General features: G+C 64.0%; 105 protein-coding genes, 1 tRNA gene and 1 pseudogene (1 of these 107 cut by a window edge). 47 read left to right on the top strand and 60 right to left on the bottom strand.

Going from position 1 to position 113,247, the window contains the following annotated elements; genetic code table 11:
* From BJI69_RS11485 to BJI69_RS11430, 12 genes are all read left to right on the top strand, one after another.
* A protein-coding gene (locus BJI69_RS11485) for an electron transfer flavoprotein subunit beta/FixA family protein (RefSeq protein WP_046968519.1) crosses the window boundary here: on the top strand, positions 1-698 show its 3' portion. 49 nt of this gene lie to the left of the window's left edge; the window shows 698 of its 747 coding nt (coding positions 50-747); its start codon lies off the left edge, out of view; its stop codon occupies positions 696-698.
* 22 nt (positions 699-720) lie between these two features.
* Complete coding sequence (locus BJI69_RS11480; RefSeq protein WP_046968520.1) at positions 721-1,662, top strand: electron transfer flavoprotein subunit alpha/FixB family protein; 942 nt, start codon at positions 721-723, stop codon at positions 1,660-1,662.
* A gap of 144 nt (positions 1,663-1,806) precedes the next feature.
* Positions 1,807-2,910, top strand: a complete 1,104-nt coding sequence (rfbG, locus tag BJI69_RS11475; RefSeq protein WP_046968521.1) for a CDP-glucose 4,6-dehydratase — start codon at positions 1,807-1,809, stop codon at positions 2,908-2,910.
* The gene (locus BJI69_RS11470; protein WP_071924939.1) at positions 2,907-3,848 is read left to right on the top strand and encodes an NAD-dependent epimerase/dehydratase family protein; all 942 of its coding nucleotides are present in this window, start codon (positions 2,907-2,909) and stop codon (positions 3,846-3,848) included. The genes rfbG and BJI69_RS11470 overlap by 4 nt, the downstream gene beginning before the upstream one ends.
* Positions 3,845-4,804: a glycosyltransferase family 2 protein gene (locus BJI69_RS11465; protein WP_046968523.1), complete on the top strand. Its 960-nt coding sequence runs from the start codon at positions 3,845-3,847 to the stop codon at positions 4,802-4,804. The genes BJI69_RS11470 and BJI69_RS11465 overlap by 4 nt, the downstream gene beginning before the upstream one ends.
* Before the next feature lie 11 nt (positions 4,805-4,815).
* Positions 4,816-5,583 (top strand): glucose-1-phosphate cytidylyltransferase, encoded by a 768-nt coding sequence (gene rfbF / locus BJI69_RS11460; protein ID WP_046968524.1) that lies wholly within the window; start codon positions 4,816-4,818, stop codon positions 5,581-5,583.
* Positions 5,571-6,641: a lysylphosphatidylglycerol synthase transmembrane domain-containing protein gene (locus tag BJI69_RS11455; RefSeq protein ID WP_162200993.1), complete on the top strand. Its 1,071-nt coding sequence runs from the start codon at positions 5,571-5,573 to the stop codon at positions 6,639-6,641. The genes rfbF and BJI69_RS11455 overlap by 13 nt, the downstream gene beginning before the upstream one ends.
* Positions 6,638-7,975 carry an NAD(P)/FAD-dependent oxidoreductase gene (locus BJI69_RS11450; RefSeq protein ID WP_046968526.1) on the top strand — a complete coding sequence of 446 codons (1,338 nt, stop codon included), beginning with the start codon at positions 6,638-6,640 and terminating at the stop codon, positions 7,973-7,975. The genes BJI69_RS11455 and BJI69_RS11450 overlap by 4 nt, the downstream gene beginning before the upstream one ends.
* Positions 7,976-7,981: 6 nt before the next feature.
* Complete coding sequence (locus BJI69_RS11445) at positions 7,982-9,946, top strand: hypothetical protein (RefSeq protein WP_046968527.1); 1,965 nt, start codon at positions 7,982-7,984, stop codon at positions 9,944-9,946.
* Positions 9,943-12,012, top strand: a complete 2,070-nt coding sequence (locus BJI69_RS11440; protein ID WP_046968528.1) for a hypothetical protein — start codon at positions 9,943-9,945, stop codon at positions 12,010-12,012. The genes BJI69_RS11445 and BJI69_RS11440 overlap by 4 nt, the downstream gene beginning before the upstream one ends.
* Before the next feature lie 50 nt (positions 12,013-12,062).
* Positions 12,063-12,947: a class I SAM-dependent methyltransferase gene (locus BJI69_RS11435; RefSeq protein WP_046968529.1), complete on the top strand. Its 885-nt coding sequence runs from the start codon at positions 12,063-12,065 to the stop codon at positions 12,945-12,947.
* 79 nt (positions 12,948-13,026) lie between these two features.
* A complete protein-coding gene (locus tag BJI69_RS11430) occupies positions 13,027-14,439 on the top strand; it encodes a mannose-1-phosphate guanylyltransferase/mannose-6-phosphate isomerase (protein WP_046968530.1) in 1,413 nt (470 codons plus the stop codon).
* 50 nt (positions 14,440-14,489) lie between these two features.
* Here the strand turns inward: BJI69_RS11430 and BJI69_RS11425 are convergent, their stop codons facing one another.
* The 9 genes from BJI69_RS11425 to BJI69_RS11385 form a co-directional block, all read right to left on the bottom strand.
* Positions 14,490-15,281, bottom strand: coding sequence for an FkbM family methyltransferase (locus BJI69_RS11425; RefSeq protein ID WP_125903036.1), 792 nt, complete (start codon positions 15,279-15,281; stop codon positions 14,490-14,492).
* Between the two features lie 559 nt (positions 15,282-15,840).
* Positions 15,841-17,193: a phosphohexomutase domain-containing protein gene (locus tag BJI69_RS11420; RefSeq protein WP_169749266.1), complete on the bottom strand. Its 1,353-nt coding sequence runs from the start codon at positions 17,191-17,193 to the stop codon at positions 15,841-15,843.
* A 20-nt stretch (positions 17,194-17,213) separates the two neighbouring features.
* Positions 17,214-18,131, bottom strand: coding sequence for an NAD-dependent epimerase/dehydratase family protein (locus BJI69_RS11415; protein WP_046968532.1), 918 nt, complete (start codon positions 18,129-18,131; stop codon positions 17,214-17,216).
* Entirely contained in the window at positions 18,115-19,149 is a 1,035-nt protein-coding gene (gene gmd, locus BJI69_RS11410) for a GDP-mannose 4,6-dehydratase (protein ID WP_046968533.1), read from the bottom strand. Before gmd ends, BJI69_RS11415 begins: the two co-directional genes overlap by 17 nt.
* Positions 19,150-19,247: 98 nt before the next feature.
* Entirely contained in the window at positions 19,248-22,559 is a 3,312-nt protein-coding gene (locus tag BJI69_RS11405; protein WP_162200994.1) for a glycosyltransferase family 4 protein, read from the bottom strand.
* A gap of 93 nt (positions 22,560-22,652) precedes the next feature.
* Positions 22,653-24,098: an FkbM family methyltransferase gene (locus BJI69_RS11400; protein ID WP_125903035.1), complete on the bottom strand. Its 1,446-nt coding sequence runs from the start codon at positions 24,096-24,098 to the stop codon at positions 22,653-22,655.
* Positions 24,065-25,285, bottom strand: a complete 1,221-nt coding sequence (locus tag BJI69_RS11395; protein ID WP_280522615.1) for an ABC transporter ATP-binding protein — start codon at positions 25,283-25,285, stop codon at positions 24,065-24,067. Before BJI69_RS11395 ends, BJI69_RS11400 begins: the two co-directional genes overlap by 34 nt.
* Complete coding sequence (locus BJI69_RS11390) at positions 25,285-26,079, bottom strand: ABC transporter permease (protein WP_046968535.1); 795 nt, start codon at positions 26,077-26,079, stop codon at positions 25,285-25,287. The genes BJI69_RS11395 and BJI69_RS11390 overlap by 1 nt, the downstream gene beginning before the upstream one ends.
* 18 nt (positions 26,080-26,097) lie before the next feature.
* Entirely contained in the window at positions 26,098-27,267 is a 1,170-nt protein-coding gene (locus BJI69_RS11385) for a trans-sulfuration enzyme family protein (protein WP_046968536.1), read from the bottom strand.
* Between the two features lie 201 nt (positions 27,268-27,468).
* Between BJI69_RS11385 and rfbB the strand changes: the two genes are divergently transcribed.
* From rfbB to rfbD, 4 genes are read left to right on the top strand one after another with little or no spacing between them, the layout of a single operon-like run.
* Entirely contained in the window at positions 27,469-28,512 is a 1,044-nt protein-coding gene (rfbB, locus tag BJI69_RS11380) for a dTDP-glucose 4,6-dehydratase (RefSeq protein ID WP_046968537.1), read from the top strand.
* The gene (gene rfbA / locus BJI69_RS11375) at positions 28,509-29,396 is read left to right on the top strand and encodes a glucose-1-phosphate thymidylyltransferase RfbA (RefSeq protein WP_046968538.1); all 888 of its coding nucleotides are present in this window, start codon (positions 28,509-28,511) and stop codon (positions 29,394-29,396) included. Before rfbB ends, rfbA begins: the two co-directional genes overlap by 4 nt.
* Positions 29,393-29,950 (top strand): dTDP-4-dehydrorhamnose 3,5-epimerase, encoded by a 558-nt coding sequence (gene rfbC / locus BJI69_RS11370; protein ID WP_046968539.1) that lies wholly within the window; start codon positions 29,393-29,395, stop codon positions 29,948-29,950. Before rfbA ends, rfbC begins: the two co-directional genes overlap by 4 nt.
* The gene (gene rfbD / locus BJI69_RS11365; protein WP_046968540.1) at positions 29,947-30,867 is read left to right on the top strand and encodes a dTDP-4-dehydrorhamnose reductase; all 921 of its coding nucleotides are present in this window, start codon (positions 29,947-29,949) and stop codon (positions 30,865-30,867) included. The genes rfbC and rfbD overlap by 4 nt, the downstream gene beginning before the upstream one ends.
* Here rfbD and BJI69_RS23040 read toward each other — a convergent pair.
* The 6 genes from BJI69_RS23040 to BJI69_RS11335 form a co-directional block, all read right to left on the bottom strand.
* Positions 30,843-31,325 (bottom strand): acyltransferase, encoded by a 483-nt coding sequence (locus BJI69_RS23040; RefSeq protein WP_046968541.1) that lies wholly within the window; start codon positions 31,323-31,325, stop codon positions 30,843-30,845. The genes rfbD and BJI69_RS23040 overlap by 25 nt on opposite strands.
* A gap of 13 nt (positions 31,326-31,338) precedes the next feature.
* Entirely contained in the window at positions 31,339-33,168 is a 1,830-nt protein-coding gene (glmS, locus tag BJI69_RS11355; RefSeq protein ID WP_046968542.1) for a glutamine--fructose-6-phosphate transaminase (isomerizing), read from the bottom strand.
* Positions 33,169-33,183: 15 nt separating this feature from the next.
* Positions 33,184-34,554 (bottom strand): pyridoxal-phosphate dependent enzyme, encoded by a 1,371-nt coding sequence (locus BJI69_RS11350; protein WP_046968543.1) that lies wholly within the window; start codon positions 34,552-34,554, stop codon positions 33,184-33,186.
* Between the two features lie 185 nt (positions 34,555-34,739).
* On the bottom strand, positions 34,740-34,967 hold the full coding sequence (locus BJI69_RS11345; RefSeq protein WP_046968544.1) for an HP1242/YdcH family protein: 228 nt from the start codon (positions 34,965-34,967) through the stop codon (positions 34,740-34,742).
* Positions 34,968-35,254: 287 nt separating this feature from the next.
* Positions 35,255-35,911, bottom strand: a complete 657-nt coding sequence (locus tag BJI69_RS11340; RefSeq protein ID WP_046968545.1) for a DUF4398 domain-containing protein — start codon at positions 35,909-35,911, stop codon at positions 35,255-35,257.
* Positions 35,911-36,315, bottom strand: a complete 405-nt coding sequence (locus BJI69_RS11335; RefSeq protein ID WP_244465302.1) for a DUF4398 domain-containing protein — start codon at positions 36,313-36,315, stop codon at positions 35,911-35,913. The genes BJI69_RS11340 and BJI69_RS11335 overlap by 1 nt, the downstream gene beginning before the upstream one ends.
* 220 nt (positions 36,316-36,535) lie before the next feature.
* Here BJI69_RS11335 and BJI69_RS11330 point away from each other — a divergent pair, with 220 nt between their 5' ends.
* A complete protein-coding gene (locus BJI69_RS11330) occupies positions 36,536-37,645 on the top strand; it encodes a PilT/PilU family type 4a pilus ATPase (protein ID WP_046968546.1) in 1,110 nt (369 codons plus the stop codon).
* Positions 37,646-37,808: 163 nt separating this feature from the next.
* On the opposite strand, the gene maiA is transcribed toward BJI69_RS11330, so the two are convergent.
* Positions 37,809-38,456: a maleylacetoacetate isomerase gene (maiA, locus tag BJI69_RS11325; RefSeq protein WP_046968547.1), complete on the bottom strand. Its 648-nt coding sequence runs from the start codon at positions 38,454-38,456 to the stop codon at positions 37,809-37,811.
* Positions 38,457-38,707: 251 nt separating this feature from the next.
* On the opposite strand from maiA, the gene BJI69_RS11320 reads away from it, so the two are divergent.
* Genes BJI69_RS11320 through BJI69_RS11310 form a run of 3 tightly spaced genes read left to right on the top strand, consistent with a single transcriptional unit; the run spans position 38,708 to position 42,505 of the window.
* Positions 38,708-39,889 carry a phosphoglycerate kinase gene (locus BJI69_RS11320; protein ID WP_046968548.1) on the top strand — a complete coding sequence of 394 codons (1,182 nt, stop codon included), beginning with the start codon at positions 38,708-38,710 and terminating at the stop codon, positions 39,887-39,889.
* Positions 39,889-40,539 carry an HAD hydrolase-like protein gene (locus tag BJI69_RS11315; protein WP_046968549.1) on the top strand — a complete coding sequence of 217 codons (651 nt, stop codon included), beginning with the start codon at positions 39,889-39,891 and terminating at the stop codon, positions 40,537-40,539. The genes BJI69_RS11320 and BJI69_RS11315 overlap by 1 nt, the downstream gene beginning before the upstream one ends.
* 49 nt (positions 40,540-40,588) lie before the next feature.
* Positions 40,589-42,505: a M61 family metallopeptidase gene (locus BJI69_RS11310; RefSeq protein WP_046968550.1), complete on the top strand. Its 1,917-nt coding sequence runs from the start codon at positions 40,589-40,591 to the stop codon at positions 42,503-42,505.
* Here BJI69_RS11310 and BJI69_RS11305 read toward each other — a convergent pair.
* From BJI69_RS11305 to tkt, 3 genes are all read right to left on the bottom strand, one after another.
* A complete protein-coding gene (locus BJI69_RS11305; RefSeq protein ID WP_046968551.1) occupies positions 42,502-44,598 on the bottom strand; it encodes an acyltransferase family protein in 2,097 nt (698 codons plus the stop codon). The genes BJI69_RS11310 and BJI69_RS11305 overlap by 4 nt on opposite strands.
* Positions 44,599-44,842: 244 nt before the next feature.
* Positions 44,843-45,118 carry a hypothetical protein gene (locus BJI69_RS11300; RefSeq protein WP_046968552.1) on the bottom strand — a complete coding sequence of 92 codons (276 nt, stop codon included), beginning with the start codon at positions 45,116-45,118 and terminating at the stop codon, positions 44,843-44,845.
* Between the two features lie 54 nt (positions 45,119-45,172).
* Positions 45,173-47,185, bottom strand: coding sequence for a transketolase (gene tkt / locus BJI69_RS11295; protein ID WP_046968553.1), 2,013 nt, complete (start codon positions 47,183-47,185; stop codon positions 45,173-45,175).
* A 225-nt stretch (positions 47,186-47,410) separates the two neighbouring features.
* Here tkt and BJI69_RS11290 point away from each other — a divergent pair, with 225 nt between their 5' ends.
* Together BJI69_RS11290 and BJI69_RS11285 are read left to right on the top strand one after the other, a co-directional pair.
* On the top strand, positions 47,411-48,142 hold the full coding sequence (locus BJI69_RS11290; RefSeq protein WP_046968554.1) for an outer membrane protein: 732 nt from the start codon (positions 47,411-47,413) through the stop codon (positions 48,140-48,142).
* A gap of 217 nt (positions 48,143-48,359) precedes the next feature.
* Positions 48,360-48,941: a porin family protein gene (locus tag BJI69_RS11285; RefSeq protein WP_046968555.1), complete on the top strand. Its 582-nt coding sequence runs from the start codon at positions 48,360-48,362 to the stop codon at positions 48,939-48,941.
* A 127-nt stretch (positions 48,942-49,068) separates the two neighbouring features.
* On the opposite strand, the gene BJI69_RS11280 is transcribed toward BJI69_RS11285, so the two are convergent.
* The 4 genes from BJI69_RS11280 to BJI69_RS11265 form a co-directional block, all read right to left on the bottom strand.
* The gene (locus BJI69_RS11280) at positions 49,069-50,094 is read right to left on the bottom strand and encodes a class I fructose-bisphosphate aldolase (RefSeq protein ID WP_046968556.1); all 1,026 of its coding nucleotides are present in this window, start codon (positions 50,092-50,094) and stop codon (positions 49,069-49,071) included.
* A 108-nt stretch (positions 50,095-50,202) separates the two neighbouring features.
* Positions 50,203-50,643: an energy transducer TonB gene (locus BJI69_RS11275; protein WP_046968557.1), complete on the bottom strand. Its 441-nt coding sequence runs from the start codon at positions 50,641-50,643 to the stop codon at positions 50,203-50,205.
* A 243-nt stretch (positions 50,644-50,886) separates the two neighbouring features.
* Positions 50,887-52,356: a pyruvate kinase gene (gene pyk, locus BJI69_RS11270; RefSeq protein WP_046968558.1), complete on the bottom strand. Its 1,470-nt coding sequence runs from the start codon at positions 52,354-52,356 to the stop codon at positions 50,887-50,889.
* A 6-nt stretch (positions 52,357-52,362) separates the two neighbouring features.
* Positions 52,363-53,184 (bottom strand): S1/P1 nuclease, encoded by an 822-nt coding sequence (locus BJI69_RS11265; protein ID WP_046968559.1) that lies wholly within the window; start codon positions 53,182-53,184, stop codon positions 52,363-52,365.
* 174 nt (positions 53,185-53,358) lie between these two features.
* On the opposite strand from BJI69_RS11265, the gene gap reads away from it, so the two are divergent.
* On the top strand, positions 53,359-54,375 hold the full coding sequence (gene gap / locus BJI69_RS11260; protein WP_046968560.1) for a type I glyceraldehyde-3-phosphate dehydrogenase: 1,017 nt from the start codon (positions 53,359-53,361) through the stop codon (positions 54,373-54,375).
* 125 nt (positions 54,376-54,500) lie between these two features.
* Here the strand turns inward: gap and BJI69_RS22290 are convergent, their stop codons facing one another.
* From BJI69_RS22290 to hppD, 4 genes are all read right to left on the bottom strand, one after another.
* On the bottom strand, positions 54,501-54,818 hold the full coding sequence (locus BJI69_RS22290) for a hypothetical protein (protein WP_125903034.1): 318 nt from the start codon (positions 54,816-54,818) through the stop codon (positions 54,501-54,503).
* A gap of 423 nt (positions 54,819-55,241) precedes the next feature.
* Entirely contained in the window at positions 55,242-56,222 is a 981-nt protein-coding gene (locus BJI69_RS11250; RefSeq protein WP_046968578.1) for a fumarylacetoacetate hydrolase family protein, read from the bottom strand.
* Positions 56,223-56,236: 14 nt separating this feature from the next.
* Complete coding sequence (gene hmgA / locus BJI69_RS11245) at positions 56,237-57,547, bottom strand: homogentisate 1,2-dioxygenase (RefSeq protein WP_046968562.1); 1,311 nt, start codon at positions 57,545-57,547, stop codon at positions 56,237-56,239.
* A gap of 90 nt (positions 57,548-57,637) precedes the next feature.
* Entirely contained in the window at positions 57,638-58,726 is a 1,089-nt protein-coding gene (gene hppD / locus BJI69_RS11240) for a 4-hydroxyphenylpyruvate dioxygenase (RefSeq protein ID WP_046968563.1), read from the bottom strand.
* 89 nt (positions 58,727-58,815) lie between these two features.
* Between hppD and BJI69_RS11235 the strand changes: the two genes are divergently transcribed.
* Complete coding sequence (locus BJI69_RS11235; RefSeq protein ID WP_046968564.1) at positions 58,816-59,265, top strand: MarR family winged helix-turn-helix transcriptional regulator; 450 nt, start codon at positions 58,816-58,818, stop codon at positions 59,263-59,265.
* 114 nt (positions 59,266-59,379) lie between these two features.
* Here the strand turns inward: BJI69_RS11235 and BJI69_RS11230 are convergent, their stop codons facing one another.
* Together BJI69_RS11230 and BJI69_RS11225 are read right to left on the bottom strand one after the other, a co-directional pair.
* Positions 59,380-60,888 (bottom strand): peptide MFS transporter, encoded by a 1,509-nt coding sequence (locus tag BJI69_RS11230; RefSeq protein ID WP_046968565.1) that lies wholly within the window; start codon positions 60,886-60,888, stop codon positions 59,380-59,382.
* Positions 60,889-60,958: 70 nt separating this feature from the next.
* The gene (locus BJI69_RS11225; protein ID WP_046968566.1) at positions 60,959-61,807 is read right to left on the bottom strand and encodes a tryptophan 2,3-dioxygenase; all 849 of its coding nucleotides are present in this window, start codon (positions 61,805-61,807) and stop codon (positions 60,959-60,961) included.
* A gap of 224 nt (positions 61,808-62,031) precedes the next feature.
* On the opposite strand from BJI69_RS11225, the gene pdhA reads away from it, so the two are divergent.
* From pdhA to BJI69_RS11205, 4 genes are all read left to right on the top strand, one after another.
* Positions 62,032-63,111, top strand: coding sequence for a pyruvate dehydrogenase (acetyl-transferring) E1 component subunit alpha (gene pdhA, locus BJI69_RS11220; protein ID WP_046968567.1), 1,080 nt, complete (start codon positions 62,032-62,034; stop codon positions 63,109-63,111).
* Positions 63,112-63,123: 12 nt separating this feature from the next.
* The gene (locus BJI69_RS11215; RefSeq protein ID WP_046968568.1) at positions 63,124-64,104 is read left to right on the top strand and encodes an alpha-ketoacid dehydrogenase subunit beta; all 981 of its coding nucleotides are present in this window, start codon (positions 63,124-63,126) and stop codon (positions 64,102-64,104) included.
* 13 nt (positions 64,105-64,117) lie between these two features.
* Positions 64,118-65,506, top strand: coding sequence for a dihydrolipoamide acetyltransferase family protein (locus BJI69_RS11210; RefSeq protein WP_071924937.1), 1,389 nt, complete (start codon positions 64,118-64,120; stop codon positions 65,504-65,506).
* A 143-nt stretch (positions 65,507-65,649) separates the two neighbouring features.
* Positions 65,650-66,111: a YehS family protein gene (locus tag BJI69_RS11205; RefSeq protein WP_046969653.1), complete on the top strand. Its 462-nt coding sequence runs from the start codon at positions 65,650-65,652 to the stop codon at positions 66,109-66,111.
* A gap of 128 nt (positions 66,112-66,239) precedes the next feature.
* Here BJI69_RS11205 and BJI69_RS11200 read toward each other — a convergent pair whose 3' ends face one another.
* The 8 genes from BJI69_RS11200 to BJI69_RS11165 all read right to left on the bottom strand — a co-directional run bounded on the left by BJI69_RS11200 (position 66,240) and on the right by BJI69_RS11165 (position 72,734).
* Positions 66,240-66,572, bottom strand: coding sequence for a hypothetical protein (locus BJI69_RS11200; RefSeq protein WP_046969650.1), 333 nt, complete (start codon positions 66,570-66,572; stop codon positions 66,240-66,242).
* Between the two features lie 2 nt (positions 66,573-66,574).
* Entirely contained in the window at positions 66,575-67,948 is a 1,374-nt protein-coding gene (locus BJI69_RS11195) for a tryptophan--tRNA ligase (protein ID WP_046969649.1), read from the bottom strand.
* 141 nt (positions 67,949-68,089) lie between these two features.
* On the bottom strand, positions 68,090-69,010 hold the full coding sequence (rocF, locus tag BJI69_RS11190) for an arginase (RefSeq protein WP_046969648.1): 921 nt from the start codon (positions 69,008-69,010) through the stop codon (positions 68,090-68,092).
* 72 nt (positions 69,011-69,082) lie between these two features.
* The gene (locus BJI69_RS11185) at positions 69,083-69,826 is read right to left on the bottom strand and encodes an alpha/beta hydrolase (protein ID WP_046969647.1); all 744 of its coding nucleotides are present in this window, start codon (positions 69,824-69,826) and stop codon (positions 69,083-69,085) included.
* Positions 69,827-70,003: 177 nt separating this feature from the next.
* Positions 70,004-70,079, bottom strand: a tRNA-Thr gene (locus BJI69_RS11180).
* Positions 70,080-70,095: 16 nt separating this feature from the next.
* A complete protein-coding gene (locus tag BJI69_RS11175) occupies positions 70,096-70,965 on the bottom strand; it encodes an SPOR domain-containing protein (RefSeq protein ID WP_071924936.1) in 870 nt (289 codons plus the stop codon).
* A gap of 33 nt (positions 70,966-70,998) precedes the next feature.
* Positions 70,999-71,757 carry a type III pantothenate kinase gene (locus BJI69_RS11170; protein WP_046980446.1) on the bottom strand — a complete coding sequence of 253 codons (759 nt, stop codon included), beginning with the start codon at positions 71,755-71,757 and terminating at the stop codon, positions 70,999-71,001.
* On the bottom strand, positions 71,754-72,734 hold the full coding sequence (locus BJI69_RS11165) for a biotin--[acetyl-CoA-carboxylase] ligase (protein ID WP_046980447.1): 981 nt from the start codon (positions 72,732-72,734) through the stop codon (positions 71,754-71,756). The genes BJI69_RS11170 and BJI69_RS11165 overlap by 4 nt, the downstream gene beginning before the upstream one ends.
* A 201-nt stretch (positions 72,735-72,935) precedes the next feature.
* Here BJI69_RS11165 and BJI69_RS11160 point away from each other — a divergent pair, with 201 nt between their 5' ends.
* Both BJI69_RS11160 and BJI69_RS11155 read left to right on the top strand, forming a co-directional pair.
* A complete protein-coding gene (locus tag BJI69_RS11160; protein WP_046980448.1) occupies positions 72,936-73,274 on the top strand; it encodes a hypothetical protein in 339 nt (112 codons plus the stop codon).
* Positions 73,275-73,293: 19 nt separating this feature from the next.
* A complete protein-coding gene (locus BJI69_RS11155; protein WP_046967275.1) occupies positions 73,294-74,058 on the top strand; it encodes a M90 family metallopeptidase in 765 nt (254 codons plus the stop codon).
* A 25-nt stretch (positions 74,059-74,083) separates the two neighbouring features.
* Here the strand turns inward: BJI69_RS11155 and BJI69_RS11150 are convergent, their stop codons facing one another.
* The 4 genes from BJI69_RS11150 to dusA all read right to left on the bottom strand — a co-directional run bounded on the left by BJI69_RS11150 (position 74,084) and on the right by dusA (position 77,551).
* Complete coding sequence (locus BJI69_RS11150; protein ID WP_046967276.1) at positions 74,084-75,469, bottom strand: ATP-binding protein; 1,386 nt, start codon at positions 75,467-75,469, stop codon at positions 74,084-74,086.
* A 56-nt stretch (positions 75,470-75,525) separates the two neighbouring features.
* Positions 75,526-76,218: a response regulator transcription factor gene (locus tag BJI69_RS11145; protein ID WP_046967277.1), complete on the bottom strand. Its 693-nt coding sequence runs from the start codon at positions 76,216-76,218 to the stop codon at positions 75,526-75,528.
* Positions 76,218-76,505 (bottom strand): PepSY domain-containing protein, encoded by a 288-nt coding sequence (locus tag BJI69_RS11140; RefSeq protein ID WP_052767120.1) that lies wholly within the window; start codon positions 76,503-76,505, stop codon positions 76,218-76,220. Before BJI69_RS11140 ends, BJI69_RS11145 begins: the two co-directional genes overlap by 1 nt.
* 65 nt (positions 76,506-76,570) lie before the next feature.
* Positions 76,571-77,551, bottom strand: a complete 981-nt coding sequence (gene dusA, locus BJI69_RS11135; protein ID WP_046967278.1) for a tRNA dihydrouridine(20/20a) synthase DusA — start codon at positions 77,549-77,551, stop codon at positions 76,571-76,573.
* Positions 77,552-77,657: 106 nt separating this feature from the next.
* Between dusA and BJI69_RS11130 the strand changes: the two genes are divergently transcribed.
* Both BJI69_RS11130 and BJI69_RS11125 read left to right on the top strand, forming a co-directional pair.
* Complete coding sequence (locus BJI69_RS11130) at positions 77,658-78,020, top strand: translation elongation factor Ts (RefSeq protein WP_046967279.1); 363 nt, start codon at positions 77,658-77,660, stop codon at positions 78,018-78,020.
* Between the two features lie 60 nt (positions 78,021-78,080).
* Positions 78,081-78,356 (top strand): hypothetical protein, encoded by a 276-nt coding sequence (locus tag BJI69_RS11125; protein WP_046967280.1) that lies wholly within the window; start codon positions 78,081-78,083, stop codon positions 78,354-78,356.
* Positions 78,357-78,467: 111 nt separating this feature from the next.
* Here the strand turns inward: BJI69_RS11125 and BJI69_RS11120 are convergent, their stop codons facing one another.
* Positions 78,468-78,815 carry a YciI family protein gene (locus BJI69_RS11120; RefSeq protein WP_046967281.1) on the bottom strand — a complete coding sequence of 116 codons (348 nt, stop codon included), beginning with the start codon at positions 78,813-78,815 and terminating at the stop codon, positions 78,468-78,470.
* Positions 78,816-79,052: 237 nt separating this feature from the next.
* Between BJI69_RS11120 and BJI69_RS11115 the strand changes: the two genes are divergently transcribed.
* Complete coding sequence (locus BJI69_RS11115; protein ID WP_046967282.1) at positions 79,053-80,156, top strand: NADH:flavin oxidoreductase/NADH oxidase; 1,104 nt, start codon at positions 79,053-79,055, stop codon at positions 80,154-80,156.
* A 96-nt stretch (positions 80,157-80,252) separates the two neighbouring features.
* The gene (locus BJI69_RS11110) at positions 80,253-80,768 is read left to right on the top strand and encodes a GNAT family N-acetyltransferase (RefSeq protein ID WP_046967283.1); all 516 of its coding nucleotides are present in this window, start codon (positions 80,253-80,255) and stop codon (positions 80,766-80,768) included.
* A gap of 4 nt (positions 80,769-80,772) precedes the next feature.
* Here BJI69_RS11110 and BJI69_RS11105 read toward each other — a convergent pair whose 3' ends face one another.
* From BJI69_RS11105 to BJI69_RS11095, 3 genes are read right to left on the bottom strand one after another with little or no spacing between them, the layout of a single operon-like run.
* Positions 80,773-81,138 (bottom strand): VOC family protein, encoded by a 366-nt coding sequence (locus tag BJI69_RS11105; RefSeq protein WP_181016764.1) that lies wholly within the window; start codon positions 81,136-81,138, stop codon positions 80,773-80,775.
* A 33-nt stretch (positions 81,139-81,171) separates the two neighbouring features.
* Positions 81,172-81,642, bottom strand: coding sequence for a MarR family winged helix-turn-helix transcriptional regulator (locus tag BJI69_RS11100; protein ID WP_052767121.1), 471 nt, complete (start codon positions 81,640-81,642; stop codon positions 81,172-81,174).
* Between the two features lie 46 nt (positions 81,643-81,688).
* A complete protein-coding gene (locus BJI69_RS11095; RefSeq protein ID WP_052767122.1) occupies positions 81,689-82,372 on the bottom strand; it encodes a phytanoyl-CoA dioxygenase family protein in 684 nt (227 codons plus the stop codon).
* Positions 82,373-82,436: 64 nt separating this feature from the next.
* Here BJI69_RS11095 and BJI69_RS11090 point away from each other — a divergent pair, with 64 nt between their 5' ends.
* Positions 82,437-82,886, top strand: coding sequence for a hypothetical protein (locus BJI69_RS11090; protein WP_046967285.1), 450 nt, complete (start codon positions 82,437-82,439; stop codon positions 82,884-82,886).
* Positions 82,887-82,889: 3 nt separating this feature from the next.
* Here BJI69_RS11090 and BJI69_RS11085 read toward each other — a convergent pair whose 3' ends face one another.
* The 4 genes from BJI69_RS11085 to BJI69_RS11070 are packed head-to-tail and all read right to left on the bottom strand — an operon-like array spanning position 82,890 to position 85,351.
* Complete coding sequence (locus tag BJI69_RS11085) at positions 82,890-83,462, bottom strand: hypothetical protein (RefSeq protein WP_046967286.1); 573 nt, start codon at positions 83,460-83,462, stop codon at positions 82,890-82,892.
* 25 nt (positions 83,463-83,487) lie between these two features.
* A complete protein-coding gene (locus BJI69_RS11080; protein ID WP_052767123.1) occupies positions 83,488-83,817 on the bottom strand; it encodes a J domain-containing protein in 330 nt (109 codons plus the stop codon).
* Positions 83,814-84,527, bottom strand: coding sequence for a hypothetical protein (locus BJI69_RS11075; RefSeq protein WP_046967287.1), 714 nt, complete (start codon positions 84,525-84,527; stop codon positions 83,814-83,816). The genes BJI69_RS11080 and BJI69_RS11075 overlap by 4 nt, the downstream gene beginning before the upstream one ends.
* Before the next feature lie 8 nt (positions 84,528-84,535).
* Complete coding sequence (locus BJI69_RS11070) at positions 84,536-85,351, bottom strand: DUF2167 domain-containing protein (RefSeq protein ID WP_052767124.1); 816 nt, start codon at positions 85,349-85,351, stop codon at positions 84,536-84,538.
* Between the two features lie 232 nt (positions 85,352-85,583).
* Between BJI69_RS11070 and BJI69_RS11065 the strand changes: the two genes are divergently transcribed.
* Positions 85,584-86,390: a ParB N-terminal domain-containing protein gene (locus BJI69_RS11065; RefSeq protein ID WP_046967288.1), complete on the top strand. Its 807-nt coding sequence runs from the start codon at positions 85,584-85,586 to the stop codon at positions 86,388-86,390.
* A gap of 105 nt (positions 86,391-86,495) precedes the next feature.
* Positions 86,496-86,990, top strand: a complete 495-nt coding sequence (locus tag BJI69_RS11060) for a hypothetical protein (RefSeq protein WP_046967289.1) — start codon at positions 86,496-86,498, stop codon at positions 86,988-86,990.
* A 2-nt stretch (positions 86,991-86,992) separates the two neighbouring features.
* Here BJI69_RS11060 and BJI69_RS11055 read toward each other — a convergent pair whose 3' ends face one another.
* The 5 genes and pseudogenes from BJI69_RS11055 to BJI69_RS11035 all read right to left on the bottom strand — a co-directional run.
* Positions 86,993-87,841, bottom strand: a complete 849-nt coding sequence (locus BJI69_RS11055) for a hypothetical protein (RefSeq protein ID WP_053057316.1) — start codon at positions 87,839-87,841, stop codon at positions 86,993-86,995.
* A complete protein-coding gene (locus BJI69_RS11050; protein WP_046967309.1) occupies positions 87,834-90,854 on the bottom strand; it encodes a sensor histidine kinase in 3,021 nt (1,006 codons plus the stop codon). Before BJI69_RS11050 ends, BJI69_RS11055 begins: the two co-directional genes overlap by 8 nt.
* 49 nt (positions 90,855-90,903) lie before the next feature.
* Complete coding sequence (locus tag BJI69_RS22285) at positions 90,904-91,761, bottom strand: alpha/beta hydrolase (protein ID WP_052767127.1); 858 nt, start codon at positions 91,759-91,761, stop codon at positions 90,904-90,906.
* Entirely contained in the window at positions 91,758-93,890 is a 2,133-nt protein-coding gene (locus BJI69_RS11040) for a hybrid sensor histidine kinase/response regulator (RefSeq protein ID WP_162200976.1), read from the bottom strand. Before BJI69_RS11040 ends, BJI69_RS22285 begins: the two co-directional genes overlap by 4 nt.
* 208 nt (positions 93,891-94,098) lie before the next feature.
* Positions 94,099-94,878, bottom strand: a pseudogene (locus BJI69_RS11035) (exodeoxyribonuclease III); the annotation flags it as partial.
* 465 nt (positions 94,879-95,343) lie between these two features.
* Between BJI69_RS11035 and BJI69_RS11030 the strand changes: the two are divergent.
* Positions 95,344-98,376 (top strand): TonB-dependent receptor, encoded by a 3,033-nt coding sequence (locus BJI69_RS11030; RefSeq protein ID WP_046967291.1) that lies wholly within the window; start codon positions 95,344-95,346, stop codon positions 98,374-98,376.
* Positions 98,377-98,472: 96 nt separating this feature from the next.
* Here the strand turns inward: BJI69_RS11030 and BJI69_RS11025 are convergent, their stop codons facing one another.
* On the bottom strand, positions 98,473-98,865 hold the full coding sequence (locus tag BJI69_RS11025; RefSeq protein WP_052767129.1) for a hypothetical protein: 393 nt from the start codon (positions 98,863-98,865) through the stop codon (positions 98,473-98,475).
* A 231-nt stretch (positions 98,866-99,096) separates the two neighbouring features.
* On the opposite strand from BJI69_RS11025, the gene BJI69_RS11020 reads away from it, so the two are divergent.
* Positions 99,097-99,873, top strand: coding sequence for a ferredoxin--NADP reductase (locus BJI69_RS11020; protein ID WP_046967292.1), 777 nt, complete (start codon positions 99,097-99,099; stop codon positions 99,871-99,873).
* A gap of 71 nt (positions 99,874-99,944) precedes the next feature.
* Here the strand turns inward: BJI69_RS11020 and BJI69_RS11015 are convergent, their stop codons facing one another.
* On the bottom strand, positions 99,945-100,607 hold the full coding sequence (locus BJI69_RS11015) for an RIO1 family regulatory kinase/ATPase domain-containing protein (RefSeq protein ID WP_046967293.1): 663 nt from the start codon (positions 100,605-100,607) through the stop codon (positions 99,945-99,947).
* Between the two features lie 83 nt (positions 100,608-100,690).
* Between BJI69_RS11015 and BJI69_RS11010 the strand changes: the two genes are divergently transcribed.
* The 3 genes from BJI69_RS11010 to BJI69_RS11000 all read left to right on the top strand — a co-directional run bounded on the left by BJI69_RS11010 (position 100,691) and on the right by BJI69_RS11000 (position 103,763).
* Complete coding sequence (locus BJI69_RS11010; protein ID WP_046967294.1) at positions 100,691-101,461, top strand: RsiV family protein; 771 nt, start codon at positions 100,691-100,693, stop codon at positions 101,459-101,461.
* Complete coding sequence (locus tag BJI69_RS11005; protein WP_046967295.1) at positions 101,461-101,943, top strand: DUF456 domain-containing protein; 483 nt, start codon at positions 101,461-101,463, stop codon at positions 101,941-101,943. The genes BJI69_RS11010 and BJI69_RS11005 overlap by 1 nt, the downstream gene beginning before the upstream one ends.
* A gap of 71 nt (positions 101,944-102,014) precedes the next feature.
* Entirely contained in the window at positions 102,015-103,763 is a 1,749-nt protein-coding gene (locus BJI69_RS11000) for a DUF885 domain-containing protein (RefSeq protein WP_046967296.1), read from the top strand.
* A 161-nt stretch (positions 103,764-103,924) separates the two neighbouring features.
* On the opposite strand, the gene trhA is transcribed toward BJI69_RS11000, so the two are convergent.
* Positions 103,925-104,596, bottom strand: a complete 672-nt coding sequence (trhA, locus tag BJI69_RS10995; RefSeq protein WP_046967297.1) for a PAQR family membrane homeostasis protein TrhA — start codon at positions 104,594-104,596, stop codon at positions 103,925-103,927.
* 122 nt (positions 104,597-104,718) lie between these two features.
* Between trhA and BJI69_RS10990 the strand changes: the two genes are divergently transcribed.
* Together BJI69_RS10990 and BJI69_RS10985 are read left to right on the top strand one after the other, a co-directional pair.
* Positions 104,719-105,546 (top strand): universal stress protein, encoded by an 828-nt coding sequence (locus tag BJI69_RS10990; protein WP_046967298.1) that lies wholly within the window; start codon positions 104,719-104,721, stop codon positions 105,544-105,546.
* Positions 105,547-105,810: 264 nt separating this feature from the next.
* On the top strand, positions 105,811-106,470 hold the full coding sequence (locus tag BJI69_RS10985) for an energy transducer TonB (protein ID WP_046967299.1): 660 nt from the start codon (positions 105,811-105,813) through the stop codon (positions 106,468-106,470).
* 53 nt (positions 106,471-106,523) lie between these two features.
* On the opposite strand, the gene BJI69_RS10980 is transcribed toward BJI69_RS10985, so the two are convergent.
* Positions 106,524-106,817, bottom strand: coding sequence for a hypothetical protein (locus BJI69_RS10980; RefSeq protein WP_046967300.1), 294 nt, complete (start codon positions 106,815-106,817; stop codon positions 106,524-106,526).
* 166 nt (positions 106,818-106,983) lie between these two features.
* Here BJI69_RS10980 and BJI69_RS10975 point away from each other — a divergent pair, with 166 nt between their 5' ends.
* Both BJI69_RS10975 and BJI69_RS10970 read left to right on the top strand, forming a co-directional pair.
* Positions 106,984-107,562, top strand: a complete 579-nt coding sequence (locus tag BJI69_RS10975; RefSeq protein WP_046967301.1) for a cysteine dioxygenase — start codon at positions 106,984-106,986, stop codon at positions 107,560-107,562.
* A 46-nt stretch (positions 107,563-107,608) separates the two neighbouring features.
* Positions 107,609-109,003: an FAD/NAD(P)-binding protein gene (locus BJI69_RS10970; protein WP_071924934.1), complete on the top strand. Its 1,395-nt coding sequence runs from the start codon at positions 107,609-107,611 to the stop codon at positions 109,001-109,003.
* Between the two features lie 24 nt (positions 109,004-109,027).
* Here BJI69_RS10970 and BJI69_RS10965 read toward each other — a convergent pair whose 3' ends face one another.
* Together BJI69_RS10965 and BJI69_RS10960 are read right to left on the bottom strand one after the other, a co-directional pair.
* Positions 109,028-110,044, bottom strand: coding sequence for a zinc-binding alcohol dehydrogenase family protein (locus tag BJI69_RS10965; protein ID WP_046981469.1), 1,017 nt, complete (start codon positions 110,042-110,044; stop codon positions 109,028-109,030).
* A gap of 16 nt (positions 110,045-110,060) precedes the next feature.
* On the bottom strand, positions 110,061-111,248 hold the full coding sequence (locus tag BJI69_RS10960; protein ID WP_046981468.1) for an MFS transporter: 1,188 nt from the start codon (positions 111,246-111,248) through the stop codon (positions 110,061-110,063).
* 128 nt (positions 111,249-111,376) lie between these two features.
* Here BJI69_RS10960 and cls point away from each other — a divergent pair, with 128 nt between their 5' ends.
* On the top strand, positions 111,377-112,786 hold the full coding sequence (gene cls, locus BJI69_RS10955; RefSeq protein WP_244890681.1) for a cardiolipin synthase: 1,410 nt from the start codon (positions 111,377-111,379) through the stop codon (positions 112,784-112,786).
* Positions 112,787-113,247 lie beyond the last annotated feature (461 nt).

Raw genomic sequence — 113,247 nt, 5'->3', positions numbered from 1 at the left:
TCCAGGTGAAGCCTGATGGCACCGGCGTCGTCACGGACGGCGTGAAGCTCTCCGCCAACCCGTTCGACGATATCGCCCTCGAAGAGGCCCTGCGCCTGCGCGAGAAGGGCGTGGCCGAGGAAGTCATCGTGGTCGGCATCGGCCCGGCCGACCTCACCGCTCACCTTCGCAACGGCCTGGCCATGGGCGCCAACCGCGCCATCCACGTCCAGACCGCCGAGGCCGTGTCGCCGCTGACAGCCGCCCGGACCTTTCTCAAGCTGATTGAGAAGGAGCAGCCCGGCCTGGTGATCCTGGGCAAGCAGGCCATCGATGACGATGCCAACCAGACCGGCCAGATGCTCGCGGCTCTCTGGGATCGCCCGCAGGCCACCTTCGCCAGCAAGGTCGAGATCGCCGACGGCAAGGCCACGGTGACCCGCGAGGTCGACGCCGGCCTCGAAACCATCGAAACCGACCTCCCGGCCGTGATCACCACGGACCTGCGCCTCAATGAGCCGCGCTTCATCAAGCTGCCGGACATCATGAAGGCCAAGGCCAAGCCGATCGACGTGATCGAGTTGGGCTCGCTCGGCATCGATGCCGCCGACCACATCAAGACCACGCATTACGCCGCCCCGGCCAAGCGCAGCAAGGGCGTGATGGTCAAGGACGCCGCCGAGCTCGTCGCGGCCCTCAAGCAGAAGGGCCTGCTGTAAAGCAGCCGACCGGAGAATCGACATGTCCAAGATCCTCGTTATCGCCGAACACCTCGACGGCAAGCTCAATGGCGCCACGGCCCGCGCCGTCAGCGCCGCCGTTGCTGCCAAGCCGGAATCCATCGACGTCATCGTGCTGTCGGACGCGCCTGAAGCGGTTGCCGCCGCGGCTGCGAAGATCGATGGCGTCAGCAAGGTGCTGACAATCGCTCGTGCCGAAAATGCGCATGCCCTGGCCGCGATCCTCGCCCCGCAGATCGCCAAGGCGGCCGCCGGCTACTCGCACGTATTTGCCCCTTCGACCACGTTCGGCAAAGACCTCGCCCCGCGCGTGGCCGCCCTGCTCGGCGTGTCGCAGGTGAGCGACGTGATGAGCGTGGAAGGCGCGCACAGCTTCAAGCGCCCGATCTATGCAGGTAACGCCATCGTGACCGTCGAAGTCGACGCCGCCTCCACGGTCGTCGCCACGATCCGTACGGCGTCCTGGCCGGCAGCGGCTTCGAATGGCAACGCGCCGATCGAGGCACTGACCGTCGATGCCACCCTGCCCTCGCACACGCGCTTCGTGAACCTGCAGCAGGGCAAGAGCGACCGCCCGGACCTGCAGGGTGCCGCCAGGGTCGTCAGCGGGGGCCGTGGCGTGGGCTCGAAGGAAAACTTCGAGATCATTTACAAGTTCGCCGACAAGATCGGTGCGGGAGTAGGTGCTTCGCGCGCCGCTGTCGATGCCGGCTATTGCCCGAACGAAATGCAGGTCGGCCAGACCGGCAAGATCATTGCGCCGGAGCTTTACATGGCCATCGGTATCTCGGGTGCGATCCAGCATCTGACGGGTATCAAGGACGCCGGCACCATCGTTGCCATCAACAAGGACGGCGAGGCACCGATCTTCGAGATTGCCGACATCGGCCTGGTGGGGGATCTCTTCAAGATCCTCCCGGAGCTCGAAGCCGCCATTAGCTGATACAAGCAGGAAGGGACGTCGCCGCAGGGGAATTCGCGAGACGTCTGCGCATGTCGGCTGGACCGAACTTACGACGCCATTGACGCTTCGGGGCGAGAGAGTCGCCCCGGATTCACGACCGGCCTGACAGGGATACTTGCAACAATGCAACACACCGAACTTCTGGCCTTCGAAACGGCCTTGCGTGGCAAGCGGGTATTTCTGACCGGCCATACAGGCTTCACAGGCAGCTGGGCTTCCGCTTGGCTGGCGCAAATCGGAGCTGATGTATGCGGCTTCTCACTCGCGCCGGAAACATCACCGAGCCTGTGGAACGAACTCGCGCTGGAAGGTCGCATGCGTTCCACCATCGGGGACATCTGTGATCGCGACGCCCTGAACGAGGCCATGTGGGCCTTTGCACCACAGGTTGTGCTTCACCTGGCTGCCCAACCCCTCGTGCGCCGAAGCTACCGCGAGCCCTTCGAGACATTCAATACGAACGTCATGGGAACGCTCAACGTGCTCGAAGCTGCCCGACACGTTCCGGGTCTCGAAGCCATTGTATGCGTGACGACGGACAAGGTTTACGAGAACAAGGAGTGGCCCTGGCCCTACCGCGAGAACGATCCTCTGGGTGGAAAGGATCCGTATAGCGCGTCGAAATCGGCAGCGGAAATGGTCATCCAGAGCTATCAATACGCGTTCCAGCGCGTCGATGGCAGTGCCCTCCCCATCGCGACGGCCCGTGGTGGCAACATCATTGGTGGAGGAGACTGGTCGGAGGACAGGCTCGTTCCCGATTTCGTGCGCGCCGTCACGAGCGGATCTTCACTCACACTGCGTTATCCGGATGCAACGCGCCCTTGGCAGCACGTCCTCGCCCTTGTCCAGGGCTACCTGATGCTGGCTGCGAGCCTCATTGAAAATCCCCAAGCCGCGGCCCGCAGCTGGAACCTCGGGCCCGCTGACGGGCGTGCACTGACTGTACGCACGGTGCTCGAGAGCCTCTCAGGCACCTGGACCCGGCCGAATCTCGAATACCTCGACAACCCCGCGAAAGAAGCTCAGTTGCTGGCCCTTGATAGCACCCTTGCACGTGATGTGCTTGGTTGGAGTCCAGCGTGGGAGGTCGAGGAAACGATCGAGCGCACGGCTGCCTGGTATCGCGATTTCTACCTCGGCGAACAGGGAGCCCCCGCAATCACAGCCGCCCAGATAGGGGCCTGGCGAAAGACCCTGCTCGATCGCGAGAACCAGGTCGCATGACTCGCATCCTGCTCACCGGCGGATCCGGGTTCATCGGCAACAGACTCCTTGCTCATCTGGCAGCCGCGAACATCGACGTCCTCTCTGTCGGCCGCGGCGCATTGCGCGGAAGCTCTGCGGGTACCGTCGATCATCGTGTCGTATCGCGGCTGGATACAGAGCAAATGCGGTCTGCCATCGGGTCTACACAGATCGACGCAGTCGTGCATCTCGCTGCTGCCGGCGTGAATCCAGCAGACCGCGATCTTGGCAATCTCCGCCGGATCAACGGGCAACTCCCGGCCGAGATTGCCGAGATGGCCTACGCGCTTGGGGCGCGGGGCTTTGTGATGACCGGGACTAATTCGGAATACGCCCGTTTCAAAGGTGAATGCATTTCAGAAGACGCTCCTCTCGAAGCCACGAAGGTGTACGGAGCCACGAAGGCAGCAGGTGCACTCATGGCACTCGCCACCGGACTGGCGTTAGGATTGCCTAGCGTCAACCTACGTCTCTTCAACGTTTTTGGCCCAGGGGAAGCGCCGCACCGCCTCCTCCCAGCCTTGCGCGAATCGCTTCTCAGAGGCGAAGACGTTCCGCTTTCCGAAGGCCTCCAGATCCGCGATTTCATCCATGTCGACGACGTTTGCGGGGCGATTCTGGCTACCCTTTCCGGACTGATCGAAGGCAGACTTCCAACCGGTCACTACAACGTATGTACCGGCGAAGGAACGAGTGTGCGGACGTTCGCGCTGGAAGTAGCGGATGCCATGAACGCTGATCCTTCGCTTCTTCGTTTTGGAGCCTTGCCGTTGCGACCGGACGATCAGCCCAGGGTCGTGGGAAATCCATCTGCGATCGAAACACATACAGGCTGGCGTCGACGGTTAACCGTGGCCCAAGGCATCGCCGAAACCCTTTCCGATCTATCCAAAGTCAAAAGCGCTGGAACGCCATGACCTCACTACCGCTGATCTCGATAGCCATTCCGGTTTACAACGAGGAAGGAAACATCGCAGCGCTGTATCAACGGCTGGATGCACTTGCCACCACGATGGCCAACGAATGCCGCCTTGAATTTGTATTCAGCGATAACAGCTCGACCGATACCACGTGGAGCATGCTGGAGGCGTTGGCGGCAAAAGATGAGCGCGTTCGTGCCATTCGTTTCTCGAAGAACTTCGGCTTCCAACGTTCCATCATGGCGAACTACCTGCACACTCGCGGCGATGCTGTGCTTCAAATCGACGCAGACCTGCAAGATCCGCCCGAGCTTCTGAAAGACTTCCTGGCTCTTTGGCGGCAGGGATATCACGTCGTTTACGGCGTGCGCCGATCGCGTCCGGAGGGCAAGTTCATTCATTCGTTCCGAAAAATCGGGTACTGGGTCATTGATCGCATCAGTGAACATCCTATCCCCCGGAACGCCGGCGACTTCCGGCTTGTCGATCGAAAGGTCATCGATGCGCTTGAGAAGCAACGCTCGGCAGAGCCCTACCTCCGCGGTCTCATTGCTGGCATGGGTTTTCGGCAGATTGGCGTGACATATGACCGATCCGCACGTGTTGCCGGCTCAAGCAAGTTCGGCGTCGCGCAGTTGATCCGCCTCGGCCTTACCGGCGTATTCAATCATTCCCTGGTGCCGCTCCGTCTGGCGACGGTTGCAGGCATCGTGATTCTCTCTCTGTCCGCCCTCGGCACCGTGTATTACCTCGTGCTGAAATTGCTTTTCCCGGACTTCCCGCGAGGCCTGGCAAGCTTGCACATCCTCATCCTTTTCGGTATCGGCTTTCAGTCGCTACTGCTCGGGATCCTGGGTGAATATCTGCTACGCATTTATCGGATTCTCCGCAAAGAACCCATCGCCATCATCCAGGATTCGTTGAACCTGGATTCCAACGACATCAAACTTTGAGTAGCTCAAACATGAAGGCAGTCATTCTCGCAGGCGGGCTCGGCACGCGTATCGCTGAAGAGTCCGATTACAAACCCAAACCCATGGTCGAGGTTGGCGGGCGGCCGCTGCTCTGGCACATCATGAAGAGCTATTCAAAGCATGGCATCAAGGACTTCGTGATCTGCCTTGGCTACAAGGGGTACGTGATCAAGGAATACTTCTTCAACTACTACCGCCATACGGCCGATCTGGAGATCAACCTCCGCACGGGCGAAGCAGCGGTCCTGGATACCCAGGCCGAGGACTGGACCATTACCCTGATAGATACCGGGCAGGACACGATGACGGGAGGTCGCGTAAAGCGGGTCCGCCAGTATCTCGGTGAGGAAACGTTTTGCTTGACCTACGGCGATGGTCTATCCGACATCGACATCTCGCGGGAAGTGGCGTTTCACCGGGGCCACGGCAGGCTGGCCACGGTAGCCGCGGTGCAGCCACCCGGCCGTTTCGGCGTCCTCAACATGGGCAAGGACGCGAACGTGACGAGCTTCGAGGAAAAGCCGCAAGACGAGATCGGCTGGATCAACGGTGGCTTCTTCGTCCTCGAGCCTTCGGCCCTCGACTATATCGATGGCGACGACACATCGTTTGAGCGGGCGCCGCTCGCGAACCTTGCGAAGGACGGTCAGCTCATGGCCTTCCAACATCATGGATTCTGGCAGCCCTGCGATACGCTGCGTGACAAACGTGAACTGCAGGCGCTATGGGACACCGGCAACGCCCCGTGGAAAGCCTGACGATGCTTGATGAACCGGTAGCCAGCATCAAACCGATGAAAGGCAAAGGCGGCATCGTTCGCCTTATTGTCGGCTGTGCATTGTCGGCCGTATGCCTCTACTTCGTTTTTCGCAATATCAAGTTCGAGGAAGTCGGGCGCGCACTTGCAACATTTCACTGGCCGTATCTGATTGTTGGCATCCTATCGCTCGCGATCGGGTACACGGCACGTATCTTCCGCTGGAAGCTCTTGCTCGAGGCATCCGGCCCCAAAGTCACCACAGCTGCCTGCGCCAGTCCCTTCCTGGCATCGATCGCCCTGAACAATGTTCTTCCCTTCCGACTAGGCGATGTCGTGCGGGCACTAGTCTTTCCTGCTGCGCTTGGCGTCACCAAGACCGGGGCAACCGCCACCCTCGTACTGGAGCGGTTGGTTGACCTACTGACCCTGCTTATGTGCCTTGCTGTGGCGGCGTCGTTCTTTCCGAAGGGAGCACTTCCTGCTTCGGTAGTCGACATCGTCATTGTCCTCGCTGTCCTGGGTAGCGCGGCATTGCTCAGCCTTATCCTGTTCACCGGCCTCATTGTTCGCCTTGTACGGTGGTTCGCCACTCGCCTCCAGCCGAAGGCACCTGAAAAACTGATCAGCGTCCTTCATGCGATCGCCGATCTGGTCGAAGCGTTGCAGTCGATCTCGCGCATGCGCACGATCATCGCGGCGCTCGCCATATCGTTCGTAGCCTGGGCGGGTGAACTCGGACTTTACCTTGCGCTCATGCAGGGCATCGGCATGGTTTTCTCGCTGCCTGGTGGCTTGTTGCTGATGTCAATGGCGACCATCGCCACGCTCGTCCCTTCCTCGCCCGGCTATGTCGGTCCGTACCATCTGGCGGCGTTCACCGCCGCCCACCTGATGGGCGGCTCCGCCACCCAGGCGATGACGCTTGCCGTGCTTTGCCACCTGGGCGTCTGGCTCCCTACGACGATCGCCGGCGCGACCGTCATGCTCTTCCATCGCAACCTATTCAATGCGGCGCGCAACCAGGCCTCGCGCGACGCTTCCGGAGACCAAGCATGAACCACCCCGCTTCCCCTACCTATGACACCGCGATCGTCGGTGCCGGCTTTGCCGGCCTCGTCGCGGCGCTCCGCCTCGCACAGGCCGGCAAGAAAGTCGTGGTCCTCGAGTCGGACGCATCTCCCGGTGGTCTCGCCGGTACGTTCGACTTCGACGATGGCGTTCGCATCGAAAAGTTCTACCACCACTGGTTCAACAACGATGCCTACGTACCGAAGCTCGTCGAAGAGCTGGGCCTCAGTGACCTGATCCTGACCCTCCCTTCGCGCACCGGCATGTACTACAACGGCCGTCTCTGGAAGCTCTCGACGCCGCTCGACGTGCTTCGTTTCAGCCCGCTGCCGTTCGTCGACCGCATTCGCCTCGGCTGGTTGGTTTTCCAGGTCCGCAAGGTAAAGGACTGGAAGGAAATCGAGCACCTGACGATTCGCGAGTGGCTCGAACCGCTCTGCGGCAAGAAGGTTTTCGAGCTGGTCTGGGAGCCACTCATTCGTTCGAAGTTCTCGGTATTCGCCGAAGACATCAACGCGGTCTGGTTCTGGAAGAAGCTCGTGCTTCGCGGAAGCACCCGCGACCCGAAGGGCGGCGAACAGCTCGCCTATTTCCGTGGAGGCTTCGGCCGGCTTGCAGAGGCGATCGCGGAACGAATCGAGTCGCTTGGCGGGGAAATCCGCTACAACACGCCCGTGACCGGCACCGTCACGGACGGGGACCGCATCCACGCACTGCAGACGGTGGCCGGCGACGTCACCGCCTCGAACTTCCTGTTCACGCCGTCGTTCAAGATCATTGCAAAGATCCTGAAAGACGCGCCGAAACCGTGGCTCGACACGCTTGAGCGCGTCAATTACCTGGGCAATGTCTGCCTGGTCATGGAGCTCACGCACAGCCTGTCGGATACCTACTGGATCAATGTCAACGACCCGGGCTTCCCGTTCGTCGGCGTGATCGAGCACACCAACCTCGACGACAGTTCGCACTATGCGGGCCGTCATATCGTGTTCCTCTCGCGTTACCTCGCGACCTCGGACGAAACCTGGTCGATGAGCGACGACGAGTACCTGCAGTACGCGCTGCCGCATCTCGAACGGATGTTCCCGAATTTCCGCAGGGATTGGGTGAAGGAATTCCGCATCTGGCGTGCCGACTACGCGCAGCCGGTCACCGAGCGTGGCTACTCGAAGTACGTGCCTGCGGAAGAGACGCCGTACGTGAATGCGTTGATCTCGACGATGGCCCAGATCTATCCCGAAGACCGCGGGACGAACTATGCCATCCGGGAAGGTTCTCGCATGGCGGAACGCCTCTCGAAGCTGCCGCGGCAGGGAGCCTGATCCTTCATGACGAAATGGGACGGCTACATCGGCTCTTACACGTTGCGCGGGAGCCGTCTGCTCACCGTAGCAGCCACGCTGGCGCTCGGTGCAGCCGTTTTCATTCGAGCGTTCCCATACGGATACAGTTCCAGTCCAGATGTCGCCCACCATTACGCCCTTATCCGCTGGCTGATGGAGCACTGGAGCGTTACGGACGGAGCCGCGCCGATCCTCGGCGAGATGAGCGTCTATCCACGCTATGCCCACATACTGGCTGCGGTGCTCGGGACTGGCGCGCATTCGCCGTTCCTCGGGATGCAGCTCGTGGCCACGCTGTCACTGGTTGCCTGCTGGGCGGCATTGGCGTCGATGGCCCGGCTCTTGCCGGGACGTGCCTCGTGGGCATTCGTTTGCACGTACATAGCGTTGCTCGCCCTGAATCGGATCACACTCGACCTCGACCTGGTCGGCCACGAAATCGTCGTCAACTATTTCTTTTCACAGCTCGCCGGACAGGCCTGTTTTCTGGTCGTCGTCGCGACCTTCGCACGCATCGAGACCGTCAAGGGCGCGGGGATCCGTCTGCCGCTTGCGGTGATTGCACTATCCGTCGTCTCTGCCGGAGTCCACTTGCTACCTGCCATCGAGGGGCTGGGATACGGGCTGGCTCTGATCGCTGCCCACGCACTAAGTGAAAAGCGTGCTTGGTTGCGCCGCTCAGCCGTGCTGGCAGGGGCCGCCTGCGTCGGCGTAGCAGCGATCTATTTGCACCCGGCCTTCACGGCGATGCGCACGATCAGCGACAACAACGGCTACCTGCCGCTGTCAGCGGTAACGACCCTTACTCGCTTGATGGTACTTGCGACGACGACCGGCATCGTGTCGCTCGCGTTGGTATGGCTTTCGTTGCCTTGGCACCGTTTCCACATAACACGAGTAGCCTCTCTTGCACGCCACCTGGGAAGCGCGGGCGGAGCCATTGCGTTCTTCTGCATACTCCAGACCGCTGCCGCCTCTCTGGGTATCGGGTCGGAATACGCAGCCCGAAAGTATGCCTTTGGACTGTCGACGGTCCTTTTCCTCGAGACAGCCCTGGTCGTAACGTTGCTTGTCAACCGACGGCTTGCACAGGACTCCACACTTGTTCGCCCTCCGCTGGGTTGGCTGCAACCGGCAATAATCATCGCTGCACTGTGGGTCTTCACCTTTTCGCGTAGTCACCGCGAAGTCGATGCCCCTTCGTTTCTTGCCGTGGAAAGCGCTGCAACCGTGGCCAAGCAAATCGGTGCAGTCAACGGGCCGAACCAAGCCTATGCGCGCGGCCTTGTACTTGGTGGCATGAGCAATGTTGCCAACTACCTTGTATCACAGGCCATTTTCGACGCTCCGCGTGATGGGAACGGCCTCGCCCCACTGTATGGACGAGATTTTCCGGCGCCAGGGTCAGTAGGCGCCATATTCAGTTCCACGACGAACCCCAGCGTATGGTCGGACGCAGGCTGTGTACGAACACAGCTCGGTGCTGGTTTCGTTGTCAGCGACGGGTCGTGCATCCTCGCAAAGTTCACCGATGCATGCCGGGGTGAATTTGACCTCTCCTCGGGCGGATTCCTTCCAGCGAGCATGATGACTGGGTTCAGCGGCGCAGAGCCCGGCGGACGTTGGACTGATGGCAGTCTGTCGACCCTCACATGCCGCTACGATCCGGAGAGGCCACGGTGGACGCGACTTCAGCTCGATGTCCAGCCCTTCAGCCCTCACGGTCATGCTCAAACTGTGGAGATCGCAGTCAATGGCGTGAAGGCCGGAAAATTCACATTAACAGATGCTATGACACTGACCGTTCCCCTTCCCGATGCTGCGCGCAATGACCCTCACGGGATCACCGTGACGATGTCGCTGCCTAATACCCTATCCCCCAAGAACGCAGGCATCAGTCCAGATGGTCGCGAGCTCGGCCTCCTGGTGAAGAAACTGAATCTCCAATGAGCACCTCGCCATTGCAACGCCTTACAGAGTCCGATGAATCCATGCCGCCAATAGACATTGCATCGTCAAGACCTCATGCGTCCGGTCCCCCGCGAGTTCATCCATGGATTCATCCGGGCACTGTCAAGTCTGCATTAGTTTTCGCAACCCTGTTCGCGTTCGTATTCTTCATCGCCGTCCTGGCGCTTCCTCCACAGCGTGTCGGCGACGGATCGGAATACTACGCGCTCTTCTACGCGATCAAGGACGGTTACCGGACTTTCATGACCGAGCCCGCGTATCAGGCTTATGACGTCTTATTCAAGAGCGGCAACATTCCTGGACTCGCAGACACGAACGGAGTGAGGCACGCGTTTCCGCCCTTGATCCAATTAAGCGGCGCCGACTTCAATCACTTCTGGTTTTATCCGGCGGCGGCCGCGATAACAGGTGGTTGGCTCGCGTTGTTCGGCATGAACAGCCACGCGTCGTTCCTGTTCCTTCATACCCTTCTTCTCGGCACGCTCGTCTACGTATCCGCTCGCGCTTACGGCCGGGTTGGCGTGCTCGCCGTCGCTATCGTCCTAGTCGGATCTCCCATCGTCTGGTTCGTCGACAAAGTACACACCGAATTCTTCACTTTTTGCTCGATTGCCATCGCCACCACGTTGTTCGCCAGAAGGAAATATTTTCCAGCTGCGGTCTTCCTCGCTTTGGCGTCGACACAGAACATCAGCATCGGCGCTACGGCGATGTTAGTGCTGGCCATTGCGGCGTGGCGGGCTCGGAATCAGCCGATCCGCCTGACTGACGTCATACTGGCTGTGGCGACGCTTGTCCTGGTCGCGCTGCATCCACTTTATTACCTTGTCCGAGTTGGAGTGATCGACCCGCAGCTGCTCGCTGGTGGCGCAAAAATCGGTCTTAACTTTAGTAACATGCTTATCTGGCTAATCGATCCAGACGTCGGCCTCTTTCCTAACTGGCCCATAGGGTTGGTGATCATCGCACTCGCCGCCGGATCCATGCGGGGTTCCGCGAAGCCATCGCGTCTGACGATCGCGTATGTTGCCGTTTTTCTTATTACCAACCTCTACGCGCAGGCATCTACTCAGAACCTGAACTCTGGCGCCACCGTGCATATCGCACGCTATGCGACGTGGTACATCGGCCTATTCGTTCCTCTCCTGGCTTTCGCCCTCACCCGCATGGGCTCGGCACGTCGTATCGTCCGTTGGATCGGCGTTGCCTTCCTCGCGGCATCTGCAGTAGCCAACGCCAGCTACTTCCGTCCATCGAAGCCGGAGACGTATATGCAACCAACGGCATTTTCCCGTCAGTTGCAGCGACGATTCCCGTCATTCTACGACCCGCCTCCGCAGATCTTCTCCGAGCGATTCACCGGGATTCCGATCGGTTCCCAGCCTGAATCCTTCGCCTCATTAGGTCCAGACTGCGCAAAATTGGTCGTGGTCGCGAAGGACGGCCATGATGTGGTGCCGACACGCAGTCGTCGCTGCCAGTTCGATTTGGGAGCAATGCCCGATCGGGTTATACATCCAGCGCACTGGGACGGCACCATCCCCGACGGTCGCAAGTACGTGTATCTACATCTCACTCCTCAGGAGCAGATCGATGCGCGACCGATGTTGCGACCAGGGGTTCATTACACGCCAGTATCAGGCAATCTCCGCTCGGTGGATTTCATGGGGAAGGGTTGGTATCCCGCCGAAGAGCAGGGCGTGTGGTCTCAAGCGGCAAGTGCACGGATTGGCGGTGAAACTCCTGAGTGCCCCGCTCACGGATTTCGCTTCACGCTCGAGTTCGTCCCCTTCATCACGCCTGCCAATCCGCAAATCGCGATTCGAGCGACAGCGAACGGAACCGAGCTGGGCCAACATGTATTCGATAAAGGCATGCCGTCGACGGCGACGTTCGACGTTCCGTGCACCGCTGTAGCCAACGGGCGCCTGGACCTCACCTTCGGCATCGATGGATACATATCTCCTCTAAAGGCAGGGGTCTCTGGGGATGGACGCGAGCTTGGCGTCTATCTAACCGCATTCTGGATTGATACCGCCCCTTGAACATACGTCACGATTTTTGAGAGTTCACAAGATCTTCTTGGAGAAAAACCATGAATCAATCGCTTCGCGCCACGTTTTCCGATCTCGAGCAAATGGTTCAGTTCCCATCGGGACACACAGCAGACTCCTTGAAGCGTTATCTAGGTTCGTTCTCACTCGATGGCGCGCCCGCCGCCGAGCTCGAAAACTATCTGAATGAAGATTTTCTGCGGTTTGTCCACACGCTAGGACTTGTTCCCGACGCACATGGACGCCTCCTCGAAATCGGCGCCAACCCCTACTTCACCACGATTCTTCTAAGAAAATTCCGCGACTTCGAAATCCAGTGCACTAACTACTTTGGCATCGAAGGAGGCGGCTCTCGCCAGGTTTGTAAGAGTGGAGAGACAGGCGAAGAGTTCGCCTTCGATTTCATGAACAATAATGTCGATAAAGAAGACATTCCATTCGATGGGAACTTCGATGTCGTTCTTTTTTGTGAGGTCATCGAACACCTCGTTTCAGATCCCATCGGCGCGCTCCGGCGAATCAAGGACAAACTCGCTCCTGGAGGCGCCCTGATTCTAACGACGCCTAACGTGAATCGGCTGGAGAACATAGCCAAGATGATGGCCGGCCAGAACATGTATGACCCGATTTCCGGCTACGGCGTCTATGGCCGCCACAATCGCGAGTACAACAAGCACGAACTGTTTCTGATGCTTGACCATCTCGGATTCGACTTGGAGGTGCTTTTCTCGTCGGACGTTCACGAGAACCACTCAAACCTGTACTACCCGATCGCAGGGCTCGCCAACCAGATCCTGGCCACCCCCAATCGCGGCTACGACCTAGGGCAGTACATTTTCCTGCGGGCGCGGAACAACCGTCCGGCGAAGCCCGGAAAGCCCCGCTGGCTGTATCGCAGCTATCCCGAAGCTGATCTCTGCGACTGAACGCCCTTTGCGTCCCCCAGCCATCATGCCGGGGGCCCCGCTATAATCCGGAGGTTAACGTAGCCTTGGAGCGGAACCCATGATTGTCCCAGTCATTCTCAGCGGCGGAAGCGGCACTCGCCTCTGGCCTCTCTCCCGCAAGAACCGCCCCAAGCAGTTTCTGGCCCTTGTCGGTGACACCACCCTGTTCCAGCAGACCGTCGAGCGCACCAGGAAGCTGGGCGGGGCCGAGGCCCCGGTCGTCGTGTGCAGCGAAGACCACCGCTTTACCGTTGCCGAGCAGCTCCAGGAGCTTGGCGTGGCCGGTTCGTCGATCCTGCTCGAACCCGCCGCCCGCAATACGGCGCCGGCCATCGCTCTTGCCGCGATGCAGGCGCGGCGGAAGGACGCCGACGCCATTCTCCTGGTGCTACCGGCGGATCACCTCATCGGCGACGAGAGCAGCTTCGTCGACGCGGTCGAACGCGCCGTGCCATTGGCCACGCAAGACTGGCTCGTGACGTTCGGTATCCGCCCCGAGGCAGCCGAAACCGGCTTTGGCTACATCAAGCGCGCGGAAGCCGTTTCCAACGATGGCTTCAAGGTGGCTCAGTTCGTCGAAAAGCCCGACGCCGCAACAGCGGCAAGGTACGTCGAGAGCGGTGATTTCGACTGGAACTCGGGGATGTTCCTGTTCAAGGCTTCCCGTTACCTTGAGGAACTTGAGAAACACTCCCCAGCGATCCATGCGGCCACTACCAAGGTGTTCGAAACGGCACAGCCCGACCTGGACTTCGTTCGCTTCGATAAGGCCGCCATGGTCGAGGTGCCGGACGACTCTATCGATTACGCGGTGATGGAGAAGACCGATCGTGCCGCTGTGGTGCCGGTCAGCTGCTGCTGGAGTGACATTGGCTCCTGGTCCGCTCTTTGGGACGCGTCCAATAAAGACGCCGACGGCAATGCCACCAATGGCGACGTTATCACGCTGGACACCCGCAATACCCTCGTCCGCACTCACGATCGACACATGGTGGCGACAATCGGCCTCGATGACATAGTTGTCGTCACTACGCCGGATGCGACCCTGGTCGCCTCTCGCGACAGCGTTCAGCACGTCAAGAAGGTCGTCGACCAGCTCAGCAGTGCGGGTCGTGGCGAACACCTGGCCCATCGCCAGGTCCATCGTCCTTGGGGAAGCTACGACTCGATCGACATGGGTGAGAGGTTTCAGGTGAAGCGTATCGTTGTCAAGCCAGGGTCCGTCCTCAGCTTGCAGATGCATCACCATCGCGCGGAGCACTGGATTGTCGTCTCGGGCACCGCCGAAGTGACCTGCGGTGAGAAGGTATTCCTCCTCACTGAGAATCAAAGCACCTATATTCCGCTTGGTGTAACACATCGCCTGCGTAACGTAGGAAAAGTGCCGCTAGAGCTTATCGAGGTCCAGTCGGGCAGTTACCTCGGCGAAGATGACATCGTGCGATTCGAGGATGTGTACGGCCGCACCTGATCAACGCGAACCGTAGAAAGAAGGCGGGCCACTGGCCCGCCTTCTTTGCGTTACGCCGCCGGTGCATGAATGAATGATTTCTCGAAGACGTCCAACTGATGTCGATGGAAAGCGCCGACGATGGTTGGATACTTCATCATGACTATGTGCCGATGCATGACCGTATAGCTTTCGTCTGTATCGTAGAGGTTCTGATACGTATTGCCGTGTACGGCATATAGGATTGGAAACACAGAACGTAACGTATCCAGAAAATCAGGGACCGATGTGCGCTGAAATGCATTCAGGCACCAGTGGTTCAGCTCTAACGCCACGACTGGCTTGAACCTCCTGATCGTCCTCGCCCCGCCCTTGATGACGCTGCCTTCGAAGCCTTCAACATCAATTTTGATGAAATCGACGGCGCGAAGTTTCAGTGACCGGACCATGCGGTCTAACTTCCTCAGCGCTATACGCTCTACCGTATGACCAACACTTGCCTTCAGCTTGTCGGAAATATAACCACCCGACCGATTATTTGGGGCAAACGTAAGTTCGAATGACCCATTCTTCGCGCCAAGACCGTAATTATGCGGAATGACGTTCGGGGCGACGGCGGTGTTCAATCGCAACAACTCGTATGTCGTTGGCGACGGCTCAAACGCATGCACCGTCGCAGCCATCGATGAAAACGCGAGAGCGGTACAGCCGATGTTGGCCCCGATATCCAGGACAGTGCCTTTTGCGAAGCAACGAAAAAGCGCAATCATGTCCGGCTCAAAAACAGAGCCGATAGCCTCGAGGTAAATATCATCGGACCGCAGCAAGAAAGGTGTACCGGCGATTTCGACGCTAGCTTCCATGGACAACTCCCCCGCCCCCCAAAGGACGATGATGACACCGTCCACGCTTCCGACCAATAGAGCACGAGCTGCGGTCGGGCAGCCGCCTGGATGAGGAGGAATTCGTTCGAATCGATATAACCGAGAAAATCGCTTAATAATCGAACGAAACGGCAGTACTTGCCTTTTTTGCGTACACGACGTTCAGACTCTCGCCACTTCTCACTTTAGCGGTCGCAAAGCATCCAAAGTATTCTGTCCACGAGATACTGTGTCCGGTACTTAGACGCCTGCGGCGCCAACTCCTACATGGTCACATCGTAGGACGCTTGCCTCGGAGTCTCGATGGTACGGGCAAGCTCGGAAAGCCCGGTAATCACGCCAATTGCTGTGACGGCGATATCAGCGTGTTTCGAACTGTATTCGAGCATCCAGCCCACTATTCGAGAAGATGAGGTGGACCGAACTGAAACCCCGCAAGAGCACCTGGAGACGCATCCAGGCAGCGGTTTCGAAGCAGCACTGTCTTATCAAGCCTCACGATGCGCCTCTGCAAGCAAGGTTCGCTTGCGTAAGGTCCTCAAGCGGGCTTACCGCCAATGAGAGACCGCAGCTCCGCAGTACGAGACTCCATCAGATGGGTATCACCGCGCGCCTCGACATTCAGACGAAGCAGCGGCTCGGTATTCGACGAGCGCAGATTGAAACGCCAGTTCCCGAACGACATGCTGACACCATCGATATGCTCGATGCTCTCCGCCGCCGCCCTGTAGTGATCCACGATGCGCGCCACGGTCGTCGGGGCATCGTCGACACGGAAGTTGATCTCGCCGCTGCACGGATACGCAGCCATCCGCTCCACCAGCATGTCGGTCAGCGACGTGCCGGTCTTGCCGATACGCTCCGCCACGAGCAACCAGGGGATCATGCCCGAGTCGCAATAGGCGAAGTCGCGGAAGTAATGGTGCGCACTCATCTCGCCGCCGTAAACGGCGTCCTCGGAGCGCATACGCTCCTTGATGAACGCATGGCCGGTCTTGCTCTCCACCGCCATACCGCCGGCGGCGGCCACCATGTCGACCGTGTTCCAGGTCAGACGCGGGTCGTGGATGATCTTCGAACCCGGGTGCTTCTCGAGCAACTGCGCGGCGAGCAGGCCAACGATGTAGTAACCCTCGATGAAGCCGCCCTGCGCATCGAACAGGAAACAACGGTCAAAGTCACCGTCCCACGCGATGCCAAGGTCGGCGCCAGAAGCGATCACGGCCTTCGCCGTGGCATCGCGATTCTCTGGAAGGAGCGGATTGGGAATGCCGTTGGGGAAGGTACCGTCCGGCTCGTGATTCACGCGGACGAAGGTGAACGGTAGATACGGCTCGAGCAGGTCCACGATTGCCCCGGCGCCACCATTGCCCGCGTTAACCACGATCTTCAGCGGGCGCAGGGCCGGCACGTCGATGTAGCTCAGCAAGTGAGCGATGTAGGCCGATTTGTCATGGTCTACGCGCACGGAGCCGCGGGTCGGGCCCGCCTCGCCGAACGCGTTCTCTTCAACCATCCGTTCGATCTCACGAAGACCGGTGTCGCCACTGATCGGACGCGCGCCTTCGCGCACCAGCTTCATGCCGTTGTAGTCGATCGGGTTGTGGCTGGCGGTGACCATGATGCCGCCGGCAACGCCTCGGTGCGCGGTCTGGAAGTAGACTTCTTCCGTGCCGCACAGGCCAATGTCGATCACACCCCGACCTTCGTCAACGAGGCCGCGAGCCACTTCAGCCGCGAACGTCGGGCTATCCAGACGGATGTCAAATCCAACGACCACCTCGCCCTCGCCCACCGTGCGCGCGAACGCGCGACCGATGCGGTAGGCAATGTCGGCATTGAGCTCGTCCGGGACCCGGCCGCGGATGTCGTAAGCCTTGAAGCACTTCATGCAGATTCCTGGAAGCGCGCTCAGCGCGCCGGCAAAGGATTGGCGAACATCCACTCGAGCGTGGTGCGCAGCGGGATGATATCGAGCGGTCCGACGAGCGACTGCAGGCGCCGATTGTCGCCGGTGAGGCGAGCCACCTCGTTCCCGCGTACGAAGGCAGGATTCACCCGGACCTCGATCTCGTACCCGGCGATTTCCTGCATCATGCCGATGACCTGCATCAGCGAGACTGAGGTACCCGAGCACAGGTTGACGGTCTGGCCGGCGGCGTTCGACGACAACAGGCGGACGTAGGCGTCGGCGACGAAGCGGACGTCCTGGAAGTCACGCGCGACATCGATATTGCCCAGTTCGATGACACGCTCGCCGCGCTGGAAGTGCGAGACGATCTTTGGAAGCAGGAAATTATCCGCCTGCCCCACGCCCGTGTAGTTGAAAGGCCTTGCAAGGACGATGGGAAGACGATCGGACCAGAGTTTCGCCATGTATTCCATGGCAAGCTTGCTGACGGCGTAATCATTCGCTGGCGACGGTTCGACCGACTCGCTCAGCAGTTCGACATCGCTGTTGCCGTAGACGTTGGCACTGCTGGCCAGCAATACCGCACCGGGGGCCTTGGGCAAGGCGGCCAGCGCTTCCATCAGGTGACGCGTACCGACGACGTTCGTGCGGTACATCTCGTCGGCGTCGCCATGCGCGACGAAGGCGATGGCGGCGAGGTGAATGACCGCATCCGGTCGCGCGTCAGCGACGGCGCGTGCAACCGCCGTGCGATCAAGCAGATTGACCGACGGCGCCTCGAGATTCTCTGGCTGTTCAACCAGCCCGAGAACCTGGTAACCCGCCGCGCGAAGCGCGGCGACCACGTAATGCCCCGTGAAGCCCTTATGGCCGGTGACGAGAACCCGGCCGGGCGCACCCTCAGAACGAGGCGTCACGTTCGTTCCGGCGCAGGTCGGCTTCCACCATCATCTTGCAGAGGTTCTCGAGCGTGGTCTCGGGCTTCCAGCCAAGCTTTTCGAACGCCTTGGCGGGATCGCCGATAAGCAGCTCGACTTCCGCCGGACGGTAGAACTTCGGGTTGATTTTCACGAGCAGCTTGCCGGTCTTGCGGCAGGTGCCGGTCTCGTCCTCTTCGCTGCCCTTCCAGTCGATGTCGATATCGACAGCGGCAAACGCAAGCGTCACGAAGTCACGCACGGTCTCGGTGCGGTTGGTGGCGAGCACGAAGGTGTCCGGCTCGTCCGCCTGCAGCATGCGCCACATGCCTTCGACGTATTCCTTGGCAAAGCCCCAGTCGCGCTTTGCATCCAGGTTGCCCAGCTCGAGAACGTCGAGCTTGCCAAGCTTGATCTTGGCTACCGAGTCCGTGATCTTCCGGGTGACGAACTCACGGCCACGCAGCGGCGACTCGTGATTGAAGAGGATGCCACTGGAACCGAAGATGCCGTAGGACTCGCGGTAGTTCACCGTCATCCAGTGGGCGTAGAGCTTGGCCACGCCATACGGGCTACGCGGGTAGAACGGCGTATCTTCCTTCTGGGGAACGGCCTGCACCTTGCCGAACATTTCCGACGTGGACGCCTGATAGAAGCGGATCTTCGGATTGACGATGCGGATGGCTTCGAGCATGTGCAGCGCGCCAACGCCCGTGATCGCCGCCGTGGTCGCCGGCTGGTCGAAGGAAACGCCGACGAAGCTCTGTGCCGCCAGGTTGTAGACCTCGGTCGCACCCGTGGCCTGGAGGAGGCGGATCGCCGAGCCACCGTCAGTCAGATCGAACTCAACCAGCTCGAGATTCGGGTGATTCTGGATGCCCAGCTCTTCGATACGCCAGAAGTTGACCGAACTCGTGCGCCGATAGGTCCCGTAGACGCGGTAGCCCTTTTCAAGGAGCAACTCCGCCAGGTAGGCGCCGTCCTGGCCAGAAATTCCGGTGATCAATGCTGTCTTCATCTGCTTCCGTCGCTGTAAATAATTGATTTAGCTGGACCCCTCATTTTCCATGATGGGCCCGGGTGACTCAAGTCCGAAAAACCTCCACCAGCGCGAAGCTAAGCGGCCGGCGATAATTCAATGCTTCCGAAGACGATCGTCGCGCCCCCGTTGACCATGATCCTGATTCGCAAATCGCGGACATCCTCGGGAATGCGAATATCGATGTTACCGATAGCCCCCTCGCCCGCCGTCAGTTCCGAGGAAGCGAGCCTCCAGGCACCGCCATGGGCTTCGACATCGACCCAGGCGGATCCGCTATCGCCATCACGGGAACCCATGACGCGTAACTGATACTCGCCGGCGGAGACAGCGAAGGTCGGCGTGGCATACAGCAGTCCCGACGTGCCTATGGCGATGCGCTGCCCTCTGACGAGCTCGCCGGTGGTCGACTGTGCCCGATAGTCCGACGCCACGAAATGCCGGACGGCGCCAGGCATCCAGGACTCGTACCAGCGCCCACCCACCGCAACCTCGGCGAGCTGCCGCGCGCTGTCACGCCAGGTAAGCCACGGCAATCCGGTCGACCGCGGCTCGTCGCCCGTAGCGAAAAGCCCGAGCCACCGCTCGATCGCATCCGCCATCGGTTCCGGCTGGACGCCGGAGAAGTAGAACGCATGCTCCCCCGCGACTTCCTCGAACACAGGCAGATCGCGGGCGATGATCGGTCGACCGTACTGTGCCGCCTCGATGAGAGGCAAGCCGAATCCTTCGCCTTCGGATGGCGCCAGAAGGGCGGATGCCGTCTGGTACATGGCAATGAGCTGGGCATCGTCTGCCCGATCCAGCCAGAACAGGTGCTTTCCAATCTCGGCATGGTCGCGCAGGCGAGTCACCAATGACTCCACCCGCCAGCCCGGCTTTCCGATGAGGACCAGGTTGACGTCGTGGCCCCGGGCCCATAAGGCCTCGAATGCCGCCAGGGTCTGCGCATGTCCCTTGCGCGGCTCGATCGTGCCGACCATGAGAAAGCTTGGCTTGCCGCCCAGATCGAAAGGCAACACGCCCTCGACATCGTCGGCTTCGGCTGTCGGAACCAGGTCAGCGCCCAGGTGGAACCATCCGATGCGCACCGGCCGCCCTCGCATGGGCATGGCCTGCGGCAGCCATTGTTTGAACTCGTCAGCCACGGTCCTCGAGATGCAGATGATGCCCTCGGCAAGCTCGGCAATCGCCTCATACCAGAGGCGGAATGTCGGCAGTCCCGCTTCGTCGAAGCAGTCGGGACGAAACAGGGGCAGGAGGTCGTAGACCACGAAATGGATATCCACGCCCCGGCTACGCATGCGGACGTAGGTATCTCTGAGGTAAGGCACCAGGTGCGCCGCCAGGTCCAACCCAAGGAAGGTATCCCCAGGCCGGAAGTCGACCGGTGAATCGTCCGGCAATACGACGCCCGGATGGAACCGGTTGACGCAATACGACCGCGCGTAGCGAAAGACGCCATCGGGCTGGATATACACGGGTTCGACCCGATACCCGTCCGGAGGCGTCGCCAGCAATTCGGCGACGATGTGCCGGACGACGCGCTGGATACCTGTCTTGGCGTCCTCTGTCACCAGGTGCGAGATGTCGACATAGAGCGATTTCAGCGACGATGCCGGCGGCGTGTTGGCCGAGATCGCCGTGGCAAGGCGCAGCGTTTCAGCAGCGGGCCACTCCGCAACACCCGGCATAGCCACCAGCTCGTCGATGAGTGCCGAGCAGGCCACTTGCCGTTCCGCGGACTCACCCGAAGAACACCACGCGGGGTCGCCGAAGGCGAGTACGGCGGCCGGTAGCGCGTCGAAGCGGTCCGGACCAAGGGCGCCCATGACGTCGAGCGCGCGATAGCCACCCCAGCGATACAACATGGCTGCGAGAAGGGGCGGATCGGATTCCGCCAGGGCACGATATACCGACGAAGGGTGCCCGGACGTCATGAGCAAAGTCGCCGGGCAACGCGCGACGGCACGCAGCAGGTCATGCGCGTCGGCGGCGTCGTCGACTTTCACCACGATGTGGTCGAACGACGGCGGGTCGAACGCGCCCAACGCGTGCAGACGCCATCCACCGGGCATTTCACCAGCAATCGCGGTACGGCTCCTGCAAAAGATGTCGACGTTCGCCGGGACATACCCAAGGACACCCGCAAGCTCGTCTGGGGTCACGGCGGACGTGGTGAGCACGGCGACTCGTGCCCCTTCGGCAACGCGACGAACGTTCGATTCGCTTCGATCGGCCGACTTGCGTCCGTATGCCGACTCGATGGCGGTCCACGCGCGATCGGCGGACGATTCCCACGAAAAGCGGGCTGCCTGCACGGCGGCGTGTTCCCGCATGCGCTGCCGGAACGCCTCGTCGGTCAGACCCTCGGCGAGCTTCGCCGTGATATCGGGAACACTGGCGGGATCGAACAAGGCCTCGTTGGCGCCAATGACCTCAGGCAGGCTGGTCGTCGAGGCGCCAATCACCACCGCGCCGCAGGACATCGCTTCCAGGGCCGGCAAGCCGAAACCTTCGTGGGTCGACGGAAAAACATAGAGCGCACAGGTGTTGTAAAGACGGATCAACTCCGCATCGGAAACAAATCCGGTGAAGACAAGTTCGTCCTTCGCCATACCACATGCGTCACGCGCTTCGGTGAGTTCGTCGAACTCCTTGGTGTCGATATTGCCGACCATCACCAACTGATGCCCCGCGCGAATCGCCCGCGGAAGAGCGGCATAGGCATGAACCAGCGCAACCAGGTTCTTCCGGGGATCGAATCCACCCGCATACATGACGAAGGGTTTGCCGATGCCGTGCTTGTTTCCAACGGCGGCGGCGCTCAGGGATCCCGGCAGCTTTCGGAATTCGCCGCTCACGGCCGCGGAGATGTTGACGACGCGTTCGGGCGATGCGCGGAGCATCCGAACGGCCTCACCGCACGCCGACTCGGAAATACCCAGCAGAAGATCGCAACGCGCGAGGTGATCGACCTTGCGCATGTACCAGGCCGACTGCCCTTCCTTGACCAGATAAGCCTCGGGCATGGCCAGCGGAATCAGATCGAAGAGGATCGCTACCTGCAACGCACGCGAATTCGCCGGCACGGAAGTGACGACCGAGTCCACGAAGCCATCGACCATGCTCGCCGTAAGGATCACATCCGGATCCAGGGACTCCAGGAAGCTCTCGCGCAGACGTTCGGCAACCAGCCCGCGGCTACGATTCTCCGGCCACATCGACGCCGTCGGCGCGAGGCTTTCCCACGCTACGATGCGGTCCGCCGCGACAATCCCCGAAAACATGTCGCGTATCGTGCCCACGGCCTCGGGCATCGCTCCGTTGACCGCGATCCACACATCGTGCCCCCGATTCTGCCGGGCAAGGGTGGTGGTCAAGGACAAGCAATAGCGTCCTACCCCTCTGATTCGGCCGTCGGGTGATTGACAGGCCTGTAGGTCGACTACAACTCGCATTCAACCCTCATCTATGAATAGTCATCGGTTGCGACGTGCAATGGCCCGCCGCAGCATGGCCTCGACCGCCTCAGCCTGCTCAGTCGGAGCGAGTGGAACAGTCGTCTGATCCTGGACCGGCTGCGGAAACAGGAACGAACGAACGCGGCGGCCGAGGCGCGACTCCTTGCCGGCAACCATGCGGCTTGCAGCCCTGACCCCCGGGACGCGGAGGGTCCACTTGACAGCGGGGCGAGCCGCGCGTGCCGCCCGCCCCACCATGGGGCGTCCGAGCCTCCAAAGGCGACGCACGCCTTTGCCGGCAACTATACGACCCGCGCGTAACGGTGCCGTGATGCGCCAGGAGGTGCTGGTCGTCAACGCGGCGATGAAGGCGTCCCGTTCTGTGCGATCCACGGTCAGCGCCTCGACCTGCCGGATCAGCTCGTGCTGGCGACGCAAAAGTTCATCGACCTGCTCATGGTCACGTAGATGGCCGCCAGCCATGCGCCGTGCGTTATCCGCGAGCGTGCCGGTCAGGCGCTCGATCGTCTGCTGCGCCTCGGTAAGAGTCGCAACCAGGTGATCGCGTTCGGCAGACACGGACGCAAGCGCGGCATGCTCCGTTTCCCGCCACTGGCCATACTGTTCATTCATCGTGTGCAGGTGCTGCGCCAGGCTTGCGGCCGTGCTGCGCGATTCCGCCGCCTCGACGATGGCGGCACGAAGACGCGCATGCGCGTCGTTGAGGCCATCGTGCGCTTCCTTATCGCCCACCCGGACGAACTCGTCGAAAACATTGGGGGGCAACGCAAACGCCGGAAGCAGATCGGGATGTTCCGCCGCCACGTAATAACGGTTCAAGCCATCGTTGTAGACAAACGTATAGTCACGTTCAAGCAGGAGGGACTCCCACTGGTCGTGAACGCTGACCTGGCTGTTCGGCAACGTCGCCTCGACCACGACTACCCACGGCCTCACCGTCGTGAACGAGCAGGAGGCAAGCGCGGTGCGCTCGGCGCCCTCGCAGTCGACCTTCAGGAAATGGACCTGGTCGACACCGTGCTCGGCGAATATCCGGTCAAGCGTGATCGTCGGCACCCGGTGTGCCACGACGTCATGACCCTGCCCACGGTGTTCTTCCGCGAACGTCGGATCCGTCGTCGATAGCCCGGTACCGGTCACTTCGAACAGATCGAGGAAACCCTCGCCCTCGGCCACGGCAAGGTTGAGGTTGATGTCATGGGGCCGGTCGGCCTCGAGCATATCGAACCAGTGCTTCACCGGCTCGATATTGATGCCCCGCCACCCGGCCAGCGAGAAGGCCTTGGTCACGGAGTCCCTGACGGGATGCTGCGCACCGACGTCCACGTAAAAGCCGCGCCGCACATCTTTCAGGGCACGATGCAGCATGATGTCTTCGAAGTTCTGGGCGTAGCTGACGAACGTCATGGTCAGGTTGTCAATTCGATATAGGGTGGAATCCATGCGCTCCCGACGAAATGGGGATGTGAGTGATTGGCGACCGTGAAAATGAGCGCCATGTCACGCCATTCGTAGTTGTCGACCAGATGCGTATCCGTACTGACGAGTGCCGTCGAGATGGAATACGTGCCCGGGCCGAGGTTCATGGGGAAACGCGCGACGTAGTGGAGCTCCTGCCCAGCCCTTGCGTCTTCGAGAACTTGCTTGGTGTGATGGGTATTCGTACCGAAAATGGACTGGCCCAGCCGGTCCTTGATCAGGTATCCGAGAACGAGGCGGGGGATGTCCGCCTTGACGTGAACGTCGATGCGTAGTTCGACTGGCTGGCCCACATCGACGTATTCGATAGGTTCGCCCTTCTCCGAATAAAGGCGAATGGAGTCGACAACGGCTTCCAGCGTGCCGCTGGTCGTCTGCAACCGGCCACCTTCGAGGCGCTCGACCTTCATGGTGCTGTTTTCGCGCTCCGCGATCAGCGCGTTGTACGCATCCATGACCTCGACCGGATCGCCGTCCTTGAGGACCCGACCCGCCTGGAGGAGGATCGCGCGATCGCAGAGGCTCTGGATGGCACCGCTATCGTGCGACACGATCATCAGGCTCGTCCCGAGTTCCCGGAACTCCTTGATGCGCTTGAAGCATTTGTGCTGGAAGTACGCGTCGCCGACCGAAAGCGCCTCGTCCACGATCAGGATATCGGGACGGAATGCCGTCGCCACACTGAAGGCGACGCGCATCTGCATACCGCTGGAATACGTGCGAACGTACTCGTCGAAGTAATCGCCGATCTCGGCGAACGCCTGGATCTCAGGCATCGCACGGTCAATCTGCTCGCGCGTGAAACCCATCAGGCCCGCGGCGTGGTAGACATTCTGGCGACCCGTAAGATCGCCACTGAAACCCATGCCGAGCTCGAGAATGGCGGCGATCCGGCCATTGACGGATACCGACCCTTCGCTGGGCATGAGCGTTCGCGTGATGAGCTTGAGCAGCGTGCTCTTTCCTGCGCCGTTCTGGCCCACGATACCGATCGCTTCGCCCCGGCCAACAGCAAAAGAGATATCACGGATCACCCAGTGCTCGGCCTTCGGTGTCACCTTGACGCCGAACCATGAGGCGAACCGCTTGAATTCGCTGCCATAGTCGCGGAACGCCTTGCCGAGCGCCTTTACTTCGAGAACGGGGTCCATCATAAAACGTCGACCATTTCAGGCGCTGCCTTGCGAAACATCATGAATGCCAGGGCGAGCAACACCAGCGAGCCCAGTGCCGTCCAGCCCAGCGCAACCAGGTTCGGCGTGCGGTCGAAAAGCATGACGTCCTGGAATCCACCGACGATGTAATAGAGCGGATTCAGCTCGATGATCCGGCCGAACCCATGCGGCAGGATGCTCGGCATGTAAACGATGGGAGTGATCCAGAACCATAGCTGGATCACCACAGCCATGACCTGTCCGACGTCCCGCACGAATACGTTGATCACGCCGAGCAGCAGGCCCAGGCCGAGCGAAAACGCTACATTGACCACAACCAGGACAGGCAGCCACACGAGCGCACTCGTCGGAAAATGCCCCACCAACGCGAAGATGGCAACGGTTGCCGCGAAGAGCAGCACGTTACTTACCAGGGCGGTACCGACCGCGATGAACGGAAGACATACCCGCGGAAAGTAAATCTTCTTCATCAAGTTGCCGTTGTCGACAAACAACGTCAGGGACCGCTGCACGACCTCGACGAAGAGCGACCAGGCAAGCATGCCCGCCATGAGATAAATGGAATACGCGTACTGATTCGTGACGCCCGGGAGTTTCGCGCCCATCACGCGCGACAACACGAGTGAATAGATGGCCACCTGCGCCAGCGGCTGGAGCACCATCCACGCGGCGCCCAGGCGACTTCGCGCGAAACGTGCCTTCAGGTCATTTTTGACGGACGAGAGGATGAAATGGCGGTAACGCCATGCAGAGCGTAGTAGCTCACTCATGAAGCATACCCTCTGGTGTCAACGGCCCAGGGCATGAGTAAGCTCGGTGCGCAGATCTTCCACATCCTCCACACCCACCGACAGCCGGATCAAGCCATCGCTGATCCCCAGCCGCTTGCGCGTCGCCGGCGGAATCGACGCATGCGTCATGATCCCCGGGTGTTCAATCAGGCTCTCCACGCCGCCCAGCGACTCAGCCAGCGCGAACAATTCGCAACGCTCGAGCATCTTGCGAGCGGCGCGAATACCACCCTTCACCTCGGCCGAAATGATCCCGCCGAAGCCATCCATCTGCCGCCGCGCCAGCGCGTGCTGCGGATGCGACTTCAGGCCGGGGTAGATCACCTTCTCGATGGCCGGATGCTTCTCGAGCCAGCGCGCGATATCCAGCGCGGAGGCGCAATGCGCCTGCATGCGCAGATGCAGGGTCTTCAGGCCACGCATGGCCAGGAACGAATCGAAGGGACCAGCGACCGCGCCCACCGAGTTCTGCAGGAAACCCATGCGCTCGGCCATCTCCTGGTTGGCGGCGACCACGATGCCGCCGACCATGTCGGAGTGACCGTTGAGGTACTTGGTGGCCGAATGCAGGACCAGGTCCGCGCCGTATTCGATCGGACGCTGGAGCATGGGCGAGCAGAAGGTGTTGTCGACGACGAGGATCAGGCCGTGCTTCTTCGCGAAGGCCGACAGCTTGGCCAGATCGACCAGCTTCAGCATCGGGTTGGTCGGGGTTTCCGCCCAGATCATCTTGGTGTTCGGCTTCAGGGAAGCCTTCAGCGCTGCCGTGTCGTTGAGGTCGATGAAGGTGAAGTCCAGACCGGCGGAGCGGCGGCGCACGCGCTCGAACAACCGGTAGGTGCCACCGTAGAGATCGTCCATCGCGATGACATGGTCGCCCGAGTCGAGCAGGTCCAATACCGTCGAGGCGCCGCCCAGCCCGGAGCCGAAGGCGAAGCCGGCGACACCGCCCTCGAGGTCGGCGACACAGCGCTCATAGGCCATGCGCGTGGGATTCTGGGTTCGCGAGTACTCGTAGCCTTGGTGCTTGCCCGGACTGGACTGCACGTAGGTCGAAGTCGCGTAGATCGGCGTCATGATGGCGCCCGTCGACGGATCGGGGTGCTGGCCGGCGTGAATCGCCCGGGTGCCCAAACCCAGTTCTTGCGTCGCTTTCTTGGAAGCCATTGATCTACCTGAGATAATTGTTCCGAGCGCGCACGATGCGCTACGGTAAAGCGCCTTATATTACCGTCTTGGCGTTCTCTCGGCAGGAGAGTATGAAGCGGTGTTCATCTACTCCCGGTGTAGGCGACTGAGGGTGCGTGATCGCCCATAATCGGCGGCAATGCCTGCGAGAGCTCACTCGGGGCCCCATCAAGGTCGTTCATGTCCACACTTCTGGTCACCGGCGGCGCCGGCTTCATCGGCGGCAATTTCGTTCATCGGGCCGTGGCAACGGGCCACCACGTCATCAACCTGGACAAGCTGACTTACGCCGGCAATCTGTCCACCCTGGCCTCTCTCCGGGACCATGCCGGGCACCGCTTCGTCCAGGGGGACATCGGCGACGCTCCTCTCGTGACCGCCTTGCTGGCCGAACACCGGCCGGACGCCGTGATCAATTTCGCCGCGGAGTCGCACGTCGATCGCTCGATCGACGGGCCGGCCGCCTTCATCCAGACCAATGTGACCGCGACCCTCGCCTTGCTGGAAGTGACCCGGGATTACTGGCGTGGACTCTCCGCCGACCAGGCTCAGGCGTTTCGCTTCCTGCACGTTTCTACGGACGAGGTGTACGGCTCGCTCGGCCCCGAGGGTCGCTTCACCGAAAGCACGCCTTACGCCCCGAACTCCCCTTACTCGGCTTCCAAGGCCGCGTCGGACCACCTCGTACGCGCGTTCCACCACACCTACGGCCTGCCTACGCTGACGACGAACTGCTCGAACAACTATGGCCCGTATCAGTTCCCGGAAAAGTTGATCCCCCTGGTGATCCAGAAGGCGCTCGCGGGCGAGGAACTACCCGTCTACGGCGACGGACTCAACATCCGCGACTGGCTTTTCGTCGAGGACCACTGCGACGCCATCGCCACCGTCCTCGGCAGGGGCACCGTCGGCGAGACCTATAACGTGGGCGGTGACAGCGAGCAGACCAACCTCGACGTGGTGAAAACGATCTGCGCGCTACTGGACAGCCGCGTGCCGACGAGTACGCCGCGCGCCTCGCTGATCCGCTTCGTCCGCGATCGTCCCGGACACGACCGGCGCTACGCCATCGACGCAGGCAAGATCCAACGCGAACTCGGCTGGACGCCACGCAACGATTTCACCTCCGGCCTGGCACTCACGGTGGACTGGTATCTCGCCAACCAAGCGTGGGTCACTGGCATCCTCGACGGCAGCTATCGGATGGAACGGCTCGGACAATGAAGAATCGCAAGGGCATCATCCTCGCCGGCGGATCCGGCACCCGGCTGTATCCGATCACCCAGGGCGTCAGCAAGCAGCTCCTGCCGGTCTATGACAAACCGATGATCTACTACCCGCTCGGCACCCTCATGCTGGCGGGTATCCGCGAGATCCTCGTCATCAACACCCCGCACGAGCAGGCCACGTTCCAGCGCCTGCTGGGCGACGGTTCACAGTGGGGCATTTCCATCCGCTACGCGGTCCAGCCCAGCCCGGACGGTCTCGCCCAGGCGTTCCTGATCGGCCGGGAGTTCCTTGACGGCGCACCTAGCTGCCTCGTGCTGGGCGACAACATCTTCTACGGCGACGGCCTCACCGAGCGCATGCGTCGTGCCGACGCGCGCGACGAGGGCGCCACGGTGTTCGGTTACTGGGTGCGCGACCCCCAGCGTTACGGCGTCGCCAGCCTGGGTGCGGACGGCAAGGTGCTCGATATCGAGGAAAAGCCGGCCCGACCGAAATCCAACTATGCCGTCACGGGCCTGTACTTCTACGACGAGCACGCGCCCGCTTATGCGGCGGAGCTGCAGCCGTCGGTGCGCGGCGAGCTGGAGATCACCGACCTCAACCGGCGCTACCTCGGTCAGCAGCAGCTACACCTGGAACAACTCGGTCGCGGCTACGCATGGCTGGATACGGGCACCCATGAATCGCTGATGGAAGCCGGCAATTACATCCAGACGATCGAGAACCGCCAGGGACTCAAGATCTGCTGCCCCGAGGAAATCGCCTTCGTCAATGGCTGGATCGACAGGGAACAGTTGGCTCGCCTCGCCGCGCCCCTGTCCAAAGTCGGATACGGACAGTATCTTCTCCGCCTCGCCGAGCAGGATGGACAAGCGTGAAGTGCATCGCCACGGAACTCCCCGGCGTCGTGATCGTCGAACCGACGGTGCACGGCGACGACCGCGGGTTCTTCTATGAAAGTTTCAACCAGGCGCGCTTCGCGGCCAATGGCATCGACGCCAGCTTCGTGCAGAGCAACGTCTCGCGCTCGCGCCGCGGTGTCCTGCGCGGCCTGCACTATCAGTGGCCCAACCCGCAGGGCAAGCTGGTCAGCGTGCTCGACGGCGAGGTCTACGACGTCGCGGTGGACATCCGCCCGGCGTCACCGACCTTCGGCCAGTCGGTCGCGGTCATGCTTTCCGGCAGCAACAAGCGACACCTGTGGATCGCACCGGGCTTTGCGCACGGGTTTTGCGTCGTCTCCGACGAGGCCACCTTCGTTTACCAGTGCACGACCCTTTACGACCCTGCCGCCGATGCGTCGATTCGCTGGAACGATGCCCGATTCGCCATCGACTGGCCGGTATCCGACCCCGAGCTCTCGGCAAAGGATCGCAAGGCGCCGCTCTTTGACGAAGTATCGCGCGACCGCCTTCCCGATTACCTGTCGTGAAGATCCTGCTGTTCGGCGCTGACGGGCAGCTTGGCGGGTACCTACGCGGCACGCTGCCCGCTCTTGGTGAGGTACACGCATCGTCCCGGTCCACCTCGAACGACGACCTGCGCTGCGACCTTTCCGACCCTTCAGCCGTCGATGGCCTGCTTCGCCGCCTGCGCCCCGACCTGGTCGTAAACGCAGCCGCCTATACGGCGGTGGATCAGGCGGAAACCGATGCGGACACCGCGATGCGCATCAATGCGATCCTGCCCGGCGTGATCGGCGCGGCAGTCGCCACCTGGGGCGGCGCGGTGATTCACTACTCCACCGACTATGTCTTCGACGGAACGGCGCATCACCCCTATACCGAAGACGATGCCACGGCGCCGCTCGGCGTCTATGGGAACAGCAAGCTCGCCGGCGAGCAGGCGCTCGCCGCGACCGGGGTGGATCACCTCGTATTGCGGACGGCCTGGGTCTATAGCCTGCGCGGGAGAAACTTTCTCACGACGATGCTGCGGCTCGGCGCCGACCGCGACTCGCTTTCCGTGGTCGACGATCAACGGGGCACGCCGACAAGTGCCGGCTTCCTTGCGAAAGCCACGGCGAACATCGCCGACAAGTGGCTGAAAAATGGCGCGACGCATGCGCGACCACGCGGCATCTTTCACCTGACAGCCGCGGGTGATACCACCTGGCATGGCTTTGCCGAGGCGATCTTCGACGAAGCGGTGACGAGCGGACGCTTGCCGGGAAAGCCTTCCGTGCTGCCTATCCCCAGTGCCGACTACCCGACGCCAGCGAAGCGTCCGGCGTGGTCCGTGCTCGATACGACCAAGACCCTTGCGTCGTTCGGCGTCATGCCGCCGGACTGGCGAAGCGACCTGCGCAAGGTACTCAACGGCGACTACGACACCGCGTCGTCGACGTAGCCGATCACGCGCGCGGGCGACCCGACGACGATGGCTCGTGCGGGGACGTCTCGCGTCACCACCGCACCTGCCCCGACCATCGCCCGCTCGCCGATCTCCAGGCCCGGCAGAATGGTCGCGCCGCCGCCAATCGACGCGCCGCGACGCACGAGAGTCTGGGGAAAGCGTTCCAGGTGCTGGCGTGACCGTGGCATCCGATCGTTGGTGAAGGTGGCATTCGGACCGACGAAGACGTCGTCTTCGAGACGCACACCGTCCCATAGCTGCACGCCACTCTTCACCGTAACGCGATCGCCGACGACGACGTCGTTCTCGATGAAACAGTGTGAGCAGATGTTGCAGTCCTTGCCGATCACTGCGTCGGCGAGGATCACCACGAACTGCCACACCGTCGTGCGGGCACCCACGCTCCTGGACTGGACGTCGGAGAGGGCGTGGATGATTGGCTGGTCGGTCACGTCAGCGGGGCCCTTATTCCACCGTCACCGACTTCGCCAGATTCCGCGGTTGATCCACGTCCGTCCCGCGCTGCACGGCGACGTGATAAGCCAGCAACTGCAGCGGAATCGTGAACACAGCCGGCGCGATCAGGTCGCCACCGCCATCCACGCGTACCATCGCCACGTGCTCGGTACCGTCATCCATCTCCGCGCGCTCATCGGCAAAAACGATCAGTTCGCCACCACGAGCCCGCACTTCCTGCAGGTTAGACTTCAGCTTGTCGAGCAACGGGCCGTTCGGGGCGACCGCCACGATCGGCATGTTCTCGTCGACCAGCGCCAGCGGGCCGTGCTTGAGCTCACCGGCCGGGTAGGCCTCGGCGTGGATGTACGAGATTTCCTTGAGCTTGAGCGAGCCTTCCAGGGCCACCGGGAACTGCGCGCCACGACCCAGGAACAGGGCGTGCTGCTTGTTGATGAAGTGATCGGCGATCCGGAGGATCTCCGGCTCGATCTTCAGCGCGTTCTCGATGTAACGCGGCAGCGACTGCAGTTCCTTGCAGTGCTCGAGGTACTTCGCACCATCCAGGCCACGACGGCGACCAAGGTCCAGCGCCAGCAACGCGAACGCCGTGAGCTGGGTGGTGAACGCCTTGGTCGAGGCGACGCCGATTTCCGGACCCGCCCGCGTCATCAGGCGCAGGTCGGATTCGCGGACCACCGACGACTCGGGCACGTTGCAGATGGCGAACGTAGCCAGGTAACCGCGGCGACGCGATTCACGCATCGCCGCCAGCGTATCGGCGGTCTCGCCCGACTGCGACACGGCGACAAACAGCGTGTTCTCCGGCACGACAACATCGCGGTAGCGGTATTCGCTGGCGACTTCGACGACGACCGGGATCCGGGCGAACTGCTCGATCCAGTACTTGGCCACCATGCCGGCGTGGTAACTGGTACCGCAGGCGACGATATGGATAGCGCGGGTCTTCTCGAGGATCGGATCGGCATCGATACCGAAGATGTTCGGCAGGATGCCATGCGGGCCGATGCGGCCTTCGAGGGTATCGGCGACGGCGCGCGGCTGCTCGAAGATTTCCTTCTGCATGTAATGACGGTACTCGCCACGCTCGACGGAGTCGGCACTGATCTCGCTCTCGTGCGCCGTGCGGTCCACGCGCTGGCCGTCGAGGCCGAAGACCTCGACGCTGTCGCGAGTGATTTCGACTACGTCGTCCTCTTCGAGGTACATCATCCGGTTGGTGACCTTGATCAGCGCCTGCGCGTCCGATCCGAGGAAGTGCTCACCGATGCCGATACCGACCAGCAGGGGGCAGCCACGGCGGGCACCGACGATGCGCTCGGGTTCATCCAGGCTCATCACGGCGATGGCGTAGGCACCTTCGAGTTCACGCACCGCGGCGGTGACGGCCTCACGCAGCGACTTACCGGCCTGCACATGCTCATCGATCACCGCACCCATCACCTCGGTGTCGGTTTCCGAATGGAAGGTGCGGCCCTTGGCCCTGAGCCCATCGCGCAGGGATGCGTAGTTCTCGATGATGCCGTTGTGCACGATGGCGATGCGGCCCTGCACGTGCGGGTGCGCATTGGCTTCGCTGGGCACGCCATGCGTCGCCCAGCGCGTATGCGCGATACCGGTACCGCCCGGCACCGGATCGGCGTCGTAAAGGGCTTCCATCTCGCGGACCTTGCCCTTCGCGCGAACGCGGCGAATCTCGCCGCCATCGGCGATGGCCATGCCCGCGGAATCGTAGCCGCGGTATTCAAGGGCCTTCAGGCCGGCGATGAGGATCGGCGCGATATCGCGCTGGGCAACCGCAGCAACAATTCCACACATGAGTCGTGATCCTTTTTAGTTGACTTTGCGACGCAGGTAGTTGAGCAGGTCGATCCGGGTGATCAGTCCGAGGAACTGCTCGCCGTCGACCACGATGGCTACGTGACCCTTCTCGAACACCGGCAATAATGCATCGATCGGTTCGCGGACCTGGAGCATTTCCGGCGAAGCGATCATGGCCGTGGCGACCGGATCGCGAAACCGTCGTTCGTCGGCATGGACGTGCATCAGCACGTCGGATTCGTCGAGAATGCCGACGATGCGCTCGCCCTCCATCACCGGCAGCTGCGAGACGTCGTACAGCTTCATGCGGTTATAGGCGGTGACCAGCATGTCGTCCGGCTTGATGACCACGGTGTCGCGCTGGGCATAGGGACGCAGGATCAGGTCGCGCAGGTCGCCGTAGCGTTCCCGCTCGAGGAAGCCGTTGTCGAGCATCCAGTAGTCGTTGTACATCTTCGACAGGTACTTGTTGCCGGTGTCGCAGACCAGCGTGACGACCCGCTTGGGCTCGGTCTGTTCACGGCAGTACTTCAGGGCGGCAGCCAGCAGGGTACCGGTGGACGAACCGCCGAGGACGCCTTCCTTCGCCAGCAGCTCGCGCGCGGCGAGGAAGCTTTCCTTGTCGCTGATCGCGAACGCCTTCTCGACCATCGAGAAGTCGCTGATCGAGGGCAGGAAGTCCTCGCCGATGCCTTCGACCATCCAGCTGCCCGACTTCTCCGACAGGACGCCGTCGTTGATGTACTCGGCAAGGATGGAGCCGACCGGATCGGCCAGGATGATGCGGGTGTGCGGCGAATGCTCGCGCAGGTAGGCCGTGAGACCGCTCATCGTGCCCGACGAACCGCAGCCGACGACGATGGCGTCGACCTTGCCGTCCATCTGCTCGAGGATCTCGGGGCCGGTGGTCTGCTGATGCGCCAGCGGGTTGTCCGGATTGCCGAACTGGTTGATGAAATAGGCGCCCGGCGTTTCGCGCGCGATGCGCTCGGCCATGTCCTGGTAGTACTCGGGGTGACCCTTGGCCACGTCGGAGCGGGTAAGCACCACTTCGGCACCCATGGCCTTGAGGTTGAAGATCTTCTCGCGACTCATCTTGTCGGGTACGACCAGAACGAGGCGATAACCCTTCTGCTGCGCGACAAGGGCGAGGCCCAGGCCAGTATTGCCGGCCGTACCTTCCACGAGGGTGTCGCCTGGCTTGATCTTCCCGGCACGCTCGGCACCTTCGATCATCGACATGCCGATGCGGTCCTTCACCGAACCGCCCGGGTTGGCGCTTTCGAGTTTCAGGAAGAGCTCGCAACGGCCAGTATCCAGACGCTGGGCGCGCACCATGGGGGTGTGGCCGATCAGATCGAGGACGCTGTCATGAACGCTCATTGGAACTCCATCATTGCTCGGGCGCGGTCCCTGCGACCTCGCCCCTTTGGGCGCACATGATAAAGGGTGACGCGCTGAACCGATGCCCGGCTTCTCGGCCGATCCGAAAGGGTGTAGGGAAGACCAAAAAAAACGGGCACGTTTCCGTGCCCGTTTCCCTGAATTAGTGAACCCGTTCGATCGGGTCAGTGTCGTGATTGCTGCCAGCTGTCCCACATTCGCTGGAGCTTCTCCTTTGCCTGCAGCTTTTCTTTCTTGAGTCCCGCCAGGCTTTGGTCATCCATGGGCAGACAGCCGATATTGGCGTCATGCAGCTTGGTGTCGAGTTCCTGGTGACGGTAGAAGAGACGACGGGTGTCGGCATCGGCGTGGATGAACTTTTCGACGTCGTCGCGCTGCTGGTTTTCGAACATAGCGAGCTCCTCGCGTTGGGGAGGGCCGTCACGTGTTTTTCGCGTGGCGGGAGTTCGAAGCTACTCCGCTCGATAAGGTGCCGCAAGACCGATCTTTCTCAATCGACGCATGAAAAAATGGTTGCGGGCGCAACGGTTTAGGCGGCAGGCAAGCCCCGGGCCCGCCGTCTGGCGGGGCCGGGGCGAGTTATCCCACCGGCTTCCTGTAGGAGCCGATTTATCGGCGATGGGTGCTCGCGACATGAACGAGCATCGCCGATGAATCGGCTCCTACAAGAGCAGGTCGTTCAGTTGCCGTTGCTGCTTTTCTTTTTCTTTGGCGTCGGCGCCGGGTCGGCCGCACCGTCGGACGAGCTCGCGTCACGCATGGCGCGTGCCGCGGCCTCGGCCAGGGCGGCCTGCTTCTTGGCCGCGTTGGCGACCTTGGCCTGGGCGGCAGCGACCTGGCGGGCCTTGTCGCCTTCGGCCTTGGCCTGATCCAGAGCCTGCGAGTACTCCACGCCCTGCTGCTGCAGGCGGGCGGCCTCTTCCTGGATCATCTGGTTCTGGGCGCGCTGCTGCTCGAGCTGGCGGCGCGCCATCTCGGCGTCGAGGCGGCTGGCTTCGAGCAGGATGGAATCGTGCTCGCGGTCCAGCTGGGCCGACTTGCTCTGCGCGTCCTGGAACTGGGCCATCGCCTTGGCAATGTCGACCCGGCGCTCGGCGATATACAGATAGTGGGCGTGTTCCTTGTCCTTTGGCTTGAACTGGCCCATCTGGTTGATCGCCTCACGGGCCCGCGCCTGCTCGGCCTGGGCATAGCCACCGAGGACAGGGTCCGCGGAGAGCTGGTCCAGGCTGGAGTTCAGCCGGCGGATATCGAGGTCATCCGTGGCGGCCATGGCGGAGCCTGCCGAAAAGACGGCAAGGACCAGGGCGGAAAGGAGGATAGTCGAGCGCTTCATCACTGGCCTCCCTGATGGTCGTTCAGCGGCTGGGTCTGGCCACCCACGGGCGGCGGCGTGGTGTCGGTCGGCTCCGGCAGGACACTTTCGGTCTCCTGGACGTTGGTCGGGATCGGCACCGTGTCGTTCGCATGGTTGTCGATCATCTCGACGCGCATACGCGAGTTTTCCTGGCTCTTGGTCTGGTTCTGGGCACGAGCGGCACCCAACCGGGCCTTGGCCCGGGCCAGTTCGCTATCCGCACGCGACTCGTCGGCCAGAACGGACGCCTCGTCATACTTGCGGCTCGCCATGGCGGTTTGTGCCTGGCGGAACTTACCCTGCGCATAGTCGAGGTCGACCGGCGCATAATCGGCTGCACCTGCGTCGCGCGCCGCCTGGAGCTGGGCTAGTGCCTGATTCATGGCACCATCCGGGGGCGGAGCACTGGCGCAGCCAGCAAGAGTAGCAATCGCCAGGCCTAGGGAGGCCAGGGCGAGGAGCCGGCGGCCCTTGGAAAGGGCTTTCGACGGCAAGATGTGCACCATCACTCGTTATCCTCTTACAGGTTTGCGAGATATTGTCGATATATGAAGGTCTAGGGAGACCTCATCTCGATTGTAATGCGAATGCCCGGGGGTTTAGGTGGATATTGGTTATTTCCTGAAGCTTATGGTGGACAAGGGTGCGTCGGACATGTTCCTGACGACCGGCGCCCCCGTGAACATCAAGGTGGAAGGCAAGCTCTACCCGTTAGGTAACACGGGCCTGCCCAGCGGCATGGTCAAGAAAATCGCCTACTCGCTGATGGACGAGGGCCAGGTGCCCCAGTTCGAGCGCGATCTCGAGCTCAACATGGCACTGGCCGTGAAGGAAGCCGGACGCTTCCGTATCAACGTGTTCAAGCAGCGTGGCGAGATCGGCATGGTCATCCGCGCCATCAAGAGCGAGATTCCCTCGCTCGAAGAGCTGCGCCTGCCCACGATCTTCCGTGACCTGATCATGGAGCCACGCGGCCTGATCCTCTGCGTCGGTGCCACCGGCTCGGGCAAGTCGACCACGCTGGCGGCCATGCTGGACCACCGCAACAACAACAGCTCGGGCCACATCCTCACCATCGAGGATCCCATCGAGTACCTGCATCGCCACAAGCGCTCGATCATCAACCAGCGCGAAGTGGGCCTGGACACGCACAGCTATCACGAGGCGTTGAAGAACGCGATGCGTGAGGCGCCGGACGTGATCATGATCGGCGAGATTCGCGACACGGAGACCATGGAGGCCGCCATCGCTTTCTCGGAAACCGGTCACCTGTGCCTGGCCACCCTGCATTCGAACAATGCGGACCAGACCCTCGAGCGCATCCTGAACTTCTTCCACGAGTCGGCGCACAAGAACGTGCTGATGAACCTGGCCCTGAACCTGCGCGCGGTGATCAGCCAGCGTCTGGTGATCGGCAAGGACGGCCGCCGCATGCCGGCCACCGAGGTGCTCCTGAACACCCCGCTGATTCGCGACATGATCCGTCGCGGCCAGATCCACGAGGTGAAGGACGCCATGGACCGCAGCCTGCAGGAAGGCATGCAGACCTTCGACCAGTCGCTGTACCGGCTGTACAAGGACGGCTACATCACCCTCGAGGAAACCTTGAACAAGGCCGACTCGCGCGATGGCCTGGCCTTGAAGATCCGCCTGTCCGAGGGTTCGACGAGCAACGAGTTCGCCTCGAGCGATCCGTACGGCATCGGGGTCTGACCCGCTCTGCTTTTGTAGGAGCCGATTCATCGGCGAATAGGAAATGTGGGAGCCGATTCATCGGCGAAAAGGAAATGTGGGAGCCGATTCATCGGCGAAAAGCCAACGGAGCGGTGAAGCCGAAAAGCATCGCCGATAAATCGGCTCCTACCAGGCGATGGCCTCAGCCGGCGTCGGGCTGTGCCTCGGGCGCAGCCTTCTGGAACGCCTCCAGTGCCTGGCAAGCCTCGACCACCCGGCGGATCGTCGGGTGCGGGGTCAGGTCGACACCCCAGCGCACCGCGTTGTAGAACTGCGGCACGAGGCAGCAATCGGCCAGGGTCGGCGTGTCGCCGTAGCTGAAACGCCCCGCCGGCCCCTGGGCCAGCACCGCCTCGAGTCCGTCGAAGCCCTGCTTGATCCAGCGCCGCGACCAGGCTTCCTTGACTGACTGGTCCGCGCCAAATTCCGCCTCGATCGCCCGCAGCACGCGCAGGTTGCCCAGCGGGTGGATATCCGTGCCCACGGCCTGCATCAGCTCTCGAACACGAGCCCGCCCCAGCGCGTCGCCCGGCATCAGGGGGACCGCGGGACGGGTCTCATCCAGGTATTCCAGGATGGCCATGGACTGACGAATCGTGTGATCGCCGTCGAGCAGGGTCGGCAACTGGGCCTGGGGCGAAACAGCGCGGTAGGCCGCCTTCAGGTGCTCTCCACCCTCGTTCAGCAGGTGGACCGGACGGGCTTCGTAGGGCAGGCCTTTCAGGTTCAGGGCGATCCGGACGCGATAGGCGGCACTGGAGCGCCAGTAGGTGTAGAGGACGAGGGACATGAGCCTTCCTTTTTGCGGACTGCCGGATTCTAACGGGAGGCTCTGGCCAAGCCATGGCGCGCTGCCGCGCGATCGCCGATGAATCGGCTCCCACAAGGAGCCACCTGCTTTCACAGCCCGCCACCTGCTTTCACAGCCCGCCACCTGCTTTTTGTGGGAGCCGATTCATCGGCGATTCCAGGCCGAGATTTGCTGCCAGAGGGCCACCCACCGACAATGGGCGTTTCTCCGAACCGAAGCTGGAGTCCAACGTGTCCGTCATCCGCATGCAAGACCTCGACCTGCGCGGCAAGCGCGTGCTGATCCGCGAGGACCTCAACGTCCCGGTGGAAAACGGGAAGATCACCTCCACCCAGCGCCTGGACGCCTCCCTGCCGACCATCGTCGCCGCGCGCGACGCCGGTGCGAAGGTCATGGTCATCTCCCACCTGGGCCGGCCCAAGGAAGGCGAGTTCGACGAAGCCTCCTCACTGAAGCCGGTCGCCGATTGGCTGGGCAAGAAACTCGGCAAGGACGTTCGCCTGGTTCGCGACTACCTCGACGGTGTCGACGTGGCCGAGGGTGAGGTGGTGGTACTCGAGAACTGCCGCATGAACGTCGGCGAAGGCAAGGACGACGAGGCCTTGTCGAAGAAGTACGCCGCGCTTTGCGATGTGTTTGTCATGGACGCCTTCGGTACGGCGCACCGCGCCCAGGCTTCCACCCACGGCGTGATCCGCTTCGCGCCGATCGCCGCCGCGGGCCCGCTGTTGGCGAAAGAGCTCGACGCGCTGGGCAAGGCCCTGGAAAACCCGGACAAGCCGCTCCTCGCCATCGTCGCCGGCTCCAAGGTATCGACCAAACTTGAGCTCCTGCAGAACCTCGTCGGCCGCGTGGACCAGCTCATCGTCGGTGGCGGCATTGCCAACACCTTCATCCTTGCCGAAGGCCACAAGGTCGGTAAGTCGCTGGTCGAAGGCGACCTGCTCGACATCGCGAAGAAGATCATCGCCGATGCCAAGTCGCGCGGCGCCGACGTGCCGGTGCCGACCGACGTCGTGGTAGCTACCGAATTCGCCGCCACGGCCAAGGCCACCATCAAGAAGGTGAGCGAGGTCGCCGACGACGAGATGATCCTCGACATCGGTCCCGATACCGCCAAGCGCTACGCCGAGCTGATCGCCAAGGCCGGCACGGTCGTCTGGAACGGCCCGGTCGGCGTGTTCGAGTTCGATGCCTTCGGCAAGGGCACCGAGACCCTGGCCCGCGCGATTGCGGCCTCGAAGGCCTTCTCGATCGCCGGCGGTGGCGACACGCTGGCCGCCGTGGACAAGTACGGCATCGAAGAGGGCGTGTCGTACATCTCCACCGGTGGCGGCGCGTTCCTCGAATTCCTCGAAGGCAAGGAGCTGCCGGCCGTGGTCGCGCTCAAGGCGCGCGCGGAGACGAAGTAATGCTGTTTCTCTTCGACCTCGACGGCACCCTCATCGATTCCGAAATCGGCATCTTCGCCGGCGTCCGCCATTCGCTGGCGGCCGTCGGCGCGGAGTCGCCGGACGATGCCGCCCTGCGGGCGTGGGTCGGCCCGCCGCTGCGTGTCAGCTACGCCGCCATTCTCGGTGACGACAACGAACGTATCGAAGCCGCCGTGGCCGCCTATGGCGATCGCTTCCGCGATGTGGGCTGGTCGGAGCACACCGTGTACGACGGCATCCCCGAGCTGATCGCCTCGCTCGCCGCGGCGGGTCACCGCCTCGCCGTGGTGACGAGCAAGCCGCTCCCGCATGCGGGGCCGATCATCGCCCACCTGCCCTTCGGTCATCTGTTCGAGCGCGTCTACGCCCCCGACCTGTCCACGTCACATAGCGAAAAAGCCACGATGATCGCGGCGGCTCTCGCCGACTTCGGCCAGGCGCCGGAAGACAGCGTCATGATTGGCGACCGGCTTTACGACATGGAAGGCGCCGTCGCCAACGGTGTGCGTGGCATCGGGGTGCTCTGGGGCTTCGGCGATCATGACGAGCTGGAAGCGGCCGGAGCATGGAAGGTCGTCGCCACACCAGCGGATATCGCCACCGTTACCGCGGCGGTCATGGCCGATTAACCCGCGCAAGGGTAGAAGCGTCGTTCCACACAACGCAGGCTGGCGCGTCATGCAGGGTATCGGTCGATTCCTCGTTCTCGCGCTAGCCATGATCACCGCGACGCATGCGTCGGAGGGGCCGCAGCCGCTGCCCCTGCCGACGCCGGTTCCGGCGCCGCGCGACATGCCGTTCAAGGGCAGCATCGAGCTCTCCGTCGATGCGACGAACACCTCGCAACGCATCTACCGCGTACGCGAAACCATACCGGTCCAGTCCACCGGCCCGATGACGCTCCTTTACCCGCAGTGGGAAACCGCCAGCCACGCGCCCACCGCATCGGCCACCGCGCTGGCCGGCCTGGTCATCCGTAGCCAGGGCAAGCCGCTCGCCTGGAAGCGTGACGCGGTCAATCCTTTCGCCTTTCACGTGGACGTTCCTGCGGGTGCCACCACGCTCGATCTCGCGTTCCAGTTTCTCTCGCCCTTCTCCGCACGGCAGGGCCTGGTAAGCACGACACCGGACATCGTCACCGTGCCATGGCACAGCGTGCTCCTCTACCCGGCCGGCTGGTTCGTACGGAATATCCCGGTGACGGCCCACCTGACACTGCCGCCCGGATTCCAGGCGGTCACCGCGCTGGAAAGCCGGCCCGAACGCCCTCTCGCGTTCGACACGACGTCACTGGAAACCCTTGTCGACTCACCGGTCGTCGCCGGTCGTCACGTCAAGCGATACGACCTGGGCGCGGCCGGCGATGCGCCCGTGCGGCTGACCGCGCTCGCCGCGAGCGCCGACGACGTGGAGGTGGACGCGGTGCAACTCGGCAAACTACGGGCGATGGTGCGGCAGACCCGCGCGCTGCTGCCGACGCGCCACTACGCCCACTACGATTTCATGCTTGCGCTCAGCGACGATCTACCCGGGCCGGGCGGTATCGAGCAGGCGCAATCGAGCAGCGACGTCCTCGCTCCGGATTTCTTCCGGAACAACGCCGACCATCTCGTCGACCGCGACCTGCTGGCTCACGAGTTCGTCCACTCCTGGAATGGCCGCTACCGCCAGCCAGCCGACCTGTGGTCGGCCACCTTCAACGAGCCCATGCGCGGCAGCCTGCTCTGGGTTTACGAAGGCCAGACAGAGTTCTGGGGCCGCGTCCTTGCGGCGCGCGCGGGGCTGCGGACGACGCAGGAAACCCTCGATGCCCTCGCCGTGGGGGCGGCCGGCGTCCTTGGCCAGGGTGGGCGCGCGTGGAAGTCCTTGCAGGACAGCACCAACGATCCCCTGATTGCCGCCGGCCACCCGATGTCCTGGCGTGACTGGCAACGACGCGAGGATTACTACGGCGAAGGTGTTTTCCTCTGGCTTGCCGTCGATGCCGAAATTCGCACGAAGACCCATGACGCAAAGAGTCTCGACGACGTCGCGCGCGACTTCTTTGCCGGGGGCAAGGAAGGTGACATGACGACATCGACCTACACCTTCGACGATGTGTGCGCTGCTCTTCAACGCGTCGCACCCAACGATTGGCCGACCTTCCTTCGCTCACGCCTCGACAGCCATGACCCAGGCCATGTCACCGACGGCCTTGCCGGCGAAGGCTATCGACTCGTCTTCGATGCTACGGCGAGCGACTACTTTCGACAGAGCGAAATCGACGCCGGTGCCCGCGACTTTTCCAGCGCCGTGGGCCTCACCATCGGCAAGGGCGGCATCGTAAAAACCGTCTCATGGAACGGACCGGCGTTTCGCGTAGGCTTCGCTCCCGGTGCACGGATCGAGGCGGTGAACGGGCAGGCCTACCGACCCGAGCTTCTCGACGGCCTCCTCGAAGCGTCGAAGCCCGCACCACTGCAACTGACGACGACCATGGACGGGACGACCGCCATCATCGTCGTGCAACCGGTGGGGCCGCTGCGCTATCCGCACCTCCAGCGTATCCAGGGGACGCCGGACCGTCTCGGCGCCTTGCTTGCTCCAAGGCCCTAGTCAGCGGTCGCGGCAATGCTCGACGACGTGTCGTGGAGTCGGCGAACGGCCTGGGTGAACGACGGCAGCAGCAGGCGATTGGCGAAACCACTGAGGTGGTCGCCATCGAAGAACAACGGCCTGCCACCGAGGAAGCCGTTGCAGTCCCCGCCCACCGGGCAAATGACCGGGAACGGGTCCCAGACGATCGATCCGGGTACCTGGCCGACCATGTCATGAAGCGAGGCGAGCATCGGCGCGCGGAGTCGCTCGAATTCGGCGCGATTGACCACGGTGCCGTCCGCGCAGACCGGGTTGGTCGTGGTCCATACATCCGCACAACGAAACAGCGGCGCCTTCATGACCAGGTCGGGTGCTTCGAGCATCGCGCGTGCGCCGGTCGCCTGGATACGCTGGAGCACTTTCTCGCCGTCCAGCATGGCCGTCTCGCGCTCTTTCGCCGCGGCGGCGCCAAAGACGAGTTCAGGGATATCGTCCTGAGGCAGGCGGTCCCATTGGTCCACAAAGCGCGGAACGCGCAACGACGGCATGAAGACGACATCGCCGGCGCCCAATCGCGGCAGCATGTGCTCGAGTGCCTGCCCCGCCACTTTCAGGCAACGCGGCGCGCGGTCGCGCCAGGGCTGGAGGCCCAGGAAGGGGCAACCGCCATTGTTGTAGAGGGTCACCTTGGCGCCCGTCTCCAGGGCATACGCGCTGAACATCGTGCCGTAGGCCATGGCGTGCGAGTCGCCAATCGCAAAGACATCCGGCGCCGTGACGGGGTCGTTGCACGCTTTGCGTTCAAAGACCACGCGGAAGCCGTCACCCACTTTCTCGCGCGCAGGTGTGACCGAGCATCCCGCCGCATTGGTCACCGTGGCCTTGCGCGACGGATACCAGTCGTCGGCATGACGCGAGACAGCGCTGATGGAAAGGCTCGGCTGCTGGCTATCCACCCACCCGCTGATCCACATGCCCGCGTACAGTGCGACGACACCACAGCCGACCACGGCCACCCGGCGCATCGCTTTGAGGCGAGGCGCCCGGCGCACGGGGGTCTCGACATAACGCCAGGACAACACGGCAAGGATCACGGCGATCGCCAGCGCCGCAATACGCGTGGCGAACGATCCCGTACCCACCGTCCAGCGAAACAGGACGAAGACCGGCCAGTGCCAGAGGTAAAGCGAGTAGGAAAGCCGTCCGATCCGAAGCATCGGATGCCAGGTGAGCGCGCGTACGAAGGGAAAACTCATCGGCCGGCCGTGCAGCATGCCGAGCAGCGCCGCGGTCGCCAGCACAGGCAAGACGGCACCCGGCGCCGGGAACCTAGCGGGCTGCGATGTCACCAGACTGACCAACAATACCGAAAAAACGAGTGCGCCCGCGGGAAACAACCAGCGCGGCGTGACCGGATCGATCGTATCGAACCGGCGCCCCGCCATCGCCATGCCGAGGTAGAGCAGTACACCGACTGCCAGCTCCCAGAATCGGCTGGCAAGCAGGTAGAAGGCGGACGCATGATCGCTGGAACCGATCTGCATCGCATGACCGAACGACCACAAGCCGCCTGCGACGAACAGACCCGCGACGACATGGCGCCAACGCCCCCCGAAACTCCACAGCCAGAACAGCACCGGGAACAGGAGATAAAACTGTTCTTCCACACCGAGCGACCAGGTGTGCGTATACGGGTTGTACTCGGAAATCGGCGAAAAGTAGTCGTTACCGAAGCGCGCCAGCATCAGGTTGCCGAAGCCGAAGAAGGCGTATCGACCGGTTCGTTGATTGCTCTCGCTCAACCACGCATCGGGAATGAACACTGCGGCGACCAATCCGGTCACCAACAGGCAGACGATCAGCGCAGGCGCGATGCGCAGCATGCGCCGCGAAAGGAAGTACGACATGAACGACGGAAACGACGTGCGCTCGCGGTCGCCTACCGACGCGGCCACGACGAAGCCCGAGATCACGAAGAAAATATCGACGCCCGCGAATCCGCCCGGCAGCCAAGCCGGATTCAGGTGATACAGCACGACTGCCAGGACCGCGATCGCTCGCAATCCGTCGACGTACGGGAGGTACGCGTGTCGTTGGGAGGTCGGTGTCATGAACGGAGGAATCGGGTGCCCGGAACGCCAAGATTACCAGAGGGGCGGCCAACCATCGGCGCGAACGTGCGGCAGCGCCCATTCCTCTGCCGAATTGGTAGACTTTCCCTGGCCGCACCCATTGGCGGCTATCCATGGAGGAACGTATGCGTCGTCGATCGTGCTTTCCGTACATCCTGGCGCTTCTTGCGGCTACCCAGGCATCGCTGGTCGCAGCGGCAGAGGCTCCCGTCGTCCCGGCGCCTCACACGTGGCTGACGGGCACGCAACCACAGGCGTCACCGATTTCCTGGCAATCGCCGCTGCAAAGCGACAGCCAGGGCGTGTTTCCGAGGAATCCGCAAGCTTTGGGCGCCACGCGCACATCGTCCTCGAAGGACAGTGTCGTCGCCGGCCCCCAGACGCCAACGGGACATTGCTCGTCCAGCGGCTCCAGCTCCCAGGCGGTCGGCTGCGCGGCCTTCATTGCGCTCAGCGCTGCGGTGCACAGCGTCCGGCCATAGATTCCATAGGCGTACAAAAAGAGAGGCCTCCTTGCGGAGGCCTCTCTCGTATACACGGATGAAAAACCGCCTTACTTGATCACGCTCTTGACCGCATCGACGATCTTCGGCGTCGTAATACCGAAGTGCTCGTAGAGGTCGTTGATCGGCGCCGAGGCACCGAAGGTGGTCATGCCGATCACCTTGCCGTCCAGGCCGACGTACTTGAACCAGAAGTCCACGCTGGCCGCTTCGACAGCGACGCGGGCGCGGCACCACGACGGCAGGACGCCCTCACGGTATTCGACCGGCTGTGCATCGAACTCTTCCGTGCAGGGCATGGACACGACGCGGACGGGCACGCCCTGGTCACCCAGTGCCTGCGCGGCTTCGACGGCGATGCCGACTTCCGAGCCCGTGGCGATGATGATCGCCTTGAACTTCTCCGACGGCTCCCAGAGGACGTAACCGCCCTTCTCGATGTTCGCCAGCTGTTCGTCGGTGCGCGGATTATGCTTGAGGTTCTGGCGCGAGAAGATCAGGCACGACGGGTTACCGGCACGCTCGATCGCCATCTTCCAGGACACTGCCGACTCAACCGCATCGGCCGGACGCCACAGGCGGTTGTTCGGGATCAGGCGCAGCGACGCCATGTGCTCGATCGGCTGATGGGTCGGGCCGTCTTCGCCCAGGCCGATCGAATCGTGCGTGTACACGTGGATCGTGTGCGCGGGGATCAGGCACGACATGCGTACGGCATTGCGAGCGTAGTCGGAGAACACCAGGAAGGTCGCGTCGTACGGGATGAAGCCACCGTGCAGCGCGATACCGTTGGAGATCGCCGTCATGCCGAACTCGCGCACGCCGTAATGGATGTAGTTGCCTTCGGCACCGCCGGTGGCGATGTTCTTCGAGCCTTTCCAGATGGTCAGGTTCGACGGGGCCAGGTCGGCGGAGCCGCCGATCAGTTCCGTCAGCAGCGGGCCATACGCATCGAGCGACATCTGCGATGCCTTGCGCGACGCGACCACCGGGCCTTCGGTTTGCAGCTTCTTGATGAAGGCGGCAGCGCCTTCCTTCCAGTTGGCCGGCAGCTCGCCGGACAGGCGACGCTTGAGCTCGCTGGCGAGTTCCGGGAAGGCCTTGGCGTAGGCGTCGAACTTGTCGTTCCAGGCCTTTTCCGCGTCGGCACCGCTCTTCTTCGCGCTCCACGAGTCGTACATGGTCTGCGGGATTTCGAACGGACCGTATTCCCAACCCAGCTGCTTGCGAGCCAGGGCGACTTCGTCCTTGCCCAGCGCGGCGCCGTGCGAGGATTCCTTACCTTCCTTGTTCGGCGAACCGAAGCCGATGATCGTCTTGCAGATGATCAGCGAGGGCTTGTCGCTCTGCGAGGTGGCGGAGCTAATCGCCTTCTTGATCGCCTCGGCGTCATGGCCATCGACCGGCTTGTCGTTGTCACCGACGACCACGTTCCAGCCATAGGCGCGGAAGCGCTCGGCGGTGTTGTCGGTGAACCAGTCGTGCACTTCGCCATCGATGGAGATGCCGTTGTCGTCGTAAATCGCGACGAGCTTGCCAAGCTTGAGCGTACCGGCGAGCGACGACACTTCGTGCGAGATACCTTCCATCAGGCAGCCATCGCCGACGAAGACGAAGGTGTGGTGGTCGACGATGTCGTGACCCGGACGGTTGAAGCGTGCCGCGAGGACTTCCTCGGCGATCGCAAAACCGACGGCGTTGGCGAGACCCTGGCCGAGCGGACCGGTGGTCGTCTCGATGCCGGGCGTGTGGTGGAATTCCGGGTGGCCGGCGGTCTTCGAACCGAGCTGGCGGAAACGCTTCAGCTCACCGATCGGCAGGTCGTAGCCGGTCAGGTGGAGCAGCGCGTACTGCAGCATCGAACCATGACCGTTCGACAGCACGAAGCGGTCGCGATTGGGCCAATGCGGATTCGTCGGGTTGTGATGCAGGAAATCGCCCCACAGGACCTCGGCGATATCGGCCATACCCATCGGCATGCCCGGGTGGCCGGAATTGGCGGCTTCCACACCATCCATGGCCAGGGCGCGGATCGCATTTGCGCGTTCGCGACGTGTCGTCATCGGCGTTCTCCAGTTAACAGGCGGCGGAAAAACCGTGATTGTCGCGCATTGATCACTTCTTGTCGTGGACGTTCATGCTGCAAACGCAAAGTTAACTCCACCTTAATCTTTCCGTTCTGTTTTTCGGGGCGCTTCAGGTTCGAAGGACTCTAATCGATCACGGCAACCGATCTTCCCCCCATCCCCACGGATCGGTCGCCGCCCCAAAATAAGAGGAACATCCCCATGAAGAAGGCAGCTCTTGCCCTTGCAGTTTCTTGCGTCTCGTTTGCGGCCATTCCGGCCTTCGCCCAGGACAGCAACCCGGCTGTCTCCGGCAATTATCAGCCGAGCCAGGCCGTGGGTAGCGGCAACTGGTTCATCGGTGGCAACGTGGGCCGTACCAACGGCAGCGACACCGGTGGCTTCGGCAGCAATGTGAGCGGCTTCAATCCGCTGCACGGCGAACAGGGCCGTCGCACGGGCTATGGCCTGCTCGGTGGTTATCGCTGGAAGGTTGGCCAGGATCTTGGCCTGGGCGTCGAAGCCGGCTATACCGATCTCGGCAATTACCGCGTGAAAAACGCGTTCGAGTCGGATCAGGACGTCGACCAGAAGAAGACCAAGAACGCGCTGCGTGGTTGGATGCTCGGTGTCAACGGCAAGATCAACCTCGTGCCGGGCTGGTACCTCAGCGGCCACGGCGGTTACTTCCGCGCCAATGACAACAACAACAATTACAACAACAGCGTTGGCCAGGACATCGGCTTCTCCAACGGCGGTCGCCCGAACCGCGGCAGCTGGTATGCCGGCGTCGGCACCGGTTGGGACGTGAACGAGCACTTCGGTATCGGCCTTGCCTATGACTACTTCCACGCGAATGCGGGCAAGGTCATGGACAACGCCACCGGCGACACCAGCGTTGGCCTGAAGCGCTCCACCGGCATCATTTCGCTCGCTGGCGAATACCGTTTCTAAGACGGCATAAGTTGTTGTTCTGAAGTCATAAGCCACGGCGCCCCAGACGCCGTGGCTTAATTTTTTCTTAATAATGAACTTATGGGTATTGAATCTATTGTGGCAGCGCCGCATCTACTTCCTGGACGCGCGGCACCCCCGCTCGCGTGTTGTGGCGGAGACGGCTTCCCCAAGCCATCCGCATTGAACGCATAAAGAATAAGCAGGAGTTTTCCCCATGAAAAAGACCCTCATCGCTCTTGGCCTCATGGCGGCCGGTATGGTTGCGGCCCCGGCTTTCGCGCAGGACGCCAGTGGCGCCGGTTTCTTCGTCAACGGCAGCGCCGGACGTGCGCAGGTCAACAAGGGCAACTACGACGGGCATGACGTCGCGTACGACATCAACGGCGGTTATCGCTGGGCTGTCAGCCCGTCGGTTGCGCTGGGTGTCGAAGGTGGCTACAACGACCTGGGCAACATCCACGCCAAGCACCTGGTCACCGGTGGCAATGCCATCGACGATCGCAAGTCGAGCCTGCATGGCTGGACCGCTGGCGTGAACGGCCGCTTCAACATCGATCCGAAGTGGTACATCAGCGGCCGTGCCGGTCTCTACGCCTGGAAGGGCGACGGTGTGAGCCATGACGACATCACGCGCCACAACTTCGACAAGACCAGCTGGTACGCCGGTGCAGGCGTGGGTTACAACCTGACCGACAACTTCAGCCTCGGCCTGAACTACGACCACTACGATGCCAAGAAGCACGGCCTCAACCTGTCCACCAACGTGGCCTCGGTGGGTGCGGAATACCGCTTCTGATCAATGCGTCGGTCGTTGACCGCCGCAGTGGGTGAAACAAAAAAACCCGGCGCCGCGAGGCGCCGGGTTTTTTTTTTGTCGCACGACCATCGCGATGAACGCGCAGCGGGGGTGCGTCACATCTCGATCAACCGCGCTTCTTCCACTGACCCAACGCAGCGTCACCATTTTCCTTGGCGCGCTCGTGCACGACTTTCTGGGCCTTCTCGTAATTACCCTTGAGGTCCTTGGACCACACGTTCAGCGCCTCGGCGACCAATGCGCGGCCGTAGGAGAAGCTGACCGGCCACGGGTGCGGGCCCAGCTTGTTGATGAGGTCCAGGTGCTCGGTGGCCTGCTCGTCGCTCTGACCACCCGAGAGGAACACGATGCCCTGCACGCTTGCCGGAACGGTGGTGCGGAGAACGCGCACGGTCTCCTCGGCGACCTGTTCGGGCGTGGCCTGCTCGTCCGCGGGTGCATTCTTGCCCGGGATCACCATGCTGACCTTCAGGATGAGGCCTTCGAGCATCACGTTGTGGGCATAGAGCGCGTTGAACAGGCTGCGCAGCACGGCTTCGTGCACTTCGTAGCTCACATCGATGTCGTGCGTGCTCTCCGGACCGTCCATGACGATTTCCGGCTCGACCATCGGCACCAGACCGGCTTCCTGGCACAGCGCGGCGTAGCGAGCCAGGTTCTCCATGTTGGCCTCGATGGCCGTGGAGTTCGGGTTGTCATCGGTGATGTTGATCACTGCACGCCACTTGGCGAACTGGGCGCCGAGCTGGGCGTATTCCTTCAGGCGGTCCCGCAGGCCATCGAGGCCTTCGGTGATGACATCGCCCGGGAAACCCGCCAGCGGCACGGGACCCTTGTCGACCTTGATGCCAGGGATGATGCCGGCCTTCTTCATGGCGTCGACGAGCGGCGTGCCGTCGCTGGTCTTCTGACGGATGGTCTCGTCGAACAGGATGGCGCCGGAAATGTGCTCACCCAGGCCCGGGGCGGTCAGGAGCAGTTCGCGATAGCGGCGGCGGTTTTCCTCGGTGTTCTCGACACCGGCGGCCTCAAAACGCTTCTTGATGGTGTTGGTCGATTCGTCGACGGCAATGATGCCCTTCCCCGTGGCCACCATCGCCTGCGCGACGTCTTCGAGATTTTCGATGCTCATGACAACTCCGTATGGGTGTAGTGGTATGCCCCTCGACGAAGGGCTAAGCGAAAGCAAAAACCGGCGGAGTATAAGGGACGACCCCGCTAAAGCCGTTGTGCGGCGCGATCAAGTGGTCTGGTAGCCCGGCAGCTCGCACTGCTTCAGGATCGCCGCCTTCCTGGCAGGATCTTCCGGCAGGTTGAAGCCGGTCACGTAGTAGGTCTGCACCGGAACGGCCGTGCCGTTCTGGGAGCCCTTCACGTAGGAAAGCTGTTTGACGATGCTCACGCCCACCTGGCCGAGGTCACCCGCGGGGACCACCTTGGCGATGGTGGCGTTCTGGGTGCGGCCGTCGGAACCGATCATGTAGGTCACCGCGACGCAGGTCGGCTGGTCGAGGTTCTTGCCGGTATTGGGGACGTCGGGGTTGACTGACTTGTTGGTCAGATACCAGTAGCCCGTCAGGCGTTCCGGGGCGACGCGGCGGAGGTTCTGCGCCTCGGCGACGCCAGCGACGAGCAGAAGGGTGGCGGCAATCGCGCCGGTACGGAGCTTGAGTCGGATCATGACGCCCTCGGTGAGTTGCCAGGGCACCAAGTTTAACCCTGCATACGCATGGGATGCGTGTGAAATCGTGCGGTGGTATTCCGCCGCCCTGACTCGGTAGGAGCCGATTCATCGGCGACTGAGGGGATGTGGGAGCCGATTCATCGGCGAAAAGCCTACGCGGCGACGAAGCCGGAAGGCCTATCGCCGCTGAAGCGGCTCCCACAAGAGCATCGCCGATGAATCGGCTCCTACCTTGTCCAATTACAAGTCGCGCAGGCTATCCGCGATGCCGTCGTCGCCGACGACGAGCAGCTTCAGCGTATTGGTACCACCGCCACGGCCGATGTGATCGCCGTGGGTCAGGATGACGCGATCGCCCTTGGCCAGCTTGCCCAGCGAGAACAAGTGCTGGAGAGCGGCGCGAGCGGTGTGGGCCGGATCGAGGTTGCTCTGCTCGAAGTCCACCGGCTGCACGTCGCGCAGCATCAGCATGCGGCGACGGGCCATGTCCGACGGGGACAGTGCGTAGATGGGCACGGCGAAGCGGTAACGAGAGAGCCACTGGGCAGTGGCGCCCGACTCGGTCAGGGCGACGATGGCGCGTACACCCACCTGGGCGGCCAGCAGCATCGCGGCCAGGGCGATGGCCTGGTCGCTACGATCGAGCGAGTGCGTATCCGGGCGCAGGTCGTCGCGCGGCTCGAACTGGCGCTCGGCACCGAGGCAGATGCGACGCATCGCAGCCACGGCCTTGTCCGGATGGGCGCCGGCCGCGCTTTCTTCCGAGAGCATCACGGCGTCGGTGCCATCGATGACGGCGTTGGCCACGTCGAGCACTTCGGCGCGGGTCGGGATCGGCGCACGGACCATGGACTGCAGCATCTGCGTGGCCGTGATGACCGAGCGATTGCGCTGGACGGACTCGCGGATGATCTTCTTCTGCAGGCCCGGCAGCTCGGCATCGCCGATTTCCACGCCGAGATCGCCGCGGGCGACCATCACCACGTCGGACGCGTCGATGATTTCACCGAGCACGGGGATGGCGTCGGCACGTTCGATCTTGGACACGATGGCGGCGTCGCCACCGGCTTCGCGCATCAGGCGACGGGCTTCGTGGAGGTCGTCGGCGCAGCGCACGAAGGACACGGCGAGGAAGTCGGCACCCATTTCGGCGGCCAGCTTGATGTCGTTGCGATCCTTGTCGGACAAGGCGCTGACGCTGAGGCCGCCGCCCTGGCGATTGAGGCCCTTGCGTGCCGACAGACGGCCGCCGATGACGACGCGGGTGCGGATTTCGCTACCCGAGATCTCGATCACCGAGAGGGCGATCAGGCCGTCGTCGAGCAGCAGCACGTCGCCGGCGACCACGTCCTTGGGCAGGTCGTAATAGCTCACGCCGACGCGGTTCTGGTTGCCGGCCGGGGCATCCGGGCGGCAGTCGAGCACGAAGCTGTCACCGGCCATGAGGTCGATCGGGCCATCGGCGAACTTCTCGATGCGGATCTTCGGACCCTGCAGGTCGGCGAGGATGCCGACTTCGCGACCGACGGCGAGCGCAGCAGCGCGAACCGCATTGGCGCGAGCGCGGTGGTCGTCCGGCGTACCGTGCGAGAGATTGAGGCGGACGATGTCGACGCCCTCCTCGAGGATCTTCTCGAGCATGCCCGGCGCGTCCGTGGCGGGTCCGAGGGTGGCGACGATCTTGGTGCGGCGAACCTGGATATCGGTCATTTGTTGTTAGTCCAGCGTGTGGTTGAGCAGGTCGGCCAGACGCTTGCCTGCAAGGCGCAGGCGGGTCTCGGCAACCGGAAGGTATTTGGCGACATAGGCGTCGTCGACCGTGTGGCCGTCCGGGTAGAACCCGTTCGCGGCGACGATCGAGCAGGATTCCTCCGCCCACTGGGCGTACGGGTTATCCAGCGGCGGGATGGGCTTGGGCAGTTTCACCGCGCCCTCGGCCGCGAGGCGGTCGGCGTAGGCCGGCCACTTCAGGTCGCGGGTGTAGAGCATGCCGGAGTCCCAGACCTTGTGCAGGTTGGAGCCCTTGCCGTCGAACTGGACCTGGTAATCGTTGCCGCCCTTGTCGTCGCGGTTGCCGGCATGAAGCGGCTGGTGCACGTCACCGACGAAATGGACGACGAATTTCAGCGCCTGGGCCCGTTCGGCCTCGGACTTGTGGCGGTCACCCAGGATGGCGACGTACTTCTCCAGGCCACCGACGACGCACTCGCCATCCTTGCAGTCCACCGGGGGCACGTAGACGCACTTGCCGTCGAGGAAGTCCATGTAGTGCAGCTTGGCGGTGGCCTTGCCCAGGTCTTTCTGGGTCGGATCGTCCCGGAGGTGGTCGGGCCAGCTGGCCACATCGGCCAGGGAATCGGAGCCGTCGGCCTTGAGCAGGCGTTCGACTTCGGCCTTGGCCGAGGGGTCGAGCTGGCGCCAGGCCAGTTCGGCGACGATACGGTGGCCGATGTCACCCCAGGCCTGGACGCTGGTCGCGAAGGCGGGGACGGTAAGGACCAGGAAGGCGGCTAGCGCGCGCTTATGAGTCGTTTTCATGGAGCTGTAAACGTTTCCGGACGGGCGAACGGCCAAGTGTGCCACAGCCGGACTGAGACCCGGATGACAGATCGCCGCGATGCAGCAAGCCGCCCCCTGCGACCTTCCGTTACCATGGACGTTTACGCCACCTGCCCCTACTTAGTCAGCACATCCCATCCGGAGGCTTGCCCTATGACCATCAAGGTCGCCATCAACGGTTACGGTCGCATCGGTCGCAACATCCTGCGCTCGCTCTATGAAGCCAAGAAAAATGGCCAGGACATCCAGATCGTCGCGATCAACGATCTCGGCGATGCCAACACCAATGCCCACCTGACCCAGTACGACACGGCCCACGGTCGTTTCCCGGGCGAGGTGTCGGTTGACGGCGGCGACCTGATCGTCAACGGCGACCGCATCAAGGTCTTCGCCGAGCGCGATCCGTCCAAGCTGCCCTGGGGTGAGCACAACGTCGACGTCGTGCTGGAATCCACCGGCTTCTTCACCTCCAAGGCCAAGGCCAGCGCGCACATCGCCGGTGGCGCCAAGAAGGTGATCATCTCCGCGCCGGGCGACAAGGACGTGGACGGCACCTTCGTCATGGGCGTCAACGACGACAAGCTGACCTCGAAGCTCGAAGTCATCTCCAACGCCTCGTGCACCACCAACTGCCTGGCTCCGCTGGCCAAGGTACTGCACGAGAAGATCGGCATCGTGCACGGCCTGATGACCACCATCCATGCCTACACGAACGACCAGGTCCTGACCGACGTCTACCACTCGGACCTGCGCCGCGCCCGTAGCGCCACGCACAGCCAGATCCCGACCAAGACCGGCGCCGCTGCCGCGGTCGGCCTGGTGCTGCCGGAACTCAACGGCAAGCTCGACGGTTTCGCCATGCGCGTTCCGACGATCAACGTGTCCGTGGTCGACCTCGTCTTCACCGCCGCTCGCGCGACGACGAAGGAAGAGATCGATGCCGTGATCAACGAGGCCGCCAATGGCTCGATGAAGGGCATCCTGGCCGTGAACACGCAGCCGCTGGTGTCGATCGACTTCAACCACAACCCGCACTCGTCGATCTACGACTCGACGCAGACGCGCGTCATGGAAGGCACGCTGGTCAAGGTCCTCTCGTGGTACGACAACGAGTGGGGCTTCTCGAACCGCATGCTCGACATGACCAAGGCGCTGATGAACGCCAAATAATCTCTTTGGCGTGACATCGAAAGGCCCGCACATGCGGGCCTTTTTCTTTTGTAGGAGCCGATTCATCGGCGATCCCGCGCAGCAGGCCAGGGTGTCGCAAGCACCCATCGCCGATGAATCGGCTCCTACAATGCAGCGCCAACCACGATGGTCTGGGCCAGCTGGAACAGGCCAGCGACTGGTTTGCTAAAAGGTCCCTTCGGATTGCCGGGGGCGACACGAAAGATATAGTTGCCCGAGCCAATCCAGCCTACCGTGGTCGCGTACGTAAGGCCTGGACCCTTGCACTTCACGAGATGCGCCTCGCTCTCGTCGCCCTTACTCACCCAAAGGCAGCTGTGCTGGGTGACTGCCTCGGTGGCAGACTGGTCCCACCGCCAGTGGATAGTCACCGAGCCAAGAGCGCCCGGCGGCATACTGACGACCTGGGGTGAGGCGGTCACGCTGCCGATGGGAGGCGGGCAGTTGTAGTAGCAACGAGCTCCGCGATTTTTCCCCGTCGCAGCCCTCTCCTTCTCCGGGAGAGTCGAGAGGGCGCGAACGAGGGAGGCCTGACGCTCGATGTCGACTCGCGTCGTCGTCCCCGCGACAGCCGCTGCGATGGCTGCATCGGTCCTGCCGCCCTCCGACCGGACCGGCCCACCGAGTCCGACAATCACGGCGGCCACAGAAAACCCGACAATCGACCATAGCGCTTTCATTCGTTGATCCTGCAGGCGATCGAAACACGCTAATCGGTCGAGCCCGCGGTGAATGTAGGCATCTTCTTGGCCTTATGTAGGCGTCCCTAGCGATCTGAGCCGTGTAACAAGAAAGGGCCCGCACGAGAACGTGCGGACCCTTCTTATTTCGCGACTTCGTAGCTCTCAGGCTTTCTGGATGGACTGTTCGATCGCGCCGAAGATGGAGGCACCGGTAGCGTCGGTCACATCGATCTTTACCGTATTGCCGAACGACAGAAACGGCGTGGTCGGCTTGCCGTCGCGCAGGGTTTCCACCGTGCGCTGCTCGGCCAGGCAGGAGGCTCCCTTGCCCGTGTCCTCGTTGGCGATGGTGCCCGAGCCGACCAGGGTGCCCGCGGTCAGCGGCCGGGTCTTCGCCACGTGTGCCACCAGCTGCGAGAAGTCGAACTGCATGTCGACGCCGCACTCAGCCTCGCCGAACCAGGTGCCGTTGATCCACGTGCGCATCGGCAGGTGCAGCTTGTCGTCGATCCACGCCTCGCCAAGCTCGTCGGGCGTAACGAAGACCGGCGACAGCGCCGAACGCGGCTTCGACTGCAGAAAACCGAAGCCCTTGGCAAGTTCGCCGGGGATCAGGCCACGCAGCGAGACGTCGTTCACCAGGCCAACCAGCTGAATGTGCGATGCGGCCTGTGCCGGCGTCACACCCATCGGCACGTCGTCGGTGATGACGAGCACTTCGGCCTCGAGATCGATGCCGAACTCTTCGCTCGACACGAGGACCGGATCGCGCGGACCGAGAAAACCGGCACTGGTCGCCTGGTACATCAGCGGATCGGTGTAGAACGATTTGGGCACTTCAGCGCCACGCGCGCGACGCACGCGCTCAACGTGCGGCAGGTAGGCGCTACCGTCGACGAATTCGTAGGCACGCGGCAGCGGTGCGGCGAGCTTCGTCATGTCGAGGTCGAACGCATCCTGCGCGCGGCCCTCGTTGAGGTCTTCCGACAGCGCATTGAGCCGCGGCGCGATCGTGCTCCATTCGTCCAGTGCAGCCTGCAGGGTCGGCGCAATGCCGGTAGCCTTCACGGCGCGAGCGAAGTCGCGGCTGACGACGATGAGCGTGCCGTCGCGGCCGCCTTCCTTAAGCGAAGCGAGTTTCATGCGTTTCCTCTCGATCAGGCCGACGGCGGCGTGAAGTGTTTCTTCAGCCCGCGCCAGCATTCGTAATAGTTACCCTGCAACGACGGCGAGTCGAGCGCCTGCCGGGTCGGGCGAATGACCTTGCGCGTCTCGAACATGAAGGCCATGGTGCCCACGATATGGTCGGGACGCGAAACGTCGGCATTCGAGGCTTTCTCGAAACTGGCCGCGTCGGGGCCGTGGCCGCTCATGCAGTTGTGCAGGCTCGAGCCACCGGGGACGAAACCGCCCTGCTTCGCATCGTAGGCACCATCGATCAGGCCCATGAACTCGCTGGCCACGTTGCGATGGAAGTACGGCGGCCGGAACGTGTGCTCGGCGACCAGCCAGCGCGGCGGGAAGATCGCGAAATCCATGTTCGCCGTACCCGGCGTGTCGCTGGCCGAGGTGAGCACGGTGAAGATCGACGGATCCGGATGATCCACGGCGATCGAGCCGATGGTATTGAAGCGGCGCAGGTCGTACTTGTACGGCGCGTAATTGCCGTGCCATGCCACCACGTCCAGCGGGGAGTGGTCGATGCGGGCCGACCACAACGCGCCCTGGAACTTGGCGACGAGTGCGAAGTCGCCTTCGAGGTCTTCGTAAGCGGCCACTGGCGTAAGGAAGTCGCGCGGATGCGCCAAGCCATTGGCACCGATCGGACCGAGGTCCGGCAGGTGCAGCGGGGCACCGAAATTCTCGGCGACGTAACCGCGCGCCTCGCCATCGGGCAGTTCGACCAAAAAGCGTACGCCGCGGGGAACCACGGCGATCTCAAGCGGTTCCACCTCGACCACGCCCAGCTCGGTGCGGATACGCAGGCGACCCTGCTGCGGGACGATCAACAACTCGCCATCGGCGTTGTAGAAGTAGCGGCCCTGCATGGATCGGTTGGCGCAGTAGAGGTGCACGCCGACACCGGCCTGCTCTTCCGCACCGCCGTTACCACCGAGCGTCACCAGGCCGTCGACGAAGTCCGTCGGCTGCGACGGCATCGGTAGCGGATCCCAACGCATCTGATTCGGCGTGGCAGGCGCTTCGTTGAAGCGATTGTGGAACGTGGCGTGCGACAGCTCGGTAAACGGCGAGTGCTGCGCGGCCGGGCGCATGCGATACAGCCAGCTACGCCGGTTGCGATGACGCGGCGCGGTGAACGCGCTGCCGGAAAGCTGTTCGGCGTAGAGGCCATGCTCCACCCGCTGGGGCGAATTCTGGCCAGTGGGCAAGGCGCCGGCCACGGCTTCGGTGGCGAACTCATTGCCGAAGCCGGTCTGGTAACCGCGCGTATCGTCGGTGTGGCTCATCGTGGGGATCCTTGGGATGAACGCATCGCGGCGCGGTCCGTCTCGGGACCGCGCCGCGCTTAGTCTAGCTTTCGCGAAGGCTTCGCGCGCTTAGAGCACGCCGCGGCGCATCTGGTCGCGCTCGATGGATTCGAACAGCGCCTTGAAGTTGCCGTTGCCGAAGCCTTCGTTGCCCTTGCGCTGGATGATCTCGAAGAAGATCGGACCGATGTTGTTCTGGGTGAAGATCTGCAGCAACAACTTCTTCTTGGTTTCGTCGTCGGCGTCGATCAGCAGCTTGTTCTTCTGCAGGCGGGGGATGTCCTCGCCATGATCCGGCACGCGGATGTCGATCACTTCGTAATACGTATCCGGTGTTTCCAGGAAGGCCACGTCCTGGGCGCGCATGGCTTCGACCGACGCATAGATATCGTCGGTGAACAGCGCGATGTGCTGGATGCCTTCGCCGTTGTACTCGCGGATGTACTCGTTGATCTGCGACTTCTCGTCCGCCGATTCGTTGAGCGGGATGCGGACCATGCCGTCCGGTGCGGTCATCGCCTTGGACACCAGGCCGGTCTTCGCGCCCTTGATGTCGAAATAGCGAATCTCGCGGAAGTTGAACAGGCGCTCGTAGTAATCCGACCACTTCTGCATGTTGCCGAAGTGCAGGTTGTGCGTCAGGTGGTCGATGAAGGTCAGACCGAAGCCCTTGGGGTGACGGTCGACGCCCGGGATCCACTCGAACTCGCTGTCGAACACGTCGCCCTTGGCGCCGTAGGTGTCGATCAGGTACAGCGCGCAACCGCCGATGCCCTGGATGGTCGGCACACCGAGGGCGAGCGTATCGGCCTTGTGCTCGACCTTCTCCGCGCCGTTGGACAGCGCGGTGGCCTGCACGTCCGTCGCCGGGCGGTTGAAGCGGATGGCGAAGCCACAAGCGCTCGGGCCATGCTCGGCGGCGAAGTCCGACGCGAACGAGTTCGGCTCTTCGTTGACCAGGAAGTTGCACTCGCCCTGGCGATACAGGGTGATCTTCTTCGTTTTGTGCTTCGCTACGGCCGTGAAGCCGAGCTTGGGGAACAGTGTATGCAGCAGGGCCGGGTCCGGCGCGGCGAACTCGACGAACTCGAAGCCATCGACACCCTGGGGGTTTTCGAAGGTGGTGACTTCCATACCGATATTGGGCTGGGCGCTCATGGGCGATACTCCTGGCTTGGGGCACGGCTTGCGCCGTCTACCCCCACGTTATAGTTTCACTTGTAACCATTTGCAAGGACCAGCGCAGCATGACCCTAGAAACCGTTCCCGCCCATGCCCCGTTGGAGCTCGAGCATTTCCTGCCCTATCGCCTGTCCATCCTCTCGAACACGGTGAGCCAGTCGATCGCGTCTGAATACCAGGATCGCTTCGAACTGAGCATGACGGAATGGCGTGTCATGACGATCCTGGCGCGGTTTCCCGAGATCTCTGCAAGGGAAGTGGTGGACCGGAGCGCCATGGACAAGGTGGCGGTGAGTCGCGCCGTGGCCCGGCTGGTCAACGCCGGGCGTGTCGACCGGGGCATCCACGATGGCGACAAGCGCCGCTCGGTGCTGCAGCTGTCCGAGGCCGGATGGGCGATTCACGACGAGGTCGCACCGCTGGCACGGGCGCACGAGCGCGACTTGCTGGCCCGCCTCGACGAGGGCGAGCAGGCGCAGCTGAACAGCATCCTGGACAAGCTGCTGGCGCTTTAGAGATACATGTGGGAGCCGATTCATCGGCGAAAAGCCGACGGAGCGGAGATGCCGAGAGGCCTATCGCCGATAAATCGGCTCCCACACAGAGCGGCATTCCAGCCGGAAAGCGCCTTATTTGACGCCGTGCATGAGGCGGTTGATCAGCGGCGCGATCAGGAACAGCACGATACCCGCACCCACCAGCAGCTCGAAGCTGAAGGTGAAGCCGCTCAGTGCCGAGGCCACGGTCATGCCGGTCTCGCCGCTGATGTGGCCGGCAAGCAGGCCCGAGAGGTTGTTGCCGATGGCTGTGGAGAGGAACCAGCCACCCATGGCGAGGCCGACCACGCGCATCGGCGCCAGCTTGGTCACCATGGACAGACCGATGGGCGACAGGCACAGCTCACCGATGGTCTGCAGCACGTAGCAGGCCGCGAGCGGCCAGAACGGGATGTGGCCGTCGCCACCGACGAGACTCGCCAGGGCGTACATCAGCACCAGGAAGGCGAGCGCGTTGAAGATCAGGCCAAGCCCGAACTTGCGCGGGATCGACGGTTCCAGCTTGTGTCGTGCCGACCAGCCCCAGGCCAGTGCCACCAGCGGCGCGAAGACCAGGATCGCCGCTGAATTCACCGACTGGAACCAGCCGGTCGGGAACTCCCAACCGCCGAACATGTCGCGATCGACGATGTTCTGCGCGAGGAAGTTGAACGAGCTGCCGGCCTGCTCGAAGAACATCCAGAACAGCACGTTGAAGGCAAACAGCAGCAGCATGGCGATGACGCGGTGGATCTGGATGCGGTCGTGACGCACGGCCTCGAGCACCAGCATCACGGCCACACCGATGAACAGCGCGCCCAGCAGCCAGGCGATGAAAATCGCGCCGGCTTTCGCCATCAGCAGGTAAACCAGCGGAATCGCCACGATGATGCCGATGATCACGCCGATGAGGTTCTTGCCCTCGTGGCGCTCCGGCGGCGGCAGGCCCACGCCTTTCAGCTGACGCTTGCCGACCAGGAACCAGATGAAACACACCACCATGCCGAAGCCGGTCGCGGCGAAGACGGCCTTGTAGTTGTCCTGCAGCGGCGTGTCGGTCAGCACGGAAGCCAGCCAGCCGGTCACCAACGGGGCGAGGAAGCCGCCCATGTTGATACCCATGTAGAAGATCGTGAAGCCACGGTCGCGACGGTCGTCGCCCACCGGGTAGATCTGCCCCACCAGCGACGAAATGTTCGGCTTGAACAGGCCGTTGCCGACGATCACCGTCGCCAGGCCGATCAGGAAGACATCCTGGCTGGGCACCATGACCAGGAACAGGCCGGTGCCCATGACCGCCGCGCCGACCAGGATCGATCGCTGGTAGCCGAGCACCCGGTCGGCCACGTAGCCGCCGAAGATGGCTGACGCGTAGACCAGCGCCAGGTACGAGCCGTAGGTGCGGCTGGCGTACCCCTGCCCCGCCTGATCGCCGTGGAAGAACTGGGCCACGATGTACAGAGTGAGCGCCCAGCGCATGCCGTAGAACGCAAAGCGCTCCCAGAACTCGGTCATGAACAGCATCCACAAGGGACGCGGATGACCGAGGGTCTGCGGGTAATCGGGCACGGGCCTGGCGTTGGCTGGGGCAGTCGGAGTCATGCAGTTCCCTTGGGCGTGAAGACGCTTGGTGCAGGGTGTTTAACTGTCCGGGCTGCCGCCCGTCAAATATTTACGTTCCCAGGATGGTGCGTACTTCGATCAGTTCGGGGAAGAAACTCTGCTCCAGCGCCTTGCGCAGGAAGGCCACGCCGGACGAACCGCCGGTGCCGGCCCGGAAGCCGATGATGCGTTCCACGGTCTTCATGTGGCGGAAGCGCCAGAGCTGGAACGACTCTTCGATGTCGACCAGTTCTTCGCTGAGATGATACTCAGGCCAGTGGTGGGCGGTGTCTTCGTAGATTCGCTTGAACACGGGCAGCAGCGCGGGCTGGCTTCGCCAGGGCTGGGTCAGGTCGCGCTCCAGCAGGTCCACCGGCACCGGGTGGCCGCGGCGCGCCAGGTAGCGCAGGAATTCGTCATAGAGGCCGGGCGCTTCGAAGACCAGCTTCAGGCGCGCGTGAGCCACCGGATCGTGCTCGAAGACGCGGAGCATGTCGGCGTGCTTGTTGCCGAGCAGGAACTCCACCATGCGGTACTGCAGGGACTGGAAGCCCGACGAGGGGCCCAGCACGTCGCGGAACTGCAGGTATTCGGCCGGGGTGAGGGTTTCCAGCACGCCCCACTGCTCGTAGAGCTGGCGCTGGATGGCCTTGACCCGGGCCAGGATCTTCAGCGTCCCGTCCACATCGTCCGCCCGCAGGTGGGCCAGCGCGGCGTCCAGCTCGTGGATCATCAGCTTCAGCCACAGCTCGGAGGTCTGGTGCTGGACGATGAAGAGCATCTCGTCGTGGTGCGCGGGCTGGCTGCGGGGTACCTGCGCGCTCAGTACCTGGTCCAGCCTGAGGTACTCGCCGTAGGTGAGACGGCCGTCGAGATCGGTGCGGATACCGGGTTCGAGGTCGCGCTGGGAGTTGGCCATGGACGATTTCACATTAGGGGTGGATCGGCGCAAACGGCGCCGTGGCGCGGTTTCGGGACTGGAGACAACCGGTTCTATGCTGCGCCGTGCCTTGCCGGGCCATAATACCCCTGATATCTAGTCCGGCTCGCAACAACCCGAAAGTCGATCGTGCCCCACTGGATGGGCCCGTCCGCTTCCCCCATCGTGCGTGTCGTTTCTAACCCTTCCCCTGGGAGCGAGTCGTGTCCATCGCCGCCAAGTTCGAAATCGAATACCTGCAATACCTTGACCAGGACGGCAAGGAAACCGGAAAGGAACTCCCCGCCTTCGCCAAGGATCTCGACCACATGGTCGAGCTCTACAAGCTGATGGTGTCCACGCGGGTGTTCGACGCCAAGTCGATCGCCCTGCAGCGCACCGGCAAGCTCGGCACCTACGCCTCGTGCCTCGGCCATGAAGCCGCGCACGTGGGCATCGGCAGCGCCATGCGCCGCGAAGACTCGCTGGCCGTGTCCTACCGCGAGTACGGCGCCCAGCTGTACCGCGGCGTCAAGCCGCGCGAGGTCTACACCTATTGGGGTGGCGACGAGCGCGGCAACGACTTCGCCGACGCGCCCGCCCATGACTTCGCCTGGTGCGTGCCGATCGGCACGCAGTGCCTGCACGCCGCCGGTTCCGCCCTCGCCTTCAAGATCCGCAAGGAACCGCGCGTAGCCGTCTGCACCATCGGTGACGGTGGTTCGTCCAAGGGCGACTTCTACGGCGCAATCAATGTGGCCGGCGCACAGCAGCTGCCGATGGTCGCCGTGATCGTGAACAACCAGTGGGCGATCTCGGTGCCGCGTCGCATCCAGAGCGGCTCCGGCACGCTCGCCCAGAAGGGCATCGCCGCCGGCCTGCCCTGCATCCAGGTGGACGGCAACGACATCATCGCCGTGCGCGCCGCCATGGAGATCGCGCTCGAGCGCGCCCGCTCCGGCCAGGGCGCCAGCGTGATCGAAGCGGTGACCTACCGCCTCGGCGACCACACCACGGCCGACGATGCCCGCCGCTACCGCGGCGAGCAGGAAGTGAAGGACGCCTGGGAACGCGACCCCATTCCGCGCCTGCGCAAGTGGCTCGAAGGCAAGGGCAAGTGGGACGACGCGAAGGAAGAGGCCTGGAAGGCCGAGTGCGACGACTGGATGGACAACGAGGTCAATGCGTATCTGGAGACGAAGAACCAGCCGGCAACGGCGATGTTCGACTATCTGTACGCCGAACTCCCGGCCGACCTCGAAGCGCAGCGCGAGCTCGCCGCTTCCCTCGATCGCACGTCGTAAGGAACCCTTCCCATGGCACAAATCACTCTTATCGAAGCAGTGACCCAGGCGCTTGCCTACGAGATGCGCAACGACGACAGCGTCGTGGTGCTCGGTGAGGACGTCGGCGTCAACGGCGGCGTGTTCCGCGCCACCCAGGGCCTGCAGGAACAGTTCGGCGAAATGCGCGTCATCGACACGCCGCTGGACGAAGCCACCATCGCCGGCCTGACCATCGGCCTGGCCGTGCAGGGCATGAAGCCCGTCGCCGAGGCCCAGTTCGAAGGCTTCATCTACCCGATGATGGAGCACATCGCCTGCCACGCCGCCCGCATGCGCAACCGTACGCGCGGCCGCATGACCGTGCCGGCCGTCTGGCGCGCCCCGTGGGGCGGCGGCATCCGTGCCCCGGAGCATCACTCCGAAGCCAACGAGCACCTGTTCACCAACATCCCGGGCCTGCGCGTGGTCATGCCGTCGTCGCCGGCGCGCGCCTACGGCCTGCTGCTCGCCGCCATCCGCGATCCGGATCCGGTGATCTTCTTCGAGCCCAAGCGCATCTATCGCCAGTACAAGGAAGAAGTGCCCGACGACGGTGAGGCCCTGCCGCTCGACGTCTGCTTCGTGCTGCGCGACGGCACCGACGTGACCCTGGTGACCTGGGGCGCGCAGGTGAAGGAATGCCTCGAAGCCGCGGACGAACTCGCCACCAAGGGCATCAGTGCCGAGGTGATCGACGTGGCCACGCTCACGCCGCTCGACTTCGACACGATCGCCGAGTCGGTGACCAAGACCGGCCGCTGCGTCATCGTGCACGAAGCGCCGAAGACCGCCGGTTTCGGCGCGGAAATCGCCGCGCGCCTGGCCGAGGAATGCCTGTACAGCCTGCTCGCACCGGTGCAGCGCGTGACCGGTTTCGATACCCACATCCCGCTGTTCCGCCTGGAAATGAAGTACCTGCCCAGCGTCGAACGCATCGTCGAGGCCGCCGAGCGCACGCTCGCGGCATCCTGAGGAACCTATCGCAATGGCCGACATCAAGACCTTTTACCTGCCGGACCTCGGCGAAGGCCTTCCCGACGCGACCGTCGTCGAATGGCACGTCAAGGAAGGCGACACGATCAAGCTCGACGCACCGCTGGTGTCCATGGAAACCGCGAAGGCCGTCGTCGACGTTCCCTCGCCGTACTCCGGCACCGTGAAGAAGCTGCACGGCGCCGTCGGTGACATCATCGAGACCGGTGCGTCGCTGGCCGACTTCGAGATCGACCCGAACGCGCGCCAGCGTGCCGAAGCCGAATCCACCGGTCACCACCATGGCCCGAAAAAGGGCGTCGGCAGCCAGGCACCGGACGATGCGCACAAGGTCATCGCTTCCGATGACGGCGGCGAGATCGACTCCGACGGCGTGGCACCGGCCAAGCGCGAAGACGAAGGCACCGTCGTCGGCGCCATGATCAGCGGCAATGCCGTGCACACCGAGCAGGTCTCCAGCGCCGGTGGCGTCAAGGCCGTGCCGGCCGTGCGCGCCCTCGCCAAGAAGATGAAGATCGACCTCGCCCGCGTGCAGCCGACCGGCGCCGGTGGTGTCATCACCATGCAGGACGTCAAGAACGCGTCCGCCAACGGCAGCGCCGCCGTGGGTGCGGCCCCGGCACGCCCGGCCGCCGCGCAGCACCTCGCGCCCACGCTGCCGGAGCCGGGTCCCGCTCCGTCGCGTACGCCGGTGTCGCTGGCCGGCAAGGCCGTGCGCACCTCGCCCCCGGGCAAGGAAGCGATGGGCCAGCCCGAGCAGCTCAAGGGCGTCCGCCGCAACATGGCGCGCGTCATGGCCGATGCACACGCCCAGGTCGTCCCGACGTCCATCGTCGACGACGCCGATCTGCACGCCTGGATCGGCAAGCAGGACATCACCGCCCGCCTCATCCGTGCGGTCGTGGTCGCCTGCAAGGCCGTGCCGGCGCTCAACGCCTGGTTCAACGGCAAGGACCTCACGCGCACGCTGCACCCGCACGTGGACATCGGCATTGCCGTGGATACGGACGACGGCCTGTTCGTGCCCGCCCTGCGCAATGCGGACGTGCTCGACGGCGCCGGCATCCGTGCCGCGATCAAGCGCCTGCGTTCCTCCGTCGAAGATCGCAGCATCGCGGCATCGGAGCTCTCCGGCTACACGATCAGCCTGTCGAATTTCGGCATGTTCGCTGGCCGCTACGCCACGCCGGTGGTTGTCCCGCCGACCGTCGCCATCGTCGGCGCCGGCAAGCTCAGCCACGACGTGGTTGCCGTGATGGGCGGTATCGAAGTGCACCGCCGCATGCCGCTGTCGCTGACCTTCGATCACCGCGCTGCGACGGGCGGTGAGGCAGCTCGCTTCCTGAAGGCGATGATTGACGATCTGGGTCTGCCGAACTAAGCCTCGAAGGAATCGCCGCTGAAGCGGCTCCCACAGAGAGCGGTCCCAAAGAAAGCGGTTCCGAAGCCCGGCGCAAGCCGGGCTTCTCTTTTGTGGGAGCCGATTCATCGGCGATGCTCCTGCCCCAGTGCTACCCTATGTCCATGCTCAACAACGACACCCTACGCAGCATCCGCTACATGCTCGACCTCGGTGAGGTCCATGTGGTCGAGATCCTCAAGCTTTCCGGCTTCGAAGCCACCCGCGAATCCGTCGATCCCTGGTTGCTCAAGGAAGACGAGCCGGGCTTCGTCGAGATGCCCGACCTGGCGATGGCCCACTTCCTCGACGGCCTGATCCTGCAGCGTCGTGGTCGCGACGAAAGCCAGCCGGCGCGCCCCGTGGAAAGCCGCATCAACAACAACGTGGTGCTGAAGAAGCTGCGCGTCGCCTTCGAGCTGAAGGAGGACGACATCCTTTCGATCATGGGCGAGGCCGGGTTCAAAGTGACCCGTGGCGAGATCAACGCCCTCTTCCGTCAGCCCAAGCACAGCAACTTCCGCCTGTGCGGCGACCAGTTCCTGCGTAATTTCCTCAAGGGCCTCACGAAGCGCTTCCGCGGCTGATCGCGTTTTTGTGGCTGATCGCTTTTTGTGGGAGCCGCTTCAGCGGCGATTGGGTGCTTGCCTTGAACTGGCCCGCTGCCGCGGGATCGCCGATGAATCGGCTCCCACAATCGCCGATAAATCGGCTCCTACAGGTTAGGCGCGCGGTGCTTCCAGACTAGCTGGCGGACGATCAAGGCGACGACGAGGACGGCGACAAAGGCGCCGTAGCCCCAAAGCGCGGGTACCACCTGCTGCCAGATAGCGCCGCTCTTCGGGCCGAACTGATCCGCCGCCGGAATCACCACGGCATCGAAGGACGCTATCGCCGCCTGGACGGCCGCGGCGATCGCCGCGATCAGGGCCAGCACGTCGAACGCGCGCCGCGTGGCATTTCTGAGCAACGCCTTCGGGTACTGCCAATAGGCCCAGCCCAACACGATCAGCCAGGGCGCCAGCAACATGAGGGCGAGATAGCGCATCGTCAATCCTGTGCGGCGGCGAGTGCGTCGAGCGCCGTACGGAGACGAAGTACGGCCGCGGCGCGGGCTACTTCGTCCGGGTAGGACGCACCATTGGCGACCACCTCGCCGTCGACCAGCAAGGCGACGTGATCGCCCTGCGATTCGATGACCGCAGCGGTGCCGCCCACCGTCGACAGTGTCTGGCGAAGTGCGCCAGCTGCCTTGGGGTCGGCGAAGGATTTCGACAGCAGCAACTCTTCGCCATCGGTCGCGAACAGACGGAAGCGGAAGCTGCCGTCGTCATCGCGGAAACTGGCGAAACGTGGCGGCTTGGCCTTCGCCACCGGCTTGGTCACCACCGGCTCGGCGACTGCCGCGCCGCGATGACGCGCGCTACGCAGACCCACGGCGTCGCGCAAGGTCTCCACGAGGGGACCGGCGATCGCGCGCGCCTTCGCCGCACCGGCCAGCAGGATGTCTTCCATATCGTCCGGGCGTGACAGCAGGGCCTCGTAGCGTTCGCGCATCGGCGCCACATCGGCTTCGACACGTTCGAACAACACCTGCTTGGCCTCACCCCAACCGATACCGCCACGCAGAGCGTCCGCGAACGCTGCGGTTTCCGCTGGCGTGGCGAAGGCCTTGAAGATGGTGAAGAGCGCCGAATCCTCAGTGTCCTTCGGTTCGCCGGGGGCACGCGAATCGGTCACGATCTTCATGATCGCATCGCGCATGCCCTTGGCTCCGCCTTCGAACAGGGGGACGGTGTTGTCGTAGCTCTTGGACATCTTGCGGCCGTCGAGGCCTGGCAAGGTGGCGACTTGTTCTTCGATATGCGCCTCGGGCATGACGAAGAACTCGCGCCCGAAGGTGTGGTTGAAGCGCTGCGCGATATCGCGCGCCATCTCGATGTGCTGGATCTGGTCGCGACCCACCGGGACCTTGTTCGCGTTGAACGCGAGGATGTCCGCTGCCATGAGCACGGGATACATGTACAGGCCCGCCGTGACGCCGGCGTCCGCGTCTTCGTTCGCTTCGACGTTGCGATCCACCGCTGCCTTATAGGCGTGCGCGCGATTGAGCAGACCCTTCGACGTCACGCAGGTCAGCAGCCACATCAGCTCCGGTACCTCGGGGATATCCGACTGCCGGTAGAACGTGGACGCATTCGGATCCAGACCCGCCGCCAGCCACGTGGCGGCAATCTTGAAACGGGATGCCTCGATGCGGTCCGGGTCGTCGCTCTTGATCAGGGCGTGGTAGTCGGCCATGAAGTAGAACGCGTCGACGTTCGGATCCTTGCTGGCCAGGACGGCCGGCCGGACCGCGCCGACGTAGTTGCCAAGATGCGGCGTGCCAGTGGTGGTGATACCGGTGAGGACGCGGGTGTGCATGGGAACCTTAAGGGCTGCAGACGATAACCCCTCGAGTTTAGCCCGCTTGACCCCTTATGGGAGCAAGCCCGGAGGGAAGCAGACCCCCGTGGGAGCCGCTTCACCTGTGGGAGCCGCTTCAGCGGCGACGGGGTGCTCGCCTCACCGCATCAACGTCGACTTCCCGAACAACGACTCGACAAGATCCACCGCCAGCTTCGCCGTCTGGTTCCGCTTGTCGAACGCCGGATTCAGCTCGACGATGTCCAGCGACCCGACGCGACCGGTGTCGGCGATCATCTCCATGCACAGCTGGGCTTCGCGATAGCCTGGGCCGCCGCGTACCGTGGTACCCACGCCTGGCGCAATGCTCGGATCGAGGAAGTCGACATCGAAACTCACGTGCAGATGGGTGTCTGCATCCACGCCGGCCAGTGCCTCTTCCATCGCGGCCTTCAGGCCGATTTCGTCGATGTAGCGCATGTCGTAGATGTCGATGCCGACCTCATGGACGAAACGCTTCTCGCCCTCGTCCACCGAGCGGATGCCGATCTGGCGGAACACGTCCGGCGACGTCGCCGGCACGGTGCCGCCGATATGCGTGAGCTCGTCCGGACCGTATCCGCACAGGCAGGCCACGGGCATGCCGTGGATGTTTCCCGAGGGTGTGATCTGGCTGGTGTTGAAGTCGGCGTGGGCATCCAGCCAGATAACGCGGAGCTTCTTGCCCGTATCGCGACAATGGCGCGATACCGCGGAAATCGAGCCGATGGCCAGGCAGTGGTCGCCGCCAAGCATGATCGGCAGGTTCCCGGCGCTCAATTCGGCGAACACGGCCTCATGGACGGACGTGTTCCATGCCACGGCTTCGCCGAGGTGTCGGTAACCATCGGTCGGCGGCAGCCAGGGATTGAGCGGGCCGGACACATTGCCGCGATCGACGACGTGCAAGCCACGCTTGGCCAGGCGCTCGCCCAGGCGTGCGACCCGCAAGGCTTCTGGACCCATGGAGCTACCGCGATGGCCTGCGCCGATATCGGTGGGGACGCCGATCAGGGCGACGGAACGTGTGGTTGGACTCATTCCGCAAGTTTACACCCCCCTGTAAGACGCCCACGCTGCACTGCGTCAGGCGTGAAATGGGCGCGCGGATCGTCAGAAGCGAAGCGCCTGGCAGAACGCCTCCGTACGAAGCATGCTGTTGTGCCCGGTCGCCACATGCTCCCAGCGAACCGGTGGCTGCGGCAGCGACCGGACGAGTGCCTCGGTGCGCGCCGAGCCGATAACCTGATCGTTGTTTGCCTGCAACACGTACACAGGCACGGTACCCAGACGGGACACCGTCACCGTCGTGTCGTAGCGGTCGCGGATCAACCAGTCCAGGGGTATCCCGAAGGCCTCTCTTCCCACGTTGGCGATGCTGTCGTACGGCGTGACGAGCAACAACCGCTGCGGATGGGTTTCCGCGGCAACCTGGATGGCGATGCCACTGCCGAGGCTGATGCCCGCGAGTGCGACATTGGCGTGTTTCTTCGCCGCCTCGGCCACGAGCGCGACACCATCGTCGACGAGGTCGCGCTCACGGGGCTTTCCCGCCTGCCCTTCATACCCGCGATAAGGCAGCAGGTAGATGGCGCGATCGGAACATTGGCCCAGGCGTGACGCGAAGCCCGACAGGCTCATGCCGTTGCCGCCGAACACGATGAGAGCATCGCTGGCGTCGGGATGGAGTACCCAGCCACGTAGCGTCACGTCGGGTCGGGTGACCGTCAGGTCACCAAAGGTTTCGACGGCTTCGGCTCCCGGGTAAAGGAGGCGATCCTGCATCAAGTAGAGGAAGACGAAGGGCGCTGCGATGAGAACGACAACGATCGCGATCATCCATCGGACGAGCTTCATGAAGGTCCCTTCGTGGCGGCGCATGCGTGCGGGCCAGTCTATTGGCTTGTGGCTGCGCTGTCGTCGATCGCGACCGCCGCAACATGGAAGTTGGTCGATTGAATGACGTCCGGCACGGCAATCCGGCGTGTGAGGTCAAAAAAAAAGGCCCGCAACAAGGCAGGCCTTTGATTTCGCTGGTGCCGACACCCGGATTCGAACTGGGGACCTACCGCTTACAAGGCGGTTGCTCTACCAACTGAGCTATGCCGGCGAAGGCGGGGAGTTTATCAGAAGCAGCCGGTCGGTTTGGCGCTTGCACCTGGGCTGCGGATGCCGCGGCGAACGTCGGCATTGGCGTCGTCGGGGACGACCACGTCGAGCCACCACACGGGCGTGACTTCCGTGCGTTCGCTCATGCGCGCCGGAAAGCCGGCGGCGATGACGTCGTCGCGGCGCTTCTTCGCGTTCGCGGGGTCGTGAAACAGGCCCAGGGCGACCGAGTTCTGCATCTCGCCGGCGGCGCTGACCACGAAGTAATCCTTGACGCCTTTGGCTTCGAGCCGCCGGGCCTGGGCCAGGGCCAGGTCACGCGTGGCCTGCGCCGGGAGGAAGACACGCCAACCGTGGGATTCGCTGGTCTGCTCCTGTCGCTGGCGACTGCGTACCGTGCGCGGCGCGAGGGCGGTGCGCGTGCTGCGCAGGTCGACCTGGTTGGTGAAGGGGCCAATGGCGAGGCAGCGGTAGCTGCGCTTGGCGCTGGTCGGCGCGTCCGCGGTAGACGCGCTGGCGAGTAATGCTGTCGTGGCGGGTGCCTCGACAGGCGCTTTCTTCGCGGGCTCGCGTGGGGCCGGTGTCGCGGCGGTGACGGCCGGAGCGACGGGAGGCGTTGAAACCGCCGTGCCCTTCTCCTCCGACACGCGCGCCGGTGCCGCGGCGGCGGCGAGGACCGACGTCGCCGCGGACCCTGAAACCGATGGCATCGCCGCCGGTGCCGGCGCCGTCGCGGACGGCGCCGGAAGTTCGGCGAGCAGTTTGAGCGTGGGCACGCCCTTGTCGGCAGGATCCACCGCATGCGTGCCCGATTCGCCCAGCAGCAGCCACGCGGCGACCGCGATATTGAGGGCAATCAGGAGAACGAACATCAAACGCAGAAGCATGGGGGCCTTGAGCGAACCGGTGGCGTCGCGATTCTAGGCGAAATGGTCCGCGTGGGTGTGCGCTTTGGCCCAGACAGCCAGGCCACGCAGCACCGTATCGGGCACCAGCATCACATCCCGCTGTAGCAAGGGCGCCAGCACGGCGGCATCGCCACCGCCGAGGGTGACCGTTGGCGTACCACCGAGCATCGCCGCCGAGCGATCCGCGAAGCGGTCGACCAGCGCCGCGCAGGCCTGCCAGCAACCGGAGGCGAGGCCATCGGCCGTATTGTCTGCCAGGTCACGCACGGCACCTGGCTGGGTCGGTCGTACCTGCACGGTGGCGCCGAGCACGGACTGCTGCATGAGCAGGGGCCCCGGTGCGATCCAGCCACCGAGGTGCCGGCCGTTCGCATCCAGCGCGTCCAGGGTCAAGGCCGTGCCGACACTGGCCAGCACGCAGGGCGCGCGTCCCGCGGCGAGCGCGTCGACCATGGCGAGGAAGCGGTCGACACCCAGACGATGCGGCTCGGCATAGGCGTTGGTCACGCCACAGGCTTCGGCGGGTGTACGTACCCACACCGGCTGATGGCCGAACGCCTTATCGGCGGCGACGGCGACCGCCGTCTCCCTGGCCGTGTCGACGACGGATGCGCCGATGATTCGTGTCGGCTGCGGCCACTCGGCCCACAGCGTGGCCAGTTCGTGGGCGATGTCCGCATCCCAGCCGAAGGCGCCACGGTGCACGAAGGCGTCGCCATCGAGCAAGGCGAATTTCAGGCGCGTATTGCCCAGGTCGAGAAGCAGGATCATGGCGCGCTCCGCCGCACCGATACCTCGGCGCTGTCGACCGTCACCAGCTCGCCGGTAGCGCGACGCACGCGCAAAGCGCCCCGTTCATCGACGCCCTCGCCCGTTGCGGTGTACTCGCCACGCGGATCGATCACCCGCAACGACTGGCCGCGCAGGAGATCGCTCGCGCCGTATTCCGCTGCGAACGACGCAAAGCCATGCCGTTCGAAATGCCGGAGCCCTTCGCTCAACGACGCGACAACCGCCGCGGCGACACGGTTGCGTCCGGGTGGCTGGCCACCGCTCAAGGATGCGAGATCCGTGATCGGCTGGTCCGCCCGCTCGTGCAGCGAATCCGGGAGGCGGATGTTCAGGCCGACGCCAATGATCGCCGCGCAAGGACCCGAATACTCACCGGACAGCTCGACGAGGATGCCTGCCAGCTTGGCGTTGCCGGCCAGCACGTCGTTCGGCCATTTCAGACCGGCGGTACGGATGCCCAGGTCGTCCAGCGCACGGATCAACATCACGCCGACGGCCAGCGACAGACCGGACAGCGACGCAAAGCCGGCGTCGAAACGTTTCAGCACGGACAGGTAAAGATTCATTCCCGGCGGCGAAAGCCACGTCCGCCCGCGCCGTCCACGTCCCGCGGACTGCGTCTCGGCCATGACGAATGCCAGGTCGTCCAGCACGGGAATACGCCGGGCCAGCTCACTCGAGGTCGAGTCGATGTCCCAGTGCACTTCGATCATGCCGACGTCGGCCAGGGCGGCGGGCGACAGCCCGGCACGGATGCGCGGCGCCTCGAGCAGCTCGGTCGACCAGGGCAGACGGTAGCCACCGCCGACCTTGGCTTCGACGGGCACGCCCTTCAGACGCAGGGCCTCGATCTGTTTCCAGACCGCGGCGCGCGTGACGCCGGCTGTCCTGGCGAGAGTGGCGCCGGACACGGCATCGCCTCCAGCAAGGGCTTCGAGAAGATCGCGTGCGAGCATGGGTAGCCGTCGGGCCGTCAGGCGGCCGCTGTCGGGGGTGGGGGAAGCCGGGACATCGGGCGATTCTAGGGCAGCGGCGAACATTTCGCCCGTATTCGCTGGAATCGTCCCCTCGCCGGACCTCCAGCACTGGCAGGCCTGTGAAATTTCTGAGAGGATCGGACGTCCCCCGGCATGTCCGGAGGTTTTCAGGGTTTACCGATGAACGCCAGACCCTACATCTTCGGATGTCTGTGCCTCGTCGGTGCCACCGGCACCGCCGCCGCTTCCGACATCGATCTGACCGGTAGTCTGCTCTCGCTGGGCGGCGCCGTGTCGTCGTCGTTCGAGGGCAACAGCTCGCGTTCGTCGTCGGGCAATCGCGACAGCAATTCGGCCGACCCCATGTCGACCCGTCCGGGCAATACCCCCCAGCGCAGCAGCAATCCCTCGCCCACGCCCTCCCCCGTCGATGCCGACGATGGTCCGCATGATGGTGCCGCGCCGATGCGCTCGCCCGCTCCCAGCTGGCAGTCCATGCTCCCCGGCTCGATGCTCTGAGTCCCTGCGGTCGTCACTCATGCGTTTCGTCCAATCGTTGCTAGCGTGGTTTCGCGCGCCGGTACCCCCGATCGACGACACGCTATGGCAGCAGGCGGTATCGCGCCTTCCGCTCGTCCGTAGCCTCGACGCACCCCGCCTTCACTATCTGCGCCAGCTCGCCGCCGGCTTCCTGCACACCAAGCGGTTCCATGCACTGGGTGGCGCGTCGCTGGACGACTTCTGGCGCCTGGTCATCGCCATGCAAGCCAGCCTGCCTGCCTTGCCTCACGGCCCGAAAGCCTTCAAGGGCTGGACCAACGTGCTGGTCTATCCGGGTGAGTTCAACGTGCGGCGTAATCACTACGATGCACCCACCGGCGTGGTCACCGACCGCGACGACACCTTGATCGGCGAGGCGTGGGAGCGCGGCCCCATGGTGCTCTCACTGGCCGATGTGGCGCTGGACATCGAAGCACCCTGGGACGGTTTCAATGTCGTCGTGCACGAGATGGCGCACAAACTCGACATGCTGGCCGGCCCCGCGAACGGCGTGCCACCCCTGCCCTCGTCGATGAATCGTCGCGAGTGGATCCAGACGATGCAGCGCGGTTTCGACACGCTGTCCCGCCAAGTGGGTCGGGGACGCAAGACGGCCATCGACCCCTACGCGGCCGAAGCGCCGGAAGAGTATTTCGCGGTAACGAGCGAGATGCATTTTTCGCAGCCCGCCCTGCTGCGTGAGGCCGCGCCCGAGGTGGCGCGTCTGCTCGATGCGTTCTACGGGCCGTCACCGGCAGGCTGAGGTGCCTCGCTGATGGCCGAGGCGATCAGCCGGGCGGAAGACGAACGCTGAAACGCGCGCCGCCGAGCTCCTCGGAGCGGTCGACATGCAACTCGCCCTGGTACGCCTTGACGATGTCCTGCACGATGGACAGGCCGATGCCGTGACCCTGGACGCGCTCGTCACCGCGCACGCCACGCTGCAGGACCTTGTCGATCTTGTCATCCGCGATGCCGGGGCCATCGTCTTCGACGATCAGTTCGAGGCCGCTGCGCCCCTTGCCCTTGCCGCTGCTTCGCGCGGTGAGCAGCACGCGGTGCTCGGCCCACTTGAACGCGTTCTCGACCAGGTTGCCCATCAGTTCGAGCAGATCGCCCTGCTCGCCCGCGAACGCGGCACCGTCGTCGATCTCGAATTCGCACAGGACGTTCTTGGCGGCATAGACCTTCTCCAGGCTTTGCACGAGGTCCTCGGCATGACCGGCGATGGGCTCTTCCGCCGCGATGGTGCGACGACCCGACGTGGCGGCGCGCGACAGCTGATAGGCGACGATCTCGTCCATCTTGCGCACCTGGTCGAGGATATCGCCACGCAGGCTGCGCGCATCGCCATCGGTTTCCAGTTGCGAGCGCACGACGGCCAGGGGCGTCTTCAGGCTATGCGCGAGATCCGCCAGCGTGTCGCGATAGCGGGATCGCTGTTCGCGCTCGCTGTCGATAAAGGCGTTGAGACGTCGCGTGAGTACGGTCAGCTCGACGGGGTACGGACCATCCAGATGATCGCGCGTCCCCCGCTCGATGTGCGCCAGGTCGCTCGATACCCGGCGCAGCGGCAGCAGGCTCCAGCGCAGCAGGAACAGCTGCAGCAGCATGAGCATCATGCCGAGCATGGCCAGCCACAGGAACTGCGTGCGCCGATACGTGGCGACCTGTCGCTCGAACTGGTCTTCGGTCTGCGCTACCGCGAAGGTCAACGGCACACTGCGTTTGTCGGTGGTGTCCAGCGACACGCCGTAGCTGAAAACATAGAGTTTGCCGCTGCGCGTTTCCACCGGTTCGAAGGCGGTCTCGCCGGGCGAGAGCATGCGCACGAAATCGAAGTCGCGACCCAGCGCCGACGACGACTCCCAACGAAACCCGTCGTTGCCGACAATGATGGCGTAGAGGCCCGAGCCCGGACGCGAAAAGTCCGGATTGGGCTGGCTGTCGGGCGTCGTCACCTTGCCGGCACGCGTCGTGTCCGTGCCGGTGATGTAGGCAATGGCGTAGTTGTGCAGCCGGTCGTGCATGGCCGACAGCTCGGAGGCGTAGTTCGCCTTGTTCTGCGCCAGGCCGGTCAGGCCCAGGAAGGCGGCGAGCGCGAAACCGGTCGCCAGCGCCGCTCGCGCGGCCAGCGAAAGAGGCCGGCGTTTGGTGGATGAAGCGTTGTCCATGCGTCGAGCTTACCTCGGGGTGGCGCGACGAAAGGGTCGCGCCACCCCCGGATGGATCAATCTTCGTCCGCTTCGCTGCGCGGGATGGCGAAGCGGTAACCGCGGCCGCGTACGGTCTCGATCGGCTTGAGCACGCTTTCCGGATCCAGCTTGCGGCGCAGGCGACCGATGAAGACCTCCAGCACGTTGGAGTCGCGATCGAAGTCCTGCTGGTAGATGTGTTCGGTGAGGTCGGCCTTGGAGACCAGCTCGCCCGCGTGCAGCATCAGGTATTCCAGCACCTTGTATTCATAGCTGGTGAGGTCGACCTGGCGGCCTTCGACGGTGACCGTCTGTGCCGTGGTGTCCAGCTTGATGGGACCGCAGGCCAGCACCGGCTTGGACCAGCCGCTCGCGCGGCGGACCAGGGCGTTGATGCGGGCGAGCAGTTCCTCGACATGGAACGGCTTGACCAGATAGTCGTCGGCACCGTGCTTCAGCCCCTCGACCTTGTCCTGCCAGCTGCCGCGGGCGGTAAGGATCAGGATCGGGTAACGCTGGCCGTGCTCACGCAGCGCCTTGACCAGATCCATGCCCGACAGCTTGGGCAGGCCCAGGTCGATGATCGCCAGGTCGAACGGCACCTCGCGGCCCAGGTACAGGCCTTCTTCCCCATCCTGGGCGGCGTCCACGGCGAAGCCGTCGCGCTTCAGGCGCGCGGCGAGGGTCTCGCGAAGCGGGGCCTCATCCTCTACTAGCAGGATTCGCATCAATGTTTCTCCTTGTTATCCCCGGCGCTGGCGTCCAGGGGCTTGGGGGTTTCGGTACGGACCGGCACGACGCGGACATGACCGTCCAACGTGAGCACCTTGACCCGGTATTCGGTAAAGCGACCGCGCTCGACGAGCCGCGTGTCCGCTGACAGCACCTTGCCCCTGGTTTCTTTTTGCACCTGAGTCACCGCCTGCTCCAGCGTCAGCGACTGGTCGGCCTGCACGGCAAAGGGCGCAGCAAGGCAAAGTGCGGCGAAAAATAGCGGACGAAACGTGATTTTCATGTCTGGCGCAGAAAGACTGGTCGGCCGATCATGCCCACGCCCGACCAGCCCGAAGCTGAACGAAATCAGGCTGCGTGGCGAAGCGGTGCCATGGCGGCCTCGATCAGGCCCCAATCGGCCCCTGCAAGGTGGGCCCCTTCGCTCAACTGCCGGCGGAATCCGCGGGCGCCCGGCTCGCCCTGGTACAGGCCCAGGATGTGCCGGGTGATGTGCTTCAACTGGCCGCCGCGCGCCAGTTCGGCCTCGATGTAGATACGCATGCGCTCCAGCACCTCGCTGCGATCCGGCAGGGGCGTGCCGTAGAGATCGGCCTCCAGCTTCGCCAGCACGAAGGGGTCGTGGTACGCGGCGCGACCGATCATCACCCCGTCGACCTGGCCCAGGTGCTGGCGAACCGCTTCGACCGTGGTGATGCCACCGTTGATCACGACGGTCAGCTCGGGGAACTCGCGCTTCAGGCGATAGACGCGTTCGTAGTCCAGGGGCGGGATCTCGCGATTCTCTTTGGGGCTGAGACCCTCGAGCCACGCTTTGCGGGCGTGCACGACAAGGATGTCCACCCCGGCTTCGATCATGGTGGTGGTGAAGCGCTGCAGGTCGGCGTACTCGTCCTGGTCGTCCACGCCGATACGGCACTTCACCGTGACCGGGACGTCGACCACGTCGGCCATGGCGCGGACGCACTCGCCCACCAGCTCGGGCTCGCGCATCAGGCAGGCGCCGAATTTGCCCGACTGCACGCGGTCCGACGGGCAGCCGACGTTGAGGTTGATCTCGTCGTACCCGGCTTCCGCGCCCATCACCGCCGCCTTCGCCAGTTCCACCGGATCGCTGCCGCCCAGTTGCAAGGCCACCGGATGCTCCTCGTGGCTGTGCTCGAGGAGGCGAATCTGGTTACCGCGCACGAGGGCGGCACTGGTGACCATCTCGGTGTAGAGGCGGGCATGGGGGGACAGCAGCCGGTGGAAGTACCGGCAGTGGCGGTCCGTCCAATCCATCATGGGGGCGACGGTGAGGCGGAAGGCTGAGGGATCGGTGGGTTGCATTCGGCCATTTTAGCAACCCCGGTAGGGGTACGCTTGCCCGTCACAGCTGAGCACCCTTCATCAGTAAAATGGCTCGCAGCCACGATGGCGACAGTGGAGCCGACGGATGACGCACTACAACAGGCACATTACTTCCTATGTCCACAACGGACGCATAGGTGTCCTGGTCGAGTTTGATATTCCGGAACTCGCCGCCCGAGACGATGCTTTTCTGGCGGTTGCCCATGGCGTAGCCATGCATATCGCGGCATCGGATCCGGCGTCCCTGGATGCCCTCCTCGACGAGCGCTACGTCGTCGATCCCGACATCACCGTCGCAGAGCTGATCCACGAATCGGGCATCCTCCTGCAGACGAGCTTTGCGCTCACCCGGTTTGTGAGGTGGGCCGCTGAGTCAGACAAGCCGGCTGAACTGCCCGACCCGCCTCGCACTCCGGCCGTCATTCAGGCCGCTGCCAATTGGGATTGAAAGGAAGCATCGTGACGCTCGTCGCTTGCAGCCCCCTCTCTACTGCCATGGAAGCCACGCATGTATTACAAGGTACGAATCAATGGGCTGGATTTCGGGACGTTCGGTCACCCCAACGTACTGAACATGAATGTCTCCGTGCTATGGGCCAATCCGGACGGCGCCGATCTGTTCGCCAACGCGGTCTGCATGGAAGATGGAAAGAAGTATCTTTACGACTGGGTGCAGCACAGGCTCGTACCGACAGATGTCGTTGAGATAAGGCCGACGGACGACAGGAACGTGCCGGAGCCGAGAAAAAAATACGAGATGAAGGGAACGTCGGGGGACGACTAGCCGAGGGACGCGACTTCGCGTCGGACCCCATCGTGGCTCGCGCCAACCTCATCGAATCTTCAATCACATCATCTGATCGACACCGGCATCCGCAAAGCCGCGCCGCGTGCTTTAGTCAGGCGCCGGACTGAAGAAAATCTCCCGCACCTCCACCTGCCCCCGCGTCGCGGCCACACCTTTGCGTGCCCACGCTACCGCCTCGTCCATGTCGGCACATTCCAGTATCCAGAAGCCACCAATATGTTCCCGGGCTTCGAGATAGGGGCCGTCGGTAATCAGTACTCCACCGTCGGTTTGCGATCGCAGCGACTTCGCGCCGCCAAGGCCGCAGGCGAATTTCCTGACGCCGGCGGCAATCATTTCCTTGTTGAGTGCATGGATCGCGTTGGCCGTCGCCTCGTCCACCTGGGAGGGGTCGAAGTCGTCGGGGAGGTAACCAGCAACCAGATACTGCGGCATTGTCGTCTCCTGATTAGGTCGTCGGGCGGGTCCCGTGCCCGCCTTATCCTGACGACGAACGACAGGCCTGGATTTCGACAGCCGCCCGTCATTTTTCATGTTTCCGATTCAGGAAAAGCGCTCCGCAGTGAACGGACCCGCGACGCCGTTCTGACAACCTCCCTGCAAGCCCAGTTCAAGGCGTGTCCTTCGTCCGAACAATCCTCGGACGCCCCTTGTTAGCTGGAGTTCTCACCCATGCCCACCCTCTTCGAACCGTATACTTTGCGGAGCGTCACCTTCCGGAACCGGATCGTCGTTTCACCGATGTGCAATTACGTGGCGATCGACGGTGTCCTCACCGACTGGCATCGCGCCCACTACGCCTCGCTTGCGCGTGGTGGCGCAGGGCTTGTCGTCGTGGAGGCCACAGCGGTCTCACCCGAAGGTCGCATAACACCGGGGGATTCCGGTCTCTGGAACGACAGCCAGGGAGTCGTGCTGGCCGAGGTGGCCGCGAGCATCAAGGCGGCGGGTGCCGTTCCCGGACTTCAGCTCGCTCATGCCGGCCGCAAGGCGAGCGCGAATCGCCCCTGGGAAGGCGACGACAGCATGGCGCACGACGATCCCCGCGGTTGGGAGACGATCGCGCCCTCGGCCATCGCGCTTGGCGGCCTTCTCCCTAAAGTCCCTCGCGCCATCACGCTGGACGAGATCAAGCGTGTGCAGGACGACTACGTCGCCGCCACGAAGCGCGCGCTCGCCGCCGGCTTCGAGTTCCTTCAACTGCACTTTGCGCATGGCTACCTGGCCGCGAGCTTCCTCAACGATCATTCGAACCACCGGACCGACGCTTACGGTGGAAGCCTGGAGAACCGCGCACGATTCCTGAGGGAAACCGTCGACGCTGTGCGCGCGGCATGGCCAGACCACCTGCCCCTGAGCGTCAGGCTCGGTGTCATCGAGTTCGATGGCCGGGATGAGGAGACCGTGGCAAACGCGATTGCCGTCGCCACTGGTTTCAAGGCTTCCGGCGTCGACCTGCTCGATCTGAGCATGGGGTTCACCACGCTCGACGTGGACATCCCCTGGGGCACGCCGGCCTTCATGGCACCGATTGCTGAGCGATTCCGTCGCGAGGTCGACATGCCATTGTCGTCGTCGTGGGGTTTCGACACGCCCGAGATCGCCGAACGGGCCGTCAGCGAAGGACCGCTGGACCTGGTGATGGTGGGAAAGGCGCATCTGGCCAATCCGCACTGGCCCTACTACGCGGCGCGCAAGCTCGGCCTCGAGCGTCCGTCCTGGACCTTGCCGGCGCCGTATGCGCACTGGCTTGAACGGTATGCGGTTGGGTCATGACGTAGGGGCACGATGCTGCCCCGCAGAGAGTCTCGCTGCGGGGCAGCAAGCGCCGTAAACTGGGGAACACGCTGTCCGCAGGGAATCCGACACGCCATGATCGTCACCGAACGCCTGATCCTCAGTCCCACGACGGTTTCCGATTTCGAGGACTGCCACGCGGCACGCACTGACCCCGAGGTCATGCACTTCATCGGTGGACCCGCGTCCTCCGAAGACACGTGGCTCAAGCTGCTCCGGAATATCGGCCACTGGACCGCCTACGGCCACGGCTTGTTCACCGTGCGCGAACGACACGGCGGCCGCTTCGTCGGTGACGTGGGCCTGGCGACCTTTCATCGCGATCTCGGTGCGGACTTCGATCCCTTCCCGGAAGCGGCCTGGGTGCTTGCACGATCCGCACACGGCAAGGGCTACGCGACCGAAGCCGTGCAGGCGGCGCACGATTGGTTTTTCACCCAGCGCGAGGCCGAGCGCACCGTGTGCATCATCAATCCGGAGAACCTCGCGTCCGTTCGTGTTGCGGAACGGCTCGGCTATCGTCCGTTCGGCGAGGCACCGTATAAGGGTTCGACGGTGACGATGTTCGAGCGTCTTCCCGGCCGGTCGTAACGAATCAAACGACGTCGATGTTCTGGCCGATCCGCCACAGTACGCCCGTGGGATCGATCAGTACAAAGTCGCGCATGCCCCAGGGTTGGTCGGCAGGCGGAACGACCCGCACGCCGTAGCGTCCGGCGATGTCCTGGGCCTGCAGGTGCTGCCACCAGGCGGCCACGTCGACGACGAGCATGTGCATCATGACGTTCTCGGCGTGCTCCTTGACGTAGAACTTCTGCAGGAGAAAGCTGGTTTCTCCCGCCTTGAGATAGGCCAGATCGTCGGACGACCACGCCACGGTGAATCCGACGTCGCTGTAAAAGCGTTTCGACAACTCGAAATCCTTCGCTGGCACGAAGGCCTTGATCTCTACCGTTTCCATCGTCACTGCGCTTTCCTCGTCGGGTAATGCGAGTCAGGTCGACTCACGATCCTTGCGTCCGATCTCGACGAGGGCGGCGAGCCCTCGTTTCAACGCGCGAAGTCCACTGTCGCCGATACGCGCGTGCAGATCCGCGTCGATGCGATCGCGCGCGGCGCCCTGCACATCGGCGGCATCGAGGCCACGCTCGGTCAGCGTGATGACCAGCTTGCGACGATCCACGGGATCGCCTTCACGCGTCAGGTAACCCCGGGTAACCAGGGTGTCGACGAGTTGCCCGGCAGCCTGCTTGGAAATGCGAAGTTCCTGGACCAGTCGCCCCAGCGGGACGTCACTGGCATCCCCCGCCAGGCCGCCGATCACATACAGGCCATTTTCGGGAATGTCGTCGTAGCCGGCCTCGTCGAGCGCACGGCGCATCGCGGCAGCGTAGGTGCCGCGAGCGTGCCTGAGCAGCGCGGGCACAACGATGTCTTCATACCAGGCGGGTTGGTCACGGGCCATGGCAGCGCACCTCATCAATGTGGTTGATAGTCAATATAGTTGACTATCAACCACGCTTACAAGTGCCTGGCAGGGGCGGGCCGTAGAGAAAATGAAGTACCCGGCGATTCCCTGCCGTACGCCCTTTCGCCGACGAGTGGATCAGCAGCGGACGGAGGACAACCACGCCGCCGCGCTCGACCACGCAGGGCACTTTGCAGGATGCGGCAGCATCCCGGATAGCCTCACTCGACAGACGCCCCATCCGGTGCGTGCCGGGAACGACTTCCAGAGGCCCCGTCTCCGCCGCGTTGTCGTCCAGTTGCAGTCGCACCGCGACAAACTGCTCAAGCACCTCGACGGGCGGCTGGGCGAACCACATGCCTTCCTTGTGCGACCAACCCGACCAGCCAATCGTGTCGTGGCGTTCGTGCACCGGAATGCTCAGGTCCTGATGGGGTGTCACCGACCACGCCGATGTATCGGATTTGGAGAACAGCGTGCATTGCACGGCTTGCGCACCGGGTGCCAGCAGCGTCGCAATCAATGGATGGCTGGCCAGCGATCGTCCCAGCGAACCGATGCCCTCGAACGACAAGAGCGCTCGCGAACCTGCGCCGGCCAGAGGCAACGCTTCGAGATCTTCGACTAGCGCGTCACAAGATGACGCCGCGACAATGCGCGGCAGAATGGCAAAGCCGTCACGTGCGAACGTGACGGCACGGCTCATGGCCACATCAACTTCGGTCACACGTCCTCCTCTTCCGGAGCGCCTGACGCATCCGCTAGCATCACGTCATCACGAAAGGATGCCCATGACCGAATCATCCGCCACGGTGCGCAAACCAAGACGATGGGTGGTGCATGTCGTCTGGCTCGCCATCGCCATTCTTGCATTCTGGGGCGGCACGAAGTTCGGCTTCCAGGTGTACAACGCGACGCTCGGCATGATGATCCTGGACCATGACCGCGTCCAGACGCTTGGCCAGGTCCGCGTTTCGTTGCGCCTGCTCGGCGACGACGATCTGTCCGTGCACCGAGCCAGCGAAACCACGATGCTTAGCTCCAGCCTCGTGCGCTTAGCCAACCTGCCCCGATACATCCCTTGCAGGCCGACGGATGCCGGTGCCCTGGTTGCGGCGAGAGGGTATCTGGCTATACATCCCCTGGCTTCCGAGAAGGAACTCGGCGACATCTACACCGAGGGTCTTTCCTACTGCGATAAGCCGGCTGATCGCTATCCGTATCCCCACGTCATCTTTTAAGGCTCAATCGCAGTTCATCGCCTTGCCCGTCGTACCGACGAACCGTGGCTTGGTCAGCAGCACCTGAAACAGGGCGCCGGGCCACATCTCGAACGACGACATACCCGCCTTGATCGGGCAGCTCGACGTCGCCAGTACCTTGTCATTGTCGAGCGGCATGATGCCCATGTCGAACTTGAGGGGCCGATCGAAGGGATTGTGAAGCGACAGAATCATGTCGCCTTTGGGCGACTGCTCCAGACTCGCCGTCAGTGTCTTCTCCGGGTGCGTCACTACGGCGACGGCACGGAAGTTCGACACGGTGTCACCGGTGACATCCGCTTCGAGATTGAGGGCCTGGCCTGCGACGATAGCCAGACCGAAGGGCTGTACCGTTCCCGGCAGCACATCGAAGGTATGGTCGTACGTGCCGCCATCCTTGGTTTTCAGGGTGACGCGGATGTCGTGCTGGCAGAGCGTGTGCTTGCACATCTCCTCCTTACCGACCGCATCGCTCAGACCCTCGACGGCCCGCACATGCCCGGCGGAAACGAGGCCGATCGCGAGAGTCGCCGCGCACCATGCTTTCTTCATCATCAACTCATCCCCTGTCCGTTGGCCTTCAGTGGCCGGCCGTGGCTTCGGCATACGCTGCATTGATTTCTTTTGCCTTCTGCTCGGCCAGCGCACGGATATCCGGGCCGAGGTTGGCCACCTTGTCCGGGTGGTACTCACTCATCCGTGCGCGGTAGGCACTGACGATCTGCTCCTGCGTCGCATCGGGCGGAACGCCCAGCACGTCATGCCAGGGCGGCTGACGCTGGAAAAGGTTCGGCGGCTCGGGGCGGTGCGGCTCTGCTGCCGGCTTCTCCGATTTACTCATCATCGATGAAGCGAATTTGTAGCCCAGTGCCAGGCAGATGGCGATAACGATGATGTCGGCCAGGGTCATGCCAGCGCGCCTTCGATGTGTTGGAGATAGGTAGTCAATTGGGCATGGCGCTCACTGCCCGCCTCTTCGATGTCCATCTGCCGCTGGAGCCTGCCACGAATCGCCCCTGCCAGGCGAAGACGCTCGCCCGCGTCGAGCAGGCGCCGTGCGGTCGATACGAGATCGAAGCGACCGGCGGCATGCAGGCCCTGCTTGCGGACCAGATCGAGCGAATACGGGGCGCACAGGAGTGCATCGGATGCGATGCCGGTGAATTCCTTGCCGCCGATACCGGTAACCTTGCGCAGGCGCCACACGCGGAAGACCGCAAACGCGATGGCCGCGTACACGGCAACCATCCAGCCAAGCAGCACGAGCACGTTGCTCAGGAGCACGACCGGGAGCACCGCGAAGATCATGGCCACCAGCGTCACGGGCAAGGCCGATGCCGCGACGCCGATCCGCCAGGCCCGCAGCCCACGCGGTGCTGTCAGTGCCGACGGCACCCGCGCCGATGACCAGCGAAGGCGGAGTTCGGCGCGATGCGGCGCGAGCAAGGCAGGAACATAGACATGGCGCCCGGCGAGCTCGAAGTCCGAGCCCACCGAGAACGACCACGAACCGTCGCGTCGCTCGAAGAGCACGACCTCGTTGTGGTAAAGCAGCAAGGTGGCGTCGTACAGATACATGCCGACGACGCCAACGAGCAGCCACCATGAGGTCAGGAGCATGAGCCTCGTTACGCCTTGCGGCCGAACAGGCGCTTGATGGCGCCACCCAGCGCGGCAAAGCCGATCAGGATGAACTTCCACGCGGCCGCAAGGAAGGTACCGATGATCGCGAAGAAGCCCTTCTTCGCGGCCACCGCGGCAACGCCACCGGTGATCAGCGCGGCAAGGCCGTACTCGGCCACCTTGTCGCCACTATGGAAGTCCGTATACGCCTGGCCCGGTGCGAAAGCGAAGCCACCCATCGTGCCCTTGAACTGGTTGACCGCCGTGGCGAGCCCGTCCGGATCGGCGACGAGAACGACGTTCATCACGCCGCTACGGCCGAGGATGCGCGCGTTGTAGTTCACCACCTCGGTCTGCGCCTTGTCGTTGCGCGCGATGAACGACCAGGCCAGCGACTTGAACTCGTTGTCGTACTTCGGCGGGTTCTTCCAGCCGATGAGGGTGAGCGTGTCCCAGCCGCGCGAACGTCGCTCCTTGTTGCTCTGCTCCGTGCCTTCGCGAACATTCTTCAGGATGTCGTCGGCGTCGAGCTTTTCATCGTCCTTGACGTAGCCGATGTCGTCGTAGTCGAAGAACGCGGTCCAGGCCATGTCTTCCGGAGCCAGCGTATACGTGTCGGTCTGGTCGGGCGGATTTTCCATCAGCACGTTGAGACGCTTGGTGCCTTCAGGATCGAGGAAGGCGTAGCCCTTGGGTACGTCCAGCGTCGCCTGCGGGCCGACCTGCACCTTGGTGGGCCCGAATTTCCACGGCAGCTCCGATACCGGAGACGCCTGGGCGACGAAGGTCACCCACGACAGCGCGAGCGCGGCTGCCAACATCCTTGCCAATCCATTCATCGTGTTTTCCCCAAACCATGCGCCGAGCGCAAGCGCGATCAGACGCACGCCGTGGCGTGAATCCGGTGTCCTTGTGGGTCATGGAAGCCCCTGCCATGACAACTATAAGTTTGCAACAAAAAGGCGGCGGAGGGAATTCGGCGATGCGACCCGCGCCGTCGCTTCCAGGGGGTTCCGGTAGAATGGTGGGTTGTGGTTTACAGGGCAGCCCGTCATGCACATCGTCGTCAACGAAGAACTCAAGGCCTACATCGACCCGCTGACCCCCGACGAGTACGAGTCGCTGGAGCGCAGCCTGCTTAGCGAGGGCTGCCGCGACGCCCTGGTGCTTTGGGGCGACACGCTGGTCGACGGCCACAACCGATACGGCATCTGCCGCAAACACGACATTCCCTTCCAGACGGTGCAGAACGAACGCTTCCGTTCGATCGACGACGTCCACTTGTGGATGATCGAGCAGCACCTGGGTCGGCGCAGCGTGTCGGACTTCCAGCGTGGCGTGCTCGCCCTGCGCAAGCGCGAGATCCTCGCCGAGCGCCGCGCACAGCTCGCCGAATCGGACGTGCCCTTCGACACCACCGATGCCCAGCCCGCCGCGCCCAAGCCGCCCAAGCCCGCGCCGGTCGACAGCCGCAAGGACATCGCCCGCGAGGCCCGGATCAGCAGCAACCAGGTCGGCATGATCGAAAAGATCCGCAAGGAGGCCGCCCCCGAGGTGGTCGCCGCCGTCAAGTCCGGCGCGCTCTCGATCAGTGCCGCCGCCGCCGTGGCCAGCCTGCCCGAGGACGAACAGCGGGCGGCCGCCACCGCCGGCGACGACGAACTGAAGCAGGCCGCCAAGCGGGTCCGCGAGTCCAAGCGCAAGCCCCGCGAAAAGCCCACCGACGAGGTGAAAGCCCTGCGCGAGCAGGTAGCCGACCTCGAGGCGGAGAACCGCAACCTCCGTCGCGAGATCGACGCTCTCCGCGTGCGTCTGGGCGAAAGCGTCCCCGAAGACGCCGACGAGGCACTCGCGGAGTAAAGTGGACCGGGCCGGCCGGGAACTCCGACCGGCATCCGGCTTTCAAAGGCCGGTACACCGGACGCGCCCTCGAGCGTTCGAGAGCCTGTCCCCGGAGTGTTCCCCATGAAAGCCGTTGCCGTCCTAGCCGCCCTCGCCCTTGTCGCCACGTCGTCGTGGGCTCAGGACGCCAGCAAGCCCCTCAACCTGCGGCTGCCGGCCGACTACGTGCCGGCGCCGGCCAGCAGCACGGCCGCGCCAGCCTCTGCCAGCAGTGTGGCGGGCACCGCGCCGAAGAATGGCGGCAGCGTGGCGGTCACGCCGCCCCGTCCGAAGGACCCGCCGGGCGCCTACTACGGCGACACCAGCGGCCGCATGGCCAATACCGAGACCGACAGCGGCGTGCCGCGCTGTGACGACGCGACCTACAACAAGCCCCAGGTGCACGGCAGCCTCAGCACCGGCGTGGTCAGCGCCAGCCATGGCGGCAGCGGCAGCTACCAGGCCGGCGTGGTCAGCCTCAGCCAGGCGTTCGGCGACTGCGAGCACCCGACGGGCGGCGTCAGCATTTCTGTCGGTGCCGGCAACAACAACTTCGGCGGCGGTCGCGGGCGCTGGTAAGCCTAGGGCGAGGAACGAAACACCACGATACGATCCGTCGCCGCGGGATCGGGATCCCTGCTGTGCAACCAGGGCATTCGCGCAAAGGACCGGGCGCAGGGTCCGAGCGCTACCACCCGCAGCGGCCGCCGGGACGCCTCGGTCTCGATCTTCGCCAGCACGTCGCGTAACACCGTGCCCAGGAAGGGCGTGAACAGATAGAAGACGTCGACGCCGGTCATATCGGCGTCCCGGGCGTCCATGGCGGTGAATGCCACCTCACCCCGACCCAGGCCCAGTCCAAAGGCGGCCCTCGCCGCACTGTCCACATAGGCGGGCTCGCGCTCCACGCCGCGCGCACGCGCGCCGGTAAGCATGTGCACGAGCATCGGCACGTGGCCGAGCCCCGAGCCGAGGTCGAGCACGGCATCGCTGGCCGAGATCGATGCACGCCGGATACCGTCCACGATGTGCCGCGCGGGTGAGGGCTGGTAAAACACCATCTCCGGCGGTGGCGCGGGGTCGGCAACGTCGGGCTCATCGATCGCGAGGACGCCGGCTAGCAGGGCATCGAGCGCGTCGTAGTGCTGGCCGGGCATCACCTCGCTGGCGATCCAGGGCGACAACGCCTGGCGCGCCTCGCCACGACGAATGCGTCCGCGCAAAAAATCGAACAGCTCGCGGTCGATCGCTTCCATCGCCTCGATCAAGCCCTCGGCTTGCGCGCGCAGCGATGCTCCGCTCGCACCGACCAGGTGAAGGTCGAGCTGATCGATCGCCTCGGCGCGATAAAGGAAAGCCATCGGCTCGCGCCAGCCCGGGTCGGCCGTGAGAGCGGCGATCATCGACGGCAGGGTCGCCGCATCACCCATACCAACGCCGCCACCATCGGGCGCGCGAAGGAAACACCCGGTCGACGGCCGCGCGCACGATGACCTCGGTGCCGCCCTCGACACGCGATGCGAACGCGGCGGTCCCGCCGATCGCCTGCGCACGCTCCTGTATTCCGCGCAAACCCCAATGCCCGGCGCGACCGCCACCGCGAAGCACGGCGTCGTCGATGCCACGACCATCATCGCGAACACGGAGGACGAGTTCGGTACCCTCGGTTTCGATCACCACATCGATGCGCGACGCTTCGGCGTGGGCGATCGCGTTGTGCACCGCCTCGCGCGCGATGCCATAGAGTTCATCGCGCGCCAGCGGATCCATGTCCCGCATGTCGATCGCCGCATGCACCAGCACGGGCACGGTGTGTTCCGTCGCGTAAACACGCGCGAGTTCGACGAGGGCGACATCCAGTGCGAACGATTCGCCCGCATGTCCACGCAGATCACGCACGCGGTCGCGCGCTTCCACGAGCGCCTCTTCGGCACGATCCAGGGCGCCCTCCATGGCAATACGCAAAGGCTGATCGGCAGGCACGCGATTGGCGATGGCCTGGAAACGCATCATCAGTCCCTGGATGCTCTGCAGCAAGGTGTCATGCAGCTCTCGGGCGATCCGCTCGCGTTCGGCATGGCGTTCGTGCAGCCGCGCACGCAGTTGCGCTTCCATCCGGCGCATGCGTACGTAGAACGAGAGCCAAAGCGCGGCGAAAGCCAGCAGCATGCAGATGAGCACGAACCAGGGTGTCTGGAAAAACGTCGGCGCAACGACGATCGTGACCGATGCGCCCTCTTCATTCCACACGCCGTCCTCGTTGGCCGCGGTGACGCGGAATCGGTAATGGCCCGGCGGCGGATCGGTATAGACCGCTTCGCGTTCCGTGCCTGCGTCACGCCAACGCGTGTCGATACCCTCCATGCGGTAGCGGAAGCGCACGCGCTCCGGCATCGCCAGACTGGTCGCCGTGTAACCGATGCGCAGCCGCTCGGTGTGCGCCGGAAGGTCCACCGTCGCCGCCACGGGCCAGTTGCCCGCATCGGTGGTGATGGAGCGAATCGAGACCGGCGGCGGCAGGGGATTGCGCGGTACGTCGGCCGGATCGATCGAGACGACGCCGCTGGTGGTGGCGAACCAGAGACGACCATCGTCGGCCACGACGGCCGTCGGCAGTGGCCGGAACTGAGCCGGCGTGCCCGGCAGCCCGTCCAGCGAGTCGAACAGGGTGACCGGCGGACGGTAGGCGGAATCCTGCAGCGCCCGCGCCATGTGCGCCGCGCCGATGCGCGCCACGCCCTGCGCGGTATTCGCCCAGAAATCGCCACGGGCATCGCGAACCAGGCCGGACACGCCACGAAGTGGCTCGCCGCGGGTGACGATCGTTCGTGCCTGCCGCCCGACGACCACACCGATGCCGAGTTCGCCGCCGACCCACACGGCGTCGCTGTTCTCCAGCAGGGCGGTGACATTGCCTACCGCGAGCCCATCCGACGGGCCCAGCTGCGTATCGTGACCGGCGTCGCGGATGACGATGGTGTTGCGGGCGAAACCCATCCACAAACGTCCGCGCGAGTCGCCCATGAGAACCAGGGGCGCTGGATCGTTGGCGATGGCTGGCATCGGGTCATAGACCCACGCGCCTTCGGTGTAGTGGTAGATGCCCGGCCGGTTGATCGAGAGCCACGCACCGCCCTTGCCATCGCCCACGATGGCCTGCACGCCGGTGTAATCTTCGGCTGGCAGGGAAGCAAAGCGCTCCGGCATGCCGTCCTTGAGCCGCCACACGCCGTGCGGACCGGCCAACCACGTCGCCTCGCGATCGCGCGACGCGGCCGTGATCGCTTCGGGAAAGTCGCCCGGCTGCACTCGGGTCGCATCCACGCGCGTCAACGGACGATTTTTCGTGCCGACCCAGACGCCGTGACCTTTCGCGGCGACCAGCGCGAAGTCGCTCGCGCCGGGCGACAGCGGCGCAGGAAGAAGACGGCTGACGCGAAAGCGGTCGAGGCCGCGACTGCCGCCCACCCAGATGCTGCCTTCGCGATCCTGGATGACGGCGCTGAGGTAATCGGAGCTGAGCCCGTCGCGTTCGATAAAGCGTTGGGCCGCCGTGCCGCTCGCCTCGATCTGCGCGCGCGGGAGGTCGCTGACGCGTGGCACGCGACGGATGCCGTCGCCGAGCGTCGGCATCCACAGGGCACCATCGCGATCGAACAGCAGGCCGGCTGAGGAGAGATTGAGGCTGGGCCCGTGATCTTCCGGCGGCGAGTCGCCAGCCCAGGCCGGCCGGACACCACCATCGGCCTCGGCCACCCAGATCGAGCCGTCCGGCGCTTCCGCGATCCGGTTCACCCGGCCGACGGCATGCGTGGCCAGCTCGAAGTGCGCGCCATTCCTGGGCAGCCAGGCGAGGGCCTGGTCGGTCGCGACCCACAGGCGCCCTTCCCGGTCGACCGACAGGTTGCGCGCGCGATTGCCCGGCAGGCCCATCGATGCGCCGACGAGGGACCAACGCTGCCCGTCCAGGCGAGCAAGACCATTGAAGGTCGCGGCCCAGATACGCCCGTCCGGGGTGCCGCCGATCGCGTAGATGGTGGCCGTGGGCAGGCCCGACGACGCGGCGTAGTGCGTCGCGCGATCGCCTTCGACGAAGCTCGCCACGCCGTAGCGAAACCCGACCCAGAGTCCACCCGAGGGTGGCGCATACAGAGAGGCGACGCTCGACGCGAGGAAGTCCCCTCCCTCGCGCGGCCGGTAATGCTCGAAGGTCACGCCGTCGAAGCGATAAAGGCCGGTCTGCGTACCCAGCCAGAGGTAGCCGTCGCTGGTCTGCGCCAGCGCCGTGACTTGACCGGGCGCACCTTCGCGAACCGTCCAGGCCGTGTGGTAAAACTGGTCGATCGCGCGGGCACGGCTATCGGCCGCCGCCGCGACGGGCACGACGAGGCACCAGCCGACGGCCAGCCCTAACCACGCAGCTACTGCGCGAGCGAAACGCACCCCTTTCACCCCCACATCCGTCGAGGGTCCACGATAACGCGTGGCGGCTTCAGTGCGTAAGACCGATATCGCGCAGGAAGGCGAGCGAATCGGCGAGGACACGCGCGGCCGCCGGAGAGCGCTCCGGCGACGCGAGCACATGGGCCGCGTGGTCGTAAGCCACCAGCCGGCGTTGTGAGGCCGGCGTACCGAGCCAACCGAAGGCATGGCGCATGGCGCTCGCCGAGGTCAGGGTGTCGCGATCGCCCTCACCGCCATCCCACAGTCCGAAGAAGACCGCGCAAACGACGTCCTGCAATACCTCCGGACGCATGCGCTCGATAAACAGGCGTGCGATCGCCCGGTAGCCATCGGTGTGCACCATCGACGACCAATAGCGACGTTGGAAGGGACTGCGTTCGCCCGGTGGCGCCACGGAGCCCTGGAGCATCACCGCGGCGCGCAGCTGCGATGGATCGTGCACGCGAATGCCGGGCGACCAGGCAACGACACCGGCGATCACGTCCGGCCGGGTCGCGGCAAGATCCAGTGCAAGTGATGCCCCCATGGACGTACCAATAAGGAGCACGCGCTCGCCCAGCTGGAGGCCGATGTCGAGCGCTCGCCGGGCATCGTCGCGCCAGCGCTCAGGCGTCGCCCCGGCCATGGCGTCCGGCGCATCGCTACCGTGGTCACTGAGCCGGGCAAGGTAGAGGTGAGCGCCGGTCGCGGCGGCGATCTCACGGTGAGCCGGCGCACCTTCGGCCTGGCTCGCCGTGAACCCGTGCAGATAGACGATCGCGAGCGGCAACCGGCGATGCGGCGCGGCGCCGTGAAAGACGATGCGCGCCTCGTTATCCGGCTTGATCGCGGTCGCCGCCAGTTCGCCCTCGCCGATGTCCCGCGCGAGGCTTTCCAGATCCGTCATGCGCCAACATCCGCCGACGTGCGCGCACCACTGCGTTGGGCCTCGACAAAACGGCGCACCGAGCGAGCCAGGCCGTCCAGCTCGACCACGGCGGCGCGCATGTCGCCACCGGCGTCGATCAGCACGGAGAGATCGTCGCAGACACGCGAGGCACCCGGCACGCCAAGGTTGCCCAGCACGTTGCGCAGGGCGTGGATGCACTCGGCTGCAGTGGCGATGTCACGCGAGAGCACCGCATTGCGCAAGGTATCGAGGTGGCTTTCGGCTGCGCCCGAACACAGGTCGATGAAGCCCCTGTATTCCTCGACGCTGGTCAGCGCGCGCATCTCGTCCAGCGGCGTGCTCGTCGTTCCCCACTCTGTCGGCTCCTCCAGCAACGGCTGTTGCCATCCGCGCGCGGTTTCCTCCATCCGTCGCTCGGCGGCGATGGACTCGATCACATCGAGGAGGCGCTGCGCGGCGATCGGCTTGGTCAGGTAGGCACGTGCACCGGCCTTGAAGGCAATGCGCACCGCGTCATGGCTGGAATCCGCACTGAGCATGACGATAGGCGGCACGCTCTCGGTGCGCCGGATCACGTCGATGCGACCCAGCACATCCCAGCCGGAGCTGCCCGGCATGTGCAGGTCCATGAAGATCAGGTCGAAACCGTCCGTTCCCAGCCGCGCCAGCGCTTCGTCGCCGTTCGCGCTGAAGACGGCCTGGTGCCCGGCACGCTCGAGAATGCGACCGACGATCTCGCGGTTCGCCGCGTTGTCGTCCACGACCAGGCAACGCTGCGATTCCACGCGGCGCCGGTGCTCGTCGAGCAGCTCGACCAGCGGCGTCTCCGCCACGCTGCGCGCGCCCGCCGCCGCCCGCGGCAAGGGAAAACGCCAGGTGAAGACAGCGCCACCCAGCGGGTTGTCGGTGACATCGAGGCCACCCTGCATCTGCTCCGACACGTTGCGCACGATGTACAGCCCCAGCCCGACGCCCTCCTGTCGCCGGCTCTCGCCGGCGCTGAGCTGGTGGAAGGGGTCGAAGATGCGCTGCTTATCGGCGTCGGCGATGCCGATGCCGGTGTCCGAGACACTGCAGGTGATCGTCGGGTCGCGCCCGCCGACACCCTCGTGGAGTTCCACGTGCACGTTGACCGAGCCACCCGGCGGGGTGAACTTCAGGGCGTTCGACGCCAGGTTGGAAAGCACCTGCTCGATGCGCCCCGGATCGCCATTGAAGACGCCCTCCACCGAGGCATCGCGGGCAAGGCTGAACGCAATGCGCTTTTCCGCGGCGAGCGGGCGACATACCGCACCCACCGTCGCCAGCACTTCGTCGAAGGCGAACGCCTGGTGGCGCAAGGTGAAGCTGCCGCCAGCGAAGGAGGCCACGTCGAGCACCGCGTTGACACGATGCAACAGGGCGTTGGCGTTGGTCGCCAGCAGCGCGACAAGGCGGCGCTGGTCGTCGCTCATCACCGAGGTATCGATCAGCGAGGCCGAGTGGATCACCGTACTCAACGGCGTCCGCATCTCGTGACTCATCATCGAGATGAAACGATGCTGGGCCTCGCGCGACGCGATGGCTTCCGCCGACACCTCGCGCAGCGCGTCCATCATCCGGTACAGCGTCATCGGCAGGACGATGACCAGGGCCAACGCATAAAGTGCGTAGGCGGGCCGTGCGACCCAGTAGCCATCCGGAGCGCTGACCAGGAGGATGGCCACCGAGGCGACGACGCCGCCGGCAAAAGCCCGGCGGCTGTAACGCACGCCTACGGCCACCGACAGGAAGGGCAGCACGGCGGTCAACGTGATGACCAGCATGAAGGCGGACTTGAGCAGCAAGGCAACCATGGCGAAGTTGGCCACGTTGCCGATGACATCGACCGTACTGCCCTGCCCCTGCTGCCGGGCGCGGAGGAAGAGCATCCACAGCGTGCTCATGGCGAACAGGGCGAGTGCGACAGGGAAGGCGCGATGGGCTTCGAGCGCCATCGGCACGGGGCCACGGAGCCAGGCCGCGGTCCAGATGACCACGAAACCGAGGATCACGGTGCGCATGAGCGACACGCGGTACTCGCGGAAGCTCGCCACGATCCGGTCGATGCGGGGATTGCGCAGCCGCTCGGCAACCTCGCTCAGCATTACCGGTTCGGGGCGATTAACGCTGCCGCCATCGATCTTCATTACCGCCCGGTCCGCCCCCTCCCCTGATAGCTGCCTAGTCTAGGACTTGGGCGGGTGGTGGCAAGTGCGGTTGCAGCGTCACGCCCCATGTAAACGCTTACATGGCCTCTCGCGCACGAATTAACCGATTTCCGCCACCTGCCTAGCCGCGCTTTGCCACTTTCCGGGCCTTGGGCGACGTCAACTCCACCCAGGTAGGCGCATGGTCGCTGGCCTTGGGCAGGTCACGAACCCAACGGTCCACGTTGGCATCCTTCAAACGGGCTGCCAGGTCCTTTGAGAGGAGCAGATGATCGATGCGCAGCCCCCGATCGCGGGGCCAGTGCTGGCGAAAATAGTCCCAGAAGGTGTAGATGCGCTCGTCCGGGTGCATCTCGCGCAACGCATCGGTCCAGCCCTGGGCAAGGAGGCGGGCGTACGCCTCCCGGCTCTCCGGCTGGAGCAAGGCGTCGCGGCGCCAGCCCTTGGGATCGTAGATGTCCTCGTCGGTGGGCACGACGTTGTAGTCACCGGCCAGTACCACGGGGTGGCCGCTTTTCATCAAGGTGGCGGCGTGGCGCAGGAAGCGCTCGAACCAGTCCAGCTTGTAGTCGAATTTCGGGCCGGGCTGCGGGTTTCCATTGGGCAGGTAGAGACAGCCCACGATCACCCCGTGCGCCGCGGCCTCGAGGTATCGGCTCTGCGTGTCCTTCGGATTGCCGGGCAGGCCGCGCCGACTCTCGACGGGATCCACTCCCTTGGCCAGGATCGCCACCCCGTTCCAGGACGACTGCCCGGCCCACAGGGCGCCATAGCCCGCCTCGTTGATCGCGCCGACCGGAAACGCAGCGTCAGTCGACTTCAGCTCCTGCAGGCAGGCGATATCGGGCGCCTCCCGCTCCAGCCAGCTCAGCAGATGGTCGAGGCGCGAACGGACGCCATTGACGTTGAACGTGGCGATCTTCATGGCCCGGAATGTCGAGGAGACCCGGTCGACGCCAGGTGAGCGGCGGCTGGCACGGGACTTGCCACGATCCAACCGTGTGCGCAAAGCGTGACGCCGAGCGACAAGCCAGCAACTTTTTTCGCCTTTATTTGCGAACCCCCAAAGTGCCCTCCATTGCAATACCTGCTAGCCACACAAAAGACATAAAAGCACGCAAACACCCACAGTTACATCATTTTCTGCTGCACTGCGCCATCGCGTTTGGACGGCTGGACGTCCGTCCAAACGCCCGTTCGATGGTCTGGACAACGCAAGTTACCTCCTGTAAACCGTAAGACCAGTTCATTTGGATCGAGACAAATGAACGGATAAAGCGATGGAGTGCGGGAGGGGGTCTTCGAGGCTCCAGACACGGCGAAAGGCGGGGGCCTATCGCCGCGGTCCCGTGCTGCCGTCATTCCGGGGCAAAGACATTTCGGGGAAGGCATGAAAAACCAGTTTCTAATTCGCAGGAGCGCACTCGCACTGGCGGTGTGTACCTGCCTGGGCGGCGTGTCGAGCGTCTACGCGCAGTCCACTACCGGCAGCATCAACGGCAACGTGCCCACGGGCGGGAATGAAACCGTCCTCATCGAAAGCGCCAACGGCTTCCGCCGCGAAGTGCCCGTCGACGCGCGCGGCAAGTACGCCGCCAACCAGCTTCCGCTCGGCACCTACACGGTCAGCCTGCAGCGCGACGGTGCCACCGTCGATTCGCGCAAGGACGTGAGCCTGCGTGTCGGTTCCAGCACGGACGTGTCGTTCAACGCGGCGCCGGCGACGGCCGGTTCGAGTGCCGACGCCACCTCGCTCAGCGGTGTGACGGTTACCGGTACCGCGATGCCCAACATCGACGTGACCGCCGTCGACTCGCGCACGATCATCACTTCCGAACAGCTGGCCAAGCTGCCGCTGGGACGCAGTGCGGAAGCCATCGCGCAGCTCGCACCCGGCGTCGTCATGAACGGCGGCAACTTCAAGAGCGACACCGGCCACCAGATCGCCAGCTTCGGCGGCGCGGCGTCCAATGAAAACGCCTATTACGTCAACGGCTTCAACACCACCGATCCGCTGAGCGCGGTCGGCGGCCTGCAGCTGCCTTACGGCGCGATCGACCAGCAGGAGGTCTACACCGGCGGTTACAGCGCGCAGTACGGACGTTCCGACGGCGGCGTGATCAGCCAGGTCGGCAAGCGCGGCACCAACGAATGGCACTTCGGCGCCCAGGTGATCTGGCAGCCCGCATTCGCGCGCGCCGACAACGACAACCTGTATTACACACGCGTGCCCTCGTCCGCACCCGCCGGCGATCTCTACCAGCCGAAGAGTGAAAATCGTCAGTGGATCACCACCGTCAGTGCCTATGCCGGTGGTCCGCTGATCAAGGACAAGCTGTTCTTCTTCGTGGCGGGTGAGTTCGAGAAGACCGGCCAGCACAACGTCAACTCGGTGGGTACGAATCCGCCGGCATCGACGAACACGTACAAGGCACCGCGTTGGTACTCCAAGCTCGACTGGAACATCAACGACAGCAACATCCTCGAGCTGACCGGCGCCTCCGACAAGCGCGAAGGTTCTGGCACGCGTTACAACTACGACTACGCCAACCTCCAGCGCACCGACAAGATCGGCGACGTCGACAACACCAAGACCGGCGGCGATCTCTACGTCGCGAAGTTCACCAGCTACGTCACCGACTCCCTGACCATCAGCGCCATGTACGGTCAGATGCAGACGAAGAACTACGACCAGCCGACGAACTACGATCCGTCCCTCGCGCGCGTCGACAGCTCCGACCAGCAGAATCCGGCATTGAACAGCGGTACGGCGATCCACAACAACCAGGTGGCCGACCTCAGCTCGCCCGGTCGCGGTAACAAGTCGACCAACTTCCGCTTCGACGTCGCTTACACCCTGGGCGACCACACGATCTCGGCAGGTATCGACAACGTCAAGTCGCGCGCCGAAGACTTCGGTACGAACAGCCCGGGCCCCGGCTATGCCTGGACCTATGGCAAGACCGATAGCCCCAACACGCCGATTTCCGAAGCGCCGGGCATCAACTTCGTTCCCGCACCGGCCCTGTTCCCGAACGGCGCCGGCGGCTACTACGTCAGCAAGAACGTGGTCAACAACCTGGTCAACGTCCGCTCCGACCAGCGCGCGCAGTACATCGAAGACAAGTGGCAGGTCACCGACACCGTGCTGCTTTCGCTCGGCCTGCGCAACGACCAGTTCACCGACTATAACCAGTCCGGACAGGCGTTCATCACGCAGACCAAGCCGCAGTGGGCTCCGCGCCTGGGTGCGTCGTGGGACGTCAACGGTGATGGATCGTTCAAGGTGTTCGGCAACGCCGGTCGCTACTACCTCGGCCTTCCGCTGAACCCGGCAACGGGCGCAGCCGCGGGTTACACCGCCACGCAGCAGTACTACACCTACTCCGGCATCGACAGCCTGGGGCGTCCGACGGGCCTCACCCAGATCAGCCAGCCGGTCTCGGCGAACAACTCGTACGGCATTCCGCCCGACCCGCGCACCGTGGCGGGCAAGGGCCTCAAGGCCGAGAACCAGGACGAATACATCCTGGGCTTCGACAAGACCCTGGGCAGCAACTGGGTTTACGGTGCGAAGCTGACCAAGCGCACGCTTCACGCGGCCATCGACGACTTCTGCGACATCGACCTGGTGAAGGCCAAGGCCGCGGCTCTCGGCTACAGCGTGGGTTCGACCAACAGCTGCTACCTGATCAACGGCGGCGCGGCGAACACGTTCACCGTGCTGGATGCCAGCGGCAATGCCCAGGAAGTCCCGCTCAGCCGTGACGAACTCGGCTTCCCGGCCCTGAAGCGCAAGTACTACAGCCTCGAGACCTTCATCGAGCACAGCTTCGACGGCGTCTGGTACGGCAAGTTCGACTACGTCTTCTCGCGCAGCTACGGCAACACCGAAGGCCAGGCACGTACCGATACCCGTCAGGACGGTGCCGCCGGCAGCGTGGACTGGGACAACCGGTATGTGATGGAGAACGCCAACGGCCCGCAGGGTAACGACCATACCCACGTCTTCAAGGCGTATGGCTACTGGCAGTTCGCCCCCGAATGGCAGGTCTCCGGTAACCTCCAGGCCGCTTCGGGCGCTCCGGAAGTCTGTACCGGTTACTACGGTCCCGACCATACCGATCCGGTCTCGTATGGCAGCTCGTATCGTTATTGCAATGGCGAGCCGTCCCCGCCGGGCAGCCATGGCCGCCTGCCGTGGACGTTCAACCTGGACCTGGGCATCACGTACCGCCCGTTGTGGGCCGACCAGAAGCTCGCTTTCTCGGCGAACGTCTTCAACGTCCTCAACGAGCAGCGCGCGATCTTCCGTTACCCGGCAAGCGAAGGCCCGGCCAACACGGTCAACACGATCTACCGCGTGCCGCTCTATACGCAGGATCCGCGTTACGGCCGCCTGGCAGTCACGTACGACTTCTAAGAACGCGTAAACCTTTACCAATCCCTGTGTAACTCTTGCGCCCCCTTCGGATGCCGGCTTCTCCCCAGCCGGTTTCCGAAGCCGGGCGCTCTTTTTTTAGCGGGCCTCACCCGAGGCGGCCACTACCATCTCGATATACCCAAGGATCTCCGCGACGCTGAGGTCGAAAACGCCGGCGTCACCGTTGTCGTACGCCTGGCGCCAGACGCCGTAGCCATTCTCCCAGCCCGCATCGTCGTTCGAGGCCTTGGTCAGCTCACGCAGGCTCTTGTCCAGCGTGGTCCGCAGCACGGCGGCGTGATGCATGGCGGGCTGGAAGCCGCCTTCTACCCGGTGGTTGCGCAGCTTTACGCCCAGGATCGAGATGTGAAACACCTCGCCATCCTCCGGCTCGACGCCCTTTTTGCGAATGACGACCCGCGAGCCATCCTCACCAGGGCGGTGGTCGTAGGTCCAGACCTGGCCCTCGGCGTAGTCGGGCTTCGTCATCGGTAGCACCTTGTTCCGGCAGGGGGTTTGCATCTTAAAGGCAGGACGCGACCAGCGCATGCCCCATCGCGGCCCCACAGGCCGGTTGGGCCGGCGGCGGGATATGGATTATCCTAGCGGCCACGACGCGCGAGGCAGCGCGGCCCCCGCAGGCCGCTTCCCCAGCTGATCCCCGGCTTCCCCGCATGGCGCGGTAGCTCCGTCACTACGACTTCGAGGTTCGAACAGACCATGGTGGCATTGGCGACCGAGCACGTCATCGACGTGCACCACTGGAACGACACGCTTTTCAGTTTCCGCACCACGCGCGATCCCGGTTTTCGCTTTGAAAGCGGGCACTTCGTGATGATCGGGCTGGAAGTGGAAGGCCGCCCGCTGATGCGGGCGTACTCGATCGCCAGCGCTCACTACGAGGAGCACCTGGAGTTCTTCAGCATCAAGGTGCAGGACGGCCCACTGACCTCGCGCCTGCAACACCTGAAGCCCGGCGACCCGATCATCGTCAGTCGCAAGCCCACCGGCACGCTGGTACTGAACGACCTCAAGCCAGGCAAGCGCCTGTACCTGCTCGGCACGGGCACCGGTCTTGCACCGTTCCTGTCGATCATCCGCGACCCGGAAACCTACGAGCGCTTCGACACCATCGTCCTCGCGCACGGCGTTCGTCACGTGAACGACCTGGCCTACTCCGACTACATCGAAAACGTGCTGCCCGAGCACGAGTACCTGGGCGACCTGGTGCGCGAAAAGCTGCGCTACTACCCGACCGTCACGCGCGAAGACTTCCGCAACCGCGGTCGCATCACGGACGCCATCGCGGACGGCGAGATGGCCCGCGCGCTCGGCCTGCCGCAAATCAATCCGGCGGAAGACCGGGTGATGCTGTGTGGCAGCCCGTCGATGCTGGACGATATCTGCGTGCTGCTGGACGGCGAAGGGTTTCAGGCGTCTCCGCGCACGCGGGAGCCGGGCGATTACGTGATCGAGCGGGCGTTTGTCGAGAAGTGAGTCGCGGCCCGCTGCCGCGGGATCGCCGATGAATCGGCTCCCACAGGGGGCTAGGGAATCGGATCCTGCCGTCAGCGGCGGATGCGACCCTGGCCTTCGTTGTCCCAGTAGCCGAAGATCCGCCGCGCGATGAGCTTGTAGAGGCGCTTGCCGGTGGCGCGCCATAGCCGCGAATGCGGCGCTGGTGCAGCGAGGATCGCCCGCTGCCGGGCGGATAGCCGGTCCGGCGCGTAGGTACGCTTGTGCTTGAGCAGATGGCGAAGGTCTTCCCGGGCCAGCAGGCGAAACAGGTTGCCGCGGCGTCCACGGGTCCACGCGATCTGAAAATCGACCAGACCCGGCGATCCGTCCTCACGCACCAGCCAGTTCGGCTCCTTGGCCAGGTCGTTGTGCACGATGCCGCGCCGGTGCAAACGGGCGAGCAGGCGCAGCGCCTCACGGTAGTACGCGGGATCCAGCGGCCTGCCGACCTGCATCGGCTCGCCCGCCATGTAGCTGCGCTCGAGCACGCGACCGTTCCATGCCAGCAGGCGCGGCACACCGTCGATGCCCTCCAGACGACCGAGAGCGCGCGCCTCGCGAGCGGCCGCGCGGCGGGCAAACGCGCGCGCCCACCAGCGTGCCGCCGCGATATCGCGACGAATCAGCAACTGGCCGCCGCGTTCGACACGCTCGATGCGACCGAGCTCGTCGGCTTTGAGGAGGGTGACGTTTTCCGTCGTCGCGTCGTGCACGCTATTCCTTCGATTCGTTGACGCTCCCTGCGCCGTGGAGGGGCTACGCTAAGATGCGAGCCTTGCAGGGAGGAATTGCCGACATGCTGGTGCGACACATCCTGTCGCTGGTCTTTGCCACGGCCGGCCTTGCAGCTTGCCGCGGCGGAACGGACCGGACGAACGGCGGGGACTCGCCGCCGCCCGCACGGGCGAGCGTCGACAAGGATACCGAATCCGGCCAGGAGGGCCTGTATACGATGGAATTGTCCTTGCCCGACCTGCCGCCGAGGGCCGAGCCGCTGCGCGCGACCATCGAGCGCTATGTCGATCGGCAGAAGCGCGCGTTCATGGACAGCCTGGATGCCCCCGGTGCGCGTGAACGCGCCCGGGAGCTGCCCTGGGACCTCAATCTGGATATCGCGGTCGCCTCGCGAACCGACCGCTTCATCAATGTGCAGGTCGACGGCTCCGCCTTCACCGGCGCAACCCATCCGGCACCCATCGTCGACAGCTTCACCTACGATCTCGAAACCCATCGCGTCATCGGTATTCGCGAGCTGTTCGCCGATCCGCGCGCCGCGGAAAAGGCTTTCGCCGCCGAGGCACGGCGCCAACTGCTCACGGCGCTGGACGACCAGGACGAACCGCTCGCCTCGGACAGCGAGCAGATCGCCGCCGGCACCGAGCCCGGCAAGGACCACTTTCGCGTATTCAGCCTGCTGACGGGCCCGGACAACAAGGTCCATGGCCTGACCTTCATCTTCCCGCCCTACCAGGTGGCCTCGTACGCCGCCGGCCCACAGGCGGTGGACGTGCCCAGCGATGCCTTCGCGTCGTACCTGAAGCCGGAGTATCGCGGGGCCTTCCGTTGATGGATCTGTTCCTCTACGTCCTCGCCGCCGCCCTCATCATCGGCGGCGTCGCGGGTGCCATCCTGCCGGTCCTGCCCGGCGTCCCGATGATTTTTGGCGGGATCTGGCTGGCCGCCGCCGTGGACGGGTATCGACACCTGGGTTGGGGCTGGCTGGTGGCGATCGGTGCCATCGCCGTGCTCGGCGTCGCCGTGGACTTCATCGCCGGATCGCTCGGTGCGAAAAAGATCGGCGCCAGTCCACGGGCCCTGTGGGGTGCCGGCATCGGCACCACCATCGGCATGTTCTTCGGCCTTCCGGGGCTTCTGATCGGGCCCTTCGCGGGCGCCGTGATCGGCGAGCTGTGGTCGGGGAAAAGCATCCTGCGCTCCGCACATGTCGGCGTGAGTACCTGGTTCGGCATGCTGCTAGGTGTCGTGGCCAAGGTCGTGCTGTCGTTCCTCATGATCGGCCTGGCTGGCCTCGCCCTCCTCTTCAGCTGACCCGCCATCCGGCACATTGGCGGGCCTGGGCCCAGCGGCTAGTCTCCAGGGACCATCACGGGGAGACACCCATGTTTCGACGACTGAGCCTCGCCGCCGCCATCGCGCTCACCATGGGCGCCGCCCATGCGCAGGACGCCAAGCCCGCTGACTGGATCGCACGCAGTAACGCCGATGCGCAGACCCTGCTCGATCTCACCGCGCGCTTCAGCCCGGAAACGGCAACCGATATCGGCGTGAAGGGCTACGACGAGAAAACCGCGGACCTGGGTGCCGACACCGACAAGCGCCAGCGCGAAGCACTCGTCGCCGCGCGCGCGAAGTACGCGCAACGCCTCGCGGAAGAGAAGGATCCTAACGTCCATCAGGACCTGCAGATCCTGATCAAACAGATCGACGGCAGCATCAAGGGCATCGACCTCAACGACAAGTACCTGCTGCCCTGGTATGACGCAGGGCAGATCGTCTTCAGCGGCGAATTCTCGTTGCTCAACGAGCAAAGTACACCGGAGCAGAACCAGGCCGCCCTGGGCCGCCTGAAGTGCTATGTCGGCATGACGCCCGGCTGCAAGGCCCTGGTCGACGAGGCCCGTGCGCGCACCAGCGAAAAGCTCGGCGACAAGGCCTTGCTTGGACCGGTCAGGGCCGACGTCGAACAGAAGCTCGGCAATACGCAGCGCTACGTGGACGGCATCCGCAAACTCTTCGCCGAGAAGAAAGTCGCCGGCAGCGACGAGGCCATGGCGAAGCTAGACAAGCAACTGAAGGATTACAACGCGTGGGTGAAGAAGACCGTGCTGCCCCTCGCACGCACCGACTTCCGCCTGCCCGAGCCGCTCTACGCCTACAACCTCGAACAGGTCGGCCTCGACATCGCACCGCGTGACCTGATCGGGCGTGCGGAGCTCGAATTCATGGAAACGACGTACGCGCTGCAGGCGCTCGCACCCGTGGTGGCGAAGGCCGAGGGTCTGCCCGAGGGCGACTACCGCGACGTGCTCAAGGGCTTGAAGAAGAAGCAGCTCGCCAAGGACAAGGTCGAACCCACCTATCACGAGGTGTTGCTGAAGATCGAAGATGCCATCCGCAAGCAACGCATCGTCGAACTGCCGCAACGGCAGATGGCCATGCGTGTCGCCTCCGATGCGGAGAACGCACGCTCGCCTGCACCGCACATGGATCCGCCCCCGTTCGTCGGCAATACGGGGCAGCGCGGCACCTTCGTGCTGACGACGGGCAATCCGCCCAAGGGTGGCGAAAAGACACAGATGTACGACGACTTCACCTTCGAGGCCGCCGCGTGGACCTTGACCGCGCACGAAGGTCGACCCGGGCATGAGCTGCAATTCGCCGCGATGGTGGAACAAGGCGTGTCGCTCACGCGCAGCCTGTTCGCCTTCAACAGCGTGAACGTGGAAGGCTGGGCTCTCTATTCCGAAATGGAAATGATGCCGTACGAACCGCCGGCAGGTCAGTTCGTCGCATTGCAGTTCCGCTTGCTGCGTGCCGCGCGCGCCTTCCTCGATCCGATGCTCAACCTGGGCCTGATCGATCGCGACCGAGCCCACGACATCCTCGTCAACGACGTCGGCCTGTCCGAGCCCCTGGCACGCCAGGAACTGGATCGCTACACGCTCACCAGCCCCGGGCAGGCCACGGCCTATTTCTACGGCTACACGCGCATCCTGCAGCTACGGGCGGAAACGCAGGTCCGCCTGGGCAAGACGTTCGATCGCAAGGCCTTCAACGATTTCCTGATCGCCCAGGGGCTGCTGCCACCGGACCTGCTGGCCGAAGCGGTACGCACGCGCTTCAAGTAGTCCATGTGGGAGCCGATTCATCGGCGAAAAGCCAACGGAGCGGTGTAGCTGAAAGGCACATCGCCGCTGAAGCGGCTCCCACATAAAGCCAGGCCATCCACATAAAGCCAAGCCATCCACATAAAGCCGAGCCACCCACACCAAGCCCGGCCACCTGCCGATCAATGCCCCGGCGCGTCCGGGATCACATAAAGCAACACCGCCAGGAAATGCAGCACGCTGCCTGCAAGCACGAATACGTGCCAGATCGCGTGGTGATACGGCAGCTTTCGCGCCAGATAGAACGGCACGCCAAGCATGTAAGCCATGCCGCCGCCGAACAGCAGGACCAGGCCGCCGGTTTCCACGTGCTCACGTAAGGGTTCGATCGCGATCACCGCGACCCAGCCCATCAACACGTACATCAGCACCGCTGCTTTGCGGTAGCGCTTGAGGATGCCGAGCTCGGCGAGGCTGCCGATGATCGCAAGGCTCCAGATCGTCGTGAACAGACCCCAGCCCCACGCGCCTGGCAGGGCGAGCAGCGTGAACGGCGTATAGGTGCCGGCAATGAGCAGGAAGATCGCAATGTGATCGAACGTGCGCAGCACGCGCTTGGCCATCACGCCGGGAATCGAGTGATACAGCGTCGATGCCGTGTACAGCAGGATCAGCGTACCGCCGAACACCGAACTGGCTACTACCGCACGTGGGCCGCCATACATGGCCGAGAACGCCACCAGGATGGCCAACCCGGCAATGCTCAGCACGAGGCCGATGGCGTGGATCACGCTGCTGGCGACTTCCTCGGCGAAGGGATAGCTCGGTTGGAGGCTTTCGGTGGCCATGGGCATTTCCGGACGACGCAAAGAACCGAGGGTAACCGATGCCACCCGTTGTTGCGAAACACTCGCAATTGGGCCGCCACGCGGTCGCGGTCATTGACCTGCACGCACCCCGCGTTGTTCCATGGGCCATGACACTCGAACTGCTCGTGCACATCGGTCGTCTTCCCCCGCAGGGCGCGGGCCTTCGTGCCGCCCTGGCCATCGCCGCGCGTATCGACGCAAGGCTGGACGGTATGCACGTCGTCGACCTGCCCGCCGCCGCATTCACCGTGCCCGAAGCGGTCCCGATGCAGCTGGACGCCGTCCGCCAACGTTCCACGGACGCCAAGGCGGTCGGCGCGGACTGGTCGCAGCTGCTCGAATCGCGGGGTCTCAAGGGCAACTGGCGGGTGGGCAACGGCGACACCGTCACCCTCCTCTGCCATGCCTCGGCCGGATACGACATGCTCGTGATGGAACGCTCCTCCACCATGCGTGGCGATGCACCGGTCGGCTTCGGCGTCGTGTCGCGCACCGTGTTCGGCGCCAGCCGTGGCGTGCTCGTGGTGCCCGAGGCGGCGCCGGTGGAGACCCTGGGCGAACATGTGCTGGTCGCCTGGAGCGGCAGCCGCGAATCCGCGCTGGCGGTCCGCTCCTCCCTGCCGCTGTTGCGCAAAGCGGCGCGCGTTACCGTCATCGACGGCAGCCGCGATGAAGACCTCGACACCTGCGCCCTGCCCGACACCGATATTTGCGGCTGGCTGGACACCCATGGGGTGAAGGCCGACGTGAGGCGACTGGATGCGGCCGCTCAGCCGTCACCGGGGCCGGCCTTGCTCGAGCTGGCTCATCAGGAGAAGGCGGACCTGATCGTCATGGGCGCCTGGGGGCGTTCGCGGTTGTCGGAGATGGTGCTTGGGGGAACGACGCGCTTTCTCTTCATGCAGTCGGATGTGCCTATGTTGGTGGCGCACTGAGGCGAGCTGGCTTTCGCCGATGAATCGGCTCCCACAAGAGCCGCTCGTTGTAGGAGACGATTCCTCGGCGATGGGTGCTTGCCATATCCGTGCTGCTTGCCCATATCCGTCAGCGGTAACCCAATAGCCATCTAAACGGCCGGCTTGCAACTTCCTGCGAACCCTGCCTACTCTGCAACCGGACCTGAACACGATCCCCGCCGATCCCCATCGGCCGTGTTCCCGACCGCGCATCACCTTCCCCCACGTTGCAGGAGGTGGCTCATGTCGTTCGCTCGTCCGCAGTCCCTGGCCGGGGTTCACCCGGATACCGTTCGCATCGTCGCCATGAGTGCGGCCATCGCCTTGAACGCCGCCGCGCTCATCGCCGTGATGCGCCCCATGGTCGCCCACATGGTGGATGCGCCTCGATCCACCCAGCCGTTCGTGCTCCAGTTCGTCGAACCACCCCCTCCCGTGAAGCCGCCACCGCCGATCGAGCTTCAACGGATTCCGACCAAGGCACCACCGACGACCACGTTGCAGAAGCACGTCGAAGCCCCACCGGTGGTGACGCCACCCATGGCGACCGACGAGGGTACGGCGCCGATGGTTCCACCCGCTCCGGTCACCTTATCGCCACCGACCGAACAGGCCGGACCCGTCGAGGCCACGCTCGCCTACGTGGCCGCGCCTGCGCCGAAGTATCCGGCTCAGGCGATTCGCGGCCACATGCAGGGCACGGTGACCTTACGTGTCCTGGTGGACGAGACCGGCAAGCCCCTGGATGTGGTCATCGAGTCCAGCAGCGGTCATGAGCTACTCGACCGGGCAGCGCGCGACCAGGTGCTCGCAAGGTGGCGTTTCCAGCCGGCGCAGTCCAACGGGCACGCGGTACAGGCCTGGGCACGTATCCCGGTGAACTTCGATCTGAGAAGTATCTGAGGCGTATCTGAGACCGTGCGACGGACGCCCCGGCAAGGGCCGGGGCGTTCCGGTCAGCGATGACTGGCGGGCATCACGACCACGTCCGGGCGGCGCGACGAACGCGCGATGGCCCAGACGATGAGCGCGAGGAAGGCCACCGGTAGCAGCACCGGCAACAGGGCCAGGGCGACGACAGGGGCGACCACCAGCATCACCACACCGCCGATCACGGCGCCGAGGATGCTGCCGACGAGGCTGAAAACACCGCCGATGATGCCGAACACCAGCTTCAGCACGGCGCCGATAAGCGCGAAGACCAGCCAGAAACCAACGGCAAGGACGACGAGCGAGGTGAGGACGATCATGGCTTTGCTCTCCGTGGGACGACAGCCGCCAGGGGGCGGTTCCGACAGTTCGATGCAGCCTGCGCCCTAAGAGTTTAAAGCCGTTGCGAAGGTCCCGGGTTACGAGGCTTTAACGGGCCCCATGCTCCACTTCCCGCCAGTCGATTTATGTGGACGGCCTCGGGCCATGGGTAAGCGTTCTTCCATCATCAAGACCTTGCGGGACATCGCGCTCGATCATTCGGACGTGGCACAGCCCGACCTCGCCTCCATGGGGCGTGAGATCGGCCGTGTGCTGCATGGCCGCCACGCGGATGTCATCGAGGCACTGGGGCCGTTGCGCGAGCGTCGTCGCGGCTTCGAACGCTGGATGGTCGCCGAACGGGCTCGCCCGGGCGTGAGCATCCTCGTCATGGCCTGGCCGCCGGGCTATGCCACACCGGTGCATGACCACGGCGGTCTATGGGGCCTCGAAGCCATGATCGCCGGTGCACTGGAAGTCGAATCCTTCGACAAAGACGACACCGACCATTCGCTGCGCAGCACCGGCCGCACCTGGCTCGGCCCCGGCGACGCGACATGGTTCGAAGCCGCGGAAGCGCACGCCCACCGCTGCCGCAATTTGTCGCGCCATGACACCGCGCTCACGCTTCACGTGTACGGTGGCGATCTGGCACAGTACCTCGCGTATGAGCAGCCCGGTCCTTCGGGACACTGGATCGCACGACCGAGGCAATCGATTATTGCGGGACGCCTGACGGCCTGACGGTCTAACGGCCCTCCACCCCAACGCAAGGGCGAAGGACCAAAGCATGTTTCATAAAGTCGCCATCATCGGCGGTGGCGCAGCAGCGGCGACGCTGGTGAGCGAATTGCTGGAGCGTCGTACGCCCCGGCCGTTGCACCTGAACTGGTATGCCGGCGCCGTGAGCGCCGGGCGTGGTGTTGCCTACGGCACGCCATCGGAGCGCCACCTGCTCAACGTACGCGCCGCATCCATGGGCATGTTCGTCAGCAAACCCGGTGGGTTCCTCGAATACGCGCAAGCGTTGAATCCGGCCGTGAAAGGTTCGGACTTCCTGCCTCGTCGCCTGTATGGCGATTTCCTGCAGTCCCGCGTCGAGCAGGCCGTCAAGAACGCCGGTTCGTTCGGTCACGACGTGAATGTCATTCCTTTCATGGCCGAGTCGCTGGTGCCTTCGAGTGAAGGTGTCACCATCGGCTACGGCGACGAAGTCGCGCACGCGGAAGCTGCCGTGCTGGCCATCGGTTCCTTGCCTCCGCGACCGCTGCCCGGCGTGGAAGATGCTGCCATCGCCAGTGGCCGCTATGTCACCGATCCGTGGCCCTATCTGGTTTCCGCGCCAGTCGACGAGCGCCCCCTGCGGGTGCTGGTCATCGGCCTGGGCCTCACCGCCGTCGACGTGGTACTCGAACTGTCGGCGCGCTGGCCGAACGCGACCTTCACCGCCCTGTCCCGTCACGGCAAACTGCCGGAGCCGCACCTGGCTTCCGCCTCGGCGCCGGGTGGCGATGACGCCGACCTGGTCGAGTCGATGCGCGACGATCCCAACGTGCGCGTGTGGATGCGCGCCTTGCGCGACGCCGCGTCGCAGGCGGAAGACTGGCGCACGCTGGTCGATGGCCTGCGTCCGCATACGCAGTCGCTCTGGGCCGATCTCCCCGTTGCCGAGCGTGCGCGCTTCCTGCGTCATGCCCGCTGGGCGTGGGAACGCGCGCGTCATCGCATGCCGCCGCAGGTCGCCGCCTCGATTGCCGCCCTCGAACGCGCCGGACGCCTCGCCCGTGGGCGTGGACGCATGCGGGGCGTGTCGCTTTCTCACGAGGGAGCGCTCGACGTCAGGCGCGGGCTCGCGGGCGGCGGCGAAGCCGTCGAATCCTACGATGTCGTGATCCAGACAGTCGGCCTCAATACCGACACGCTGCGCACGGAGCATCGCCTCGTGCGTCAGCTGGTGATCGACGGCCTCGTCAAGCCGGATCCGCTGGGCCTGGGCTTCGCCGCCCTGCCCGACGGCCATCTGCTCGACGGCAATGGACGCGCCCGCTCGAATCTTTTTGCGATCGGCAGCCTGCTTCGCGGTGCACTGTGGGAGTCCACGGCCATCCCGGAAATTCGCAAGCAGGCCCAGAGCGTGGCGAACATGCTCATGGCCGAAAGCGCCGAACGAGCGCACTCGCGCTAGTCGGCGCCACCGGCGGGTGGTTTCTCAGGCAAAGCCTTCGAGAACCACCTTGCCGATCGTCCGGCCACTCTCGAGCATGCCATGCGCCTTGCGCAGGTTGGCCGCATTGATCGCGCCCACGTTCTCGCGCATCGTGGTCCTCACCACCCCCGCATCCACCAGGTTCGCCGCCTCGTCGAGGATGCGGCCCTGCTCGGCCATGTCGTCGGTGTGGAACAAGGAGCGCGTGTACATGAGCTCCCAGTGCAGCGACAGGCTCTTCCGCTTCATCAGGCGGATATCGATCGGCTCGGCGGGATCGTCGATCAGGCCAAGCTTGCCGTGCGGTTTCAGCAGCTCGACCAGCGCAGGGTAATGGTCTTCGGTGCGTGTCAGGCTGAGCACGTAGTCGACACCGTCCGGTGCCACCGCGCGCACTTCGTCGACCAGGGGCTTCGTGTGGTCGACCACGTGATGCGCGCCCATGGCCTCGACCCACGCACGCGTTTCCGGACGCGATGCGCTGCCAATCACGGTGAGGCCCGTGAGCCGGCGCGCCAGCTGCACGGCAATCGAACCGACGCCACCGGCGGCACCGATCACCAGCAAGGTGGCCGGACGGCCCTGCGTGCCATGGGGAATGCCCATGCGTTCGAACATCAGCTCCCACGCGGTCACCGTCGTCAGCGGCAGCGCCGCGGCTTCGGCCATGCTCAGCGTGGACGGCTTGCGCCCGACGAGGCGCTCGTCGACGACATGGAACTCGCTGTTGGCACCCGGGCGGTCGAGTGCGCCCGCGTACCACACCGCATCGCCGGGCTTGAAACGCCGCACCTCGGGGCCGACGGCGACCACCGTGCCCGCAACGTCCCAGCCGAGCACCTTGGCGGCACCTTCCGGATCGGTGTTGCGGCGAATCTTGGTGTCCACCGGATTCACCGAAATGGCTTCGACCTTCACCAGCAGGTCGCGCCCTTGCGCCTCGGGCGTGGGCAGTTCGACGTCGAGCAGGCTCTGTGGATCGTTCACGGCAAGCGGGGTGCGATAGGCAACGGCTTTCATGCGGTTCTCCAGGAAGTCAGGCGCCTTCAGCCACCGCCGTCATGGGACGGCGACGCTCGAGCGCAACACTGGCCATCGTAGCAAGGAGGCCCGCCACGGTGACGGCCGCGCCGGTCAGGCTCACCGTCGGCATCGAATACCCTGCGGCGAGGACCGCGCCACCCAGCCACGCGCCACCGGCATTACCGAGGTTGAAGGCGGCGATGTTCAACGTCGACGCCAGGTTCGGCGCATCGCCAGCCACATGCACCACGCGGGACTGCAACGGCGCGATCGTGGCGAACGCGGCAATGCCCCACAGGAACACGGTGACCACGGAGGCGACGGTCGAATGCATCGTCCAGGCGAAGGCGACCAGCGAGGCGGTGAGGACGACGAGGATGCCCATCAGCGAAGGCATCAGCTTCCAGTCGGCCAGGCGGCCACCGAGTATGTTGCCGATGGTCGTACCGAGGCCGAACAGCACCAGCACCGCGCCGGTCCAGTGCGGGCTGACATGCGACTGCTCCTGCAGGATCGGCGCGATGTAGGTGAACACGGTGAACACGCCACCGAAGCCCAGCACCGTCATGCCCAGGGCGATCAGCGCCTGCGGCTCGCGTAGCACGCGCAATTCGCGACGCATGTCCGGTGCCTTGAGGTCGGGCAGCGACGGCACGAAGCGGACCACACCGAGCGCGGCGATCACACCCAGCGCGGTAACGGCCCAGAACGTGGAGCGCCAGCCGGCCCACTGGCCAAGGAAGGTTCCAAACGGCACGCCGAGGACGTTCGCCAGCGTCAGGCCGGCAAACATCAGGGCGATGGCACGAGCGCGCTGGTTGGCCGGTACGAGATGGGCGGCGACCACGGCACCGATGCCGAAGAACGAGCCGTGACAGAAGGCGGCGACCACGCGTGCCACCATCAGCACGTCGTAGTTCGGCGCGATGGCGCACAAGGCGTTGCCGAGGATGAACAGGCCCATCAGCAGCAGGAGTGCATGCTTGCGCTCCATCTTCGCCGTGAGTGCGGCGAGCAGGGGTGCGCCGAGGGCCACGCCCAGGGCATAGCCCGAAACCAGCATGCCGGCGGAGGGGATGCTCACCTTGAGGTCGGTGGCGACTTCCGGCAGCAGGCCCATGATCACGAACTCGGTGGTACCGATCGCAAACGCGGCTACAGCCAGTGCCAGCAAGGGCAGGCGGGACGGAGAGGGGTTCATGGGTTAGGCTCGTTGGAAAGCGATAACGTGGATTGTCCGCCCCAGGCCCTTATGCACATACACCCGCACGCGACAAAGACTCTTGCCGCAGGATTGAAGATCGAGGCGGGTAGCCCATGATCGGGTCAATGATCGCGATTGCCGCGCTGACCCTGCACGTGGCGGGAATCTTCGCCGCCATGCACGCCGTCATGCATACGCGCACCGCGCAGGGCGCCTTCGCCTGGGTGCTCGGGCTCGTCCTGCTGCCCTATGTGACCCTGATCCCCTACTTCTTCCTCGGCTCCAGCCACTTCGGCGGTTACGTGGACCTGCACCGCCAGCGACAGGCGCGCTTCTTCATGCTCCACGAGGAAGCCGAGCACCCGGCCCGGCCAGGCATCCTGCCCGTCACCGCACCGGTGAACGACGAGCGCTACGAGGCCATCGGCCGCATGCTCAAGACAGCCATGCACGGCGGCAACGGACTGGCGCTGCACATCGACGGCGACGACGCGTTCAAGGCGATGTTCGCCGCGATCGCGCGCGCCGAGCACTACGTCCTGGTCCAGTTCTTCATCATCCACGACGACGTGCTCGGCCGACGCCTGCGTGATGCCCTGCTCGACCGGGCCGCCGCCGGTGTCCAGGTCTGCCTGCTGTATGACGGCATCGGCAGCCACGACCTTCCCGCGAGCTACATCGAGGCGCTGCGTTCCGGCGGCGTGAACGCACATCCCTTCGCCACGCGCCGTTGGCGGAACCGCCTCCAGCTGAACTTCCGCAATCACCGGAAGGTCCTCGTGGTCGACGGCGTGCGCGGTTTCGTCGGCGGCCTCAATGCCGGTGACGAATACCTCGGCGCGAAGCCGCCGCTCTCGCCGTGGCGCGACACCCACATGGAAATCGAAGGGCCCGCTGTCGCCGACCTGCAACGCGTGTTCGCGGAGGACTGGTACTGGGTCACCGGCGAACGACCGCCGTCGTCGCCACCGCCGGAACGCTGCGGTCGCGCCAACACGATGATCGTCGCCACCGGCCCGGCGGACCGTCAGGAAAGCTGCTCGCTGTTCTTCACCCAGGCCATCCATGCAGCGACCAGGCGCGTGTGGATCACCACGCCCTACTTCGTGCCCGACCAGGCCGTGTTCGGCGCACTACGCCTGGCCGTCTTCCGCGGTGTGGACGTACGCATCCTCATTCCCAGCCGCCCCGACCACCGCACCGTGTTCATGGCCTCCACGCTGTATGCGCACGAAGCCACGCTGGCCGGCATCCGCATGTTCCGTTACCAGCCCGGCTTCATCCACCAGAAGGTCATGCTGATCGACGACGATACCGCCGTGGTCGGCAGCATGAACATGGATAACCGCAGTTTCCGCCTGAACTTCGAGATCTCGGCGTTGAACGTGGACACGACTTTCGCCGATCAGATCGAGGCCATGCTGGTCCACGACTTCGCCCAGTCCGAAGAGGTGAACCAGAACGACTACGATCGCCTGACCTACCTGCAACGCGTGGCGCTACACGTCGCCCGCCTCTTCGACCCGGTTTTGTAGGTAGGGGCCGATTGCGTGGAGGGATGAGGCAAAGAGCCTTCGGTGCCCACCCTCGCTGCTCAGACAGGTCCTCCGCGTTCCGTAGCGGAAAGGCCGCTAACGCGGCCCATGTGCCTATTTGGCCTGCGGCCGCTCCACTTGTGCGGAACTCGCCTCGAGGGTGGACACCGAAGACTCTTCCCAACGCTGAGGTTCGTGTGGGCCGAGCCGACGAAGCACCGCCGCTTCGACGGCTGGCTCGTCGCCATCGCCAAAAGGTCGAGCTTGCACGCTGGTCGCGATGGTCTGCGCGAGGCAGGGCTTCGGAGAGGAATGCGCTCTCCTACCCGGGATGCACGTACCCGAACCACTGCCGCGACGGCCCGGTTCGGCGGCCACATCCACGCCAACGGCTCGCCGTCCAGCTGACCGTATCGTCGTGAGAGACCTTGGTGTCCACCCTCGAGGCGAGTTCCGCACAA

This window comes from Luteibacter rhizovicinus DSM 16549, assembly GCF_001887595.1.
In the GTDB taxonomy this organism is placed as follows: Bacteria; Pseudomonadota; Gammaproteobacteria; order Xanthomonadales; family Rhodanobacteraceae; genus Luteibacter; species Luteibacter rhizovicinus.
Note: the sequence above shows the minus strand (reverse complement) of the source record. Positions and strands in the feature narration are given on the sequence as shown.

Excerpts from the sequence above, each read along its gene's own strand:
- BJI69_RS11480 (WP_046968520.1), top strand. The coding sequence starts at position 721 with ATGTCCAAGATCCTCGTTATCGCCGAACACCTCGACGGCAAGCTCAAT.
- rfbG (WP_046968521.1), top strand. The coding sequence starts at position 1,807 with ATGCAACACACCGAACTTCTGGCCTTCGAAACGGCCTTGCGTGGCAAG.
- BJI69_RS11470 (WP_071924939.1), top strand. The coding sequence starts at position 2,907 with ATGACTCGCATCCTGCTCACCGGCGGATCCGGGTTCATCGGCAACAGA.
- BJI69_RS11465 (WP_046968523.1), top strand. The coding sequence starts at position 3,845 with ATGACCTCACTACCGCTGATCTCGATAGCCATTCCGGTTTACAACGAG.
- rfbF (WP_046968524.1), top strand. The coding sequence starts at position 4,816 with ATGAAGGCAGTCATTCTCGCAGGCGGGCTCGGCACGCGTATCGCTGAA.
- BJI69_RS11450 (WP_046968526.1), top strand. The coding sequence starts at position 6,638 with ATGAACCACCCCGCTTCCCCTACCTATGACACCGCGATCGTCGGTGCC.
- BJI69_RS11445 (WP_046968527.1), top strand. The coding sequence starts at position 7,982 with ATGACGAAATGGGACGGCTACATCGGCTCTTACACGTTGCGCGGGAGC.
- BJI69_RS11440 (WP_046968528.1), top strand. The coding sequence starts at position 9,943 with ATGAGCACCTCGCCATTGCAACGCCTTACAGAGTCCGATGAATCCATG.
- BJI69_RS11435 (WP_046968529.1), top strand. The coding sequence starts at position 12,063 with ATGAATCAATCGCTTCGCGCCACGTTTTCCGATCTCGAGCAAATGGTT.
- BJI69_RS11430 (WP_046968530.1), top strand. The coding sequence starts at position 13,027 with ATGATTGTCCCAGTCATTCTCAGCGGCGGAAGCGGCACTCGCCTCTGG.
- BJI69_RS11425 (WP_125903036.1), bottom strand. The coding sequence starts at position 15,281 with ATGGAAGCTAGCGTCGAAATCGCCGGTACACCTTTCTTGCTGCGGTCC.
- BJI69_RS11420 (WP_169749266.1), bottom strand. The coding sequence starts at position 17,193 with ATGAAGTGCTTCAAGGCTTACGACATCCGCGGCCGGGTCCCGGACGAG.
- gmd (WP_046968533.1), bottom strand. The coding sequence starts at position 19,149 with ATGAAGACAGCATTGATCACCGGAATTTCTGGCCAGGACGGCGCCTAC.
- BJI69_RS11400 (WP_125903035.1), bottom strand. The coding sequence starts at position 24,098 with ATGGATTCCACCCTATATCGAATTGACAACCTGACCATGACGTTCGTC.
- BJI69_RS11395 (WP_280522615.1), bottom strand. The coding sequence starts at position 25,285 with ATGGACCCCGTTCTCGAAGTAAAGGCGCTCGGCAAGGCGTTCCGCGAC.
- BJI69_RS11390 (WP_046968535.1), bottom strand. The coding sequence starts at position 26,079 with ATGAGTGAGCTACTACGCTCTGCATGGCGTTACCGCCATTTCATCCTC.
- BJI69_RS11385 (WP_046968536.1), bottom strand. The coding sequence starts at position 27,267 with ATGGCTTCCAAGAAAGCGACGCAAGAACTGGGTTTGGGCACCCGGGCG.
- rfbB (WP_046968537.1), top strand. The coding sequence starts at position 27,469 with ATGTCCACACTTCTGGTCACCGGCGGCGCCGGCTTCATCGGCGGCAAT.
- rfbA (WP_046968538.1), top strand. The coding sequence starts at position 28,509 with ATGAAGAATCGCAAGGGCATCATCCTCGCCGGCGGATCCGGCACCCGG.
- glmS (WP_046968542.1), bottom strand. The coding sequence starts at position 33,168 with ATGTGTGGAATTGTTGCTGCGGTTGCCCAGCGCGATATCGCGCCGATC.
- BJI69_RS11350 (WP_046968543.1), bottom strand. The coding sequence starts at position 34,554 with ATGAGCGTTCATGACAGCGTCCTCGATCTGATCGGCCACACCCCCATG.
- BJI69_RS11345 (WP_046968544.1), bottom strand. The coding sequence starts at position 34,967 with ATGTTCGAAAACCAGCAGCGCGACGACGTCGAAAAGTTCATCCACGCC.
- BJI69_RS11340 (WP_046968545.1), bottom strand. The coding sequence starts at position 35,911 with ATGAAGCGCTCGACTATCCTCCTTTCCGCCCTGGTCCTTGCCGTCTTT.
- BJI69_RS11335 (WP_244465302.1), bottom strand. The coding sequence starts at position 36,315 with ATGAATCAGGCACTAGCCCAGCTCCAGGCGGCGCGCGACGCAGGTGCA.
- maiA (WP_046968547.1), bottom strand. The coding sequence starts at position 38,456 with ATGTCCCTCGTCCTCTACACCTACTGGCGCTCCAGTGCCGCCTATCGC.
- BJI69_RS11315 (WP_046968549.1), top strand. The coding sequence starts at position 39,889 with ATGCTGTTTCTCTTCGACCTCGACGGCACCCTCATCGATTCCGAAATC.
- BJI69_RS11310 (WP_046968550.1), top strand. The coding sequence starts at position 40,589 with ATGCAGGGTATCGGTCGATTCCTCGTTCTCGCGCTAGCCATGATCACC.
- BJI69_RS11305 (WP_046968551.1), bottom strand. The coding sequence starts at position 44,598 with ATGACACCGACCTCCCAACGACACGCGTACCTCCCGTACGTCGACGGA.
- tkt (WP_046968553.1), bottom strand. The coding sequence starts at position 47,185 with ATGACGACACGTCGCGAACGCGCAAATGCGATCCGCGCCCTGGCCATG.
- BJI69_RS11290 (WP_046968554.1), top strand. The coding sequence starts at position 47,411 with ATGAAGAAGGCAGCTCTTGCCCTTGCAGTTTCTTGCGTCTCGTTTGCG.
- BJI69_RS11285 (WP_046968555.1), top strand. The coding sequence starts at position 48,360 with ATGAAAAAGACCCTCATCGCTCTTGGCCTCATGGCGGCCGGTATGGTT.
- BJI69_RS11280 (WP_046968556.1), bottom strand. The coding sequence starts at position 50,094 with ATGAGCATCGAAAATCTCGAAGACGTCGCGCAGGCGATGGTGGCCACG.
- BJI69_RS11275 (WP_046968557.1), bottom strand. The coding sequence starts at position 50,643 with ATGATCCGACTCAAGCTCCGTACCGGCGCGATTGCCGCCACCCTTCTG.
- pyk (WP_046968558.1), bottom strand. The coding sequence starts at position 52,356 with ATGACCGATATCCAGGTTCGCCGCACCAAGATCGTCGCCACCCTCGGA.
- BJI69_RS11265 (WP_046968559.1), bottom strand. The coding sequence starts at position 53,184 with ATGAAAACGACTCATAAGCGCGCGCTAGCCGCCTTCCTGGTCCTTACC.
- gap (WP_046968560.1), top strand. The coding sequence starts at position 53,359 with ATGACCATCAAGGTCGCCATCAACGGTTACGGTCGCATCGGTCGCAAC.
- BJI69_RS11250 (WP_046968578.1), bottom strand. The coding sequence starts at position 56,222 with ATGAAACTCGCTTCGCTTAAGGAAGGCGGCCGCGACGGCACGCTCATC.
- hmgA (WP_046968562.1), bottom strand. The coding sequence starts at position 57,547 with ATGAGCCACACCGACGATACGCGCGGTTACCAGACCGGCTTCGGCAAT.
- hppD (WP_046968563.1), bottom strand. The coding sequence starts at position 58,726 with ATGAGCGCCCAGCCCAATATCGGTATGGAAGTCACCACCTTCGAAAAC.
- BJI69_RS11235 (WP_046968564.1), top strand. The coding sequence starts at position 58,816 with ATGACCCTAGAAACCGTTCCCGCCCATGCCCCGTTGGAGCTCGAGCAT.
- BJI69_RS11230 (WP_046968565.1), bottom strand. The coding sequence starts at position 60,888 with ATGACTCCGACTGCCCCAGCCAACGCCAGGCCCGTGCCCGATTACCCG.
- BJI69_RS11225 (WP_046968566.1), bottom strand. The coding sequence starts at position 61,807 with ATGGCCAACTCCCAGCGCGACCTCGAACCCGGTATCCGCACCGATCTC.
- BJI69_RS11215 (WP_046968568.1), top strand. The coding sequence starts at position 63,124 with ATGGCACAAATCACTCTTATCGAAGCAGTGACCCAGGCGCTTGCCTAC.
- BJI69_RS11210 (WP_071924937.1), top strand. The coding sequence starts at position 64,118 with ATGGCCGACATCAAGACCTTTTACCTGCCGGACCTCGGCGAAGGCCTT.
- BJI69_RS11205 (WP_046969653.1), top strand. The coding sequence starts at position 65,650 with ATGCTCAACAACGACACCCTACGCAGCATCCGCTACATGCTCGACCTC.
- BJI69_RS11200 (WP_046969650.1), bottom strand. The coding sequence starts at position 66,572 with ATGCGCTATCTCGCCCTCATGTTGCTGGCGCCCTGGCTGATCGTGTTG.
- BJI69_RS11195 (WP_046969649.1), bottom strand. The coding sequence starts at position 67,948 with ATGCACACCCGCGTCCTCACCGGTATCACCACCACTGGCACGCCGCAT.
- rocF (WP_046969648.1), bottom strand. The coding sequence starts at position 69,010 with ATGAGTCCAACCACACGTTCCGTCGCCCTGATCGGCGTCCCCACCGAT.
- BJI69_RS11185 (WP_046969647.1), bottom strand. The coding sequence starts at position 69,826 with ATGAAGCTCGTCCGATGGATGATCGCGATCGTTGTCGTTCTCATCGCA.
- BJI69_RS11175 (WP_071924936.1), bottom strand. The coding sequence starts at position 70,965 with ATGCTTCTGCGTTTGATGTTCGTTCTCCTGATTGCCCTCAATATCGCG.
- BJI69_RS11170 (WP_046980446.1), bottom strand. The coding sequence starts at position 71,757 with ATGATCCTGCTTCTCGACCTGGGCAATACGCGCCTGAAATTCGCCTTG.
- BJI69_RS11165 (WP_046980447.1), bottom strand. The coding sequence starts at position 72,734 with ATGCTCGCACGCGATCTTCTCGAAGCCCTTGCTGGAGGCGATGCCGTG.
- BJI69_RS11160 (WP_046980448.1), top strand. The coding sequence starts at position 72,936 with ATGAACGCCAGACCCTACATCTTCGGATGTCTGTGCCTCGTCGGTGCC.
- BJI69_RS11155 (WP_046967275.1), top strand. The coding sequence starts at position 73,294 with ATGCGTTTCGTCCAATCGTTGCTAGCGTGGTTTCGCGCGCCGGTACCC.
- BJI69_RS11150 (WP_046967276.1), bottom strand. The coding sequence starts at position 75,469 with ATGGACAACGCTTCATCCACCAAACGCCGGCCTCTTTCGCTGGCCGCG.
- BJI69_RS11145 (WP_046967277.1), bottom strand. The coding sequence starts at position 76,218 with ATGCGAATCCTGCTAGTAGAGGATGAGGCCCCGCTTCGCGAGACCCTC.
- BJI69_RS11140 (WP_052767120.1), bottom strand. The coding sequence starts at position 76,505 with ATGAAAATCACGTTTCGTCCGCTATTTTTCGCCGCACTTTGCCTTGCT.
- dusA (WP_046967278.1), bottom strand. The coding sequence starts at position 77,551 with ATGCAACCCACCGATCCCTCAGCCTTCCGCCTCACCGTCGCCCCCATG.
- BJI69_RS11130 (WP_046967279.1), top strand. The coding sequence starts at position 77,658 with ATGACGCACTACAACAGGCACATTACTTCCTATGTCCACAACGGACGC.
- BJI69_RS11125 (WP_046967280.1), top strand. The coding sequence starts at position 78,081 with ATGTATTACAAGGTACGAATCAATGGGCTGGATTTCGGGACGTTCGGT.
- BJI69_RS11120 (WP_046967281.1), bottom strand. The coding sequence starts at position 78,815 with ATGCCGCAGTATCTGGTTGCTGGTTACCTCCCCGACGACTTCGACCCC.
- BJI69_RS11115 (WP_046967282.1), top strand. The coding sequence starts at position 79,053 with ATGCCCACCCTCTTCGAACCGTATACTTTGCGGAGCGTCACCTTCCGG.
- BJI69_RS11110 (WP_046967283.1), top strand. The coding sequence starts at position 80,253 with ATGATCGTCACCGAACGCCTGATCCTCAGTCCCACGACGGTTTCCGAT.
- BJI69_RS11105 (WP_181016764.1), bottom strand. The coding sequence starts at position 81,138 with ATGGAAACGGTAGAGATCAAGGCCTTCGTGCCAGCGAAGGATTTCGAG.
- BJI69_RS11100 (WP_052767121.1), bottom strand. The coding sequence starts at position 81,642 with ATGGCCCGTGACCAACCCGCCTGGTATGAAGACATCGTTGTGCCCGCG.
- BJI69_RS11090 (WP_046967285.1), top strand. The coding sequence starts at position 82,437 with ATGACCGAATCATCCGCCACGGTGCGCAAACCAAGACGATGGGTGGTG.
- BJI69_RS11085 (WP_046967286.1), bottom strand. The coding sequence starts at position 83,462 with ATGATGAAGAAAGCATGGTGCGCGGCGACTCTCGCGATCGGCCTCGTT.
- BJI69_RS11080 (WP_052767123.1), bottom strand. The coding sequence starts at position 83,817 with ATGACCCTGGCCGACATCATCGTTATCGCCATCTGCCTGGCACTGGGC.
- BJI69_RS11075 (WP_046967287.1), bottom strand. The coding sequence starts at position 84,527 with ATGCTCCTGACCTCATGGTGGCTGCTCGTTGGCGTCGTCGGCATGTAT.
- BJI69_RS11070 (WP_052767124.1), bottom strand. The coding sequence starts at position 85,351 with ATGTTGGCAGCCGCGCTCGCGCTGTCGTGGGTGACCTTCGTCGCCCAG.
- BJI69_RS11065 (WP_046967288.1), top strand. The coding sequence starts at position 85,584 with ATGCACATCGTCGTCAACGAAGAACTCAAGGCCTACATCGACCCGCTG.
- BJI69_RS11060 (WP_046967289.1), top strand. The coding sequence starts at position 86,496 with ATGAAAGCCGTTGCCGTCCTAGCCGCCCTCGCCCTTGTCGCCACGTCG.
- BJI69_RS11055 (WP_053057316.1), bottom strand. The coding sequence starts at position 87,841 with ATGGGTGATGCGGCGACCCTGCCGTCGATGATCGCCGCTCTCACGGCC.
- BJI69_RS22285 (WP_052767127.1), bottom strand. The coding sequence starts at position 91,761 with ATGACGGATCTGGAAAGCCTCGCGCGGGACATCGGCGAGGGCGAACTG.
- BJI69_RS11040 (WP_162200976.1), bottom strand. The coding sequence starts at position 93,890 with ATGCTGAGCGAGGTTGCCGAGCGGCTGCGCAATCCCCGCATCGACCGG.
- BJI69_RS11030 (WP_046967291.1), top strand. The coding sequence starts at position 95,344 with ATGAAAAACCAGTTTCTAATTCGCAGGAGCGCACTCGCACTGGCGGTG.
- BJI69_RS11025 (WP_052767129.1), bottom strand. The coding sequence starts at position 98,865 with ATGACGAAGCCCGACTACGCCGAGGGCCAGGTCTGGACCTACGACCAC.
- BJI69_RS11020 (WP_046967292.1), top strand. The coding sequence starts at position 99,097 with ATGGTGGCATTGGCGACCGAGCACGTCATCGACGTGCACCACTGGAAC.
- BJI69_RS11010 (WP_046967294.1), top strand. The coding sequence starts at position 100,691 with ATGCTGGTGCGACACATCCTGTCGCTGGTCTTTGCCACGGCCGGCCTT.
- BJI69_RS11005 (WP_046967295.1), top strand. The coding sequence starts at position 101,461 with ATGGATCTGTTCCTCTACGTCCTCGCCGCCGCCCTCATCATCGGCGGC.
- BJI69_RS11000 (WP_046967296.1), top strand. The coding sequence starts at position 102,015 with ATGTTTCGACGACTGAGCCTCGCCGCCGCCATCGCGCTCACCATGGGC.
- trhA (WP_046967297.1), bottom strand. The coding sequence starts at position 104,596 with ATGCCCATGGCCACCGAAAGCCTCCAACCGAGCTATCCCTTCGCCGAG.
- BJI69_RS10990 (WP_046967298.1), top strand. The coding sequence starts at position 104,719 with ATGACACTCGAACTGCTCGTGCACATCGGTCGTCTTCCCCCGCAGGGC.
- BJI69_RS10985 (WP_046967299.1), top strand. The coding sequence starts at position 105,811 with ATGTCGTTCGCTCGTCCGCAGTCCCTGGCCGGGGTTCACCCGGATACC.
- BJI69_RS10980 (WP_046967300.1), bottom strand. The coding sequence starts at position 106,817 with ATGATCGTCCTCACCTCGCTCGTCGTCCTTGCCGTTGGTTTCTGGCTG.
- BJI69_RS10975 (WP_046967301.1), top strand. The coding sequence starts at position 106,984 with ATGGGTAAGCGTTCTTCCATCATCAAGACCTTGCGGGACATCGCGCTC.
- BJI69_RS10970 (WP_071924934.1), top strand. The coding sequence starts at position 107,609 with ATGTTTCATAAAGTCGCCATCATCGGCGGTGGCGCAGCAGCGGCGACG.
- BJI69_RS10965 (WP_046981469.1), bottom strand. The coding sequence starts at position 110,044 with ATGAAAGCCGTTGCCTATCGCACCCCGCTTGCCGTGAACGATCCACAG.
- BJI69_RS10960 (WP_046981468.1), bottom strand. The coding sequence starts at position 111,248 with ATGAACCCCTCTCCGTCCCGCCTGCCCTTGCTGGCACTGGCTGTAGCC.
- cls (WP_244890681.1), top strand. The coding sequence starts at position 111,377 with ATGATCGCGATTGCCGCGCTGACCCTGCACGTGGCGGGAATCTTCGCC.